Source organism: Kitasatospora sp. NPDC004614 (genome assembly GCF_042873675.1).
Lineage (GTDB): Bacteria > Actinomycetota > Actinomycetes > Streptomycetales > Streptomycetaceae > Kitasatospora.
In genome coordinates this window covers 196,135-285,531 of the sequence record NZ_JBIALR010000008.1, presented here as the reverse complement: position 1 = coordinate 285,531, position 89,397 = coordinate 196,135, and the positions used below count along the sequence as shown (strand labels likewise).

The 89,397-nt window shown below is 71.9% G+C and carries 81 protein-coding genes and 1 tRNA gene (1 of these 82 only partly in view); 51 read left to right on the top strand and 31 right to left on the bottom strand.

The features are described from left to right. The first annotated feature begins 155 nt into the window (after positions 1 to 155). The 5 genes from ACFYST_RS19765 to ACFYST_RS19745 all read left to right on the top strand — a co-directional run bounded on the left by ACFYST_RS19765 (position 156) and on the right by ACFYST_RS19745 (position 4,747). Positions 156 to 734: a hypothetical protein gene (locus ACFYST_RS19765; protein WP_387863955.1), complete on the top strand. Its 579-nt coding sequence runs from the start codon at positions 156 to 158 to the stop codon at positions 732 to 734. 64 nt (positions 735 to 798) lie between these two features. Continuing rightward, on the top strand, positions 799 to 1,215 hold the full coding sequence (locus tag ACFYST_RS19760) for a helix-turn-helix domain-containing protein (RefSeq protein ID WP_387645922.1): 417 nt from the start codon (positions 799 to 801) through the stop codon (positions 1,213 to 1,215). Continuing rightward, positions 1,212 to 1,574 (top strand): DUF4180 domain-containing protein, encoded by a 363-nt coding sequence (locus ACFYST_RS19755; protein WP_387863953.1) that lies wholly within the window; start codon positions 1,212 to 1,214, stop codon positions 1,572 to 1,574. The genes ACFYST_RS19760 and ACFYST_RS19755 overlap by 4 nt, the downstream gene beginning before the upstream one ends. 175 nt (positions 1,575 to 1,749) lie before the next feature. Next, positions 1,750 to 4,014, top strand: coding sequence for a M9 family metallopeptidase (locus tag ACFYST_RS19750; RefSeq protein WP_387863951.1), 2,265 nt, complete (start codon positions 1,750 to 1,752; stop codon positions 4,012 to 4,014). Positions 4,015 to 4,123: 109 nt separating this feature from the next. Then, positions 4,124 to 4,747, top strand: coding sequence for a dienelactone hydrolase family protein (locus ACFYST_RS19745; protein ID WP_387645917.1), 624 nt, complete (start codon positions 4,124 to 4,126; stop codon positions 4,745 to 4,747). A 7-nt stretch (positions 4,748 to 4,754) separates the two neighbouring features. Here the strand turns inward: ACFYST_RS19745 and ACFYST_RS19740 are convergent, their stop codons facing one another. Next, positions 4,755 to 5,849, bottom strand: a complete 1,095-nt coding sequence (locus ACFYST_RS19740) for a winged helix DNA-binding domain-containing protein (RefSeq protein WP_387863950.1) — start codon at positions 5,847 to 5,849, stop codon at positions 4,755 to 4,757. Between the two features lie 39 nt (positions 5,850 to 5,888). Beyond that, positions 5,889 to 6,710 (bottom strand): hypothetical protein, encoded by an 822-nt coding sequence (locus tag ACFYST_RS19735; protein ID WP_387863948.1) that lies wholly within the window; start codon positions 6,708 to 6,710, stop codon positions 5,889 to 5,891. Between the two features lie 267 nt (positions 6,711 to 6,977). Between ACFYST_RS19735 and dnaE the strand changes: the two genes are divergently transcribed. Continuing rightward, the gene (dnaE, locus tag ACFYST_RS19730) at positions 6,978 to 10,511 is read left to right on the top strand and encodes a DNA polymerase III subunit alpha (RefSeq protein ID WP_387645909.1); all 3,534 of its coding nucleotides are present in this window, start codon (positions 6,978 to 6,980) and stop codon (positions 10,509 to 10,511) included. A 66-nt stretch (positions 10,512 to 10,577) separates the two neighbouring features. On the opposite strand, the gene ACFYST_RS19725 is transcribed toward dnaE, so the two are convergent. The 3 genes from ACFYST_RS19725 to ACFYST_RS19715 form a co-directional block, all read right to left on the bottom strand. Next, a complete protein-coding gene (locus ACFYST_RS19725; RefSeq protein ID WP_387645907.1) occupies positions 10,578 to 11,288 on the bottom strand; it encodes an RDD family protein in 711 nt (236 codons plus the stop codon). A 90-nt stretch (positions 11,289 to 11,378) separates the two neighbouring features. After that, on the bottom strand, positions 11,379 to 11,828 hold the full coding sequence (locus ACFYST_RS19720) for a type II toxin-antitoxin system PemK/MazF family toxin (protein ID WP_387863946.1): 450 nt from the start codon (positions 11,826 to 11,828) through the stop codon (positions 11,379 to 11,381). 21 nt (positions 11,829 to 11,849) lie between these two features. Then, complete coding sequence (locus tag ACFYST_RS19715; protein WP_387863943.1) at positions 11,850 to 12,305, bottom strand: MarR family winged helix-turn-helix transcriptional regulator; 456 nt, start codon at positions 12,303 to 12,305, stop codon at positions 11,850 to 11,852. 59 nt (positions 12,306 to 12,364) lie between these two features. Here ACFYST_RS19715 and ACFYST_RS19710 point away from each other — a divergent pair, with 59 nt between their 5' ends. After that, complete coding sequence (locus tag ACFYST_RS19710; RefSeq protein ID WP_387645900.1) at positions 12,365 to 13,216, top strand: alpha/beta fold hydrolase; 852 nt, start codon at positions 12,365 to 12,367, stop codon at positions 13,214 to 13,216. Positions 13,217 to 13,268: 52 nt separating this feature from the next. Here the strand turns inward: ACFYST_RS19710 and ACFYST_RS19705 are convergent, their stop codons facing one another. After that, positions 13,269 to 14,153 (bottom strand): LysR substrate-binding domain-containing protein, encoded by an 885-nt coding sequence (locus ACFYST_RS19705; RefSeq protein ID WP_387863941.1) that lies wholly within the window; start codon positions 14,151 to 14,153, stop codon positions 13,269 to 13,271. A 29-nt stretch (positions 14,154 to 14,182) separates the two neighbouring features. Between ACFYST_RS19705 and ACFYST_RS19700 the strand changes: the two genes are divergently transcribed. Beyond that, complete coding sequence (locus tag ACFYST_RS19700) at positions 14,183 to 15,052, top strand: dihydrodipicolinate synthase family protein (protein WP_387645896.1); 870 nt, start codon at positions 14,183 to 14,185, stop codon at positions 15,050 to 15,052. 148 nt (positions 15,053 to 15,200) lie between these two features. Next, positions 15,201 to 16,229 (top strand): aspartate-semialdehyde dehydrogenase, encoded by a 1,029-nt coding sequence (locus ACFYST_RS19695; protein ID WP_387863939.1) that lies wholly within the window; start codon positions 15,201 to 15,203, stop codon positions 16,227 to 16,229. A 51-nt stretch (positions 16,230 to 16,280) separates the two neighbouring features. On the opposite strand, the gene ACFYST_RS19690 is transcribed toward ACFYST_RS19695, so the two are convergent. Beyond that, positions 16,281 to 17,036, bottom strand: a complete 756-nt coding sequence (locus tag ACFYST_RS19690; RefSeq protein ID WP_387645890.1) for a hypothetical protein — start codon at positions 17,034 to 17,036, stop codon at positions 16,281 to 16,283. A 180-nt stretch (positions 17,037 to 17,216) separates the two neighbouring features. Between ACFYST_RS19690 and ACFYST_RS19685 the strand changes: the two genes are divergently transcribed. The 4 genes from ACFYST_RS19685 (at position 17,217) to ACFYST_RS19670 (ending at position 20,927) form a co-directional block, all read left to right on the top strand. Further along, positions 17,217 to 18,401 (top strand): NYN domain-containing protein, encoded by a 1,185-nt coding sequence (locus tag ACFYST_RS19685; RefSeq protein ID WP_387863937.1) that lies wholly within the window; start codon positions 17,217 to 17,219, stop codon positions 18,399 to 18,401. 73 nt (positions 18,402 to 18,474) lie between these two features. Continuing rightward, positions 18,475 to 19,440, top strand: coding sequence for an ABC transporter ATP-binding protein (locus ACFYST_RS19680; RefSeq protein WP_387863935.1), 966 nt, complete (start codon positions 18,475 to 18,477; stop codon positions 19,438 to 19,440). Further along, positions 19,437 to 20,237, top strand: coding sequence for an ABC transporter permease (locus tag ACFYST_RS19675; protein WP_387645883.1), 801 nt, complete (start codon positions 19,437 to 19,439; stop codon positions 20,235 to 20,237). Before ACFYST_RS19680 ends, ACFYST_RS19675 begins: the two co-directional genes overlap by 4 nt. A gap of 69 nt (positions 20,238 to 20,306) precedes the next feature. Further along, positions 20,307 to 20,927: a hypothetical protein gene (locus ACFYST_RS19670; RefSeq protein WP_387645881.1), complete on the top strand. Its 621-nt coding sequence runs from the start codon at positions 20,307 to 20,309 to the stop codon at positions 20,925 to 20,927. 76 nt (positions 20,928 to 21,003) lie between these two features. On the opposite strand, the gene ybaK is transcribed toward ACFYST_RS19670, so the two are convergent. Genes ybaK through ACFYST_RS19655 form a run of 3 tightly spaced genes read right to left on the bottom strand, consistent with a single transcriptional unit; the run spans position 21,004 to position 24,003 of the window. Then, positions 21,004 to 21,558 (bottom strand): Cys-tRNA(Pro) deacylase, encoded by a 555-nt coding sequence (gene ybaK, locus ACFYST_RS19665; protein WP_387863933.1) that lies wholly within the window; start codon positions 21,556 to 21,558, stop codon positions 21,004 to 21,006. 14 nt (positions 21,559 to 21,572) lie between these two features. Next, positions 21,573 to 22,301, bottom strand: a complete 729-nt coding sequence (locus ACFYST_RS19660) for an LON peptidase substrate-binding domain-containing protein (protein ID WP_387863931.1) — start codon at positions 22,299 to 22,301, stop codon at positions 21,573 to 21,575. 49 nt (positions 22,302 to 22,350) lie between these two features. Then, positions 22,351 to 24,003 carry an oxidoreductase gene (locus tag ACFYST_RS19655; RefSeq protein WP_387645874.1) on the bottom strand — a complete coding sequence of 551 codons (1,653 nt, stop codon included), beginning with the start codon at positions 24,001 to 24,003 and terminating at the stop codon, positions 22,351 to 22,353. A 94-nt stretch (positions 24,004 to 24,097) separates the two neighbouring features. On the opposite strand from ACFYST_RS19655, the gene hisD reads away from it, so the two are divergent. From hisD to hisF, 8 genes are read left to right on the top strand one after another with little or no spacing between them, the layout of a single operon-like run. Further along, the gene (gene hisD / locus ACFYST_RS19650) at positions 24,098 to 25,405 is read left to right on the top strand and encodes a histidinol dehydrogenase (protein WP_387645871.1); all 1,308 of its coding nucleotides are present in this window, start codon (positions 24,098 to 24,100) and stop codon (positions 25,403 to 25,405) included. Then, positions 25,402 to 26,502: a histidinol-phosphate transaminase gene (locus ACFYST_RS19645; RefSeq protein WP_387863928.1), complete on the top strand. Its 1,101-nt coding sequence runs from the start codon at positions 25,402 to 25,404 to the stop codon at positions 26,500 to 26,502. Before hisD ends, ACFYST_RS19645 begins: the two co-directional genes overlap by 4 nt. A 7-nt stretch (positions 26,503 to 26,509) precedes the next feature. Next, positions 26,510 to 27,103 (top strand): imidazoleglycerol-phosphate dehydratase HisB, encoded by a 594-nt coding sequence (gene hisB / locus ACFYST_RS19640; protein ID WP_387645867.1) that lies wholly within the window; start codon positions 26,510 to 26,512, stop codon positions 27,101 to 27,103. Beyond that, positions 27,103 to 27,246, top strand: coding sequence for a hypothetical protein (locus ACFYST_RS19635; protein ID WP_387645865.1), 144 nt, complete (start codon positions 27,103 to 27,105; stop codon positions 27,244 to 27,246). Before hisB ends, ACFYST_RS19635 begins: the two co-directional genes overlap by 1 nt. Positions 27,247 to 27,258: 12 nt before the next feature. Beyond that, positions 27,259 to 27,894 carry an imidazole glycerol phosphate synthase subunit HisH gene (gene hisH, locus ACFYST_RS19630; protein ID WP_387645862.1) on the top strand — a complete coding sequence of 212 codons (636 nt, stop codon included), beginning with the start codon at positions 27,259 to 27,261 and terminating at the stop codon, positions 27,892 to 27,894. A gap of 29 nt (positions 27,895 to 27,923) precedes the next feature. Then, the gene (gene priA, locus ACFYST_RS19625; RefSeq protein ID WP_035861549.1) at positions 27,924 to 28,652 is read left to right on the top strand and encodes a bifunctional 1-(5-phosphoribosyl)-5-((5-phosphoribosylamino)methylideneamino)imidazole-4-carboxamide isomerase/phosphoribosylanthranilate isomerase PriA; all 729 of its coding nucleotides are present in this window, start codon (positions 27,924 to 27,926) and stop codon (positions 28,650 to 28,652) included. Further along, positions 28,649 to 29,083: a RidA family protein gene (locus ACFYST_RS19620; RefSeq protein ID WP_387863925.1), complete on the top strand. Its 435-nt coding sequence runs from the start codon at positions 28,649 to 28,651 to the stop codon at positions 29,081 to 29,083. The genes priA and ACFYST_RS19620 overlap by 4 nt, the downstream gene beginning before the upstream one ends. Next, complete coding sequence (gene hisF / locus ACFYST_RS19615) at positions 29,080 to 29,850, top strand: imidazole glycerol phosphate synthase subunit HisF (RefSeq protein WP_387645857.1); 771 nt, start codon at positions 29,080 to 29,082, stop codon at positions 29,848 to 29,850. The genes ACFYST_RS19620 and hisF overlap by 4 nt, the downstream gene beginning before the upstream one ends. 45 nt (positions 29,851 to 29,895) lie before the next feature. Here the strand turns inward: hisF and ACFYST_RS19610 are convergent, their stop codons facing one another. Together ACFYST_RS19610 and ACFYST_RS19605 are read right to left on the bottom strand one after the other, a co-directional pair. Next, the gene (locus tag ACFYST_RS19610; protein WP_387645854.1) at positions 29,896 to 30,534 is read right to left on the bottom strand and encodes a TIGR03085 family metal-binding protein; all 639 of its coding nucleotides are present in this window, start codon (positions 30,532 to 30,534) and stop codon (positions 29,896 to 29,898) included. 76 nt (positions 30,535 to 30,610) lie between these two features. Further along, complete coding sequence (locus ACFYST_RS19605) at positions 30,611 to 31,081, bottom strand: septum formation family protein (RefSeq protein ID WP_387645852.1); 471 nt, start codon at positions 31,079 to 31,081, stop codon at positions 30,611 to 30,613. A 143-nt stretch (positions 31,082 to 31,224) separates the two neighbouring features. Between ACFYST_RS19605 and ACFYST_RS19600 the strand changes: the two genes are divergently transcribed. Together ACFYST_RS19600 and ACFYST_RS19595 are read left to right on the top strand one after the other, a co-directional pair. Beyond that, entirely contained in the window at positions 31,225 to 31,539 is a 315-nt protein-coding gene (locus ACFYST_RS19600) for a hypothetical protein (RefSeq protein ID WP_387863922.1), read from the top strand. Between the two features lie 134 nt (positions 31,540 to 31,673). Then, positions 31,674 to 33,272 carry a WXG100 family type VII secretion target gene (locus ACFYST_RS19595; RefSeq protein ID WP_387863921.1) on the top strand — a complete coding sequence of 533 codons (1,599 nt, stop codon included), beginning with the start codon at positions 31,674 to 31,676 and terminating at the stop codon, positions 33,270 to 33,272. A gap of 67 nt (positions 33,273 to 33,339) precedes the next feature. On the opposite strand, the gene ACFYST_RS19590 is transcribed toward ACFYST_RS19595, so the two are convergent. Beyond that, on the bottom strand, positions 33,340 to 34,038 hold the full coding sequence (locus ACFYST_RS19590; protein WP_387645845.1) for a hypothetical protein: 699 nt from the start codon (positions 34,036 to 34,038) through the stop codon (positions 33,340 to 33,342). A gap of 109 nt (positions 34,039 to 34,147) precedes the next feature. Here ACFYST_RS19590 and hisI point away from each other — a divergent pair, with 109 nt between their 5' ends. From hisI to ACFYST_RS19510, 16 genes are all read left to right on the top strand, one after another. Then, positions 34,148 to 34,522, top strand: coding sequence for a phosphoribosyl-AMP cyclohydrolase (hisI, locus tag ACFYST_RS19585; RefSeq protein ID WP_387645842.1), 375 nt, complete (start codon positions 34,148 to 34,150; stop codon positions 34,520 to 34,522). 41 nt (positions 34,523 to 34,563) lie between these two features. Beyond that, positions 34,564 to 36,066 carry an anthranilate synthase component I gene (locus ACFYST_RS19580; protein ID WP_387645840.1) on the top strand — a complete coding sequence of 501 codons (1,503 nt, stop codon included), beginning with the start codon at positions 34,564 to 34,566 and terminating at the stop codon, positions 36,064 to 36,066. A 46-nt stretch (positions 36,067 to 36,112) separates the two neighbouring features. Continuing rightward, positions 36,113 to 36,718 carry a TIGR02234 family membrane protein gene (locus ACFYST_RS19575; RefSeq protein ID WP_387863919.1) on the top strand — a complete coding sequence of 202 codons (606 nt, stop codon included), beginning with the start codon at positions 36,113 to 36,115 and terminating at the stop codon, positions 36,716 to 36,718. Between the two features lie 130 nt (positions 36,719 to 36,848). Next, positions 36,849 to 37,097 carry an HGxxPAAW family protein gene (locus ACFYST_RS19570; RefSeq protein ID WP_387863916.1) on the top strand — a complete coding sequence of 83 codons (249 nt, stop codon included), beginning with the start codon at positions 36,849 to 36,851 and terminating at the stop codon, positions 37,095 to 37,097. Between the two features lie 91 nt (positions 37,098 to 37,188). Continuing rightward, positions 37,189 to 37,614, top strand: a complete 426-nt coding sequence (locus ACFYST_RS19565) for a DUF2752 domain-containing protein (RefSeq protein ID WP_387645832.1) — start codon at positions 37,189 to 37,191, stop codon at positions 37,612 to 37,614. Between the two features lie 358 nt (positions 37,615 to 37,972). Then, positions 37,973 to 38,785, top strand: a complete 813-nt coding sequence (trpC, locus tag ACFYST_RS19560) for an indole-3-glycerol phosphate synthase TrpC (RefSeq protein WP_387645829.1) — start codon at positions 37,973 to 37,975, stop codon at positions 38,783 to 38,785. Between the two features lie 9 nt (positions 38,786 to 38,794). Continuing rightward, positions 38,795 to 38,944 carry a tryptophan biosynthesis modulator TrpM gene (gene trpM, locus ACFYST_RS19555; RefSeq protein ID WP_360291891.1) on the top strand — a complete coding sequence of 50 codons (150 nt, stop codon included), beginning with the start codon at positions 38,795 to 38,797 and terminating at the stop codon, positions 38,942 to 38,944. Between the two features lie 55 nt (positions 38,945 to 38,999). Continuing rightward, positions 39,000 to 40,232, top strand: a complete 1,233-nt coding sequence (trpB, locus tag ACFYST_RS19550; protein ID WP_387645825.1) for a tryptophan synthase subunit beta — start codon at positions 39,000 to 39,002, stop codon at positions 40,230 to 40,232. A 2-nt stretch (positions 40,233 to 40,234) separates the two neighbouring features. Next, positions 40,235 to 41,044 (top strand): tryptophan synthase subunit alpha, encoded by an 810-nt coding sequence (gene trpA, locus ACFYST_RS19545; protein WP_387863913.1) that lies wholly within the window; start codon positions 40,235 to 40,237, stop codon positions 41,042 to 41,044. Positions 41,045 to 41,202: 158 nt separating this feature from the next. Further along, positions 41,203 to 41,373 carry a hypothetical protein gene (locus ACFYST_RS19540; RefSeq protein ID WP_387645820.1) on the top strand — a complete coding sequence of 57 codons (171 nt, stop codon included), beginning with the start codon at positions 41,203 to 41,205 and terminating at the stop codon, positions 41,371 to 41,373. Positions 41,374 to 41,502: 129 nt separating this feature from the next. Further along, the gene (locus ACFYST_RS19535) at positions 41,503 to 42,015 is read left to right on the top strand and encodes a MauE/DoxX family redox-associated membrane protein (RefSeq protein ID WP_387645818.1); all 513 of its coding nucleotides are present in this window, start codon (positions 41,503 to 41,505) and stop codon (positions 42,013 to 42,015) included. A gap of 49 nt (positions 42,016 to 42,064) precedes the next feature. Beyond that, positions 42,065 to 42,937 carry a thioredoxin domain-containing protein gene (locus ACFYST_RS19530; RefSeq protein WP_387863912.1) on the top strand — a complete coding sequence of 291 codons (873 nt, stop codon included), beginning with the start codon at positions 42,065 to 42,067 and terminating at the stop codon, positions 42,935 to 42,937. Positions 42,938 to 43,028: 91 nt separating this feature from the next. Beyond that, entirely contained in the window at positions 43,029 to 44,048 is a 1,020-nt protein-coding gene (gene lgt / locus ACFYST_RS19525; protein ID WP_387863909.1) for a prolipoprotein diacylglyceryl transferase, read from the top strand. A gap of 188 nt (positions 44,049 to 44,236) precedes the next feature. After that, on the top strand, positions 44,237 to 44,977 hold the full coding sequence (locus ACFYST_RS19520) for a VIT1/CCC1 transporter family protein (protein ID WP_387645812.1): 741 nt from the start codon (positions 44,237 to 44,239) through the stop codon (positions 44,975 to 44,977). Between the two features lie 427 nt (positions 44,978 to 45,404). After that, positions 45,405 to 49,997: a glutamate synthase large subunit gene (gltB, locus tag ACFYST_RS19515; protein ID WP_387863906.1), complete on the top strand. Its 4,593-nt coding sequence runs from the start codon at positions 45,405 to 45,407 to the stop codon at positions 49,995 to 49,997. Next, positions 49,990 to 51,450, top strand: coding sequence for a glutamate synthase subunit beta (locus tag ACFYST_RS19510; RefSeq protein ID WP_387863903.1), 1,461 nt, complete (start codon positions 49,990 to 49,992; stop codon positions 51,448 to 51,450). The genes gltB and ACFYST_RS19510 overlap by 8 nt, the downstream gene beginning before the upstream one ends. A gap of 301 nt (positions 51,451 to 51,751) precedes the next feature. On the opposite strand, the gene ACFYST_RS19505 is transcribed toward ACFYST_RS19510, so the two are convergent. After that, on the bottom strand, positions 51,752 to 52,117 hold the full coding sequence (locus ACFYST_RS19505; RefSeq protein WP_387645804.1) for a nuclear transport factor 2 family protein: 366 nt from the start codon (positions 52,115 to 52,117) through the stop codon (positions 51,752 to 51,754). A gap of 97 nt (positions 52,118 to 52,214) precedes the next feature. Here ACFYST_RS19505 and ACFYST_RS19500 point away from each other — a divergent pair, with 97 nt between their 5' ends. The 3 genes from ACFYST_RS19500 (at position 52,215) to ACFYST_RS19490 (ending at position 57,385) form a co-directional block, all read left to right on the top strand. Next, positions 52,215 to 54,875 (top strand): ATP-binding protein, encoded by a 2,661-nt coding sequence (locus ACFYST_RS19500; RefSeq protein WP_387863900.1) that lies wholly within the window; start codon positions 52,215 to 52,217, stop codon positions 54,873 to 54,875. Positions 54,876 to 55,000: 125 nt separating this feature from the next. Continuing rightward, positions 55,001 to 55,870, top strand: coding sequence for a helix-turn-helix domain-containing protein (locus tag ACFYST_RS19495; RefSeq protein WP_387863898.1), 870 nt, complete (start codon positions 55,001 to 55,003; stop codon positions 55,868 to 55,870). Positions 55,871 to 55,927: 57 nt separating this feature from the next. After that, positions 55,928 to 57,385, top strand: a complete 1,458-nt coding sequence (locus tag ACFYST_RS19490) for an aldehyde dehydrogenase family protein (RefSeq protein ID WP_387645795.1) — start codon at positions 55,928 to 55,930, stop codon at positions 57,383 to 57,385. A 149-nt stretch (positions 57,386 to 57,534) separates the two neighbouring features. Here ACFYST_RS19490 and ACFYST_RS19485 read toward each other — a convergent pair whose 3' ends face one another. The 5 genes from ACFYST_RS19485 to ACFYST_RS19465 form a co-directional block, all read right to left on the bottom strand. After that, positions 57,535 to 58,143 carry a hypothetical protein gene (locus ACFYST_RS19485; protein WP_387863895.1) on the bottom strand — a complete coding sequence of 203 codons (609 nt, stop codon included), beginning with the start codon at positions 58,141 to 58,143 and terminating at the stop codon, positions 57,535 to 57,537. Between the two features lie 49 nt (positions 58,144 to 58,192). Further along, the gene (locus ACFYST_RS19480; RefSeq protein WP_387863893.1) at positions 58,193 to 59,035 is read right to left on the bottom strand and encodes a hypothetical protein; all 843 of its coding nucleotides are present in this window, start codon (positions 59,033 to 59,035) and stop codon (positions 58,193 to 58,195) included. A 226-nt stretch (positions 59,036 to 59,261) separates the two neighbouring features. Continuing rightward, positions 59,262 to 59,768 (bottom strand): GNAT family N-acetyltransferase, encoded by a 507-nt coding sequence (locus tag ACFYST_RS19475; protein ID WP_387863890.1) that lies wholly within the window; start codon positions 59,766 to 59,768, stop codon positions 59,262 to 59,264. A gap of 9 nt (positions 59,769 to 59,777) precedes the next feature. Then, on the bottom strand, positions 59,778 to 60,677 hold the full coding sequence (locus ACFYST_RS19470) for a hypothetical protein (protein WP_387645784.1): 900 nt from the start codon (positions 60,675 to 60,677) through the stop codon (positions 59,778 to 59,780). A 144-nt stretch (positions 60,678 to 60,821) separates the two neighbouring features. Further along, entirely contained in the window at positions 60,822 to 62,657 is a 1,836-nt protein-coding gene (locus tag ACFYST_RS19465; protein WP_387645781.1) for a bifunctional metallophosphatase/5'-nucleotidase, read from the bottom strand. Between the two features lie 555 nt (positions 62,658 to 63,212). Here ACFYST_RS19465 and pyk point away from each other — a divergent pair. Further along, entirely contained in the window at positions 63,213 to 64,640 is a 1,428-nt protein-coding gene (pyk, locus tag ACFYST_RS19460; protein ID WP_387863889.1) for a pyruvate kinase, read from the top strand. A 38-nt stretch (positions 64,641 to 64,678) separates the two neighbouring features. Here the strand turns inward: pyk and ACFYST_RS19455 are convergent, their stop codons facing one another. Beyond that, entirely contained in the window at positions 64,679 to 65,605 is a 927-nt protein-coding gene (locus ACFYST_RS19455; RefSeq protein WP_387863886.1) for an NADP-dependent oxidoreductase, read from the bottom strand. Between the two features lie 149 nt (positions 65,606 to 65,754). Between ACFYST_RS19455 and ACFYST_RS19450 the strand changes: the two genes are divergently transcribed. Continuing rightward, a complete protein-coding gene (locus ACFYST_RS19450; protein ID WP_387863885.1) occupies positions 65,755 to 67,074 on the top strand; it encodes a LuxR C-terminal-related transcriptional regulator in 1,320 nt (439 codons plus the stop codon). A 114-nt stretch (positions 67,075 to 67,188) separates the two neighbouring features. Here the strand turns inward: ACFYST_RS19450 and ACFYST_RS19445 are convergent. Next, positions 67,189 to 67,262, bottom strand: a tRNA-Leu gene (locus ACFYST_RS19445). Positions 67,263 to 67,360: 98 nt separating this feature from the next. On the opposite strand from ACFYST_RS19445, the gene ACFYST_RS19440 reads away from it, so the two are divergent. Then, the gene (locus ACFYST_RS19440) at positions 67,361 to 68,014 is read left to right on the top strand and encodes an ANTAR domain-containing response regulator (protein WP_387645771.1); all 654 of its coding nucleotides are present in this window, start codon (positions 67,361 to 67,363) and stop codon (positions 68,012 to 68,014) included. A 65-nt stretch (positions 68,015 to 68,079) separates the two neighbouring features. Here the strand turns inward: ACFYST_RS19440 and ACFYST_RS19435 are convergent, their stop codons facing one another. The 7 genes from ACFYST_RS19435 to ACFYST_RS19405 form a co-directional block, all read right to left on the bottom strand. Further along, on the bottom strand, positions 68,080 to 68,796 hold the full coding sequence (locus ACFYST_RS19435; protein WP_387863883.1) for an ABC transporter ATP-binding protein: 717 nt from the start codon (positions 68,794 to 68,796) through the stop codon (positions 68,080 to 68,082). Next, a complete protein-coding gene (locus ACFYST_RS19430) occupies positions 68,793 to 69,617 on the bottom strand; it encodes an ABC transporter ATP-binding protein (protein ID WP_387645993.1) in 825 nt (274 codons plus the stop codon). The genes ACFYST_RS19435 and ACFYST_RS19430 overlap by 4 nt, the downstream gene beginning before the upstream one ends. 5 nt (positions 69,618 to 69,622) lie before the next feature. Next, positions 69,623 to 71,569, bottom strand: coding sequence for a branched-chain amino acid ABC transporter permease (locus tag ACFYST_RS19425; RefSeq protein WP_387863882.1), 1,947 nt, complete (start codon positions 71,567 to 71,569; stop codon positions 69,623 to 69,625). A 5-nt stretch (positions 71,570 to 71,574) separates the two neighbouring features. After that, entirely contained in the window at positions 71,575 to 72,504 is a 930-nt protein-coding gene (locus tag ACFYST_RS19420; protein WP_387645765.1) for a branched-chain amino acid ABC transporter permease, read from the bottom strand. An 86-nt stretch (positions 72,505 to 72,590) separates the two neighbouring features. Beyond that, on the bottom strand, positions 72,591 to 73,823 hold the full coding sequence (locus tag ACFYST_RS19415; protein WP_387645762.1) for an ABC transporter substrate-binding protein: 1,233 nt from the start codon (positions 73,821 to 73,823) through the stop codon (positions 72,591 to 72,593). A gap of 289 nt (positions 73,824 to 74,112) precedes the next feature. Continuing rightward, positions 74,113 to 74,778 carry a Tat pathway signal sequence domain protein gene (locus tag ACFYST_RS19410; RefSeq protein WP_387645761.1) on the bottom strand — a complete coding sequence of 222 codons (666 nt, stop codon included), beginning with the start codon at positions 74,776 to 74,778 and terminating at the stop codon, positions 74,113 to 74,115. 86 nt (positions 74,779 to 74,864) lie between these two features. Then, positions 74,865 to 75,317 carry a PaaI family thioesterase gene (locus tag ACFYST_RS19405; protein WP_073813597.1) on the bottom strand — a complete coding sequence of 151 codons (453 nt, stop codon included), beginning with the start codon at positions 75,315 to 75,317 and terminating at the stop codon, positions 74,865 to 74,867. A 202-nt stretch (positions 75,318 to 75,519) separates the two neighbouring features. On the opposite strand from ACFYST_RS19405, the gene polA reads away from it, so the two are divergent. The 3 genes from polA to ACFYST_RS19390 are packed head-to-tail and all read left to right on the top strand — an operon-like array spanning position 75,520 to position 79,664. Then, entirely contained in the window at positions 75,520 to 78,201 is a 2,682-nt protein-coding gene (gene polA, locus ACFYST_RS19400) for a DNA polymerase I (RefSeq protein WP_387863974.1), read from the top strand. A 40-nt stretch (positions 78,202 to 78,241) separates the two neighbouring features. Then, positions 78,242 to 79,012, top strand: coding sequence for a GNAT family N-acetyltransferase (locus tag ACFYST_RS19395; protein ID WP_387863880.1), 771 nt, complete (start codon positions 78,242 to 78,244; stop codon positions 79,010 to 79,012). Positions 79,013 to 79,070: 58 nt separating this feature from the next. Further along, complete coding sequence (locus ACFYST_RS19390; RefSeq protein ID WP_387863877.1) at positions 79,071 to 79,664, top strand: GNAT family N-acetyltransferase; 594 nt, start codon at positions 79,071 to 79,073, stop codon at positions 79,662 to 79,664. On the opposite strand, the gene hrpB is transcribed toward ACFYST_RS19390, so the two are convergent. Both hrpB and ACFYST_RS19380 read right to left on the bottom strand, forming a co-directional pair. Then, positions 79,665 to 82,163 carry an ATP-dependent helicase HrpB gene (hrpB, locus tag ACFYST_RS19385; RefSeq protein WP_387863874.1) on the bottom strand — a complete coding sequence of 833 codons (2,499 nt, stop codon included), beginning with the start codon at positions 82,161 to 82,163 and terminating at the stop codon, positions 79,665 to 79,667. It lies immediately after the preceding gene. A gap of 2 nt (positions 82,164 to 82,165) precedes the next feature. Continuing rightward, positions 82,166 to 83,089, bottom strand: coding sequence for a class I SAM-dependent methyltransferase (locus ACFYST_RS19380; protein ID WP_387863871.1), 924 nt, complete (start codon positions 83,087 to 83,089; stop codon positions 82,166 to 82,168). Positions 83,090 to 83,500: 411 nt separating this feature from the next. Between ACFYST_RS19380 and rpsA the strand changes: the two genes are divergently transcribed. From rpsA to ACFYST_RS19365, 3 genes are all read left to right on the top strand, one after another. After that, on the top strand, positions 83,501 to 84,991 hold the full coding sequence (gene rpsA / locus ACFYST_RS19375) for a 30S ribosomal protein S1 (protein ID WP_043913368.1): 1,491 nt from the start codon (positions 83,501 to 83,503) through the stop codon (positions 84,989 to 84,991). A 1,051-nt stretch (positions 84,992 to 86,042) separates the two neighbouring features. Further along, positions 86,043 to 88,148 (top strand): MMPL family transporter, encoded by a 2,106-nt coding sequence (locus ACFYST_RS19370; protein ID WP_387863869.1) that lies wholly within the window; start codon positions 86,043 to 86,045, stop codon positions 88,146 to 88,148. Between the two features lie 55 nt (positions 88,149 to 88,203). Beyond that, positions 88,204 to 88,848: an MBL fold metallo-hydrolase gene (locus ACFYST_RS19365; RefSeq protein WP_387645747.1), complete on the top strand. Its 645-nt coding sequence runs from the start codon at positions 88,204 to 88,206 to the stop codon at positions 88,846 to 88,848. A 4-nt stretch (positions 88,849 to 88,852) separates the two neighbouring features. On the opposite strand, the gene ACFYST_RS19360 is transcribed toward ACFYST_RS19365, so the two are convergent. Then, positions 88,853 to 89,397, bottom strand: partial view of an alkaline phosphatase family protein gene (locus ACFYST_RS19360; protein WP_387645744.1) — the 3' portion only. Its footprint extends 334 nt past the window's final position; 545 of the gene's 879 nt are visible here — the last part of the coding sequence; its start codon lies beyond the right edge, outside the window; its stop codon occupies positions 88,853 to 88,855.

The following is an 89,397-nucleotide window of genomic DNA, read 5'->3' as shown; positions in this document are numbered from 1 at the left end:
CACCGACGAGCATCGATCTCGGATATCTCCCCATCCATGAACTGCCCAACGAGCGAACCCAACGACCGTCACTGTAAGCACCGTTGCAGTACTAGTTCGTGTGGAGTCGGAAATCGGGTGAGTGGGGGCGGCCGCGTCTGCGAGGCTGCTGCGCCATGAGCACTTCGAACGTTCTGCCTGTTCTGCGCACCTGTGACCTGTCGGACGCCTATCGGGCGGTTCGGCGCCTGCTGGGCCTGGTCGTCCCCATGGACGGCTTCCGGGTCAGTGCGTTCGGGCAGGTGCTGGCGGTGGCGGAGGCGGAGCGCCTGGTTGCCGCGTTCCCCGAGGGCGTGATCATTCCGGACGAGGGGCCCGAGTCCAGTGACGAGACGCGGGCCATGGTGGTGGCGGGGGACCCGCGGGTGGCGGGGATGCTTCCGCTCAGGTTTTATCTGGACGACTGTCCGGTCGGGTCGATCGAGGAGGCGTTCCTCGGGGTGGTCGGGGCCGGGGCGGGGTGGATCGAGTGGGACTGGTTCAGCTGGCCGGCGGTTCCGGAGCTCGGGCTGGGGATGCGGAACAAGGACGCGTGCTTGCAGATCGCCATCAACAGCCGGGATGTGACCGCTGACGTGCCGGCGGCGGATCACACGGTCTTCATCCACTTCCGGTCGGGCGACGTGGAGCGCGCCGAGTGGCTGGCCCGGCAGGTCGGGCTGCGGGGGATCGGGCCGGTGGAGATGGGCTGGTAGCAGCGTGCTGCCGTATTCTTCCCTATCGGATTGGCAAATGGGGAACGATGGGGAAGGATGCGGCGTGCAGGAGTTCTACTCCGTCGAGGATGTGGCCGAGCTGTTGGGGCTGCATGTGAAGACCGTCCGGGGCTATGTGCGGGACGGGAAGCTGAAGGCGGTGCGGATCGGGAAGCAGTACCGGATCGCGCGGGCGGAGGTGGAGGCGTTCACCGGGGGTGCCGAGGTGGTGGGCCCCTCGCGGGCGGAGGTTTCGGCCGTGGTGCAGGTGGACGGGGTGGGGCGCGGGGACGCGGATCGGCTGGTGACGGCGGTGCTCGCGGCGGCGTCGGCCTGGTCGTCGGGGGAGTCGCGGCCGTTGTGGGTGCAGGCGGTGCGGGACGAGGCGCGGGGCGGGTTGCGGTTCGTGGTGCTGGGGCCGCCGCGGCGGGTGGGGGATGTGCTCGGGTTGATCGAGGATCTGACGGGAGACGTGCGATGACGGTGGTTCGGGAGCTGGGCGGGGTCCAGGTGATGGTGTGCGGGGCGGAGGGCGCGCCGGTCGCCGGTGAGCAGGACGCGGTGGACCTGCTGGGGAACGCGTACTACCAGGGGGCGTCCTGGGTGGCGGTGCCGGTGGAGCGGTTCGCGGAGGAGTTCTTCCGGCTGCGCAGTGGGGTGGCGGGCGGGGTGGTGCAGAAGTTCGCCCAGTACCGGATGGGTCTCGCGGTGGTGGGGGACGTCGCACCGCACGTGGAGCGGTCGGACGCCCTGCGGGATTTCGTGCGGGAGAGCAATCGCGGGTTGCAGCTGTGGTTCGTCTCCGACGTGGAGGAGCTGGCGGGCCGGCTGGCCGGCTGAGAGGCGTCAACTCCGGGGTTATGTAGGCCAGTTGATCCGGCCCCGAGGGGTTCCCGCGTGAGGTGACATGTGCAATTGTACATGTCACCCCCAGTCGTCGAGCTGGTCTCGACGGCGCATTCCCCCTCCGCCGCGCCCCCAACACGCGGCGTCATATCGGCCCGGAGGCCCCCACGTGCGAACCTTCCGGATACCGTTCGCGTCCCCCGCGCGAACGTGGAGCCTGCTGCTTTCCTTCTGCCTGACCCTCGGCTTCCTCGCCGCCTTCGTGCCGGGCGCCCGGGCGGCCACCCCCACCGCTCCCACCGGCGAGCGGCCCGCGAAGGCGTCGAAGTCGGCGCCGCGCAGCACCGAGGCGGCCGAGCGCCGCAAGGACGCCGACCACGACGTGCGGTCGGACGCCAGCAAGCGGCCGCCGCTGAGCGTGAAGGGCGAGCCGCAGCAGGCGAAGTCCCTCGCGGCAGCGGCCGCGTGCAACGCGTCCGACTTCACCGGGAAGACCGGCGGCGCGCTGGTCGCCCAGATCAAGTCCGCCACCGTGGACTGCGTGAACTCGCTGTTCCTGCTCAAGGGCAACGACGCGAAGCTGGCGTTCAACGAGGCGCAGATGGTGAGCGTGGCCAACGCGCTGCGCGACGTCTCCGTCAACTACCCGGGTGACGACTCCACTTCGGCCACCCAGATCGTGCTGTACCTGCGGGCCGGGTACTACGTGCAGTGGTACAACGCGGACGTGGTCGGCCCGTACGGCGCCAACCTGAAGTCCGCGATCGAGGGCGGCCTGGACGCCTTCTTCGCCGCCCCGCACTCGCAGGACGTGACCGATGCCAACGGCGCCACGCTGGGCGAGGCCGTCACCCTGATCGACAGCGCGGCCGAGAACGCCCGCTACCTGTCGGTCGTCAAGCGGCTGCTGAACGGCTACAACAGCAGCTACGACAGCTCCTGGTACATGGTCAACGCCGTCAACAACGTGTACACGGTGCTCTGGCGCGGCCACCAGAACAGCGACTTCCTGCCCGCCGTGCAGGCCGATCCGAGCGTGCTCGACACCCTGCAGGCGTTCGCCACCCGCAACAACGCCCTGCTCGGCGGGACCAAGGACTTTCTGGTCTCCAACTCGGGCCGTGAACTGGGCCGGTTCCTGAAGTACCCGGCGATGCAGGCCAAGGTCCGGCCGCTGATGAAGAGCCTGCTGGACCAGACCTCGATCACCGGGCGGACCGGGACGATGTGGGCGGTCCTGGCGGAGATGACGGACGCCTACGACAAGGCCAACTGCGCCTACTACGGCACCTGCGACCTGGCGAACCGGCTGAAGGCGGCCGTGCTGACGGTCAACTACACCTGCAGCCCCAGCATCAAGATCGTCGCCCAGGCGCTGACGGCGGACCAGCTGGCCACCACGTGCAGCAGCCTGAAGGGCCAGGACGCGTACTTCCACGGCGTGGTCCGGGACAACGGCGCGGTCGCGGACGACAACAACACCACCATCGAGGTGGTGGTGTTCCACTCGCGCAACGACTACCAGACCTACGCCGGCACCATCTTCGACATGTCCACCGACAACGGCGGCATGTACCTGGAAGGCAAGCCGGCCACGGTCGGCAACCAGCCGCGGTTCATCGCCTACGAGGCCGACTGGGCGCGCCCGGCCTTCGAGATCTGGAACCTCAACCACGAGTACACCCACTACCTCGACGGCCGGTTCGACATGTACGGCGACTTCGACGCCGGCATGACCACCCCGACCGTCTGGTGGGTCGAGGGCTTCGCCGAGTACATCTCCTACGGCTACCGGGGTGTCGAGTACACCGACGCGATCAACCAGGCCGGGCAGCACACCTACGCGCTGTCCACCCTGTTCGACACCACCTACAACAACGCCGACCAGACCAGGGTCTACAACTGGGGCTACCTGGCGGTCCGTTACATGCTCCAGTCGCACCGCGCCGACATGGACGCCGTGCTCGCCAAGTACCGCACCGGTGACTGGGCCGGCGCCCGGACGATCCTGAAGACCACCATCGGCACCCGCTACGACGCCGACTTCAACAACTGGCTGACCGCCTGCAACACCGGCAACTGCGGTCCGGCCGTGCCGAGCGTCCCCGAGTGCACCGGCTCCGACACCCGGCAGCTCGACAAGAACTGCGGCCGCTCCAACGTCGCCGCCACCGTCCAGAACTACGCGTACTTCTACCTGTGGGTGCCGGCCGGCACCACCAGCCTCACCATCACCACCTCCGGTGGCACCGGCAACGCCGACCTGTACTACAACGGCAGCAACTGGGCCACCACCGGCTCGTACACCGCCAAGTCCACCGGCAGCGGCAACAACGAGACGCTGACCATCACCAACCCGCCCGCCGGGTACAACTACATCAGCCTGTACGGCCAGCAGGCGTTCAGCGGAGCCGCGGTCAGCACCTCGTACTGACCGCGCTCGGCACGAGCGGCCCGGCCCACCCAGCGGTGGGCCGGGCCCCGTCGCGTTCCCGGATGGGAGATCATGGACGGTCGAGCACCCGAGCACTGAGGAGCCACCCGTGGCCGAGATCGTCCTGTTCCACTCCGCGTACGGCCTGCGCCCCGCCGTGCACCGGGCCGCCGACCGGCTGCGCGAGGCCGGGCACACCGTGCACACCCCCGACCTGTACCAGGGCCGCACCTTCGACGAGGCCGAGGAGGGCATGGCGTACCGCGACGAGATCGGCAACGACGAACTGCTGCGCCGCGCCGTCACCGCCGTCGCCCCGCTGCTGCCCGCGAAGCACGGCCTGGTGTACGCCGGGTTCTCGCTCGGCGGATCGCTGGCGCAGAACCTGGCCCTCGCCGACGAGCAGGCCCGCGGGCTGCTGCTCCTGCACGGCACCTCCGACCTGCGCGAGGACGCGGCCACCGGCATCGCGGTGCAGCTGCACGTGGCCGAGCCGGACGCGTACGAGTCCGAGGACTGGCTGAACACCTGGTACCTGCAGATGACCCGGGCCGGCGCCGACGTCGAGGTGCACCGCTACCGGGGCGCCGGGCACCTGTACACCGACGCCGAACTGCCGGACTACGACGCCGAGGCCGACGAGCGGACCTGGGCGGCCGCGCTGGCGTTCCTCGCCGAGCTGGACGCGGAGGCCGAGGCCGAGGACACCGCGGAGGCCGACTCGCAGGGCTGACCGGCCGTCAGCCGGAGAACCGGACCGTGCGAGTGGCCGCGTCGGGCTCCAGGAACTCCAACAGGCGCTCGCCCTCGGCCGCCAGCTCGGCCCGCTGCCCGTGCGGGACGAGCGGGGTGAGCGTCAGCACGGCCGCGCCGCGCTTCGCCTCGTGCGCCCAGGTGCCTGCCACCCGGCCGTCCACCAGGTAGGAGGCCAGCAGGGTGCCGTTCACCGCCCGGTACACCTGCCGGTGGATGTCGGCGGGCAGCATCCTGGTCCGGTCGGCGTGCGAGAGCAGCGCCGCGTCCCACTTCGGCAGGAAGCGGACCGGCAGTTCGCGGCCCGGGTCGGGGACCGGCGGGGCGTCCTGGAGGTCGAGCAGCTCCCGGCCGGCCTCGTCCCGGTAGCGGACCAGCTCGCCGAGTTCGGCCAGCGCCAGGTCGATCTGCCGCAGCCTCAGCCCGCTGAAGTGCGCGATGTCGGCGCGCGAGGCCGGTCCGTACCCGGCCAGGTAGCGGCGCACCAGCCGGGCCGTGGCCTCCGGCTCGGGCGGCAACTCGCCCTGCCACAGCACGAATCGGGGCTTGCCGTGGGCCCGCCAGTGCCCGGACGGGGCGACGTGCACCAGTGGGGCCAGGGCGCGGGCGTAGTGCAGCAGGTCCTCGGGCCGGATCCGCTCCTTCGACGCCTCGGCCAGGTGGCCGCGCAGCTCCTCGGCGGAGCGTGCCACGGTGGCGAACTCCCGCAGCGAGGCGGTGAGTTCGTCCTCATCCAGGCCCGCGTCCCGGTGCCGGCCGCGCAGGTCGGTGAGCCACTGGCGGCGCCAGGCGGCGGCCAGGTGGCCGTAGTCCTCGCCCGGCACCAGGTGCAGGGTGCCGCGCATCAGCGTCGCCTTCACCACGCTGCCGTCCAGCAGCGCCGCGTCCAGCTGCCCGGTGGTGAAGCCGGGCAGCCGGGACCACAGCGCGAGGTGCGGCGACGGCGAGTACTGCGCCTGCAGCGCGGCCAGCCGGCGCGCCGCCTCGACGGCGGGCAACGGCTGGGCGCGGTCCAGTAGTTGGCGTTCGAAGTAGCCGACCGTCAACTCGCGGGCGGTCAGCGTTCGGACGGCGGTGGGCATCGTCGGGCTCCTCTCGGCGACGCCCAAGCTAACAGTCGGTCAGGACATCGGAGGGGTGGGCGGCGGCTGGTGGTGAGAGTGGTCCTGGTGCGAGTGGTGGGGCTGCGACTCGCCGCCGGTGACGGGACCGGGGGCGGGGGCGGGCTGGTGCGAGTGGTGCGGCTGGTGTGTGAAGTGCGGCGGGGCGGGCGGGGCCGGGGGATAGCCGGGCGCACCGGCGGGCGGCGCGGGCGGTGCCGGGGGATAGCCGGGCGCACCGGCGGGCGGGGCGGCCGGTGCCGGGGGGTAGGCGTACGCGGCGCCGGGGTCGCCGGCGGGCGGCTGCGGCAGCCCGGGCCGCGGTGCGTGCGGGTGGGGGAAGGGCGGTTGCGGAACCGGCCCCGCGGCCGCGCCGCCCCACGGGCCGGGAACGGCGCCCGGGTGGCCGAAGCCCGGCTGCGGGTGCAGCGGCGCGGTGCCCGGGGTGCGGGTGGCGGCCACCACCACGGTGACGGCCAGGGCGATCAGCAGGTTCAGCGGCAGGGTCAGGGTCAGCAGCAGGTGCCCGAACGGCTTGTACACGTACTCGCTGCCGGCGTTGTCCCCGGTGAACAGGATGACCAGCTCGTTCAGCGAGAGGTACGCGTTGACGGCGGTCAGCGGTATCGCCGCGCCGCGCACCCAGCGGCCGCCCGCGAACGCGCCGAACACGACGGCGGCCGTCGCCAGCAGGTACGCGGTGCTCCAGCCGAAGAAACCGACCGGGGCCGGCACGATGTGCTTGTACGAGAAGCCGAGCGCCGTCGGCAGGTACGACAGGCCGTCGCCCTGCGCCAGGTCGTAGCCGAGGATGCCGAGCAGGCTGATGAGCTGCAACAACATGAGCACGCCGATTCCCGGCAGGCCGCGGACGGCCGGCCGGGCAGCGGGCAGAGGCGATGGTGCGAAGGCCATGGCAGGGTCCCCTCCCGTAACCGTGTGGTGGTCGGAGGTTAGCGCTTCAACGTCCGGAGGGGGACTAGACTCGGATCCGCGATCCCGGAAGCCGTGGTCCGAGCCCAGGTGGTGGCTCGGGCCTTACGTGTTTCAGCCCCCGCAGTACCCCCGCAGTACCCCCTCAGTACCCCTCAGTACCCCGGAGGCCCCGCCTTGAGCGACCAGCCGTACGCGCACCTGCACGTCCACACCGAGTACTCGATGCTGGACGGCGCCGCCCGGCTGAAGCAGCTCTTCAAGGAGGTCGAGCGGCTGGGCCAGACCCACGTCGCGATGACCGACCACGGCAACATGTACGGCGCCGCCGAGTTCCACAAGCAGGCCACCGCCGCCGGCATCACCCCGGTGATCGGCATCGAGGCGTACGTGGCGCCGGAGTCCCGCTCGAACACCAAGCGCATCCTGTGGGGCCAGCCGCACCAGAAGAAGGACGACGTCTCGGCGTCCGGTGCCTACACCCACAAGACCATCTGGGCCCGCAACAAGGAGGGCCTGCACAACCTCTTCAAGCTGACCTCCCGCTCGTACGCGGAGGGCTGGCTGGTGAAGTGGCCCCGGATGGACAAGGAGATCATCGCCGAGCACGCCGAGGGCCTGATGGCCACCACCGGCTGCCCGTCCGGCGTGGTGCAGACCCGGCTGCGGCTCGGCCAGTTCGACGAGGCGCTCAAGTCGGCCGCCGAGTACCAGGACATCTTCGGCAAGGAGAACTACTTCCTGGAGCTGATGGACCACGGCCTCGACATCGAGAAGCGGGTCCGTGACGGCCTCCTGGAGATCTCCAGGAAGCTGAACATCCCGCCGGTGGTCACCAACGACTCGCACTACACCACCGAGGCCGACGCCGGCGCGCACGACCTGCTGCTCTGCGTCCAGACCGGCAAGAACCTCTCCGACCCGGACCGCTTCCGGTTCGACGGCACCGGCTACTACATCAAGTCGGCCGCCGAGATGTACGGCCTCGACTCCTCGGACATCTGGCAGGAGGGCTGCCGCAACAGCCAGCTGCTGGTCGCCTCCCGGGTCGACACCGAGGGCATGTTCAAGTTCAAGAACCTGATGCCGCGGTTCCCGATCCCGGAGGGCTTCGAGTCCGAGGCGGACTTCTTCAAGTCCAAGGTCTGGGAAGGCATGGACTGGCGCTTCCCGGGCGGCTACGACGACGAGCACAAGAAGCTCGCCGAGTACGAGATGGACACCATCATCCAGATGGGGTTCCCGGCGTACTTCCTCGTGGTCGCCGACTTCATCATGTGGGCCAAGAGTCAGGGCATCGCGGTCGGCCCCGGCCGTGGCTCCGCGGCCGGCTCGCTGGTCGCCTACGCGATGGGCATCACCGACCTCGACCCGATCCCGCACGGCCTGATCTTCGAGCGCTTCCTCAACCCCGAGCGCATCTCCATGCCCGACGTCGACATCGACTTCGACGAGCGCCGGCGCGGTGACGTGATCCGCTACGTGACGGAGAAGTGGGGCTCCGACAAGGTCGCCATGATCGTCACGTACGGCACCATCAAGGCGAAGGCCGCCATCAAGGACTCCTCGCGCGTCCTCGGCTACCCGTACGCGATGGGCGACCGGATCACCAAGGCGATGCCGCCGGACGTCATGGGCAAGGGCATCCCGCTCTCCGGCATCACCGACAGCTCGCACCCCCGCTACGGCGAGGCGGGCGAGATCCGCGGCCTGTACGAGAGCGACCCGGACGTCAAGAAGGTCATCGACACCGCGCGCGGCATCGAGGGCCTGATCCGCCAGCCCGGCGTGCACGCCGCCGGCGTCATCATGTCCGCCGAGCCGCTGACCGACCACATCCCGGTCTGGACCCGGCACACCGACGGCGTCACCATCACGCAGTTCGACTACCCCACCTGTGAGGGCCTCGGCCTTCTCAAGATGGACTTCCTCGGCCTGCGCAACCTGACGATCATGGACGACGCCGTCAAGGCGATCGAGAAGAACAAGGGCATCAAGATCGAGCTGCTCGATCTGCCGCTCGACGACAAGCCCACCTACGAACTGCTCGCCCGCGGCGACACGCTCGGCGTCTTCCAGCTCGACGGCGGCCCCATGCGCTCGCTGCTGCGCCTGATGAAGCCCGACAACTTCGAAGACATCTCCGCCGTCCTCGCGCTGTACCGCCCGGGCCCGATGGGCGTCAACTCGCACACCAACTACGCGCTGCGCAAGAACGGCCAGCAGGACATCACCCCGATCCACCCGGAGCTGGAGAAGCCCCTGGAGGAGATCCTCAAGCCGACCTACGGCCTGATCGTCTACCAGGAGCAGGTGCAGAAGGCCGCGCAGATCCTGGCCGGCTACTCGCTCGGCCAGGCCGACCTGCTGCGCCGGGCCATGGGCAAGAAGAAGAAGGAGATCCTGGAGGCCGAGTTCGTTCCCTTCCAGAAGGGCTGCCGCGAACACGGCTACTCGGACGCCGCGATCCAGGCCGTGTGGGACGTCCTCGTCCCGTTCTCCGGCTACGCCTTCAACAAAGCCCACACCGCCGGCTACGGACTGGTCTCCTACTGGACCGCCTACCTCAAGGCCAACTACCCGGCCGAGTACATGTCCGGCCTGCTCACCTCGGTCAAGGACGACAAGGACAAGTCCGCGGTCTACCTCAACGAGTGCCGCAAGATGGGCATCCAGGTGCTCCCGCCGGACGTCAACGAGTCCGACGCCGACTTCACCCCGCACGGCAGCGACACCGTCCGGTTCGGCCTGACCGCCATCCGCAACGTCGGCGGCCCGGTGGTGGAGTCGATGATCCGCACCCGGAAGGCCAAGGGGAAGTACACCTCGTTCCCGGACTTCCTGGACAAGGTCGAGGCGGTGGTCTGCAACAAGCGCACCGTCGAATCGCTGATCAAGGCCGGCTCCTTCGACTCGCTCGGGCACACCCGCAAGGGCCTGACCGCCCAGTTCGAGCCGATGATCGACAACGTGGTCTCGATCAAGCGCAAGGAGGCCGAGGGCCAGTTCGACCTGTTCGGCGGCGACAGCGTCTCCGACGAGCCGAGCTTCGGCCTGGACGTGGTGTTCTCCGAGGAGGAGTGGGAGAAGTCCTTCCTGCTCACCCAGGAGCGCGAGATGCTCGGCCTGTACGTCTCCTCGCACCCCCTGCACGGCATCGAGCACGTGCTCGCCGACAAGGCCGACTGCGCGGTCGCCGACCTCGCCGAACGCCCCGACGGCACCATCGTCACCATCGGCGGCATCATCTCCGGCCTCCAGCGGAAGATGACCAAGCAGGGCAACGCCTGGGCGATCGCCACCGTCGAGGACCTGGCCGGCTCCATCGATTGCATGTTCTTCCCCGCCAGCTACCAGCTGGTCTCCTCCCAACTCGTCGAGGACGCCGTGGTGTTCGTGCGCGGCAAGCTCGACAAGCGGGAGGACGTACCGCGCCTGATGGGCATGGAACTCACGGTGCCCGACCTGTCCAACGTCGGCGCCCAGCTGCCGATCGTGATCACCGTGCCGGAGAACAAGCTCACCCCGCCGATCGTCAGCCGACTCGGCGAGGTGCTCACCCACCACAAGGGCTCCACCGAGGTCCACGTCCACCTGCGCGGGCGGACCAGGACCGTGGTGCTGCGCCTCGACCGGCACCGGGTGAAGTCCGACCCCGCGCTGTTCGGCGACCTGAAGCAGCTGCTCGGGCCGAGCTGCCTGGCCAGCTGACACCGGCAGGCGAAGAGCCCCTGCGGAGTTCCGACTCCGCAGGGGCTCTTCGCCGTTGACGCCGGATCAGCTCTCCTTGACCACCACGGTCTTGGCGGCCTTGTCGTGGAAGGTCTGCTGCAGCGGCTTGTCCCACAGCTGCGAGAGGCCGTTGACCAGCACCGCCAGGCTGCCGATGTACGGGACGATGTACGGGCCGCCCCAGACACCGGCCCGGGTCCACAGCTCGTTGTCGGTCGGCCGCGCGCCGGTGGCGACGCTGACCACCCGGAGCTTCATGGCCTTCTTGCCGACGGTCTGGCAGTGCTGAGTGGTCATCATGACGCCGTCGTAGACGACGTAGGCGATCGCCAGCAGCGCGAAGTACCCGATGGTGAGCGGGCCGAAGGTCACGGAGGCCACGACGCCGACGGGGAGGCCGACGATCAGGCCGTCGATCAGGCGCGCCACGAACCGGTCCACCGGGGTGGCCAGGGTGCGGGTCCCCGGGGTCGGCGGGACGCCGGGCGGCAGCGGCGGGGCGAGCCAGCCCGGCCACTGGGCCTGCGGGGCGCCGTAGCCGGGCTGCTGCCCGTAACCCGGCTGCTGTCCGTAGCCCTGCGGGGCGCCGTACCCGGGCTGCTGCTCGCCGTAGCCCGGCGGCGGCGGGGGAGGCGGGGGCGGGGTGCCGTAGCCGCCGTTGGCCGGAGGCGGCTGCTGACCGTACGGGTTCTGGCCGTACGGGTTCTGGCCGTACGGGTCCTGCGGCCCGTAGCCAGGAGGAGTGTTGCTGCTCATGCGTCCGACTCCAGGTCAACTGTTGGGAGTTGCTGGTGCCGTTGTACCCGGTTCGGGGCGAGCGATGGAAGACGATCCGACAATCGTTACTCAGTGCCAGCCGTAACGGTGCCTCAACGAGTCGACCACCAGCTGGAAACGGGCCCGGTCGAGGGCGCACGCCTCGCGCCGCATTCCGCCGTCGTGCACCCGGAACACCCGGTCCAGCGCCACCCAGGAGTCCCGGCCGCTGCGGTCCCACGGGCCGGCGCCGAGCGGCACCCAGTCCGGGTCGTTGTCGTGGCCCTTGCTGGACAGCATCACCGTCAGCAGGGTGCCGGAGCGCTCCCGGGCCACCACCAGCACCGGGCGGTCCTTGCCGCGGCCGTCGTTCTCCTCGAACGGCACCCAGGTCCAGACGATCTCGCCCGGGTCCGGGTCGCCGTCGGGGTCCGGCGCGTAGGTGGTGTGCACCGAACCGATCCGCTCGGCCGCTGTCTCCAGCGTGGCCCCGGTGCCGAACCGGCCGGGCTGTTCCTTCTGCTCGTTCAACTCATGCATGGCGGAAGGCTACCGACCGCTTCAAGCCCCCGCGTCCGGCTGCGACAGGTGGGCGGCGTAGAGGCGTTGCAGCAGCCGGTTCAGCCGGGCCCGGTCGGTGGCGGGGAGAGCGGCGAGGAAGCGGTCCTGCTCGGTGGCGGCCGCGGTGGCCAGGCCGTCCACCAGCGCCCGCCCCTCGGCGGTCAGCGCGACCACCCGGCGGCGGCCGTCGGTGTCGTGCGGGCGGCGCTCCACGAGGTGGCGGCCGGTCAGGCCGTCCAGCACCGACACCAGGTTGCGGGCGTCCACCGCCACCAGTTCGGCCAGCCGGCCCTGGCCGACCGGGCCGTGCTGCCCGAGCGCGACCAGCACGCCGTACTGGGCCTGGGTCAGCCGGTGTTCGCCGAGGAAGGCCGTCCAGGAGCGGGCGGTGAGCGAGCCGAGCCGGGCCAGCAGGAAGCCGGTCCCGCGCTCGTAGCCCGGGCGGTCGTCGTTCATGTGGCCAGCCTAGACGACCGGTCATCGACATGATCCATGTCTTTTGGTAGACATGTCGCATGTCGATCGAACTGAGGCGCCATCAGGTGCCCGTTGGTGAACTCTCCCTGCACGTCGTGGAATCCGGCGACCCCGACGGCCGCCCCTTCCTGCTGCTGCACGGCTGGCCCGAGTCCTCCCGCACCTGGCAGGGCGTGATGGCCGCGGCCGGCGACGAGGCCCGCCTGCTCGCCGTCGACCTGCCCGGCATCGGCCGCTCCACCGGCGGCGTCGGCGGCTCCAAGCGGCGGATCGCCGCCGCCGTACACGCGCTGATCGGCCAACTCGGCCTCACCGGAACCACGTTGGTCGGCCACGACGCCGGCGGCATGGCCGCGTACGCCTACCTGCGGGCCTTCGACGCCGTCGACCGGGTGGTGGTGATGAACACCGTGCTGCCCGGCGTCGCGCCCTGGGAGCAGGTGCTGGGCAACCCGTACATCTGGCACTTCGGCCTGCACGCCGTCCCCGACCTGCCCGAGACGCTGGTCGACGGCCGGCAGGAGGCCTACTTCGCGTACTTCTACCGGGTGCTGTCCGCCGACCCCGACCGGATCACCCCCGAATCGCGCGCCGACCAGGCCGCCGCCTACCGCGAACCCGGGCAGCTCACCGCCGGGTTCGACCTCTACCGGGCCTTCGGGCAGGACGCCCGCGACAACGCCGAATCCGCCGCCGCCGGGCCCGTCGACACCCCGCTGCTCTACCTGCGCGGCACCCGCGAACCCGTCGACCTCGACGCGTACGCCGCCGGCCTGCGGGCGGCCGGGGTGCGGGCGCTCAGCACCGGGCTGGTCGAGGGCGGCGGGCACTTCATGCAGGAGGAGCGGCCCGCCGAAGTCTGGCGGCTGATCCGGGAGTTCGCGGGCTGAACGGGCTGAACGGGCTGAGGGTGCTGAATTGATCGAACGGGCCGAACGGGCGTCAGGCGGCGCGCAGTTCGGCCGGGACCGCCGTGTGCAGGGCCGCCGCGAAGGCGGCCACGGCGGGATGGGCGGCAGCGCCCGCGCGGAAGGCGGTGCGGGTGCGGCGGTAGATCGGCAGGCGGGTCAGGGTGACGTTCGGGGGGCAGTGGCCGGTGCCCAGGTGGGGGACCAGGGCCACGCCCTGGCCGGCCGCCACCAGGGCGAGCTGGGCCGCGAAGTCGTCCACCCGGTGCCGGACCCGGGGGCTGAACCCGGCGGCCTGGCAGGCGCGTTCGGTCAGTTCGTGGCAGAGGGTGCCGGGCGGGGCGGTGATCCACGGGCTGTGCTGGTGGTCGGCGAGGGTGCCGGCGCTGCGGGCCGCCAGGTACATCGGCTCGGCGAACACCGGGCCGGTCAGCGCGATGCCCTCCTCCGGTTCGGCCGGCACCAGGTCGTACTCGTGCACCAGCGCCAGGTCCAGTTCGCCCGCGCGCAGCGCCGCCGCCACCGCGGCCGGGTCCACCTCGCTGACCATGGCCTCCAACTCGGGGTGCCGGGCGGCCAGTTCGGCCAGTGCGGCGGGGACCAGGGCGCGCACCGCGGACGGGTAGGCGCCGATCCGCAGCGGGCCGGCCAGGCCGCGGCGGGCGTGCGCCAGTTCGGCGTCCGCCCGCTCCAGCAGCTCCAGCACCGCCTCGGTGTGCCGCACCAGGTTCCGCCCGGCGGGGGTCAGCGCCACCCGCCGCCCGGTGCGCTCCAGCAGCGGCACCCCGGCCTCCCGTTCCAGCACCGACAGCTGCTGGGACACCGCCGAAGGACTGAACGCCAGGGCGTCCGCCACCGCCGCGATCGTCCCCAGGTGGGCCAGTTCGCGCAGCAGCCGCAGTCGTCGCACATCGAGCATCGGCTCAGCTTACGAGAAGCATCGGAAATGTGAACTGGACCCGCACGGTCGGCGCCCGGCACGCTTCCCCCATGGAACTCCACGGCATTCACGTCCCGCTGGTCACTCCGTTCACCGCTGACGGCGCCCTCGCCCTGGACGCGCTGGAGCAGCTGGCCCGCGACAGCCTGGACGCCGGCGCCGCCGGACTGGTCGCCCTCGGCACCACCGGCGAACCCGGATCCCTCACCGACGCCGAACAGGACGCGGTGGTCGAACTGTGCCGGCGCGTCACCACCGAGTACGGGGCCGTGCTGACGGTCGGCGCCGGGCACGGCGGCACCGCGCGCACCGCCGAGGCGCTGGCCCGGCTGGACGGGCGGGCGGACGCGGCACTGGTCGCCGTCCCGGCGTTCGTCCGTCCCGGCGAGGCCGGGGTGCTCGCGCACTTCCGGGAACTGGCCGCCACCAGCCCCGTGCCGCTGGTGATCTACCACATCCCGTACCGCACCGGGCAGCCGCTCGGCGCCGCCACGCTGCTGGAACTGCTGGCGCTGCCGCAGGTCGCGGGCCTCAAGTACGCCCCCGGCGGGATCGACGAGCAGGCCGTCGCGCTGCTGGGCGCCGAACCGCGCGGGGTGCTGGTCGGCGACGACCTGTTCCTGTCCCCGCTGCTCGCGCTCGGCGCCGACGGCGGCATCCTGGCCTCCGCACACCTGGAGACCGCCCGTTTCGTCGCCCTGCACCGGGCCTGGGCGGACGGAGACGTGCCGCTGGCCCGCAAGCTCGGCGCGGAGCTGGCCGAGGTGTCCCGGGCCGCGTTCGCCGGGCCCAACCCGACCGCGCTCAAGGCGCTGCTGCACCGCGCCGGGCGCATCCCCACCCCGGCGGTGCGGCTGCCGCTGCTCGCGCACGGCTGAGATCCGCGCAGAATTTGCGGCCCGCGGGCGCCCCGACGAAAGGGATTGCCGCCTCGGACGGCAGGCGTTCACGCCTTGGGACGCCCCCGCGCGCACCCGCTCTGACAAGGCATGATGGCTTTGCACAACGTAGGAGGAGGAGACTCGGATGAAGGTCGGCATCGTAGGAGCCACCGGTCAGGTCGGCGGCGTGGTCCGCGAGATCCTGGCGGAGCGCAACTTTCCGGTTGAGCAGCTGCGGCTGTTCGCCTCGGCCCGCTCGGCCGGGCGCACGCTGCCCTGGAAGGACACCGAGGTCACCGTCGAGGACGCCACCACGGCCGACTACCGCGGTCTCGACATCGTGATCTTCTCCGCCGGCGGGTCCACCTCCAAGGCCCTCGCCCCGAAGGTCGCCGAGGCCGGAGCCGTCGTCATCGACAACTCCTCCGCCTGGCGCCGCGACCCCGAGGTCCCGCTGGTCGTCGCCGAGGTCAACCCCGAGGCGATCGCCGAGCGCCCCAAGGGCATCATCGCCAACCCGAACTGCACCACGATGGCCGCGATGCCCGTGCTGCGGCCGCTGCACGGCGAGTCCGAGCTGGTCTCGCTGGTGGTCTCCACCTACCAGGCGGTCTCCGGCTCCGGCCTGGCCGGCGTCTCCGAGCTGCACGAGCAGGCCCGCAAGGTCGTCGACGACGCCACCGCGCTGGTGCACGACGGCGCGGCCGTCGAGTTCCCCGCGCCGGGCGTCTACAAGCGTCCGATCGCGTTCAACGTGCTGCCGTTCGCCGGCGCGCTGGTGGACGACGGCAGCAACGAGACCGACGAGGAGCAGAAGCTCCGCCACGAGAGCCGCAAGATCCTCGGCATCCCCGAGCTGAAGGTCTCCGGCACCTGCGTGCGCGTCCCGGTCTTCACCGGCCACTCGCTCCAGGTCAACGCCCGCTTCGCCCGCCCGCTCAGCCCCGAGCGCGCCACCGAGCTGCTGGCCGACGCCCCGGGCGTCGTCCTCACCGACATCCCCACCCCGCTGCAGGCCGCCGGCCAGGACCCGAGCTACGTCGGCCGGATCCGGGTGGACGAGACCGTCGACAACGGCCTGTCGCTGTTCCTGTCCAACGACAACCTGCGCAAGGGTGCCGCGCTCAACGCGGTGCAGATCGCCGAACTGGTCGCCGCCGAACTGCGCGGCTGATCGGCAGAGCCACCAGGGGCGCCGGGGAACCTCCCCGGCGCCCCTTCGCGCTCACTGCCCGGGGTGCGCCTGCTTCGGGGTGACGGTGATCGGCAGCTCCGCCGAGGTCGCCGATCCCGTCCACTTGTCGCCCGCCGTGTACCACTGGTACGTGCCCGACATGCTGGCCTCGAGTCGTATCGACACCATGCCCTCGGCGTTGCTGTTGGTCGCCGTCAGCGTGGACCAGTTGTCCGAGCCGGTCGGGCGGAACTGCAGGTACACCGTCGTGCCGCGCTGCGGAATGTAGCCGCCCTCGTCCCACATGGTGCGCCGGAGCCGCGCCTGCAGCTGGATGCTCTGGCCGTCGACCGCCGTCGTGGGGCAGGACGCCTGGTCGAACTGCGCCGTCCGCTTCAGCGAGAAACCGCCCGCCGACTTCGACACGTAGCGGTCGCCGTCGTTGGCCTGGATCCGCAGGTCCACGAACCAGGTGCCGGCCTGGTCGTCGAACAGCACCCGGGAGGTCGCCGAGGCCGTCGCCTCGCCCGTGCAGCGGCTCACCGTGCCGGTGGCGTCCAGCGGGACGCAGCTCATCGGGCCGACCTTGAGGGTCGCGTAGTTCGGGCCCCACAGACCTATCGGATCGACAGTGCGGATGCCGGAACGGTCCGTCGCCGTCACCTCCACCGGGAAGGTCCGGGTCTCGGTCGGGCCGAGCTCGACCGTGCGGCCGCCGTTGACCACCACCGAGACCAGCGAGGTGTCCCCCTGGGAGGTCTCCGGAACGGTCGAGGGCACCAGGACGATGGCGACCGCTCCGATCACCGCCACTCCGCACAATGCCACTGCACTCTTCCGCACGGTGTCCCAGTATCCAGGGTCGCGAGCCGAACCGTTCGACGCGGTTCACCGAGCGAACGAAGGGGAAAGGTGTGCGCAACGGTGGGCCGGACCGCCGGGCGGCGTCCCCACCGCCGCGGCGCCGGGCCGAGGAGGAGGTGCCAGATGGACCGCTGCGTCGTCCTGGTCGACGCGGGCTACCTGCTGGGCGCCGCCGCCAGCCTGCTCGCGGGAGAACCCGGCCGGTCCCGGATCGCCGTCGACCACCCGGTGCTGATCGGCGCGCTGCGTGAACGCGCCGAGGAGGAGACCGGGCTGCCGCTGCTGCGGATCTACTGGTTCGACGCCGCCATCGACCGCAGACCCGCGCCCGAACACCGGCGCCTCAGAGTGCTGCCCCGGGTCACCGTCCGGCTCGGCGCGCTCACCCGCGCGGAGGGGCGCTGGGTGCAGAAGGGCGTGGACGCCGCGATGCACGCCGAACTCAGCGAACTCGCCCGCAACCACGCCTGCGCAGACGTGGTGCTGGTCACCGGCGACGGCGACCTGCTGCCCGGCGTCGCCTCCGCCAAGGAGCACGGCGTGGCCGTCCACCTGTGGGCGCTGGAGGCCGCCGACGGCGACTTCAACCAGTCCGAGGAACTCGTCGGCGAGGCCGACGAACGCCGGGTGCTCGACCGCGCCTGGATCGAACGCTGGGCCCGCCCCCGGGAGGCCGCCACCGAACCCGCTGTCGTCACCCCCGTCGTCGCGCCGGTCGCCGTGCTGCCCACCCCGCCCCGCCCGCGCGCCACCGCCCCCGCCGCCGCGGCCGTCCCCAGCGGGCGGACTGCCCCGTTACGGGTCATCCCCACCCCCAAGGACCTGGCCGGCCGCGCCCCCGTCCTCGCACCCGTGCCCGTACCGCCGGCCGCCGCGCTCGGCGGGCCGGTGCTGCGCTGGTCCTCCGACCGCGGCTGGCTGGAGCGCACCGACACCACCGGCGCCGCCGACACCCTGCCCACCCTGGACCGCCTCACCACCGCCGCCCAGCGCTGGGCCGACCGCGAGGAGGACATCACCAGCGTCGGCGGCGACCCCCAGGAGGTCGGCCAGGTCTTCGCCCGCCGCTGGCTCGACCGCCTCGCCACCACCGACCGCCCCGCCCTGCTGTGGACCGAGCACCCGCGGATCCCGCACCGCCTCGACGGCGAACTGCTGCGCTACGCCGCCCGGTTCGGCCTGCTCGCGCACAAGGAGGACCAGATCGACGAGCAGGACAGGTACGCGATCCGGGAAGGCTTCTGGAAGGAACTGGCCGCCCGCGTCCCCGACACCCGGCGTCCCGCGGAGGCACTGGAGGACAGCTGACCACCGCCGACGGCTGCTTTCGGTGTGACCCGCATGCCCGGAACGTCCCCCGCGGCGCGTAGAGTCTTCCGTCGTGAGCAAGGCACCTCAGGGCTGCTGCACCGTCAGCGGCCTGGTCAAGACCTATCGGGCGGGCGGCACCGAGGTCCGGGCCAACGACGGCATCGATCTCGCCGTCCGGCGCGGCGAGATCTTCGGGCTGCTCGGACCCAACGGCGCCGGCAAGTCCACCCTGGTCCGCCAGCTCACCGGCCTGCTCCGCCCCGACGCCGGCACCATCGAGCTGCTCGGCCACGACATCGTCCGTCACCCCGAACGGGCCGCCCGGCTGCTCGGCTACCTCGGCCAGGAATCCACCGCCCTCGACGAGCTCACCGTCGCCCTCGCCGCCGAGACCACCGGCCGGCTGCGCGGCCTGTCCCGCGCCGCCGCCCGCGCCGAGACCGCCGACGTGATCACCGAACTCGGCCTCGAACCGCTCGCCCACCGCCCGCTCGCCAAGCTCTCCGGCGGCCAGCGCCGCCTCGCCTGCTTCGCCGCCACCCTGGTCGGCGAACGCCCGCTGCTGGTGCTGGACGAGCCCACCACCGGCATGGACCCGGTCGCCCGCCGCGCCGTCTGGAGCGCCGTCGACCGCCGCCGCGCCGAGCGCGGCACCACCGTGCTGCTGGTCACCCACAACGTCATCGAGGCCGAGACCGTGCTCGACCGGGTCGCCGTGATCGACGGCGGCAAGGTCATCGCCTGCGACACCCCCGGCGGCCTCAAGGCCCTGGTCGACGGCCACGTCCGACTCGACCTGGTGTGGCGCCACGACGCCCCCACCGGCGTCCCCGCCGTCGCCGCGCTCGCCGAACGCGCCGAGCGCACCGGCCGCCGCTGGACCCTGCGCACCACCCCCGACGAGGCCCGCGAACTGGTCGCCGCCGTCACCACCGGCCCCGCCTTCGCCGCCCTCGACGACTTCACCCTCGCCACCCCCACCCTGGAGGACGCCTACCTCCGACTCGGCGGCCGGCACGAAGGACTCACCCGATGACCCTGCTCGACGCCCCCGCCGACACCGGCACCGGGCAGGCCGCCCCGCTGGCCCCCGCCGCCCGGCTGCTGCCGGCGCTGGCCGCCGTCTACCGCGCCCAGCTGGCCCGCGCCAAGGTCTCCCGGATCCCGCTGCTGTTCGTCGCGACCTTCCAGTCCATCGGCATCCTGGTGATGATGCGTGGCGTCGTCGACCCCGGCGACAATCCCTCCGCGCACGCCGTGGTGGCCGGCTCCGCCGTCCTGGTCGTCGCCTTCGTGGCACTCAACCTGCTCGCCCAGTACTTCGGCCGGCTCCGCCACACCGGCGGCCTCGACCACTACGCGACGCTGCCCGTCCCGCCCGCCTCCGTGGTGCTCGGCACGGCCGCCGCGTACGCCTCCTTCACCGTGCCCGGCGTGTTCGTCACCGCCGCCGCCGGCAGCTGGATGTTCGGGCTGCCGATGGGCCGGCTGTGGATCCTGTTCGCGGTGATCCCGCTGGCCGGCGCCGCGCTCGCCGGACTCGGCGCGGCGCTCGGGCTGCTCGCCCCCCGCCAGGAACTCGCCACCCTCGCCGGGCAGTTGGGCATGTCCGCGGCGCTGCTGCTGGGCGTCCTGCCGGCCTCCCGGCTGCCCGTCCCGGTGCAGTGGCTGCGCGACCTGCTGCCCTCCAGCTACGGCGTCGACGCCTTCGCCCTCACCTTCGCCCCGCACCCCGACTGGGCCCGCGTCCTGCTCGACCTCGGCGTCTGCGGCGCGGTCGGCCTCGGCTCGCTGACGCTCGCCACCTGGGCGTACCGGCGGGCCGCCCGCTAGCTCCTCCCCGGGGAACTTGCACCGCCGGGAGATCGACAGCGGCGGGGGCGGCCGTGGGACGATGGGGCCGTGACCGTACCGAACACACCTGCGGGTAACACGCCGCCCGGGGCGGACCCGTTCGCCCCGCCCCACCCGCACCAGCCGCCCGCCCCCGTCGAGCGGCCACCGGTCGGCCCCGAACTGCGGATCGGAGCGATCATCGCTGTCGCCGGAGCGGTCCTCGGCGTCGTGCTCGGCCTGCTCTGGCTCTGGCTCGCCCCCCGGATCGGGTTCGAGGTCCAGGACAACCGGATCCTCTACCGCGATCCCGAAGGCGAAGCCCAGATCGCCGCCGTCGGCGTCTTCTCCCTCCTCGGCCTCGCCCTCGGCGTCGCCACCGCCCTCGGCGCCTTCCTCTGGACCCGCGCCCGCGGCGGCGGCATCGCCGTCGCCGTCGGCCTCACCGTCGGCGGCCTCCTCGGCTCGGTCATCGGCTGGCAGCTCGGCACTCGGCTCGGCCCCACGACGGACCTGCGGGCGCACGCGCTGGCCGTCGGCAACGGCGGCACGTTCGACGGGCCGCTGGAGCTCACGGCGCACGGGGCGTTGCTGGTGTGGCCGATGACGGCGACGATCGTGCTGCTGGCGCTGTCGGCGACGTTCGGCAAGCGGGAGCCGGACCGGCCGCCGTACTGGGCGCAGCAGTAGCGGGTGCGAGGACAGGGGCGCGGGGAACTGCGCGACAAGCGCAAGTCACGTCCGCAAGGTCGCGATCACGTGCAGGTCATTGTCCTGCGTCGCGATCTTGCGGTTGGGTGCGTTCCCCTTCGCGCAGTTCCTCGCGCCCCTGATTTCGCCTGATCGCCCAAGTGACCGCGTTGGTGAGGCGGATCAGGTCCGCCGGGGCGAGTTCGATTTCCATGCCGCGCTTGCCTGCGGAGACGTAGATCGTGGGGTGGGTCAGGGCGGTGGTGTCGATGACGGTGCGGAGCTTCTTGCGCTGGCCGAGCGGGGAGATGCCGCCGAGGACGTAGCCGGTGGAGCGTTCGGCGGCGGTGGGGTCGGCCATGGTGGCGCGTTTCGCGCCGAGCGCGGTGGCGAGGGCCTTGAGGTCGAGTTGGCCGGAGACGGGGACGACGGCTACGGCGAGGGCGCCGTCGGTCTCGGCGAGGAGGGTCTTGAAGACGCGGGCCGGCGGCACGCCGAGGACTTCGGCGGCCTCCGCGCCGTAGGAGCTCGCGGCGGGGTCGTGGGCGTACTCGTGGACGGTGAACGGGACCGCGGCGGTGTCGAGGGCGACGGTCGCGGGGGTGCCGCCGGCGGTCTTCTTCTTGGGCATGGGCGGGGGTGTCCTCAGTTCGGGCTGAACGCCTGGCGGGTGAGGTCGGTGGCGGGCAGGGACGGGAGTTTGGCGATCACCGCGCTCTCCTGGCGGAGCAGTTCGAGTTCGCGGGTGAGGCGCTGCGCGGTGTCGGGGCAGGCGAGGAGTTCCTGCTTGACGGCCACCGGCAGGGTGGTGGCGGCGGCGACCAGGTAGGAGAGCACCTGCGGGTCGTCGGGGAGTTCGGGTTCGCCGTTGAGGGTGGCTTCGCGGGCGCCGGCCAGTCGTTTCTGGTAGGTGCGGAAGGCGCGTTCGACGCCGGCGGCGAGTGCGCCGGAGCCCTCGCCGGGCTGTTCGGGCAGCACGGAGACGTCGCCGACGAGGTAGGGGCCGGTGGCGTCGATCGCGCGGAGCCGGAACCGGGTGGTGCCGGTGACGAGGAGTTCGTAGCGGCCCTCGGGCTGGTCGCGGACGGAGGCGACGTCGGCGACGCAGCCGACCGGGTGGAGGGCGTCCAGCGGGTCCTCGCCGGGGGCGCCGATGCCGTCCAACGGGCCTGCGGGCTCGTCGAGTTCGCGGACCGGAGCGACCTCGCGACCGTCCCGGAGGGCGATCACGCCGAAGCGGCGCGGCTCGTCCTCGGGCAGCTTCTGCAGGTCGGCGACCAGCCGGCGGTAGCGCTCCTCGAAGACGTGCAGGGGCAACACCAGTCCCGGGTACAGGACGGTGTTGAGCGGGAAGAGCGGGAGCCGATCAGTCACGGCGGACAGCGTAGTTCCCGTGGGGCCGCCGCCGCTCCGGACTTACCGGCTAGCCGCGCTGGAGGAGGCGGGTGACGCCGGCGACGGCGGTGGTGGCGAGGACCCAGCCGGTCAGGACCAGGGCGGTGGCGACCCACTGGCCGGGGCGGTCGGGGTTCCAGCCGGCCTGGCCGAGGTCGATCAGCGGGAGGACCTTGCCGGCGGCGTACAGGGCGGGGTTCCACATCACCTTTTCGTCGGGTTTGATCGGCTCGGGCGGGTGCTCCTGGAAGTAGATGGTGCCGAGCGCCCAGGCGAGGACCAGCCAGGTGGCGGCGCGGCCGGGGCGGTAGCCGTAGCCGACGGCGGCGTCCTGGAGGTGGCCCCAGAGCCGGCCGGGCAGCGGCAGGGTGGCGCGGCGGCGGCGCTGCTTGGCCAGCAGGACGGTGCGGGCGTCCTCGTCGGCGCCGTCGCGGCGCAGGGCGGCGGCGAGCTGCTCGTAGGCCTCGGGGCGGAACTCGGCGCCGGACTCCAGCCATTCGACGCGGCGTTCCAGCGGGAAGGGCTCGGCGGGGCGGAGCGATTCGTAGCTGAAGCCGGTGAGTGAGATGTGCCGGTCGGTGGGCCAGGCGCCGGGGGAGTCGACCAGGTTGCCGATCCGGGCGCGGTTGAGGCTGACGGTGCCGGTGGGCGGGGTTCGGCAGGTGAAGCGGAGCTCGGGGGTCTGGATCCGGTTGAGGGAGAGTTCCTGGTCGGGGCCGAGGTGGAACTCGGCGGCGGTGATCAGGCAGGCGTTGTCGAAGCGGGCGTCGGAGAGCCGGACCCGGCCCCAGGAGCGGAACGGGGTGTGGGTGACGTCCTCGTAGGCGGCGGTGGCGGGTTCGCCGTAGCCGGAGCCGTAGACGGTGCGGGAGCCGGTCCAGTCGGCGTCGGCGGAGCCGGACAGGTACAGGGTGTGGCCGATGGTGATCCGCGGGGCGTTGAGCGCGTTGGGGTTGACGGGCGAGGCCCGCAGGGTGGCGCCGCGCAGCGAGAGGCGGCCGCCGATCCGGGCCGAGCGCAGGCCCACCTCGCCGAGCACGTCGAGCCGTTCGGCCTCGCAGTCCTGATTGACGCCGATCCCGTCGGCGGACAGCGAGCGCCCGAAGCTGTCGGGGCCGATGGCGGACTGGTTGAGCAGCAGGTCGGTGCCGATCCGGGCGTCGGTGAGCCGGACGCCGGCGGGTATGCCGCAGCGGGCCAGGTGCAGGTCGCCCTCGGTGGCGATCCGGGACGCCTCCAGCCGGGGGAGTGCGCAGGAGACCAGCCGCAGGGTGGCGGCGGAGGCCTCGGAGAGCAGCAGCTTGTGGTCGAAGCGGCACAGCCGCAGCTCGACGTAGCCGTCGATCCGGCCGCCGGCCAGGTCGAGCCGGCCGGTGATCCGGGCGCCGGTGAGCTTGAGCGAGGTGACCTTGCCGGGCGCGGGGGCGGGGCCGTGCAACAGCAGCCGGGCGATCACTTCGGCGCGGACGGTGCGCTCCGGCCCCCAGGGGGTGGAGTCGAACGGGTCGTCGGGGCCGCGGCTCTCGTCGTCCGGGCGGACGGCCTGCCCGGCGGGGGCGGGCCGGACCAGGTCGGTGCGGGGGTCGGAGCGGTCGGCCCGCAGGTCGTACACGTCGCCGTGGCGGAACGCCTCCCACAGCCCGCGCTCGGTGTCCGTCCAGTCGTCCGGTGCCTGATCCACCGCGCCCCCCGATGATCTTGTAGCCGTCTCACCTTTCGTATCACGGACTGAAATGCCCGGATGTCGTTTTTCGCCACTCCTTACACTTGGGCCTGTGATCTCTCGAATCGACCTCCGCGGCTCCGACCAGGACCCCCGCGACGTGCTGCCCCGTGCCGAGTTCGACGTGGAGGCCGCCCTTGAGAAGGTGCGGCCGATCGCGGAGGACGTACGCCATCGTGGCGTGGCGGCGTTGATAGAGATCACCGAGCGTTTCGACGGGGTGCGGCTGACGTCCACCCGTGTCCCGGCCGAGCAGATCGCCGAGGCCCTGGAGCAGCTCGACCCGAAGGTGCGCGCCGCGCTGGAGGAGTCGATCCGCCGGGCCCGCGCCGTGCACGGCGACCAGCGGCGCACCGGCCACACCACGCAGGTGGTGCCGGGCGGCACCGTCACCCAGCGCTGGGTGCCGGTGGACCGGGTCGGCCTGTACGTGCCGGGCGGTCTGGCGGTCTACCCGTCCTCCGTTGTGATGAATGTGGTGCCCGCCCAGGAGGCCGGAGTGACCGGCATCGCCGTCACCTCGCCGCCGCAGAAGGCGTTCGGCGGCCGGGTGCACCCGACCATCCTGGCGGCGTGCGCGCTGCTCGGCGTGGACGAGGTGTACGCGGTGGGCGGCGCCCAGGCGGTGGCGATGTTCGCGCTCGGCACCGAGGAGTGCGCGCCCGTCAACCTGGTCACCGGCCCCGGCAACATCTACGTGGCGGCCGCCAAGCGGCTGTTCGCCGGCCGGATCGGCATCGACTCCGAGGCCGGCCCGACCGAGATCATGGTGCTCGCGGACGACACGGCGGACGCCGCCGAGGTCGCCGCCGACCTGATCAGCCAGGCCGAGCACGGCCCGACCTCCGGTTCGGTGCTGGTCACCGCCTCGGCGGAGCTGGCCGACGCGGTGGAGGCCGAGCTGAAGACCCAGGTCGCCCGCACCCGGCACTCCGAGCGGGTGGCCGAGGCGCTTGGCGGCCCGCAGTCCGGCATCATCCTGGTCGACGACCTGGACCAGGGCCTGGCCGTCGTCAACGCGTACGCCGCCGAGCACCTGGAGATCCAGACCGCCGACCCGCACGCCGTCTCCGAGCGGGTGCGCAACGCCGGGGCGATCTTCCTCGGCCGCTTCACCCCCGTCTCGCTGGGCGACTACGCGGCCGGCTCCAACCACGTGCTGCCGACCGGCGGCTGCGCCTGCCACTCCTCGGGCCTGTCCGTGCAGACCTTCCTGCGCGGCGTCCAGGTCGTCGAGTACGACCGCCAGGCGCTGGCCGACATCGCCGCGCACGTGGTCAACCTGTCCGAGGCCGAGGACCTGCCCGGCCACGGCGATGCGATCAAGGCCCGATTCGAGTGGAGTGTCCCCAGCTCGTGACGAAGATCGACGACCTGCCCGTCCGGGACGAACTCCGCGGCCAGTCCCCTTACGGCGCACCGCAGTTGGACGTGCCCGTCCAGCTGAACACCAACGAGAACCCGTACCCGCTGCCCGAGCCCCTGGTGGCCCGGATCGCCGAGCGGGTCGCCGACGCCGCCCGGCAGCTCAACCGCTACCCGGACCGGGACGCGGTCGAGCTGCGCACCGGCCTGGCGGCGTACCTGAGCCGCACCACCGGCCACGCCGTGACGAAGGACCAGGTGTGGGCCGCCAACGGCTCCAACGAGGTGCTCCAGCAACTGCTGCAGACCTTCGGCGGGCCCGGCCGCACCGCGATCGGCTTCGAGCCCTCGTACTCGATGCACGCGCTGATCGCCCGCGGCACCGGCACCGCCTGGGTCTCCGGCCCGCGCAACGAGGACTTCACCATCGACCTGGACGCGGCCCGGGCGGCGATCGCCGAGCTGCGCCCGGACGTGGTGTTCATCTGCTCGCCGAACAATCCGACCGGCACCGCCGTCGAGGCCGACACGGTGCTCGCGCTGTACGAGGCCGCGCAGGCCGCCAAGCCGAGCATGGTGGTGGTGGACGAGGCGTACGTCGAGTTCTCGCACCGCGCCTCGCTGCTGCCGCTGCTGGCCGGCCGCCCCAATCTGGTGGTCTCGCGCACCATGTCGAAGGCGTTCGGCGCGGCCGGGCTGCGGCTCGGCTACTTGGCCGCCGATCCGGCCGTGGTGGACGCGGTGCAGCTGGTCCGGCTGCCGTACCACCTGTCGGCGGTCACCCAGGCGACGGCGCTGGCCTGCCTGGAGCACACCGACACGCTGCTCGGCTACGTCGCGCAGCTGAAGTCCGAGCGTGACCGGCTGGTGGTCGCGCTGCGCGAGCTCGGCCTCGAAGTGACCGACTCGGACGCCAACTTCATCCAGTTCGGCCGCTTCGCCGACACCCACGCGGTGTGGCAGGCGATCCTCGACCAGGGCGTGCTGGTCCGCGACAACGGCGTGCCCGGCTGGCTGCGCGTCACCGCCGGAACGCCCGCTGAGAACGACGCCTTCCTGGCCGCCGTGTCCTCTGTGATCAAGGAGCTGTAACCCCGCAATGTCCCGTATCGGCCGCGTCGAACGCACCACCAAGGAGACCTCCGTCCTGGTCGAGATCGACCTCGACGGAACCGGCAGGACGGACGTCTCCACGGGCGTCGGGTTCTACGACCACATGCTCGACCAGCTCGGCCGCCACGGCCTCTTCGACCTCACCGTGAAGACCGACGGCGACCTGCACATCGACACCCACCACACCATCGAGGACACCGCGCTCGCCCTCGGCGCCGCCTTCCGGCAGGCGCTCGGCGACAAGGTCGGCATCTACCGGTTCGGCAACTGCACCGTCCCGCTGGACGAGTCGCTGGCGCAGGTCACCGTCGACCTGTCGGGCCGCCCGTACCTGGTGCACACCGAGCCCGAGGGCATGGCCCCGATGATCGGCTCGTACGACACCACGATGACCCGGCACATCCTGGAGTCCTTCGTCGCGCAGGCCCAGATCGCCCTGCACGTGCACGTGCCGTACGGCCGCAACGCGCACCACATCGTGGAGTGCCAGTTCAAGGCGCTCGCCCGGGCGCTGCGCTACGCCTCCGAGCGGGACCCGCGCGCCGAAGGCATCCTCCCGTCCACGAAGGGTGCTCTCTGATGGCATCGGTAATGATCTTCCTCGGCCTCTTCTTCGCCGCCGGCGTCTACTCGTTCTGGAAGCAGGACAAGCCGAAGAGCGTGATCGTCGTCCTCGGCTTCGCCTCGGCCATGCTGCTGGCCGCCGGCATCCTGCGCTACTAGGAGTTTCGCGACATGAGCAAGAACGTGGTGGTGCTGGACTACGGCTCCGGCAACCTGCGCTCCGCCCAGCGCGCCGTCGAACGGACCGGCGCCAACGTCACCGTCACCTCCAACTTCCAGCAGGCGCTGGACGCGGACGGCCTGCTGGTGCCCGGCGTCGGAGCCTTCGAGGCGTGCATGCGCGGCCTGAAGGCGGTGCGCGGCGAGCAGATCATCGGCCGCCGGCTGGCCGGTGGCCGCCCGGTGCTGGGGATCTGCGTCGGCATGCAGATCCTGTTCGAGAAGGGTGTCGAGCACGGCATCGAGACCGAGGGCTGCGACGAGTGGCCCGGCGTGGTCGAGCCGCTGGACGCGCCGGTCGTCCCGCACATGGGCTGGAACACCGTCGACGCCGCCGCGGACAGCCGGATGTTCGCCGGGATGGACGCCGACACCCGGTTCTACTTCGTGCACTCCTACGGCGTGCGGCACTGGCTGCTGGAGACCCACTCCGAGAAGATCCGCGCCCCCAAGGTGACCTGGGCCACCCACGGGCAGCCGTTCGTCGCCGCGGTGGAGAACGGCCCGCTGTGGGCCACCCAGTTCCACCCCGAGAAGTCCGGCGACGCCGGCGCCGCCCTGCTGACCAACTGGGTCGACACCCTCTGACGCCCTCCGACTTGGGAGACCAACGGATCATGACCAACCGCCTCGAACTGCTGCCCGCCGTCGACGTCCGCGACGGGCAGGCCGTCCGCCTGGTCAAGGGCGCCTCCGGCACCGAGACCTCCTTCGGCGAGCCGCTCGCCGCCGCCCTGGCCTGGCAGAACGCCGGCGCCGAGTGGCTGCACCTGGTCGACCTGGACGCCGCGTTCGGCACCGGCAGCAACCGCGACCTGCTCCGCGAGGTCACCGGCCGGCTCGACATCAAGGTCGAGCTGTCCGGCGGCATCCGCGACGACGAGTCGCTGGCCGCCGCGCTCGCCACCGGTTGCACCCGGGTCAACCTCGGCACCGCCGCCCTGGAGAGCCCCGAGTGGGTCGCCAAGGTGATCGCCGAGCACGGCGACAAGATCGCCGTCGGCCTCGACGTGGTCGGCACCACCCTGCGCGGCCGCGGCTGGACCCGCGACGGCGGCCAGCTGTTCGACGTCCTGGCCCGCCTGGACTCCGAGGGCTGCGCCCGCTACGTGGTCACCGACGTCAACCGCGACGGCACCCTGACCGGCCCCAACCTCCAGCTGCTGCGCGACGTCTGCGCCGCCACCGACCGCCCCGTGGTCGCCTCCGGCGGCGTGTCGTCGCTGGACGACCTGCGCGCGATCGCCACCCTGGTGCCGGAGGGCGTCGAGGGCTCGATCGTCGGCAAGGCCCTCTACGAGCAGAAGTTCACCCTCGAAGAGGCCCTGGAGGCTGTGTCCCGATGACCGACGAAACCCCGGCCGCCGACGCCCCCCAGTCCGAAGCGTCCTCCCGGGAGGACGCGTACGGACACTCCCGGGCAGTGGTGGCCGGGGACTTCGTCCTGGTCGCGGGCTGCACCGCCTTCGACGACAAGGTCGCCCTGGTCGAGGGCGACCCGTACGAGCAGACGATCGCCGCCTTCAAGGTGGCCTTCGAGGCGCTCGACCGCTACGGACTCACCGCCGCCGACGTGGTCCGCACCCGGATGTACCTCACCCACGTCCGGGACTGCGACGAGGTCGGCCGCGCCCACAAGGAACTCTTCGACCAGGTCCGGCCGGTCACCACGATGGTGGTCGTGCAGGGCCTGACCGACTCCCGGATGATGGTCGAGGTCGAGCTGGAGGCCCACCGCCCCGGCCTGGCCCGCACTTTGGAAGGCAAGCAGCCGTGACACTCGCAGTACGCGTGATCCCCTGTCTGGACGTGGACGCCGGACGCGTCGTCAAGGGCGTCAACTTCCAGAACCTGCGCGACGCCGGCGACCCGGTCGAACTCGCCAAGCTCTACGACGCCCAGGGCGCCGACGAGTTGACCTTCCTCGACATCACCGCCTCGTCCGGCTCCCGGGAGACCACCTACGACGTGGTCCGCCGCACCGCCGAGCAGGTGTTCATCCCGCTCACCGTCGGCGGCGGCGTGCGCACCACCGAGGACGTCGACAAGCTGCTGCGGGCCGGCGCCGACAAGGTCGGCGTCAACACCGCGGCGATCGCCCGCCCCGAACTGATCCGCGAGATCGCCCGGCGCTTCGGCCGCCAGGTGCTGGTCCTGTCGGTCGACGCCCGGCGCTGCCCCGAGGGCACCCAGACCGCCTCCGGCTTCGAGGTCACCACCCACGGCGGCCGCCAGGGCACCGGCCTGGACGCCGTCGAATGGGCGGTGCGGGCCGCCGAACTCGGCGCCGGCGAGATCCTGCTGAACTCGATGGACGCCGACGGCACCAAGGACGGCTACGACCTGGAGATGATCGGCGCCGTCCGAAAGGCCGTCTCGCTGCCCGTCATCGCCTCCGGCGGGGCCGGCAAGCTCGCCGACTTCGCACCCGCCGTCGACGCCGGCGCCGACGCCGTGCTCGCAGCCAGCGTCTTCCACTTCGGCGACCTGACGATCGGTCAGGTCAAGGACGAACTCCGGACCACCGGCCACCCCGTCCGCTGACGCAGCGACGCCCCCACCGGCCCGGTGGGGGCGTCGAACGGTTCGTCAGCTCTCCGGCAGCGGCAGCGCCTCGGCCAGCTCGGCGACCGCCTCCGGCTCGCCCTGCACCGTCACCGCCGTCTTCGCGCCGCGTCCGAACAGGAACAGCACCAACTCGCCCGGCTCCCCGGTCACCGTCACCAGGGACCGCGCCCCGCGACGGATCGTCACCTCCCGGCCGTCCGGCCGCGCCAGCCGCAGCGAGACCGCCGGGCGCGATTCGCCCAGCCGGGCCGCCATCGGGACCCGCCGCCACAGCGCCTCCGCCAGTTCGGCCGACACCGGCTCCGGTTCGAACGGGACCGCCCGGCGGACGTCCTCCGCGTGCACGAAGTACTCCAGCAGGTTCGCCGCCTCGTCCACCCCCGGCAGGTTGAACGGCGAGAACGCCGGCGGCCCCGAGCGGAAAGACTTCACCAACTGCTCGTACGGGCGCCTCGCCGCGCGGTCCTGCACCCGCCGAGTCCACCTCGCCAGCGCGTGCACCTTGATCCCGGCCGCCGCGTCCGGCCGGCCCTCCCGCACCACCAGATGGGCCACCAGATCCCTGGTCAGCCACCCCCCGCACAAGGTCGGCCCGTCCGGGCCGGCCGCCGACAACAATCCGGTAAGACGGGCACGCTCGGCCCGTGCAAGGCTCGACATGCCGCACAGCCTACGCAGCAGGTCGGGCCTTGAACGTTGGCGCGCACGTGATCCTGCACGCACCTGACGGGTGGGGTCAGGCCTTGAAGGTCAGGGCGCAGGTGATGCCGCGGAACCCCTGCTGGTAGAACTCCAGCGGCAGGCCGACCGAGGTGGCGTGGCGCGGGCCGTCGGCGGTGCGCTGGAGGGCCTGCGTCGTCGGGGCCTTGCACAGCTCGGTCAGGGTGCGGAAGATCGCCGGGAGGTCGGCCAGACCGTCCGGCAGGTCCGCGTTGGCGATCGCCTCGGCGTCGTGCGGCTGGTCGCAGGGGACGGCGATGGGCTGCTGCACCTTGCTGAGCCGCGGGACCTGGAAACACGTGCCCGGGGTGAAGTACGGGTACGGAATTTCCTTGGTCGGACTCGGTGAAGGTGCCGGGGAGGAACTGGGTGGAGGCGGTGGAGCGGCGGCCGGCCGGTGCGGCTCGGGCCACAGCAGGACGGCGGCCAGGGCCGCCAGAAGGACCGCCACTACCGCAGTCAGGACCGTCTTCTGTCGCCCACTCATGCCAACCCCCTGGTTCCACCGCCATTGTGATGGTTCGGCGATGGGCGCGGCAGTGCTTTTCGGACATCTGTTTGCGAAGCCTTTGCCTGCGAATCAGTAGGATGACCGGCCAGTTGAAAGGTCGCCGAGGGAGGGCAACTGTCATGGGGGACGGCGGATTTCGGGTCGAACCGGGCGCACTCGATCGATATGCGTCACTGCTTGCCGAGCAGTCCGAACTGCTGAGCAGGATCGCGTCGGCCACCGCCGCGATCACCATCTCGTCCAATGCCTTCGGGCACCTGCCGAACGCCCAGCACCTGGCTTCGGCGTACCAGGAGCACGCGAACGCCAACAAGGAGAACGTCGGCGTGCTCGGCAACGCCGTCAACAACACCTCCGAGGGGCTGGCGGGCGTCTCGCAGAACTACATGGACCACGAGGACCACGTGGTGCGCACGATGGGCGGTGGCATGTAATGGCGGGCCGTTCCTCCAACAACAACAGGGTCTCGACCCCCGCCCCGTCGCGCCGGATCACGCCGCCCCCGCCGCCCCCGCCGCGCCCGGCCCCGCAGCCGTCGCGCCCGGCCCCGCAGCCGACGCGCCCGCCGGTGTCGCAGACACCGGAGATCCGGCACCCGCAGCAGTCGCCCCCGCCGCAGGCGCCGCACATGCCCCCGCCGCAGGTGCCGCACGTGCCGCAGCAGCAGCAGCCGCCGCATCCGCAGCAGCCTCCGCAGGCGCCGAACCACCCGACGGGCGGCGACGGCGGCGCCGACGGGGTCGGGCCGATCGATCCGCGTGAGGGCTGGTTCAAGGGCAAGCTGAAGGGCTCGGCCTCGACCATCCTCGACGGCCTGACCCAGCGCGGTACCGAGTGGGCCGGCGACCAGATCTTCGGCCCGAAGGACCCGCCGGCCGCCGAGCCGGGCGCCGGCGAGGGTGGTGGCGAGGGCGGCGGGGGTGCCTCCGGTGGGCCGGTCGGGCGCCCGGCGCCGGGTGATGGCTGGGAGGACCTCATTCCGCGCGGCCCCGGGCGGGACCCGGGTTACGACCCGGACCCGGGTTTCCACTTCGACCCGGGCCGCAGTGCCGGGGGTGGCGGCGGTATGTGGAGCGGCCCCTACCCCGTCGATCCGGGCAGCATGCCGGGCGGCCTGGGCGGAATGCTCGGTGCCAGTGACGCCTACGCCTGGGCGCACGCCCGGGTCGAGCAGGCGATGGCGCACCTGCCCCCGGCCGAGCACCCCGACCGCAACGGCCTGGGCGGCATGCTCGACGAGGCGGTCGAGTGGGCGCTGGAGCAGTCCGGCCTGATCGAGATGCTGGAGAAGGTCACCGGCAACCTCGCGGAGCTGAACGCGGCCGCCGAGGAGTGGCAGGCGCAGGCGCACGCCGTGCAGTCGGTCGCGACCGAACTGCGGGGCGGCGCGGTGCCGCTCTCCGAGGCGTGGGCGGGCGGCGCCAGCGACGCGTTCGGCGGTCACATGGGCGAGGTCGCGGACGCGCTCGACCAGACCGCGCAGGGCATGCTGGAGACCGCGCAGATCATCAACTCGGCGGCGCAGGAGTGCGCGATGGCCGAGGGCATGGTGATCCAGATCATCAGCGAGGCGATCGAGGCGCTGATCGTGTCGCTGGCCGCCGAGGCGGTGATCGCGGTGTTCACCATGGGCATCGGCCTGATCGCGGACGCGCTGATCACCGAGGCGGAGATCGCCGTCTTCGTGGCCCGGGTGGGCCGGGTCTCGACCCAGCTGGCGCAGAAGCTGGAGGCGCTGCTGAAGGCGCTGAAGGAGATGGGCCAGGCGGTGAAGGCGGTTCGCAACCTGAGCAGCGTCAGCCGGGCGCTGAAGCAGGTCAAGAACGTGAAGACCGCGGTCCAGGGCATGCGGGAGCTGGAGCAGGGCGAGGGGATGATCGCCAAGGCCGCCCAGCAGCTTGACGGCGAGGCCAGCAAGTGGGCCAACAACCAGTTCCGAGACCTGCTCGGCATCGAGGACGACGACCCGGTGCAGCGCGGCGACGGAACGGTGAAGGGCACGCTGAAGGCGGCCGGCCAGTCCGCGATGGCGGTCGGCAAGGAGGGCCTGAAGAGCCCCGTCAACAAGGAAGCGATCAAGCAGGAGCTCCTGCACGACGTGGGCCTGGCCAACGACCCGGCGCCGTACCGGGTGGACGAGTCGCGGATCGCGACCGCGTTCGGCTGACAGATGACCGAGGCCCCGCCGCCGTACCCGGGTACGGCGGCGGGGCCTCGTCGTGCGGTCGGTGCGGTCAGCGCCCCGCCGTCGCCGCGCGGAACGCCTCGCGCTCGGCCTCGTCCTCGAAGTCCAGGGCGATCCAGGAGCCGTCCGCGAACAGCAGGTCCTGGCGGGCGGCCCAGATGTCGTTCGGGGTGTCGGGGCGCAGCCACCAGCTGCCGAGCGGGAGTTCGTACATCGGGACGGCGCGGTAGTGCTGCTTGGCCTGCAGGAGGTCCCAGCGGCTGAGGATCAGCAGCCGGCGGTCCGTCAGCAGCACGGTGAAGTAGTCGTGGTCGGCCCGCAGCTTCTCGCCGGGCGTGGTCCGCACCGCCCGCCAGAACTGCCGGGCCGTCGAGCCCTCGTCGCCGCTCAGCGAGCCGCCGTGCATCGGCCGGCGGATCGCCCGGTAGGCGCGCCGGGTCAGCGACAGGCCGTACGGGCGCCGCAGGTGGATGTCCGGGGTGAACCAGAAGACGAACCAGCGCGGCAGGAAGTACAGCAGGAAGCCGTACCAGAGCCGCACGAAGAAGTTGTAGATCCACGCCAGCGGGGCGTGGCTCGCGGCGCGGACGGTGTCGCGGTCCCACCAGAGCGGTGCGAGGCGGTCCAGTTTCATCGCCCAGGTGCCGATCATCGGCTCGCCGGGGTAGAGGTGTTCGCCCGCCGTCCGCTGGAGCAGGTGGTGACCGAAGGCGACGGTCGGCATTGGTTGCGGCTGGTACTGACTCACCCGGCAAATCCCCCATCGTGCAGAGCGGTTCTGTTTTTCGTCGGGGGTCAAACTACCGCCCTGGCGGGGCCGCCCGGGCCGGCCGGGCCCGCCTGCGAGAATGGACTGCATGTCGATCAACCCCGCCGCCCCCGGCAGCACCGCCCTGGACCCGGCGATCGCCGCCCGCCTCAAGCGCACCCCGGACGGTCTGGTGCCCGCCGTCGCCCAGCAGTACGACACCGGCGAGGTGCTGATGCTCGGGTGGATGGACGACGAGGCGCTGCACCGCACCCTGACCACCGGCCGCTGCACGTACTGGAGCCGCAGCCGCAACGAGTACTGGGTGAAGGGCGACACCTCCGGTCACTTCCAGCACGTCAAGCACGTCGCGCTGGACTGTGACGGCGACACCCTGCTGGTCAAGGTCGACCAGGTCGGCGCGGCCTGCCACACCGGCGAGCGGACCTGTTTCGACGCCGATGTGCTGCCGCTGTCCCGCTAGCCTGTTCCCGACCACCCGCTCTCTCATCTGATCGGTGCCCCATGGAACTTGAGGCTTTCCGCGCGCTCGCCGCAGACACCCGGGTCATTCCCGTCACCCGCCGGCTCCTCGCGGACGGCCTCACCCCGATCGGCGTGTACCGCAGCCTGGCGGCCGAGCGGCCCGGCACCTTCCTGCTGGAGTCCGCCGAGCAGGGCAGCTGGACCAGGTACTCGTTCGTCGGGGTGCGCTCCGGCGCCGTTCTGACGGTCGGCCAGGACGGCGGCGCGCGCTGGCTGGGCGAACCGCCGGTCGGCATCCCGACCTCCGGCGACCCGCTGGAGGTGCTGCGTGCCACGCTGGCCGCCCTGCACACCCCCCGGCACCCGGACGACGGCCTGCCGCCGCTCACCGGCGGCCTGGTCGGCTACCTCGGCTACGACGTGGTCCGCCGCCTGGAGAACCTGCCGAACCTCACCCCGGACGACCTGCGGCTGCCCGAGCTAACCATGCTGCTGGCCACCGACCTGGCCGTGCTCGACCACGCGTCCGGCACCGTGCTGCTGATCGCCAACGCCGTCAACCACAACGACCTGGCCACCGGCGTGGACGAGGCGTACGCCGACGCGGTGGCCCGGCTGGACGCGATGGAGGCCGACCTGCGCCGCCCCGTCGACCCGGGCCTGGCGACCTGGACGCCGACCGAGGTGGACGCGCACTCGCCGTTCGGCGGCGAGCCCTACCGCAAGGCGGTGGAGGTGGTGAAGGAGCGGATCCGGGCCGGCGAGGCGTTCCAGGTGGTGCCCTCGCAGCGCTTCGAGGCCCCCTGCGAGGCGTCCGCGCTGGACGTCTACCGGGTGCTGCGCACCACCAACCCCAGCCCGTACATGTACCTGTTCCGCTTCCCCGGCCCGGACGGCGGCGCGGAGGGCGGCTTCGACGTGGTCGGCTCCAGCCCGGAGGCGCTGGTCAAGGTCGCCGAGGGCGAGGCGATGGTGCACCCGATCGCCGGGACCCGGCACCGCGGCGCCACCGCGCTGGAGGACGCCGAGCTGGCCGCCGAGCTACTGGCCGACCCGAAGGAGCGGGCCGAGCACCTGATGCTGGTCGACCTGGGCCGCAACGACCTGGGCCGGGTCTGCGCACCGGGCTCGGTCGAGGTGGTGGAGTTCATGGCGGTCGAGCGCTACAGCCACGTGATGCACATCGTCTCCACCGTCACCGGCAAGGTCGCCGAGGGCCGCAGCGCGCTCGACGTGCTCACCGCCTGCTTCCCGGCCGGCACGCTGTCCGGCGCGCCCAAGCCCCGCGCCATGCAGATCATCGAGGAGCTGGAGCCGACCCGGCGCGGCCTGTACGGCGGCTGCGTCGGCTACCTGGACTTCGCCGGGGACTCGGACACCGCGATCGCGATCCGCACCGCGGTGATCCGCGGCGGCACCGCGTACGTGCAGGCCGGGGCGGGCGTGGTCGCCGATTCCGACCCGCACGCCGAGGACACCGAGTGCCGCAACAAGGCCACCGCGGTGCTGCGGGCGGTCGCCGCCGCGAACACGCTGCGCTGACCGACCCGGCAGCGGGCCGCCGCGTGCGGTCGGGGACACTGGTCGGGTGAGTGAGACCCCCGCTGCATCCAAGTCCCGTGGCCCCCTCGCGCTGATGCTGCTGCTGACCGCGCTCGGCGCCACCCTGCTGCTGACCTCCGTCGGCCGCACCTGGGCGGAGGGAGTGGTGGCGGGCACGGACGGCGGCCGGATCGCGGTGCACGCCTCCGGCAGCACGCTGACCGGCCTGCCGACCGGCATGGCGCTGGTGGCGATGGCCGCCGCCGTCGCGGTGTTCGCGGTGCGCGGCCGGGCCCGGATGCTGGTGGGCGCGCTGACGGCACTGGCGGGCGTGGGCGCGGTCGCCGGGGCGGTGATCGGCCGCACCGACACCGCGGGCCTGCACGCCGCCGCGGCCGGGCAGCTCGGGCTGACCAGCGGTCACGCCGAGCAGATCACCCGCACCGGCTGGCCGTGGGTGGCGCTGGCGGGCGGCCTGCTGCTGGTCGTGGCGGGCGCGCTGACCGTGCGCTTCGGCCGCAACTGGCCCGCGATGGGCTCCCGTTACGAGGCCCCGACCCGCAGCCGTCCGGCCGGGAAGACCCCGGCGGGCGCCAACAGCCCCGCTGACCTGTGGAAGGCGCTGGACCGCGGCGAGGACCCCACCGGCTGAGTGTGCTCGGCACCACGGTGGCCCCCGCTTGGGGACGCCGTGTTCGGCCCGGCACAATGGGGGTGTCAACCCGTCGAGCGCCGCCCAGGACCGCCCGAGCGGGGCCCAGGTAGAACAAGGAGCAGCATCAATGGCTTCAGCAGCGCACGGCCACACTCCCGCCGCGTGGACCGGCGTGGTCATTTCCTTCGTCGGTTTCTGCGTGGCCGGCGTGGCCATGATCATGCCGAACGTCGTGCTGACCATCGCGGGCCTCGCCGTGGTCCTGGTCGGTGGCGTCGTCGGCAAGGCGATGTCGATGGCAGGCATGGGCAAGCAGCCCAGCAAGAACTTCGCGTCGGCGCCCACCGAGGAGCGCAGCGCAGTCACTGCGGCCTGACCGCGGGACACGGTACGAACGGCGGGCCGCGCGCCCGCCGTTCGGCGTTTTCCGGCGCGTCCTCGGGGCCGGCCCGGGCACAATCGTGGCCGTGAACGCTCCCACTGCCGGCTTTGCGCCGCGCCGCCTGGTCCGCCCGCTGGCGGCGCTGGTCGCGGTGGCGATGCCCACCGCGTTCGTCGCCGCGGTCGACCCGAACACCCCCGGCCACTACCCGGTCTGCCCGGTGCTGCAGGCCACCGGCTGGTGGTGCCCCGGCTGCGGCGGGCTGCGCTGTGTGCACGCGCTGACCAGGGGCGAGCTGCTGACCGCCGCCCACGACAACCTGCTGGTGACGCTGCTGGCGCTGGCCGCGCTCGCGCTGTGGCTGCGCTGGACGGTGCGGGCGCTGCGCGGCCGCCCCGCCGGCTTCCGGCTGACCGGCCGGCAGACGGTCGTGCTGATGCTGGCGCTGGCCCTGTTCGCGGTGCTCCGCAACCTGCCGATCGGCGCCGGGCTCGCGCCCCCGGTGGTCTGAAACCCCGTTCCCGGCGGTCCCGGACCGGCCCGGAACGCGCGCCCGGCGGTCCGCCGATCGAGACGCACGCCGGTCGGATGCGGAGTGCGCCCCCCGGGCCCGATTTCGCGGTGCTCCGCAACCTGCCGATCGGCGCCGGGCTCGCGCCCCCGGTGGTCTGAGAGCCCCGTTCCCGGCGGTCTGAAACCCCGTTCCCGGCGGTCCCGGACCGGCCCGGAATGTGCGCCGGGCGGTCCGCCGATCGAGACGCACGCCGGTCGGATGCGGAGTGCGCCCCCGGGGCCCGATACCATCGAAAGGCCGGGGCCGTGCACCTGTGTCCCCGGCCACACCAGCGAAACATGATGGGGGCGCACGCGTGACTGTGCTCGACGAGATCATCGACGGGGTCCGGCAGGACCTCGCCGAGCGACAGGCCCGGACCTCCCTGGACGAGCTCAAGGAGCTCGCGGCGAAGGCACCCGCGGCGAAGGACGGCGTGGCCGCACTGCGCGGCGACGGTGTCCGGGTGATCTGCGAGGTCAAGCGCTCCAGCCCGTCCAAGGGCGCGCTGGCGGCGATCGCCGACCCGGCCGCGCTGGCGGTCGACTACGCGGCCGGCGGGGCCGCCGCGATCAGCGTGCTCACCGAGCAGCGCCGCTTCGGCGGCTCGCTGGCCGACCTGGACGCGGTGCGTGCCGCGGTCGAGACGCCGATCCTCCGCAAGGACTTCATCGTCACCGCCTACCAGCTGTGGGAGGCCCGCGCGCACGGCGCGGACCTGGCGCTGCTGATCGTTGCCGCGCTGGAGCAGCCGGCCCTGGTCTCGCTGATCGAGCGGGCCGAGTCGATCGGGCTGACCCCGCTGGTCGAGGTGCACGACGAGGAGGAGATCGCGCGCGCGGTGGACGCCGGCGCGAAGATCATCGGCGTCAACGCCCGCAACCTGAAGACCCTCGAGGTCGACCGGAACACCTTCGGCAACGTGGTGGACGCCATCCCGGCGCACATCGTCAAGGTCGCCGAGTCCGGGGTGCGCGGCCCGCACGACCTGATCACCTACGCCAACCAGGGCGCCGACGCGGTGCTGGTCGGCGAGTCCCTGGTGACCGGCCGCGACCCGCGCACCGCGGTCGCCGACCTGGTCGCCGCCGGGGCGCACCCGGCGCTGCGCAACAACGGGCGGGGCTGACCCTCCGCCATGTCGATCGCCACCCGCCTCGCTCCCGGCTGCCGCCCGCGCGGCTGCCGCGCGCCCGCACGCCGGGCGCTGGGGCGGCGGGTGCGCTACGTGATCGGCTGCGAGCCCGGACAGGTCCCCGGACGTCGATGGCGCGGAACCTGCGGCTGAGCACACGCCGCCTGTTTCATTTTCACGCCGTCAACTTCCAGACAGAGGACTGTCCATGTCCGAGCTCAACGTTCCGGGTACCCAAGTCCCGGACGCTCGCGGTTACTTCGGCGCCTACGGCGGCCGCTTCATCCCGGAGGCGCTGGTCGCCGCCGTCGAGCAGGTCGCCGAGGAGTACGAGAAGGCCAAGAACGACCCGGCGTTCGCCGCCGAACTCGACGCCCTGCTGAAGGACTACACCGGCCGGCCCAGCCCGCTGACCGACGTCCACCGGTTTTCCGCCGAGGCCGGCGGGGCTCGGGTGCTGCTCAAGCGCGAGGACCTGAACCACACCGGCTCGCACAAGATCAACAACGTGCTGGGGCAGGCGCTGCTGACCCGCCGGATGGGCAAGACCCGGATCATCGCCGAGACCGGCGCCGGCCAGCACGGCGTGGCCACCGCCACCGCCTGCGCGCTGTTCGGCTTCGACTGCACCATCTACATGGGCGAGGTCGACACCCAGCGGCAGGCCCTGAACGTCGCCCGGATGCGGATGCTGGGCGCCGAGGTGATCCCGGTCAAGTCCGGCAGCCGCACCCTGAAGGACGCCATCAACGAGGCGTTCCGCGACTGGGTCGCCAACGTCGACTCCACCCACTACCTGTTCGGCACCGTCGCGGGCCCGCACCCGTTCCCGATGATGGTGCGCGACTTCCACCGCGTCATCGGCATCGAGGCCCGCCAGCAGGTGCTGGACCGCACCGGGCGGCTGCCCGACGCGGTGGTCGCCTGCGTCGGCGGCGGCTCCAACGCGATGGGCATCTTCCACGAGTTCATCCCGGACGCGGGCGTGCGCCTGATCGGCTGCGAGGCGGCCGGTGACGGCGCCGACACCCCCAAGCACGCCGCCACCCTGACCAAGGGCGACCCGGGCGTGCTGCACGGCTCGCGCACCTACGTCCTGCAGGACGAGGACGGCCAGACCATCGAGTCGCACTCGATCTCGGCCGGCCTGGACTACCCGGGCGTCGGCCCCGAGCACGCCTGGCTGAAGGACACCGGACGGGCCGAGTACCGTCCGGTCACCGACCGCGCCGCGATGGAGGCGCTGCGGCTGCTGTCCCGCACCGAGGGCATCATCCCGGCCATCGAGTCCGCGCACGCCCTGGCCGGCGCGCTCGAACTCGGCCGCGAGCTGGGCCCGGAGGCGACCATCCTGGTCTCGCTCTCCGGCCGCGGCGACAAGGACATGCACACCGCAGCCGAGTACTTCGGCCTCTACGACGACGCCGAGGGGACCAACTGACCATGGCCGACACCAAGCTCACCACCGCCCTCGCCGCCGCCAAGGCCGAGGGCCGGGCCGCCCTGATCGGCTACCTGCCGGCCGGCTTCCCGACCGTCGACGGCGGCATCGCCGCGATCAACGCGCTGATCGAGGGCGGCTGCGACGTCGTCGAGGTCGGCCTGCCGCACTCCGACCCGGTGCTGGACGGCGCGGTCATCCAGACCGCCGACGACATCGCGCTGCGCGGCGGCGTCAAGATCAAGGACGTGCTGCGCACCGTCGCCGAGGTCTCCGCCGCCCACCCGGCCGTGCCGGTGCTGGTGATGACCTACTGGAACCCGGTGGACCGCTACGGCGTCGCCCGGTTCGCCGCCGACCTGGCCGCGGCCGGGGGAGCGGGCTGCATCCTGCCCGACCTGCCGGTCGAGGAGTCGGTGGAGTGGCGCAAGGCCGCCGCGGAGCACGGTCTGGACACCGTGTTCGTGGTCGCCCCGTCCTCCAAGGACGCTCGCCTGGCCGAGGTCACCGCGGCCGGCTCCGGCTTCGTCTACGCCGCCGCCGTGATGGGTGTCACCGGCACCCGGGCCGCGGTCGGCAACCTGGCCGAGGACCTGGTGGCCCGCACCCGCGCCACCACCGCGCTGCCGGTCTGCGTCGGCCTGGGCGTCTCCAACGCCGATCAGGCCGCCGAGGTCGCGGCCTTCGCGGACGGCGTGATCGTCGGCTCGGCGTTCGTGCAGCGCCTGCTGGACGCCGCCGAGCCGGCGGCCGGCCTGATCGCCGTCCGGGCGCTGGCCGCCGACCTGGCGTCGGGCGTGCGCCGCAAGTAGCGCTCGAGGCCGAGAGCCGTCCGGGGAGCATCCCCGGGCGGCTCTTCGCCGTTCTCGGGCCGCCACCTGATCGGGTGAACTGCCCGGGCCGCGCGGTGATCTTGTCGAGGTTCAGGCCGTTGAACCCGTCGACGGCCGGTCGGCGAAAGGGCGTGCGGATGGCGCGGGTGCACAAGGCGGTCCTGCTGCGGGCGCTGGCGGCCGGCCTGGCGCTGGCCGCCGCGCTGGCCGGAACCGGCGGCGTGGAACGGGAGTTGGCGCGCCGGGGTGCGGAGCGGGCGGTGGTGTGCCAGCAGGCGGGGGCGGAGTGCGGGCCGGCGGGGCGATGATCCGAATAATCGGACGTATGACCGCATAGCGTCACTCATCCGGCGTAACTGGCGAATGTGGAGGAACCGCACCCCATCCCCTACGGTTCATCAGGCAGGAAACGGTGGAGCGTGCCCGAGGGGGAACTGATGGCCAGTCAGCAGGCCGAACACGGCCGGGTGAGCGGGTTTCGCCGGGTGGTGGACGGTTCGGCGGCGGAGTGGTTCGGGCTGGTGGTGCGGCTGGGCCTGGCCGTGGTGTGGGGCTGGGCCGGACTGGCGAAGGTCTCCGACCCGGCGGAGGCGGCGCAGGCCGTACGGGCCTACCAGATCCTGCCGGAGTCACTGGTGAAGCCGGTCGGCTGGGGGCTGCCGTTCCTGGAACTGGCGCTGGCGGTGCTGCTGGTGCTCGGCCTCGGCACCCGGGTCGTCGCGGTGATCTCCGCGACGCTGCTGGTGCTGTTCATCGCCGGCATCTCCTCCGTCTGGGCGCGCGGCATCTCGATCGACTGTGGCTGCTTCGGCGGCGGCGGCGCGGTGAGCGAGTCGCAGACCAAGTACATCCAGGAGATCCTCCGCGACACCGGTTTCCTGCTGATGTCGGCATGGCTGATCTTCCGCCCCCGCACCAAGCTCTCGGCGGACGCCTGGCTGGCCGCCTGACCGTACCCCGTCCCGCAGCACTCATCCGAAGAGAACCGATCCCTGGACCATGGCAGAGCACCTCATGAGCGAGAAGAACGAAGAAGGCAAGCGCAGCGCCCGTGAGCGGATGCTGGAGGAACGGGTCGAACAGGAGGCCCGGGCGAAGCGGAAGAAGAAGCTGATCGTCGGCGGCGCGGTGATCGCCGTGATCGCCGCCGCCGTGGTGGTCGGCGTGGTGGTGCAGAACAACCGCTCCAAGCCGGAGACGCCGACCGCCGCCCCCGCGGGCACCATCGGCGACAAGAACCTGATCATCCCGGTCGGGTCCGCCAACGCCCCGTCCACCCTCACCGTCTACGAGGACCCGCGCTGCCCGGCCTGCGGCGGCTTCGAGCGCGCCTTCTCGCCGACCATCGACCAGTTGGAAGACGCCGGCAAGATCTTCGTCAACTACCACATCGTCTCGTTCATCGACCGCTCGCTGGGCGGCAACGGCTCCAAGTACGGCGCCAACGCGCTGGGCTGCGCGCAGAACGCCGGGCACTTCCGGGACTACCACGACGTGCTCTACCGCAACCAGCCCGGCGAGACCGAGGACACCTTCGGCAGCAAGCAGACCCTGATCGACCTGGGCAAGCAGGTGCCGGGCCTGGACAACGCCGAGTTCCAGTCCTGCGTCAACACCAACAAGTTCGGCGGCTGGGTCTCCGCCGTGCAGCAGGACTTCGACAAGTCCAGCTTCAAGTCGACGCCCACGGTGCTGCTCAACGGCGAACCGATCTACCCGAAGAAGGGCGACGAGCAGATCAGCACCGACAACCTGGTGAAGTGGGTGGACCAGGCCAACCAGGGCAAGCAGTTGGGCACCCCCGGCTCGCACGGACAGAGCCCCGCGCCGACCTCGACCGCAGCCGAGACCAACAACACGCCCTCGCCCTGATCGCTCGGAGGCCCGACCGGGAGGCTTGACGTTTCCGTGACCCGTTCCGGTGCCGGTGCGGCGGGCGGGACACGGTAGCGTCGAGGGTGTCATGGATCTCGCATACATTCCGAGCCCGTCGCGGGGCGTCCTCTACCTAGGACCCATCCCGCTGCGCGCCTACGCGTTCTGCATCATCATCGGTGTCGTCGTGGCCGTGTGGCTCGGCAGCAGGCGCTGGGTCGCCCGCGGCGGCGGCAAGCACACGGTCGGCGACATCGCCGTCTGGGCGGTGCCGTTCGGCCTGGTCGGCGGTCGGCTGTACCACGTCATCACGGACAACCAGCTGTACTTCGGTGAGGGCAAGCACCCGATCGACGCGCTGAAGATCTGGCAGGGCGGCCTCGGCATCTGGGGTGCCGTCGCGCTCGGCGCGGTCGGCGCCTGGATCGGCGCCCGCCGCCGCGGCGTCCCGCTGCCCGCCTGGGCCGATGCGGTCGCCCCCGGCCTCGCGCTCGCCCAGGCCATCGGCCGCTGGGGCAACTGGTTCAACCAGGAGCTGTACGGCAAGCCCACCACGCTGCCCTGGGGCCTGGAGATCGACAAGACCCTGCCGAACGGCGAGGTCGTCACGGGCACCTACCACCCGACCTTCCTGTACGAGTCGCTCTGGTGCGTGCTGGTCGCGGTGCTGGTGATCTGGGCCGACAAGCGCTTCACCCTCGGCCACGGCCGGGCCTTCGCGCTGTACGTCGCGCTCTACACGCCGGGCCGGTTCTGGACCGAGTGGCTGCGGATCGACGAGGCGCACCGCTTCTTCGGCCTGCGGCTGAACGACTGGACGGCGATCGCCCTCTTCATCGGCGCGGTGGTCTACCTGGTGGTTTCCGCGCGGCTGCGGCCCGGCCGCGAGGACCCGGACGAGATCGACCCGGCTGCCACCCTGGAGCGCGCCGAGGCGGCGGCCCGGGAGACCGGGGCGGAGCCGGTCGCGGACGCGGCGCCCGGCAAGGGCAAGGGCGAGGGTGGTCCGAAGGACGGCGACGGAACTGCCGAGGACGCGGCGGACTCGGAGGATTCCGGGGACGACAAGGGCGTCAAGAGCGCCAAGGATTCCGAAAAGTCTTCCTGAGTACGTGAGTTGACCCCGTTGGGGCCGCCCCTGCCGCAGTCGGCGGGGGCGGCCCCAACTGCCTTTGGGCAGGCTTACTTTGCTGGAAAGTCGCAGGTCAAACGGCTAGTTTCGAGGGGCACCAGCAGCCCTGGCCGGAACATGCGCCCCGGGGGGCCTTCGCCGTGCCCGGAAGGGGAGCCGCAAGCATGAGCACCATCACCGCCGACCAGCACATCGACAGCCCGCAGCCCCGGATTCCCGCCGACGGCCACCATCGGGACGTCAACGGCGGCTGGCTGCGGCCGGCCGTGTTCGGCGCGGTGGACGGCCTGGTGTCGAACTTCGCGCTGATGACCGGCGTGGTCGGCGGGGCCGCCGAACCGAGCACCGTGGTGCTGACCGGACTGGCCGGCCTGGCGGCCGGCGCGTTCTCGATGGCCGTCGGCGAGTACACCTCGGTGGCCTCCCAGCGCGAGCTGGTGGAGGCCGAGCTGGAGGCCGAGCGGATCGAGCTGAAGCGCAACCCGCAGGGTGAGCTGGCCGAGCTGGCCCAGCTGTACGTGGCCAAGGGCGTCGACCCGGAGCTGGCCATGGAGGTCGCCCGCCAGCTGTCCGCCGACCCGGACACCCTGCTCGCCGTGCACGCCCGCGAGGAACTCGGGGTGGACCCGGAGGACCTGCCCTCGCCGCTGGTCGCCGCCGGATCCTCGTTCGCCTGCTTCGCGCTGGGCGCGCTGCTGCCCGTGCTGCCCTACCTGCTGGGCGCCACCGCGCTGTGGCCGGCCGCGCTGCTGGCGATGCTCGGCCTGTTTGTCTGCGGTGCGGCGGTGGCCCGGGTGACCGCCCGCACCTGGTGGTTCAGCGGCCTGCGCCAGCTGGCGCTGGGTGGCGCGGCGGCGGTCGTCACCTTCCTGCTGGGCCGCCTGATCGGCGGGGCGATCGGCTGACCGGGCCTCCGGACAGGCCTGTACGAACACCCAGACCTCTGCATGTTTATGCAGGGGTCTGGGTGATGTTGCACACATGGGCACGGGTTGCCCCCTTGCCCTAGTCTCAACATCCGGTCGCCGACCCGCACAATCCCAACCGTGGTCGGCATCCCGCTCGCGGAATCCCAGGTCAACCTCTGGCAAAGGTCCTTCCGGGGCGTTTCGCCCCTGTTTCGACCCTCTCGACCCCGGGCACACTGGTCGGGACGCGCGACGCTGCGCCTACCCTCCAGCCGCCCCGTGACCTGGGGTCGCGTCCGCGATACGGACGCAGAATTCCACTTCCCGGGACACCCGGCATCATGTAACCTGCACCGACCAAATCGCATCAGGGCCAACGTCGTCCCTTTGCATCAAGCAACTGATCACGACGACGGGAGAGCCGATGCTGTCTGCATCCATGCACTCCGGCCACGAGGACGCCCGGGCCACCGGCCCCTACGCCCTCGTTCCGGACGCGCGTCCCCAGGCCCAGGGTCTGTACGACCCGCGCAACGAGCACGACGCCTGCGGCGTCGGCTTCGTGGCCACGCTGACCGGTGTCGCCGACCACCGGATCGTCGAGCAGGCACTGACCGTGCTGCGCAACCTGGAGCACCGCGGCGCCACCGGCGCCGAGCCCGACTCCGGTGACGGCGCGGGCATCCTGACCCAGATCCCCGACGCCTTCCTGCGCGCCAACGTCGACTTCGAACTCCCCGCCGCCGGCTCCTACGCGGTCGGCATCGCCTTCCTGCCGCAGGACGACGAGGCGACCGACGCCGCCGTCGCCCGGATCGGCGCGATCGCCGCCGAGGAGGGCCTGACCGTCCTCGGCTGGCGCGAGGTCCCGACCGCCCCCGAGCTGCTGGGCTCCACCGCCCGCTCCGTCATGCCGCGCTTCCGGCAGTTGTTCCTGTCGCACGGCGAGCGCGCGGGCATCGAGCTGGACCGGGTCGCGTTCGTGGTGCGCAAGCGCTCCGAGCGGGAGGCCGGGGTGTACTTCCCGTCGCTGTCCGCGCGGACCCTGGTCTACAAGGGCATGCTGACCACCGGGCAGCTGGAGCCGTTCTTCCCCGACCTGTCGGACCGGCTGTACGCCTCCGCGGTCGGCCTGGTGCACTCGCGGTTCTCCACCAACACCTTCCCGAGCTGGCCGCTCGCCCACCCGTACCGCTTCGTCGCGCACAACGGCGAGATCAACACGGTCAAGGGCAACCGCAACTGGATGACCGCCCGGGAGTCCCAGCTCGCCACCGACCTGATCCCCGGCGACCTGGGCCGGATCTTCCCGGTCTGCACCCCGGAGCACTCCGACTCGGCGTCCTTCGACGAGGTGCTGGAGCTGCTCCACCTCGGCGGCCGCTCGCTGCCGCACGCGGTGCTGATGATGATCCCGGAGGCGTGGGAGAACCACGCCACCATGGACCCGGCCCGCCGCGCGTTCTACCAGTACCACTCCAACCTGATGGAGCCCTGGGACGGCCCGGCCTGCGTCACCTTCACCGACGGCACCCGGATCGGCGCCGTCCTCGACCGCAACGGCCTGCGCCCGGCCCGGTACTGGATCACCGAGGACGGGCTGGTCGTGCTCTCCTCCGAGGTCGGCGTGCTCGACATCGAGCAGGACAAGGTCGTCAAGAAGGGCCGCCTGCAGCCCGGCCGGATGTTCCTGATCGACACCGCCGAGCACCGGATCGTCGAGGACGAGGAGATCAAGTCCGCCCTCGCCGCCGAGAACCCGTACGAGGAGTGGGTCGCCGCCGGGCAGATCCAGCTCGCCAAGCTCCCCGAGCGCGAGCACATCGCCCACACCCACGCCTCGGTGACCCGCCGGCAGCAGACCTTCGGCTACACCGAGGAGGAGCTGCGGGTCATCCTCGCGCCGATGGCCAAGACCGGCGCCGAGGCGCTCGGTTCGATGGGCACCGACTCGCCGATCGCCGCGCTCAGCGAGAAGCCGCGCCTGCTGTTCGACTACTTCACCCAGCTGTTCGCCCAGGTCACCAACCCGCCGCTGGACGCCATCCGCGAAGAGCTGGTCACCTCGCTGCACAGCAACCTCGGCCCCGAGGGCAACCTGCTGGACGCCACCCCGGCGCACTGCCGCTCGGTCGGCATCACCTTCCCGGTGATCGACAACGACGAGCTGGCCAAGCTGATCCACATCAACGCGGACGGCGACCAGCCCGGCCTGAAGGCCGTCACCCTCTCCGGCCTGTACAAGGTCGCGACGGGTGGCCAGGGCCTGGCCGCCCGGCTCGCCGAGATCGCCGCCGAGGCCGACGCGGCGATCGCCGAGGGGGCCCGGATCATCGTGCTCTCCGACCGGCACTCGGACGCCGAGCACGCCCCGATCCCGTCGCTGCTGCTCACCTCGGCGATCCACCACCACCTGATCCGCACCAAGCAGCGCACCCAGGTGTCGCTGCTGGTCGAGGCCGGTGACGTCCGCGAGGTGCACCACGTCGCGCTGCTGATCGGCTACGGCGCCGGCGCGGTCAACCCGTACCTGGCGATGGAGTCCGTCGAGGACCTGGTGTCCCAGGGCGTGTTCGTCAAGGGCGAGCCCGAGAAGGCGATCAAGAACCTGATCAAGGCGCTCGGCAAGGGCGTGCTGAAGGTGATGTCCAAGATGGGCATCTCCACCGTCGCCTCCTACCGCGGCGCGCAGGTCTTCGAGGCCATCGGCCTGTCCCAGGAACTGGTGAACGCGTACTTCGCGGGTACCACCACCAAGCTCGGCGGCATCGGCCTGGACGAGATCGCCAAGGAGACCGCCGCCCGGCACGCCAAGGCGTACCCGGCGTCCGGCATCTCCGCCGCGCACCGCGCGCTGGAGATCGGCGGCGAGTACCAGTGGCGCCGCGAGGGCGAGCCGCACCTGTTCGACCCGGAGACGGTGTTCCGGCTCCAGCACTCCACCCGCACCAAGCGCTACGACGTCTTCAAGCAGTACACGGACCGGGTGAACGCCCAGTCCGAGCGGCTGATGACGCTGCGCGGCCTGTTCCAGCTGGACGGGCTCGGCCGCACCCCGATCTCCGTCGACGAGGTCGAGCCGGTCTCCGAGATCGTCAAGCGGTTCTCCACCGGCGCGATGTCGTACGGCTCCATCTCGATGGAGGCGCACGAGACGCTCGCGATCGCGATGAACCGGCTCGGCGGCAAGTCCAACACCGGTGAGGGCGGCGAGGACCCGGAGCGCCTGCACGACCCCGAGCGCCGCTCGGCGATCAAGCAGGTCGCGTCCGGCCGGTTCGGCGTCACCTCCGAGTACCTGGTCAACGCCGACGACATCCAGATCAAGATGGCCCAGGGCGCCAAGCCCGGCGAGGGCGGCCAGCTGCCCGGCCACAAGGTCTACCCGTGGGTGGCGAAGACCCGGCACTCCACCCCGGGCGTCGGCCTGATCTCCCCGCCGCCGCACCACGACATCTACTCGATCGAGGACCTGGCTCAGCTGATCCACGACCTCAAGAACGCCAACCCGGACGCCCGCATCCACGTGAAGCTGGTGTCGGAGGTCGGCGTCGGTACGGTCGCCGCGGGTGTGTCCAAGGCGCACGCGGACGTGGTGCTGATCTCCGGTCACGACGGCGGCACCGGTGCGTCTCCCCTCACGAGTCTCAAGCACGCCGGCGGCCCCTGGGAGCTCGGCCTCGCCGAGACCCAGCAGACCCTGCTGCTCAACGGCCTGCGCGACCGCATCGTCGTGCAGACCGACGGCCAGCTGAAGACCGGCCGCGACGTGGTCATCGCCGCCCTGCTCGGCGCCGAGGAGTTCGGCTTCGCGACCGCCCCGCTGGTGGTCTCCGGCTGCATCATGATGCGGGTCTGCCACCTCGACACCTGCCCGGTCGGCGTCGCCACCCAGAACCCGGTGCTGCGCGAGCGGTTCACCGGCAAGCCCGAATTCGTGGTCAACTTCTTCGAGTTCATCGCCGAAGAGGTCCGCGAGCTGCTCGCCGAACTGGGCTTCCGCTCGATCGAGGAGGCCGTCGGCCACGCCGAGCACATCGACGCCCGGGCCGCGATCGACCACTGGAAGGCCGCCGGGCTCGACCTGGCCCCGCTGTTCCACGTCCCCGAACTGCCCGAGGGTGCCGCGCTGCACCGGACCACCGAGCAGGACCACGCGCTGGACAAGGCGCTCGACAACCAGCTGATCGAACTGGCCGAGGACGCCCTGGAGCGCGGCGACGCAGTCCGCATCCAGCTGCCGATCCGCAACGTCAACCGGACCGTCGGCACCATGCTCGGCCACCGGGTCACCAAGAAGCACCGCGGCGAGGGCCTGCCCGAGGGCACCATCGACGTCACCTTCACCGGCTCGGCCGGCCAGTCGTTCGGTGCGTTCGTCCCGCGCGGCGTGACGCTGCGACTCGAGGGGGACGCCAACGACTACGTCGGCAAGGGCCTGTCCGGCGGCGTGATCGTGATCCGCCCGGCCCGCGACGCCGCCGCGATCGGCGCCGACGCGCAGCACCACGTGATCGCCGGCAACACCATCGGCTACGGCGCCACCGCGGGCCGGATCCACCTGCGCGGCAAGGCCGGTGAGCGTTTTGCCGTCCGCAACTCCGGTGCCACCCTGGTGGTGGAGGGCGTGGGCGACCACGGCCTCGAGTACATGACCGGCGGCCGGGTCGTCATCCTCGGCGAGACCGGCCGCAACCTGGCGGCGGGCATGTCCGGCGGCATCGCCTACGTGCTGGACCTGCGCCCCGCCAACGTCAACAGCGGCATGGTGGGCATCGAGGCCCCCAACGCCGCCGACCGCGAATGGCTGCGCGAGACCGTGCAGCAGCACTACGAGGAGACCGGCTCCACCGTCGCCGCCGAACTCCTCGCCGACTGGGGCAGCGGAGTCTCCCGCTTCTCCACGATCATGCCGACCGACTACAAGGCAGTGCTCGCCGCCAAGGACGCCGCTGAGCGCGATGGCCTCTCCGAGGCCGACACCACCGCGAAGATGATGGAGGCGGCACGTGGCTGACCCCAAGGGCTTCCTGACCACGCCCAAGCAGCTGGCGGAGCGCCGTCCGGTGGACGTGCGACTGCGCGACTGGAACGAGGTCTACGTCGAGCGCAGCCTCCTTCCGATCATCACCAAGCAGGCCGGACGCTGCATGGACTGCGGCATCCCGTTCTGCCACAACGGCTGCCCGCTCGGGAACCTCATCCCCGAGTGGAACGACCTCGCCTACCGGGACGACTTCGTCGGCGCCATCGAGCGCCTGCACGCCACCAACAACTTCCCGGAGTTCACCGGCCGCCTGTGCCCCGCCCCGTGCGAGTCCGCATGCGTGCTCGGCATCAACCAGGACGCGGTGACCATCAAGAACGTCGAAGTCACCATCATCGACAAGGCCTGGGACCGGGGCGGCGTCACCGCGCAGGTCCCCGAGCGGCTGTCCGGCAAGACCGTCGCCGTGGTGGGCTCCGGCCCGTCCGGCCTGGCCGCCGCCCAGCAGCTCACCCGGGCCGGGCACACCGTCGTCGTCTACGAACGCGCCGACCGGATCGGCGGACTGCTGCGCTACGGCATCCCCGAGTTCAAGATGGAGAAGCGCCACATCAACCGCCGCATCGAGCAGATGCGCGCCGAAGGCACCCGGTTCCGCACCGGCGTCGAGGTCGGCGTCGACCTCACCGGGCAGGACCTGCGCTCCCGCTTCGACGCCGTGGTGATCGCGGCCGGCGCCACCACCGCGCGCGATCTGCCCGTCCCCGGACGGGAGTTGAACGGCATCCACCAGGCGATGGAGTACCTGCCGCTGGCCAACAAGGTCCAGGAGGGCGACTACGTCGACTCCCCGATCTCGGCCAAGGGCAAGCACGTCGTCGTCATCGGCGGCGGCGACACCGGTGCCGACTGCGTCGGCACCGCGCACCGTCAAGGCGCCGCGTCCGTCACCCAGTTGGAGATCATGCCGCGGCCTTCGGACTTGCGTCCGGCCGGGCAGCCGTGGCCGACCATGCCGATGACGTACAAGGTGACCTCCGCGCACGAGGAGGGCGGGGAGCGGATCTACTCGGTCTCCACGACCCACTTCGCGGGCGACGCGGGCGGGAACGTGCAGGAGCTGCACCTGGTCGAAGTCGCCTTCAAGGACGGCAAGTTCGAGCCCGTGCCCGGGAGCGAGAAGGTGATTCCCGCTCAGCTGGTCACCCTCGCCATGGGTTTCACCGGGACGGACGTCAAGAACGGTCTCGTGGAGCAGCTGGGTGTCGAGCTCGACGCCCGCGGAAACGTCGCCCGTGACGGCAAGTTCGGCACCAACGTTGATGGGGTGTACGTTTGCGGTGACGCCGGTCGCGGCCAGTCGCTGATCGTCTGGGCGATCGCGGAAGGCCGTTCGGCCGCCGCGGCGGTCGACACCTACCTGGGCGGCAAGACGGCGCTCCCCGCGCCGATCAAGCCGACCGACCGTCCCCTGGTGGTCTGACCACCTCACAAACACCGACCCGCCAGAGTCGTCGGGATCCGGTCGACGCCTGCCCCTTTCCCCGACCAGGTTTAGGGCAGGCGTCGTTGTTTTTCTGGAAGGGCGGAAGGGTGCGAAACCGGGGCGCGGGGAACTGCGCGAAGCGGAAGGCACCCGACCGCAAGATCGCGACGCGGGACAACGACTTGCACGTGATCGCGACCTTGCGGATGTGGTGTGCGCTTGTCGCGCAGTTCCGCCCCCTCGGCTTCGCCTGGGGGTACCCCCAGCGCCCCTGTTTTCGCAGCCGCCTGCCTAGGCTCTACGCGCTCGGCACCTTGTCCAGGAAGCCGACGACAGTCGCGATGCGGCCGTCCTCCGTTGCCGTGAGGACGTCGAAGCCGATCACCAGGGCCTCGTCCGCGCCTTCCTGGGCGAGTTCCCAGGTGAAGCGGGCGACGTTGTGGTGGGTGTCGACGGGGCCGCCGAGGCGGAAGGTGAGGCCGGGGAACTGGGACTGGACGGCGGCCAGGGTGGCGTCGAACTCGTCGCGGCCGCGGGTGGCGGTCAGGGGGTCGGTGTAGGTGCCGTCGGTGGCCCAGACGTCGTCGATGAGCTTGCGGCGGGCGGTCGGGTCGGTCTCGTTCCAGACGGCGAGGTAGCGCTCGACGATGTTGTGCAGGTCCATGGTGGGCTCCGTTCCGGGTGGTTTCTTCCTTGCGGGACAAGACGTTACGGAGCTTGCGCGGACGGCGAATCAGTCGTGCATAGGTAGGGTGCGGGGCATGGTGCTGTACGGGCGGGGGGCGGAGCAGGCGGCGGTCGGCCGGCTGCTGGAGGCGGCAGTTGCGGGCCGGGCCGGGGTGCTGGTGCTGCGTGGGGAGCCGGGGGTCGGGAAGAGCGCGTTGCTGGCCGAGGCGGCCGTGAGCGCCCCGGGACGGGTGTTGCGGGCGACGGGCGTGGAGTCGGAGGCCCGGTTGCCGTACGCGGCGCTGAGTCAGCTGCTGGCGCCGGTGCTGGACCGGGTGCCGGAGCTGCCGGGGCCTCAGCGGGCGGCGCTGGAACGGGTGTTGGGGCTGTCGGACGGTCCGGCGGGGGATCGGCTGCTGGTGGGGCTGGCGGTGCTGACGCTGCTGGGCGATCTCGCCGAGCAGGGGCCGCTGCTGTGCCTGGTGGACGACGTGCAGTGGGCGGACCGGGAGTCCGTGGCGGTGCTGCAGGTCGCGGCCCGCCGGCTGGGTGCGGAGGCGGTGGCGCTGCTGCTGGCGACCCGGACGGACGGCCCGGAGTTGCCCGGGCTGCCCGAGTTGCGGGTGGAGCCGCTGAGCGACCGGGCCGCCGCCGAGCTGCTGGCCGCCGTCGCGCCCGAACTCGCCGACACCGACCAGGTGTTGAAGGCGGCTCAGGGCAACCCCCTGGCGCTGCTGGAGCTTTCGGCGGGCGAGGTCGCCGGTGTGCTGCCCCCGGCGGGGCGGCTGCGGCTGACGTACCACGGGCAGGTCAGCCGCCTGCCCGGCGGGACACAGCAGTGGCTGCTGCTGGCGGCGTTGGAGGAGTCCGGTTCGCTGGAGGTGCTGCTGCGTGCGGCGGCCGAGTGCGGGCTGACCGTGGCGGACCTCGCGCCCGCCGAGCAACAGGGGCTGGTGCGGGTCGAGTTGGGCGCCGACCGGGTGACCTTCCGGCATCCGATGCTGCGTTCGGCACTGATCGACCGGGCCCCGCTGGTGGACCGGCTGGCCGCGCACACCGCCCTCGCGCAGGCGTACGGCGAGCGGGCGCCGCTGTGCCGGGCCTGGCACCTGGCCCTCGCGGCGACCGGCCGGGACGCGGCGGTGGCGGAGGAGCTGGCGGCGGCGGCGGCGGGCGCGGCGTGGCGCGGCGGCCACCTGGGTGCGTCGGCGGCGTACGAGCGGGCCGCGCGGCTGAGCCCGGACCCGTTGCGGGCGCGGGAGTTGACGGTGGAGGCGGTGGAGGCCGCGCTGGAGGCGGGCGAGGTGGCCCGGGCCGAGGCGCTGGCGTCGGCGGCGGACGGCCCCGGGCTGGACGCGAAGACCCGGGCGCACCTGCTGTTCGCCCGCGGGGTGGCGGAGTTCTGGCGGGGCGAGCACCGTTCCGCGCACCGGCGGCTGGTGGAGGCGGCGAGCCTGGTGGCGGACTTCGCGCCCGGCCCGGCGGCCCGGGTGCTGGTGCAGGCGGTGCACGCGGCCTGGTACCACGACGCGCAGGCGGTGCGCCGGACGCTGGAGGCACTCGGCGGGCTCGCTCTGCCTGCGGACGATCCGCTGGCGCCGGTGGTGCGGTACGTGACGGCGGCGCTGGGGGACGCGTCGGACGTGCCGGAACTGGCGGAGGCCGAACGGGCGGCGCGGGCCGCCGGGGCCGTGGCGCCGGTCGATCTGGCGTTGGCGTGCGGGGCGGCCCTGCTGCCCGGCCGGGACGAGGAGGTGCTGGACCTGGCGGGCCGGCTGGTCCGGGAGGCGCGGGAGGGCGGCGCGTTCGGGACGCTGCCGACGCTGCTGTTCTTCCTGGCCGAGGCCGAGCTGTTCACCGGCCGTCCGGGCACCGCCGACGAGCACGCCGCGGAGGCGCTGCGGCTGGCCGAGGACTGCGGGCAGCCGCTGTGGACCGGGCAGTTGCACGGCTTCCTGGCGTACCTGGCGGCGGCCCGCGGCGAGGACGACCGGTGCCGGGAGCACGCCGGGCTGGCGCGGGCCCGGGGCGCCTCCGGGATGCCGTGGGCGCAGTGGGCGCTCGGGGTGCTGGAGTTGGGCGCGGGCCGGGCCGAGGACGCCTTCGCGCAGCTGGCGGCGCTGGCCGGCGGCGCGCAGAACTTCCAGGTGTCGGCGGTCCGTTCGGTGCCGGACCTGGTGGAGGCGGCGGTGCGGCTGCGCCGGCCGGAGGAGGTCGCCGAGCCGCTGGCCCGGTACGAGCGGTGGGCGCGGCGCAGCGGCCTGCCGTGGGCGCGGGCGCTGGTGCACCGCTGCCACGCGCTGCTGGCCCCCGAGGAGTTGGCGGAGGAGCTGTACCTGGCGGCGCTGGCCCGGCACGCCGAGCAGTCGCGTCCGTGGGAGCAGGCCCGCACCGAGCTGCTGTACGGCGAGTGGCTGCGCCGGGCCCGGCGCAAGGCGGAGGCCCGGGTGCCACTGCGGGCGGCCGAGCAGACGCTGCGCCAACTGGGCGCGCTGCCCTGGGCGGAGCGGGCCCGGCTGGAGCTGGACGCCACCGGCGCGCCCGCCGCGCGCGGCCCGGTCAAGGTGGTGGCGGGTCTGACGCCGCAGGAGTCGCAGATCGTCCGGCTGGCCGCGCAGGGCCTGTCCAACCGGGACATCGCCGCACAGCTCTTCCTCAGCGCCCGTACCGTCGGCCACCATCTGTACAAGGCGTATCCGAAGCTCGGGGTGAGTTCCCGCACCGATCTTGCCGAGGTGCTGCCGGCACTGTCCTGAGCGGCGTTGCAGTACAACTGTGCAACGGCTTGGCCAAATGCCGGAAGCCCCTCGCGGAGTGTCGCCGGGCAGTGGCAGACTGCATCCCTACAGGGTCCAACTGTTGGTTCGGCGCGGAGGTTTGCATGACGGGCCTGCAGACGGGCAGCGGTGCGACCGCGCGTCGCATCCAGTTGGGTGCCCAGTTGCGGCGCCTGCGCGAGGCCCGGGGTGTGACCCGGGAGGACGCGGGCTACTCGATCCGCGCCTCCGAGTCGAAGATAAGCCGGATGGAGCTCGGCCGGGTCGGCTTCAAGCAGCGCGACGTGGCGGACCTGCTGACGCTGTACGGCGTCGAGGACGAGCAGTCCCGGGCGGCGTTGCTCGGTCTGGTCGGCGGGACCAACGCCCCGGCCTGGTGGCACGGTTACGGGGACGTCATCCCCGGCTGGTTCCAGACGTACCTCAACCTGGAGGACGCGGCGAACCTGGTGCGCAGCTACGAGGTGCAGTTCGTGCCCGGGCTGCTGCAGACCCCCGAGTACGTGCACGCGGTGATGCGGGCGGGCAGCCCCAGCGCGCCGGAGGAGGAGATCACCCGGCGGGCGGCCGTCCGGCTGCGCCGCCAGGAGCGGTACCTCGCGGCGGACACCACCGCCCGGCTGGAGCTGATCGTCGACGAGACGGCGCTGCGGCGGCCGTGCGGCGGGCCGGAGGTGATGCGCGGTCAGCTGGCGCGGCTGGCCGAGCTGTCGCTGCGCGAGACCATCAGCCTGCGGGTGCTGCCGCTGGGCATGGGCGCGCTGGCGGCGGACAGCGGGGCGTTCACGGTGCTGTGCTTCCCGGAGCCGGACCTGGTGGACGTGGTGTACGTCGAGCAGTTCACCACCGCGCTGTACCTGGACAAGCCGAGCGAGGTCGCCGAGTACGCGGCCGCGCTGGACCGGGTGTCGGCGGCGGCGCTGTCCGAGGAGGAGACCCGGTCTCTTCTGGCGGAGATCCTCCAGGAGAGCTAGCCCGCAATTAAGATGATGATCCGTCAGTAGGTGATCGTTAACGCCGAAAGGGATCGCATGTCCTTGATCGCGGAACTCGCCCAGCAGTACATCGACGGCCAGTGGCGGCCGGGAACCGGCTCCTGGGACATCGTGGACCTCGATCCCTTCAGCGGGGAGAAGCTGGCCTCGTTCACCGTCGCCACCGCCGAGGAGATCGACCAGGCCTACCGCGCCGCCGAGCGGGCCCAGCCCGCCTGGGCCGCCACCAGCCCCTACGAGCGCCGACTGGTGTTCGAGCGGGCACTGCAGGTGGTGGAGGCCCGCGAGGCCGAGATCCTCGAGGTGATGACCGTCGAACTCGGCGGCACCCTGATGAAGTCCGCGTTCGAACTCTCGCTGGTCAAGGACATGCTGCGGGAGTCCATGACGACCGCGATGCGCGTCGAGGGCAAGATCCTGCCCTCCCCGGTGCCCGGCAAGGAGAACCGCCTCTACCGCCTCCCGGTCGGCGTGGTCGGCGTGATCAGCCCGTTCAACGCCCCCGTCTTCCTGTCGCTGAAGGCTGTCGCGCCCGCGCTCGCACTCGGCAACGCGGTCGTCCTCAAGCCCCACCAGGACGCGCCGGTGGCCGGCGGCACCCTTATCGCCAAGATCTTCGAGGAGGCCGGGCTGCCCGCCGGCCTGCTCAACGTCGTCCTCACCGACATCGCCGAGATCGGCGACGTGTTCATCGAGCACCCCGTGCCCAAGGTGATCGCCTTCACCGGCTCCGACACCGTCGGCCGGCACGTCGCCACCGTCGCCGCGAGCCACCTGAAGCGGACCGTGCTCGAACTCGGCGGCAACAGCGCCCTCGTGGTGCTCGACGACGCGGACGTCGACTACGCGGTGGATGCTGCGGTGGCCAGCCGCTTCGTCCACCAGGGGCAGATCTGCATGGCCGCCAACCGGATCCTGGTGGACCGTTCGCTGTTCGCCGAGTTCAGCGAGAAGTTCACCGCGAAGGTCGCCTCCCTGCGGGCCGGCGACCCCGGCGACCCGGACACCCAGCTCGGGCCGCTCATCAACTCCGCGCAGGCCGAGTCGATCACCGCGGAGGTCTCCCAGGCGATCGCGGCCGGCGCTCGGCCGCTGCTGCACGGGGTGACCGTGGGCACGCTGGTGAAGCCGACGGTCCTGACGGACATTCCGGCGGACGCGCCGATTCTGCAGCGTGAGATCTTCGGGCCCGTTGCGCTGCTGATTCCGTTCGACGGCGAGGACGAGGCCGTCCGGATCGCCAACGACACGCCCTTCGGCCTGTCCGGGGCCGTTCACACTGCGGATGTCGAGCGCGGCGTGCGGTTCGCGCAGCGCATCGACACCGGGATGATCCACGTCAACGACGGGACCATCGCGGACGAGCCGCTGGTGCCGTTCGGGGGGCAGAAGAACTCGGGGCTGGGGCGACTGAACGGTGAGACCAGCGTGGACGCGTTCACGACGGTGAAGTGGATCTCGATTCAGCACGGGCGGTCGCGCTTCCCGTTCTAGGAGTTGCTGTCCATCCGCAAGGTCGCGATCGATGGCGAGTCATTGGCCTGCGTCGCGATCTTGCGGTCGGGTCCTTCCGCTTCGCGCAGTTCCGCCCCCTCGGCTTCGCCTGGGGGTACCCCCAGCGCCCCCGGTTTCGCGCCCACCAGCTACGTGTTGTAGGGCAGGCGGACCGAGATGGCGAGGATCGCGCCGTGTGCCGGGTACGCGGTGGAGAGCTGGGTGTGGCTGTACGGCTGCCAGTCCACGAAGTGCGTGGGCGTGACCGTCGGATACTCAAGTGTTCGGTCGTGCTCGGCCGTTCCGTCGTCGATGCGCGGCAGGAGAGGGGCCTGCACCACCTCGACCGTCGCGTGCGGCCCGAGCGGGTACGCGCCGTTGTCGTGCGGGATCACGAAGACGGAGGGGATCGGCGGCGTGTATTGCATGGTGGCCTTGTCCGGTGGGCCGTCCACTGGATGCATGCGGTCGAAGTCTGCGACCAGTCCGGGTGGATCCCCCGGCCCCTGCTTGGGCTTCCAGCCTGCGGTGGCCAGCGTCGTGTCGAGCTGGGCGAGGTGCTCGCGGAAGTCGCCGTCGAAGGCCAGGTAGGCGGTGCCGGTTCTGGTGCACATCACCGGGGTCCAGGTCCGGCGGGTGAAGCCGGTGTTGGCCGGGTAGGTCTCGCAGATGTCCGCCACGGTCGTCCCCAGGGGGGTCGCCCAGGGCAACGCGGTGCGCAGCTGGGCGAGTTGCTGGTCCACGTGGGCGGTGACCAAGAGGTCCGCCGCGCGGGCGGTGTGCGACCGGGCGGCCCCGAGTCGGGTGTCAGCGCTGCCCGGGCAGTGCCTGCGGGCGGCCGTCGGCGAGGCCGAGGACGGCGCGGGTGCCGAGGGGGTGGGAGAGGCGGAACTCGACCGGGGTGGCGCGGAGGGCGGCGTCGCAGACGTGGTCGGGGTCGGGGGTGACGGGGGCGGTGCGGCCGATCAGGACGACGGCCTGGTCGGTCTCGTAGACCTCGCCGGGCAGGAGGGTGGAGCAAGTGCCGTGCGGGACAGTGGCGGTGAGGACCAGGCCGTCGCTGGAGACCGAGCGCAGCCAGGTGGAGCCGGGTTCGGAGTTGGGGCCGTGCGCGGGGCCGGCCTGGGCCTGGGGGAGGACGGCGGGGTAGCGGAACGGCCGGTCGTAGCCGGTGATGGTGAACTCCCAGACGGGGATGGTCGCTTGGCCGCGGCTGGTGGCCACGGTGGTGGTACCGGGCTGGACGGCGGTGATGGTCAGCCGGCCGCCGCAGTCGCCGGGGCAGACCCTGCCCTTCTCGGTCAGCGAGTCGAGGACGGCCTGTGCGGTGCGCTGCGGCAGGGTCAGCCGGGAGCCGTCCGCGAACTGCACCTCGGCGGTGCCGGAGACGGCGACCGGCAGGGTGGTCTTCAGGTCGAAGCGGCCGGAGTAGTAGGCGGCCTTGTCGTCGCCGCTGTGGAACGCGCCGTCGGCCAGCCACTCGGTGGTGTCCTCGGTGGGGAAGTAGCCGTGTTCCCAGACCTGTTGGGCGGGCGAGCCGGGCCAGGCGGCCGTCACCTCCGCCGCCCGCCGGGCCGCGTCGCCGGTGGCGGGGTGCACCTCGGGGCCGGCGGGGACCGGGCTGGGCGCGAGTGCCGCGTTGCTTCCCACCGCCGGTGTCTGTGTCGGTGAGGTGCTCGCGCACCCGCCCAGCAGTAGCGCCACTGTCACCGTCGCCACGGCGATCCGTCCACGCATGTCCATCGTCCCCTCAACGTCCGTTTCTCGATCGCGAGTTGGACGGGGCACCCGGTGATCCGGTTCCGTGGAACGCGGCGGGGACCGGCTGCGCGCAGGTGCCGGGCCCCCGGATTCGCGCCCGCCTGTGTTTCGCCTCCTATTGGCCGAGGCGGAACGCTTCCATCTCGGTTTCGTACCAGCGGTCGGTGCGGCCGAGTGGCGTCATGCCCAGGCGGTGGCAGACCGCCATCGACCGGGTGTTGTCCGGGCGGACGACGGCGTACAGCTCCGTGAGTCCGTCGGCGAAGGCGCGGTCGCGGATCGCGGCCGCGGCCTCCGTCGCGTAGCCGTGCCCCCAGCTGTCCGGGTGGAAGTGCCAGCCGATCTCGATTTCGCCGGCGCCGTCCGGTATCGGGATCAGCAGCAGCGTCCCGGCGATCACACCGGTCTCGCGGACCTCGACCGCCCAGACGCCGTACCGGCCGTCCGGCGTGCAGCGGGAGCGGAAGCGGGCGATGATCCCGTCCGCTTCGGCGGGCTCGGTGAGGGCGCGGGGTTCGCGGCCGAGCCAACGGGCCACCTCCCAGCGGGAGTACAGGTCGAAGGCGCGGTCGCGGTCGGCGGGTTCCCAGGGGCGCAGGGTGAGGCGGTCGGTGATCAGCATGCGGTCAGGCTAGTGCGCTGCCACGGTCTGCGGGAGGCCGTCGCCGAGGCCGAGGACGGGGCGGAGGCCGAGGGGGCGGGAGAGTCGGAACTCGACCGCGGTGGAGAGCAGGATGGCGGTGCACGGCCCGTCGGACTTGTCCGGGGTGGTGCGGCCGATCAGGACGACGGCCTGGTCGGTCTCGTGGACCTCTCCGGGCAGGACGGTGTCGCAACTGCCGTGCGGCACCGAGGCGGTGAGGACCAGGCCGTCGGGGGAGGCCTTGCGCAGCCAGGTGGTCGCGGGGTCGGTGTCGGATCCGGGCGCCGGACCGGCCTGGGCCTGGGGGAGGACGGCGGGGTAGCGGAACGGGTGGTCGTAGCCGGTGATGGTGAACTCCCATACCGGGATGGTCGCTTGGCCGCGACTGGTGGCCACGGTGGTGGTGCCGGGCTGGACGGCGGTGACGGCCAACCGGTAGCACTGGGCGGGGCAGGGGTTGCTGTGTTCGGTCAGTGAGTCGAGGACGGCCTGTGCGGTGCGCTGCGGCAGGGTCAGCCGGGAGCCGTCCGCGAACCGGACCTCGGCGGTGCCGGACACGGCCACCGGCAGCGTGGTCTTCAGGTCGAAGTGGTGGGAGTAGTAGGCGGCCTTGTCGTCGTCGCTGTGGAACGCCCCCTCGGGCATCCACACGGTGGAGTCCTCGGTCGGGAAGTAGCCGTGTTCCCAGACCTGTTGGGTGGGCGAGCCGGGCCAGGCAGCGGTCAGTTCCGCCGCCCGCTCGGCCGCCTCGCCGGTGGCGGGGCGCACCTCCGGTCCGGCCGTGATCAGGCTCGGCCTGGGTGCCGCCTTCGGGCTGCTTCCCGGTGTCGGCGTCCCCGAGTTGCCCGTGCACCCGCCGAGCAGCAGCGCCACTGCCACTGTCGTCATTGCGATCCGTCCGCGCATGTCCATTGCCCCCTCAATGTCCGTGCCTCGATTGTGAGTTGGACGGACCAAGGGGCACAACGGTTCCGGAGACCGCGACCGGGGCCGTCCGGACGATTGTCCGAACGGCCCCTGCGCGAGCGGGACTTAGAAGACCGGCACGCCGGCGCGGACCAGGCGCCAGCCGGACTGGCCGTAGAAGTCGGCCGGGTCGATGACGCCCTTGGCCTTCACCCAGGCGATCATGGTGTTGCGGATCTCCTCGGAGTTCGCCCACACCTGCTGCGCCTTGGCGACGTGCGGGAAGTTGCCGCCGCCGTTGGCCCGGTAGTTGTTGACGGCGAGGACGAACTGCGCGGTCGGGTCGACCGGCTTGCCCTGGTACGACAGGTTGACGATGCGGCTGCCGACGGGCTGCGCGATGTCGATGTCGTAGCTGACGCCGTAGAGCGAGTCGTAGTTGTAGTCGGGCGTGTTGTTGGCCTGGTTGGTCAGGGTGTCCAGGTTGATCGGCGCGCCCGGGGCGACCTGGGCGAAGTACTTGGCGGAGTACTCCAGGTAGTCCTTGATCTGGGCGCCCGTCAGGATCCGGGCCTCCAGGGTGTTCTCGTAGATGTACAGGCCGGCCGCGTCGCGCAGCTTGACCTCCCCGGCCGGGATGACCGCGGTGCGGTTGAACGGCGCGGTCTGGGCGATCACCGGCAGGCTCGCGTACTGGCCGCCGGCCAGCGCGGTGCGCACGGCGTCGGCCTGGACGCGGCCGATCAGGTCGATGATCGGGGTGTCCTTGAACCGGGACTCGGCGATGGAGAGGCTCTCCTTGCAGGTGCCGATGACCTGGTTGACGTACGCGACGACCTTCTTGTGCTGGGCGTCGACCAGCTTGACGATCTTCTGGTCCTCGGCGACGGTGTTGGAGTTCAGCAGTCGCGAGGTGACGCCGGTGACGGTCCAGTGGCCGCGGGCGAACTCGACCTCGAAGTCGAAGCAGGTCAGGCGCTCGCCCCAGCACAGCGGCTCGGACAGCACGACGTTCTTGCCGGTCTGGGTGTTGACCACGATCCGCTGCGCGATCTCCTTGTGGGCGTGGCCCACCAGCACCGCGTCGATGCCCGGGACGGTGGCGGCCATCGCGGCGCCCGCGTTCTCCGCGTAGGGCAGCTGGTCGCCCCAGGAGGACGGGTCGTCGACGCCGGTGTGCGCGGAGACCACGACCACGTCGGCGCCGGCGGCGCGCAGCTTCGGCACCCACTTGGCGGCGACCTCGGGGATGCCCGGGAAGGTCAGCTTGCCCTGGACGTTGGCCTTGTCCCAGATCGCGATGCCCGGGTTGGTGAGGCCGAGGATGCCGACCCGGATCGGGCGGCCGTGGCCGAGGTGCAGCTCGCGGATCACGTAGGGCGGGAAGGCCGGCTTGTCGTCCTTGGCGTTCAGCGCGTTGGCGCCGAGCAGCGGGAAGTCCAGCTGGTCCTGGTAGGCGCGCAGCAGCGGGATGCCGTAGTTGAACTCGTGGTTGCCGAGCGCGGCGGCGTCGTAGCCCATGGCGTTCATCGCGGCGGCCATCGGGTGGACCGGGGCGCGCTTGCCGGTGATCGGCTCGACCCGGGCGTAGTAGTAGGACAGCTGGGTGCCCTGGATGGTGTCGCCGGCGTCGATCAGCAGGGTGTGGCCGCGGCCCTTCTCGGCGCGGACCTGCTCGACCAGGGTGGAGACCTTGGCCAGGCCGACGTCGTTGTGGGCCTTGTCGTCGAACTCGGAGTCGGTGAAGTACTCCCAGTTGAAGACGTGGCCGTGCAGGTCGGTGGTGCCCATCACGGTGAAGCTCGCCTTGAACGGGACGGGGCCCCGGCCGCGGAACTCGTCCTGGTTCTGGTCCGCCGCGGCGGCGGGGGTGGCCACGGCGGCGGTCAGGCCGCCGGCCAGGGCGGCACCGGCCGCGGTGGCGGCGGAGCGGGTGACGAAGTCACGGCGGTTCAGGGACATCAAGACTCCAAGTCGGGCGTACGGGCCGTCAGGCGGGCATGGCGGCGGGACGGCTGACCCCCCGCCACCTGCCGCGACGCGCGTAGAAAACGCGTGTGGCAGTCTGCCCTCTTCTCGCCTCCGGTACCAGCCCCGCGAGCTTTCCAACAGGTGAGATCTGGGCAACTCACCCGTGACACCGCCCCATCCGCCCGCACGACTGTGCGTCAAGTGAAGGCGTGGGAATTCACCCGGTTCTGGCCGCCGGTCGTGCAGGCCGGAGGGGTACGCACGACGGTGCGTCCGGTCGGCGAAAACAAGCCGACCGGCGCCTGCCGCCGGGCCGGCGGGAAGTCAGGTCTGTGGAGCTGAGGTGAGACCGATGGGCGGTGCTCCGTCCCGCAGCCGGTGACCCCGGGTCGGCAGTCGGCTGCGAAGCGGAAAGCCCGGCTCGCGAGGGCCGGCGGTCACCGGTTCCGGCCGGTGGAAGATGTCAACGAATCTTTCGCCAACTGTCATGGGAGGATTGGCCGGAAGCGCGTTGTTACGGCTCGGTAATGCCATAGTTTCGGAGCCATGCGCCGAGCAAAAATCGTCTGTACTCTCGGGCCTGCCGCAGACTCGTACGACCAGATCAAGGCCCTGGTCGACGCCGGCATGGACATCGCCCGACTGAATCTCAGCCACGGCTCCCACGCGGAGCACGAGGAGCGTTACCACCGGGTCCGCAAGGCCTCGGACGAGACAGGCCGCAGCGTCGGGGTGCTCGCCGACCTGCAGGGCCCGAAGATCCGGCTGAGCACCTTCGCCGACGGCCCCGTGCTGCTGGAACGCGGCGACGAGTTCACCATCACCATCGACGACGTCCCCGGCGACCGGGACATCTGCGGCACCACGTACAAGGGCCTGGCCGCCGACGTGTCGCGCGGCGAGCGGATCCTGGTCGACGACGGCCGGGTCTGCCTGGAGGTCACCCACGTCGAGGGCCCCCGGGTGCACTGCATCGTCATCGAAGGAGGCCTGGTCTCCGACCACAAGGGCCTCAACCTGCCCGGAGTCGCCGTCTCCGTGCCCGCGCTCTCCGACAAGGACGTCGAAGACCTGCGCTGGGCACTGCGGACCGGCGCCGACATCATCGCGCTGTCGTTCGTGCGCAGCGGGAAGGACGTCGAGGAGGTGCACCGGGTGATGGCCGAGGAGGGCCGCCGGATCCCGGTCATCGCCAAGATCGAGAAGCCGCAGGCGGTGGACAACCTGGATTCCATCGTGGACGCCTTCGACGGTCTGATGGTCGCCCGCGGCGACCTCGGCGTCGAACTCCCGATGGAGCAGGTGCCGATCGTCCAGAAGCGGGCGATCAAGCTGGCCAAGCGCAACGCCAAGCCGGTGATCGTCGCCACCCAGATGCTGGACTCGATGATCAACGCCTCCCGGCCGACCCGCGCCGAGGCGTCCGACGTCGCCAACGCGGTGCTCGACGGCACCGACGCGCTGATGCTGTCCGGCGAGACCTCGGTCGGCAAGTACCCGGTGGAGACGGTCAGGACCATGGCCCGGATCGTCGAGGCCGTCGAGTCCGACGTGCTGGCCGCCGGGCTGCCGCCGCTCACCGGGAAGGGCAAGCCGCGCACCCAGGGCGGCGCGGTCGCCCGGGCCGCCGCCGAGATCGGCGACTTCCTGGACGCCAAGTACCTGATCGCGTTCACCCAGAGCGGCGACACCGCCCGCCGGCTGACCCGCTACCGCTCGCCGATCCCGGTCCTGGCGTTCACCTACGAGCCCGCCGTGCGCAGCCAGTTGGCGCTCACCTGGGGCGTGGAGACCTTCCTCGGCCCGTACGTCACCACCACCGACGAGATGGTCGCCCAGGTCGACGCCCAACTGATCGGCCTGGGCCGCTGCGAGCGCGGCGACATCGTGGTGATCACCGCCGGCTCCCCGCCCGGCCTGGCCGGCTCCACCAACCTGGTGCGGGTGCACCACGTGGGCGAGCTGGACAACTGACGGCGCAAGGGCCGCCCCCCGGAGGGCGGCCCTTCGTGTCAGACCGTCAGGACGATCTTGCCGCGCAGGTGGCCGTGCTCGCTGATCCGGTGCGCCTCGGCCGCGTCCGCGAGCGGCAGCACCCGGTGGATCGGCAGCACCAGGGTGCCCGCCCCGTGCAGCGCCAGCGCGGCCGCGAACGCCCGCGGGTGGTACTGCTCGACCTCGTCGCCGCCGGTGAAACGGACGCCGTGCTGCTGCCCGGCCATCGGCGAGGTGATGGTCAGCACCCGGTCCGTGCTGCCGGTCAGTTCGATCGACACCGGCACCTCGTCGGCCTTCCCGGACGCGTCCAGCGCCCGGTCCACCCCGCCCGGGGCCGCCGCCCGCACCCGCTCGGCCAGACCCTCGCCGTACGCCACCGGGATCGCGCCCAGCGACCGCAGGTACTCGTGGTTGGCCTCGCTCGCGGTGCCCACCACGGTGATGCCGCGGGCCCGGGCGAACTGCAGCAGCAGCGTGCCGACACCGCCGGCCGCGCCGTGCACCAGCAGCGTCTCGCCCGGCCGCACACCCAGCACGCCGAGGATCCGCTCGGAGGTCTCCGCCGCCACCGGCAGCGCCGCCGCCTCCGCCCAGCTCAGCGAGGCCGGCTTGCGGGCCAGCAACTCGGCGTCCACCAGGGCGTGTTCGGCGTAACCGCCACCGTGCACCGAACCGAACACCTCGTCCCCGACGGCGAACTCGGTCACCTCCGCGCCGACGGCCTCCACCACGCCCGCCACCTCGTGGCCCGGCACCCACGGGAAGGAGATCGGGAAGAAACCGTCCAGCATGCCGCTGCGCAGCTTGTGGTCCAGCGGGTTGACGCCCACCGCACGGATCGCGACCCGCACCTGGCGCGGACCCGGCACCGGCAGGTCGAGGTCGATCGGGCGCAGCACGTCCGGGTCGCCGTACTGTGCGAAAGCAATGGCCTTGGTCATGGCAATGTCCTTGGAATCGAGGGGAATTGGTTGCTCCGACGAGTTCCATCCTGGTCCCGCGGCAAGCACTGCCCGGCCAGCCTTTCGGCCAGTTCGACCTGGCCGAAAAGCCAGGGCCGTCACGCGGCGCCCGAACTAGGCTGACGGGTATGGACGAGACCGCCCCCTGGGCCCGCCCGCAGGACGCGCTGGCCCGCGTCGTCGAGGTGCTGCGCGAACCCCGCCCCGGCCTGCTGGCGCGGCTGTCCGAGGTGCTCGAACCGCTGGTCCCGCACGTCGCGGCCGCCCAGCTCAGCGGCGTCTGCGCGTACTCGCCGGCGAACACCGTCGGGCCGCCGGAGTTCGCCGACGCCTTCGGCAGCCTGGTGATCTCCCGGCTCGGCGAGCGCGCCCTGACCGAGGCCGGGCCCGGCCGCCCCTGGCAGGGGAAGGCCCAACTCGCCGGGGCCGAGCGGCCGTTGGTGGTGGTCACCACCACGCCGGGCGCCGGCAAGGGCGCCGTCCTGGTGCTGGTCCGGCCGGACGACCGGCCGCTCGCGACGGACGCGCTGGAGATCCTGCAACCACTGTGGGACCTGCTCGTCGCCCACTCCGAACACCGCGCCACCGACGCCGCCCCCGCCCAGGCCGCCGTCTCCCGGGTCTCCGCCAACGCCCGCGCCTGGGCCATCGCCAAATCCACCGGCGCCCACAGCGCCGCGCTCACCGCCATCCTCGCCCCGCTGCGCTCCGCCGACCTGGACGACGCCGCCGCCCGCCGCGCCGCCACCGAACTCGCCGTCACCGCCCTGCTCGACGTGCGCCGCTCCGCCGACCTGGACCGCACCCTCAGCGAGGAACCCGCCGACGCCGCGTTCGCCCGGCTGGCCCGCGAACTGCGCCCGCTGCTGCGTCACACCCGGATCCGCCTCGACGTCGCACCTCCGGCCGACGCCGCCCGCTCCGTCCCCGCCGACCTGGCGCACACCGCGCGGGACGCCGTCCGGGCCGCCGTGCTGGTGATGCTCGACCAGGAGAAGCCCGCGCGGCTGCACGTCAGTTGGCAGTTCACTCCGGACGCGATCCTGCGCGCGGTGGTGCGCGGCGACGGCCTCGGCGTGCTGGCGGCCGACGCGCTGGGCGTGCACCGCACCGCGGAGCGGATCGCCGCGCTGGGCGGCCGCAGCACCGTCGAGGCCGTCCCCGGCTGGGGCGCCACCGTCACCGTGGACCTGCCGCTCGCGCTGCCCGAACCCGCCGCGGCCGGCGGCCCGCTGGACGGCCTTCAGGCCCGCGAGTTGGAAGTCCTCGACCAGCTCGCCCGGGGCCGCCGCAACCGGGACATCGCCGCCGCGCTGCACATCAGCGAGTCCACGGTGAAGTTCCACGTCGCCAACATCCTGGCCAAACTCGCGGTCACCTCCCGCGGCGAGGCCGCCGCCCTCGCCCACCGGGCCGGCCTGCCCGGCGGACTGCACCTGGCGTCCTAGGGGCTGTCTCGCTGGGTGAGACGGTCGGTCCGCAAAAACAGCGACGCCGCCGTGGTGAGGATCACCGCGGCGGCGCACACTCCAAGGCCGGTGACCTTGGAATCGAAGAGAAAGTGCCCCGAGTGGGATTCGAACCCACACCGGACGGTGTTTGAGACCGTTGCCTCTGCCGATTGGGCTATCGGGGCCCAACGGTTAGAAGGTCAAACCCCCCACCGTGGTGAACCAAACATACCGTGTCTGGGTAGGCTCGTGCATGCAGCACCCCGCCGGACCGAGGAGCCCCGTGAGCACCGCCGACGAGCAGGCCCAGCCGCTTGACACCGACTTGCCCCAGATCACCCGAATCGTCATCGCCGAGGACGAGGCGCTGATCCGCCTCGACCTCAAGGAGATGCTGGAGGAGGAGGGCTACACCGTCGTCGGTGAGGCTGGTGACGGTGCGACGGCGCTCCGGTTGGTCGAGGAGCTCAGGCCCGACCTGGCCATCCTGGACGTCAAGATGCCGGTGCTGGACGGTCTGTCCGCCGCCGAGCGGATCCACGAGCAGCACCTGGCCCCGGTGCTGATGCTCACCGCCTTCTCGCAGCGCGAACTGGTCGACCGGGCGCGCGACGCCGGCGCGATGGCGTACATCGTGAAGCCGTTCAGCAAGAGCGACCTGGTGCCGGCGATCGAGATGGCGGTCTCGCGCTACACCGAGATGCGCACCCTGGAGCAGGAGATCGCGGACCTCTCGCAGCGCCTGGAGACCCGCAAGCTGGTCGACCGGGCGAAGAGCGTGCTGCAGACCAAGTTCGGACTGAACGAGCCCGCCGCGTTCCGCTGGATCCAGAAGACCTCGATGGACCGCCGGATGACCATGGCCGCCGTCGCCGAGGCCGTGATCGAGGAGGGCGCCGCCCAGGACCGCAAGCAGGCCGAGGCCACCGAGGGCTGAGCCCACCCGAACGCCGAGGTGCCCGCCGTCGGAGGTCCGACGGCGGGCACCTTGCTGACGGAGGGTCAGTCCTCGCCCAGGTACGAGCGGCGCACCGTGTCGTCGCGGAGCAGTTCCGCGCCCGTGCCGGAGAGGGTGATCTCGCCGGTGGTCATCACGTACGCGCGGTCCGAGAGCGACAGCGCGGCCTGCGCGTTCTGCTCCACCAGCAGGATGGTGGTGCCGGTGGCGCGCAGCTCGACGATGGTCGCCATGATCTTCTGCATCATCAGCGGCGACAGGCCCATCGACGGCTCGTCCAGCATCAGCAGCTTCGGACGGGACATCAGCGCCCGGCCCATCGCCAGCATCTGCTGCTCGCCGCCGGAGAGCGTGCCGGCGGCCTGCTTCCGTCGTTCGGCGAGGATCGGGAACAGCGTGCAGGCCCGTTCCACGTCCTCCGTGATGCCCGCCTGGTCGCGGCGCAGGAACGCGCCGAGCAGCAGGTTCTCCTCGATGGTCATCCGGGGGAAGATGTGCCGGCCCTCGGGGGAGTGGGCCAGGCCCAGGGCGACGATCCTGTGCGCGGGCACGGTGTCGATCGGCTCGCCCTGGAAGGTGATCCTGCCCGCGGTCGGCCGGAGCAGGCCGGACAGGGTGCGCAGGGTGGTGGTCTTGCCGGCGCCGTTGGTGCCGATCAGGGTGGTGACCTCGCCCTTTTCGACGGTGAAGCTGATGCCCTTGACGGCCTCGATCTTTCCGTAGGCGACGCGAAGGTCCTCGACCTCCAGCAGAGCGGTCACTGGTCGGCCTCCGTTGCGGTGGTGTCTTCGAGCGGGGCACCCAGGTAGGCGGTGACGACCCGCTCGTCGTTCTGGACGGTCTCCCGGTCGCCCTCGACGATCTTCTGGCCCTGCACCAGCACCGCCGTGCGGTCGCACAGGTTGAAGATGAACTTCATGTCGTGCTCGATCACCAGGATCGCGATGCCGAGGTCCCGGATCGCGAACACCAGCTCCTCGGCGGCCCGGGTCTCCTGCGGGTTCATGCCCGCGGTCGGCTCGTCCAGCAGCAGCAGCCCGGGCTCGGAGGCCAGCGCCCGGGCGATCTCCAGCTTGCGCTGCTCGCCGTAGGGCAGGTTGCGGGCCAGGTGCTCGGACTTCGCGGCCAGGCCGCAGAACTCCAGCAGTTCCATGGCCCGTTCGCGGCTCTCGGCCTCGGCCCGCCGGTAGCCGGGGCCGCGGACGATCGCCGAGAACAGGCCCTCCTTGGTGCGGGTGTGCCGGCCCACCAGGACGTTCTCCAGCACCGTCATGTTGGAGAACAGCCGGATGTTCTGGAAGGTCCGGGCGATGCCCGCCTGGGTGACCAGGTGCGGCTTGGGCGGCAGCACCTTGCCCTTGTACATGACGGTGCCCGCGGTCGGGACGTACAGCCCGGTCAGGCAGTTGAAGAAGGTGGTCTTGCCGGCGCCGTTCGGGCCGATCAGGCCGACGATCTCGCCCTGGCGGACCGTCAGGTTGACCTGGTTGACGGCGGTCAGGCCGCCGAAGCGCATCACCACGTTGCTGGCGGTCAGCACGGGTTCGGCGAGCGGCGCGGCGGGCGCGGTGTCGGTGGTCATGGTGCTCACGCCCCTGCCTTCGAGAGTGCGTCGTCGGTCGGGCCGCCCTGCGCGGGCAGCTCGGCCTCGTGGAACTCCAACTTCTGCCGGCGGTTGGCGATCAGCCCCTCGGGGCGGAAGCGCATCAGCAGGATCAGCGCGACGCCGAACGCCAGCAGCTGGTAGGACTGCAGGAACTGGAGCTTCGCCGGGATCAGGAACAGCAGCGCCGCGCCGACCAGCGGACCGCTGATGGTGCCCATGCCGCCGAGGATCACCGCGGCCAGCAGGAACGCCGAGTTCGGCGGGACCGGCCCGGCGAACTGGTACTGGTCGGGGGAGACCGCGCCCGCCACGTGCGCCTGCACCGCGCCGGCCAGGCCGGCCAGGGTGGCGCCCAGCGCGAAGGCGATCAGCTTCACCCGGAAGCCGTTGATGCCCATCGCCTCGGCCGCCGTCTCGTCCTCGCGGATCGCCACCCAGGCGCGGCCGATCCGGGAGTTGGCGACCCGGCCGAACACCACCACGACGATCGCGGTGACCACCAGCATCAGCAGCAGGTAGTTGCCGAACTTGCCGAGCTGGACGAAGCCGAAGTCGTGCGGCTGACCGAAGTCGAAGCCGAACAGGTTGACGTCGGGGATCGCCGCTACGCCGTTCGGGCCGTTGGTCAGGCTCGGGCCGGAGCGGCCGTCCAGGTTGTTCATGGCGATCCGGAAGATCTCACCGAAGCCGAGCGTGACGATCGCCAGGTAGTCGCCGCGCAGCCGCAGCGTCGGGGCGCCGATCACCACGCCGAACACCAGCGCGGCCAGCGCGCCGATCAGCACCGCGAGCGGGAACGGCAGGTGCAGGCCGCGGAACACCGAGTACGGCGAACCGGAGACCAGCGCGGCCGCGTAGGCGCCGACGCCGAGGAAGGCCACGTAGCCGAGGTCCAGCAGACCGGCCAGGCCGACCACCACGTTCAGGCCGAGCGCCACCGTGGCGAAGATCAGGATGTTCGCCCCGATCAGCACGTACGTCTCGCTGCTCTGGGTGAACGGGAACGCGCCCGCGGCGGCGAACGCCGCGCCGGTGGTCACCGCGCGGTGCCGGGTGGTCAGTTCGCTCAGCCGGCCGACCGCGCCACTGGCCAGCAGGGCGGCGGTGGCGAAGACCGCGAGCAGCAGGAAGCCGATGAACAGCTCGCCGTACTCGGTGGAGATGCCGAACTCGACCACGCCCAGGCCGAGCGCGAACACCGCGGTGATCACCAGGATCTCCGCCCAGGACGGCAGCGCGCGGGCGGCGGGCAGCGGGCGCTCGATCCGGCCGATCCGCAGCCAGGCGTCCAGCAGCTGCCAGAGCCGGAAGCCGAGGATCACGACCGGCACCGCGACGAAGAACCACAGGTTCTCGCTGAAGATCGGCCGGATCCCGGGCGGAACGGCGTTCAGCGCCCAGCCCTGGCCGAAGCCGACCCGCAGCACCAGCGCGACACCCGCGACCAGGTACCACCACCAGGCGACGGGGGCCTGCTTGACGGTGCGGCGGCGGTCCAGCGGCAGGCCGAGCGCGCCGACCACGGCGAGCAGCGAGCCGACCGCGGCGACCCAGCCGCCCGGGTCGAGGTTGACCAGGCCGTCCAGCTCGACGGAGATCGCGATCACCGAGTACCAGCACACCGCGAGGGTGCCGAGGGCGGCGAACAGCACGCCGTTGTGGCTGCCGGACGGGCTCAGCCAGCGCAGGCCCTTCAGCCCGCGGGCGGCGAGCGCCAGCAGCGCGGTCAGCAGGCCGCCGGCCAGTGCCAGCCACTGCAGGCCGGCCGGGGAACCGTAGTAGGTGAGGTCGCCGGGGAACCGGTCGGTCCAGGTCCAGGACATCGCCGCCGACGCGGCGGCCAGCACCCCGCCGGCCACCGCAGCGGCGAGCGCCGCGGTGCCGGGCAGCGGCAGAACGGGCTCGGTCTCGTGGGAAGTTGCTTTCATGGTGTTCACGCCCGATCCGCGACGCGCTCGCCGAGCAGGCCCTGTGGCCTGACCAGCAGCACGACGATCAGCAGGACGAACGCCCACACGTTGGCCCAGGCGCCGCCGCCGAGCTGGTGCATGCCGGGGACGTTCTGGATGTACGCGGTGGCCAGCGATTCGGCGACGCCGAGGACCAGCCCGCCGAGCATCGCGCCGTAGATGTTGCCGATGCCGCCCAGCACGGCGGCGGTGAAGGCCTTCAGACCGGCCAGGAAGCCCATCATGAAGTCGACCTGGCCGTACCGCAGACCGTGCGCCACGGCCGCGACCGCGGCGAAGGCCGCGCCCAGTGCGAAGGCGATCACGATGATCCGGTCGGTGTTGATGCCCATCAGCTTCGCGGTGTCCGGGTCCTGCGCGGTGGCCTGCATGGCCCGGCCGGTGCGGGTGAAGCGCACGAACGAGGCCAGGATCAGCATGCACAGCGGCGCCGCGGCCAGCAGGAACAGGTCGTTGCGCTGCAGGTGGAACAGGCCGAGGCTGACGTTGGCGCCCTCGAACTGCGGGAAGGAGATGGCCTTCTTGGCTCCCGGGTAGAACGCCCAGACCACCTGCTGCAGCGCGATGGACAGGCCGATCGCGGTGATCAGCGGGGCCAGCCGGGGCGCGGTCCGCAGCGGCCGGTAGGCGAACCGCTCGGCCGCGGTGGCGGTGAGCACGGAGGCGATCACGCCGCCCAGGATCATGACCGGCAGTGCCAGCCAGAGCGAAGTGCCGTGCGGCAGCGCGGCGTAGGCGGTCAGTGCCCCGAAGCCGCCGATCATGAAGATCTCGCCGTGGGCGAAGTTGATGAGTTGGACGATGCCGTAGACCATCGTGTACCCGATGGCGATCAGGCCGTACATCAGGCCGAGCATCAGTCCGTTGGCCAGGTTTTGCGGCAGTTCGTGCACCGCGGGCCTCCGTGGATAGGGGGGTATGAGGAGGCGGGGGGCACTTGTGGCGCCCCCCGCCGGACATCGGCTGGTGCGGTGCGGAATCAGCCGGTGTAGGTACCGCTCTTGACCGCCTTCCACTCCCCGCCCTTGACGCTGTAGACGGTGAGCTGCTTGTTCGTGGTGTCGCCGTACTGGTCGAAGGAGACCTGGCCGGTGACGCCGGAGAAGTTCACCTTGGCCATCTCGGCCAGCACCTTGGTGCGCAGGTCGCTGGGCACCTTGCCGCCGTTGTGCTCGACCGCGGCCTTGACGGCCTCGATGAGCGACCACGCGGCGTCGTACGAGTAGCCGCCGTACGCGGAGTACGCGTCCTTGTAGCCGGCGGCCGAGTAGTCGGAGATGAAGGCCTTGGCGGAGGGCAGCTCCTCCACCGGGGCACCGACCGAGGTGGCCAGGTCGCCGTCGCTGTTGTTGTTGGAGAGCTTGATGAACTCGGCGTCGAAGATGCCGTCGCCGCCCATCAGCGGGATCTTCGCGCCGGCCTTCTTGATCTGGTCGGAGAGCGGGCCGGCCTCCGGGTACTCGCCGCCGTAGTACACCGAGTCGGCGCCGGAGGCGGCGACCTTGGTGGCGACCGCGGAGAAGTCCTTGTCGTCCGGGTTGATGTGGTCGGTGCCGGCCACGGTGCCGCCGAGCTTCTTGAACTCCTCCTGGAAGATGGCCGCCAGGCCCGCGCCGTAGGTCTTCTTGTCGTCGATGACGTAGACCTTGGTCTTCTTCGCCTCGGTGAACAGGTACTGGGCGGCGTACTTGCCCTGCACCACGTCGGTGGTGGCGGTGCGGAAGTACGAGGCGTACGGGCGGGTGAACTTGCTGCTGCCCCAGTCCGGGCCGAGCGACAGCTCGGGGCTGGTGTTGGCCGGGGAGACCTGGGTCAGCTTGGCGTCGTTGAAGACCTTCTGCATGGTCTGCGAGACGCTGGAGTTCAGCGGGCCGACCACGCCGATGACGTCCTTCATGTCGACCAGGGCGGTGGCGTTCTGCTTGCCGGAGGTCGGGTTGGCCTGGTCGTCCTTGGCCTCGATGGAGAAGGTGACGCCGGGGACCAGGTTGTCCTTGTTGGCCTTCTTGGTGGCGAGTTCGGCCGAGTTCCTGATGCCCAGGCCCAGCGCGGACAGCTTGCCGCTGATCGGGGCGTCCACACCGATGACCACCTTGGTGGTGCCGCCGGCCTTCCCGCCCTCCGTGGACTTGTCACCGCGCGAGCCACAGGCCGAGAGGGTGAGCGCTCCGGTAACTGCAATGGTCACGACAAGAAGTGAGCTCTTTCGCACGACGGGGGTCTCCTTCTGGACGGAAGACACGCGCACAGGGCTGGCGGTGCCGGAACGCGTCGACCGAGCCCGAAAATCGGACAGACGGTGACTGGGCGTGACTCTAGACCGGGCGCGGCGGCTCGGGCAGAGGGGCGAGAGAGGCTGTGATTCTCTTGTTATGACCACGCCGGAAGTTGATCTCTGTGCGCGGTCGAAAAATCCCAGGTGGAGCCCTCGATTCCGGGCCCCACTCCGAGGAGTGAACGGTGAGGGTTCTCAACTCCCTGTTCAGGCTTGGGAACTCCGCTTATCGAACAGGTTTGTCCGGGTCGGTCGGGCTGGTCGTCGGCGTCCGATTATCGGGACTGTCGCAGGTGGCGTGCAGGGCGGTGGACAGGTCGCGGGCGTACGAGTCGCCCAGGATCTCGCTCTGGGTCTCGATGGCACGCGTGTTACGCAGCGTGACGTCGAGGAAGGGCATTCCGGCGTCCGCCGGGGCGGCCGAGCAGTCCGTCACCCGCAGGCCGACCCGCAGCGAGACCGTCTGCCCGGGCGGCACCGTCTGCGGCAGCCAGCCCGCCACCGCCACCGACAGCCCGCGGTAGCCCTGGCTCACCGCCAGCACGTCCACCGGGCCCGCGCTGGTGTTGTGCACTGTCAGCGACAGCGCGAACGAGTCCTGCCAGGACGGCAGCGGGCCGCCGTATTCGAACCGGGTGGCCTGTGAAGGGAACGGCAGTGCGAGCTCCGACGGCGCCGGGCCGGCCGCCGCCGAGCGGTCCAGCGCGTGACGGACGGTCAGGGCGAGCGCCAGCGCCAGCAACAGGCCGACCACCAGCGACTTCTGACGCAGACTCAGCAGACGTGGCGGCTGGTCGGCGTTCCTCCTGAACTGTGTCCAGGTGCCCTCGCCCGGCTCCACCGGGCCGAGGAACCCTCCTGGTTCGCCCGGTCTTTCGCTCTCTGCGGACATGACGGCGCCCCCTCGTCCAGCCGAGATTTCCCCTACCGGGGAGTGGCCAAACACCGGGGGCGCGTAGGGAGTTGGGGATCTACGGGTTACAGGTCGCGCAGCATGCAGGTCAGTCGGCAGCTGGTGATCCGGCGGCCGGTGTCGTCCGTCACCGCGATCTCGTAGGTCGCCGCGGTGCGGCCCTTGAACACCGCCGTCGCCACGCCCGTCACCAGGCCGGAGGTGGCCGAGCGGTGGTGGGTGGCGTTCAGGTCCACGCCCACCGCGTAGCGGCCCGGGCCGGCGTGCAGCATCGCGCCGATCGACCCCAGGGTCTCCGCGAGCGCGGCCGAGGCGCCGCCGTGCAGCAGCCCGTACGGCTGCTGGTTGCCCTCCACCGGCATGGTGCCCACCACCCGGTCCGGGGAGGCCTCGACGATGGTGATGCCCAGCTTCTCGCCCAGGTGCCCGCCGGAGAAGGTCTCCGGGCTCACCCCCAGCTTCGCGAAGTGGTCCAGCACGTCCTGGGGCACGTTCAGTACGGGCGCCGCGTCGGTCATGGTGCTCCTGTTCGGGGGTTCACTTCGTCTGTGCGCGTCGATCGTACGACTGTCTACCCGCCAGTAGGGAGGTGCTCCGCGCCGCGCCGGGAGATGTCGGCCACGGGCCATAGGATCGTGGAGGCAGTGCAATCCGGCAGGAACAGGACGTGACGTGGCGACACAGGGTGCAGGCAAGAGTGCGGCCGAACGGCCCCGGCTGATGCTGCTGGACGGGCATTCGATGGCCTACCGGGCCTTCTTCGCCCTGCCGGTGGAGAACTTCTCCACCACCACCGGCCAGCACACCAACGCGGTGTACGGCTTCACCTCGATGCTGGTCAACACCGTGCGCGACGAGGCACCCACCCACCTCGCGGTCGCCTTCGACCTCTCCCGGCAGACCTTCCGCGCCGCCGAGTTCCCCGAGTACAAGGCCAACCGCGCCAAGACGCCCGACGAGTTCCGCAGCCAGATCCCGCTGATCGGCGAACTCCTCGACGCGATGCGGATCCCCCGGCTCACCGCCGAGGGCTTCGAGGCCGACGACATCATCGCCACCCTGGCCACCGCCGCCGCGGCCGAGGGCTTCGAGGTGCTCATCGTCACCGGCGACCGGGATTCGCTGCAGCTGGTCAACGAGCACGTCACCGTGCTCTACCCGACCAAGGGCGTCTCCGAGTTGACGCGCTACACCCCCGAGAAGGTCGCCGAGAAGTACGGCGTGCGCCCCGACCAGTACCCGGACCTCGCGGCGCTGCGCGGCGACCCGTCCGACAACCTGCCCGGCATCCCCGGCGTCGGCGAGAAGACCGCCGCGAAGTGGGTCAACCAGTTCGGCTCCTTCGAGGAGTTGGTCAACCGGGCCGACGAGGTCAAGGGCAAGATCGGCGAGAAGCTCCGCGAGCACCTCGACTCCGTCAAGCGCAACCGGGTCCTCACCGAGCTCGTCCGGGACGTCGAACTCCCGCTCGCCGTCCCGCAGTTGGAGCGCACGCCGTTCGACCGGGAGGAAATCGCCCGGCTGATGGAGGCGTTGGAGTTCCGCAACCCCAACTTCCGCGACCGGGTGCACGGCATCGACCCGGCCGGCGCCGAGAGCGCCGCCGCCGAGATCCCCACCGGCCCCGCCGTCGAGGGCGACCTGCTCACCGAACCCGGCGCGCTCACCGCCTGGCTGGAGGAGCACACCGGCAAGGGCGAACGCACCGCGCTCGCCGCCGACTACGCGTGGGCCCTCGGCGCAGGCGAGGTCAAGCAGGTCGCGCTCGCCACCGGCACCGCCGCCGCCTGGTTCGACCCCGCCACGCTCGACGAGAACGACGACCGGGCGTTCACCGCCTGGCTCGCCGACCCCGAGCGCCCCAAGGCCCTGCACATCGCCAAGCAGGTCATCCGCGCCTTCGCCGAACAGGGCTGGCAGTTCGCCGGCGTCAGCGCCGACACCGCGCTCGCCGCCTACCTGGAGAAGCCCGGCCGCCGCACCTTCACCCTCGACGTCCTCGCCGAGGAGTACCTGGCCCGCTCGCTCGCCCCCGCCGCCCAGGCCGAGACCGGCCAGCTCAGCTTCGACGCCGACGAGCCCGACCCCACCGCCGGCGCCCAGGCCCTGATGACCGAGGCCCGCGCCATCCACGACCTCGCCGAACTCTTCGACACCCGGCTCACCGAGGTCGGCGCCGACAAGCTGTTCCACGACATGGAACTGCCCATCGCCGAACTCCTCGCCCGGATGGAGCGCTACGGCATCGCCGCCGACCGCGCCTGGCTGCAGGGCCTGGAAGCCCAGTTCGCCGCCGAGATCCAGCGCTGCGTCGAAGAGGCACACGCCGCCGCCGGCCGCGAGTTCAACCTCGGCTCGCCCAAGCAGCTCCAGGAAATCCTGTTCGGCGACCTCAACCTGCCCAAGACCAAGAAGATCAAGACCGGCTACACCACCGACGCCGACGCCCTCACCTGGCTCGCCACCCAGACCGACAACGAACTCCCGGTCATCCTGCTCCGCCACCGCGACCAGGCCAAGCTGCGCACCACCGTCGAGGGCCTGCTCAAGACCGTCTCGCCGCAGGGCCGCATCCACACCACCTTCAACCAGATGGTCGCCGCCACCGGCCGGCTCTCCTCCCAGGACCCGAACCTGCAGAACATCCCCGTCCGCACCGAGGAGGGCCGCGCCATCCGCCGCGCCTTCGTGGTCGGCGAGGGCTACGAGTCGCTGCTCACCGCCGACTACTCGCAGATCGAACTGCGCATCATGGCGCACCTGTCCGAGGACGAGGCCCTGATCGAGGCCTTCGCCTCCGGCGAGGACCTGCACACCACCGTCGCCTCCCAGGTCTTCGCGGTCTGCCCCGACTCCGTCGACGCCGAGATGCGCCGCAAGATCAAGGCCATGTCGTACGGCCTCGCCTACGGCCTGTCCGCGTACGGCCTGTCCCAGCAGCTCGGCATCAAGCCCGGCGAGGCCCAGGGCCTGATGGACACCTACTTCGAGCGCTTCGGCGGCGTCCGCGACTACCTGCAGAACGTCGTCGAGGAGGCCCGCGCCGTCGGCTACACCGAGACCCTGCTCGGCCGCCGCCGCTACCTGCCCGACCTCACCAGCGACAACCGCCAGCGCCGCGAGATGGCCGAACGCATGGCCCTCAACGCCCCCATCCAGGGCTCCGCCGCCGACATCGTCAAGATCGCCATGCTCCGCGTCGACGAAGCCCTCCGCGCCGCCGACCTGAAGTCCCGCATGCTGCTCCAGGTCCACGACGAAATCGTCCTCGAACTCGCCCCCGGCGAGCGCGAACAGGTCGAAGCCCTGGTCCGCGAACAGATGGCCGCCGCCTACCCGCTGCGCGCCCCGCTCGACGTCTCGGTCGGCATCGGCGCCAACTGGGAGGCCGCCGCCCACTGATCCCTTGCGGCGCGGCCCGGCCGGTCCCGAGACTGGCCCGGTGACCGAATCCCGCGCCCCCTTCGCCGACAGGCCCACCCTGGTGGGCGAGAAGGTCCTCCTGCGTCCCGTCCGGCCGCAGGAGGACCTTTCCGCGCTCCGTACCACGCTCGACGACCCGAAGGCCCCCGAACGGGCCAGGGCGACGGAGCGCCGCACCGTCAAGTGGTGGTACCACAGCCGCAACAGGCAGGCCGACCGGCTCGACCTGATCGTTGTCGACCGGTCCACCGATCGCGGCGTCGGCGAGATCGTCCTCGACCAGTGGGACGAACCCAACAACTCCTGCACCCTCCGCATCGCCGTCGCCCCCGACGGCCGCGACCGCGGCTTCGAGACCGAGGCCCTCCGCCTGCTCACCGACCACGCCTTCCGCGTCCTCGGCCTCCGCCGGGTCTCGCTCTCGGTCCGCATCCCCGGCCACAGCATCCAAAGCGCCTGCCAGCAGGCCGGGTTCAGAGTCGAGGGCGTCCGGCGGAAGGCCGTGCGGTACGGCGATCGGTGGGCAAACGTCATCGACATGGCGGTCCTCGCGGAGGACTGGGGCCACGAACTGCCGTCCGGTCCCGAGCCCGAGCGCACAGGCGACCCCGAGCTCAGGCTCACCGCCGCCGAGTGGACCCGGCTCCGCGACTACCTGCGGCGCTACGTCATGACGGAGCTCGACCAATTCGAGAACTGGCGCATCGATACGCAGTACGGTCCGATCGCTGTGACACTCACCAACGACTTCCCGGAGGACACGGACCATCGGATATGGCACGCGATCTGATCCGGCCGCCCGAATAATCCGATTGCGGTCGGTCGGCCGGTCCTCGGAGACTGGCCGAATGACTGATCAACTTCCCGCGCCCGCCGCCACGTTCGCCGACAAGCCGACGCTGGAGGGGGAGCGGATCGTTCTCCGGCCGGTCAAGGCCGAGGAGGACCTTCCCTGGCTGCGCGTCATGCTCAACGACCCGGAGGTGCTCAAGTACACCTCGAGCGAGTACACCCCCGTCGCGCCGGAGTGGGACGAGGTGATGGAGAAGCGCATCGTCGCGTGGTACTCCACCCGCAACACGCAGACCGACCGCCTCGACCTGATCATCGTCGACAAGTCGACCGGCCGCGGCGTCGGCGAGGTCGTCCTCAACGAGTGGAGCGAACCCAACCGCTCCTGCAACCTCCGGATCTGCATCGGCCCCGACGGCCGCGACCGGGGATTCGGCACCGAGGCCGTCCGGATGGCCACCGACCACGCCATCCGCGCCCTCGGCCTGAACCGGGTCTCGCTGGGCGTCTACGCCTTCAACGGGCGCGGCCAACGGGCCTACGAGAAGGCCGGGTTCAAGGTCGAGGGCGTCCGCCGGCAGGTCCTGCGGTACGGCGACGAGTGGATCGACGACATCGACATGGCCGTCCTCGCGGAGAACTGGCTGTAGTCACTTGCGTGGGTTGGCCCGGCGGGTGGGTTCGGCGGTGGTCGGGTCCTCCGGCCAGGGGTGGCGGGGGTAGCGGCCGCGCAGGTCGGCGCGGACGGCGCGGTAGCCCTCGCGCCAGAACGCGGCCAGGTCGCCGGTGACGGCGGCCGGCCGGCCCGCGGGGGAGAGCAGGTGGACGGTGAGCGGGGCGCGGCCGTCGGCGAGGGCGGGGGCGGCGTCCCAGCCGAACAGCTCCTGGAGCTTGACGGCGAGGACGGGGCGGTCGCCCGAGTAGTCGACCCGGATCCGGCTGCCGGTGGGCACGGTGATCCGCTCGGGGGCCAGCTCGTCCAGCCGGCCGGCCTGGCCGCTCGCCCACGGCAGCAGGCGTTGCAGCGCGGCGGCGGTGTCGATCCGCTCCAGGTCGGCGCGTCGCCGGGCCCGGGACAGTTCCGGCTCCAGCCACTGCTCGGCGGCGACCAGCAGCGCCGCGTCACTCACGTCCGGCCACACCCCGCCGAGGGTGCGGTGCAGGAACGCCAGCCGCTCGCGCAGCCCGGCCGCGGCCGGCGGCCAGTTCAGCAGGGCGGAGACGCCCTCGCGGGCGAGGCCCTCCAGCAGCGCGTCGCGCACCAGCGCCGGGTCGGGCGCTGTCAGCGGCACCGCGGCGAGTTCGATCGCGCCGAGGGTCTCCACCCGGCGGGCCGTCACCTCCCGCTGCCGGGCCGACCAGCCGACCTCCTCCCGCCCGTCCAGCAGCGGACCGCCCGCCCGGCGGGCCGTCGCCTCGTCGATCGCCACCGCCCGCAGCACCCGCGCCGACGGCGACCCGGCGGGCCGGTCGGCCACCGCGATCGCCAGCCACCCGCCGGCCGGCAGCCGCGATCCGGCCTGTACCTGGGCCGCCGTCCCGGAGGCCATCAGGTACGCGCCCTCGCCGCCCTCCCGGGCCCGGGCGATCCGTTCCGGGTACGCCAGGCCGACCACCAGCCCGACGGCCGCGGCGTCGGGGAGCCCGCCCGACGGCCCGTCGACCTGCTGTTCCAGCCGCCGGGTCTCGTCCTTCCACCGGCGTGCGTACGGGTCGTTGCTCTGCTTGACGGTGCGCCAGATGTGGGCCAGGTCGTCGCCGAGGGCGCGCGGCGGTTCCTCGGACAGCAGTGCGACCAGCTCGGCGGCGCGCCGCGGGCCGACGGCTGCGGCGCCGTCGAGCAGCGCGCGGGCCAGCCGGGGGTGCAGGCCGGTGCGGGCGATCGCCCGGCCGCGGTCGGTGGGGCGGCCGTCGGCGTCCACCGCGTCCAGCGCGCGCAGGGTGGTGCGGGCGGCGGCCATCGCCCCGGCGGGCGGCGGATCGGGGAGGGTGAGGCCGGTGGCGTCCGGGTCGCCCCAGCAGGCGGCCTGCAGGGCGAACGAGGTCAGGTCGGCGAGCGCGATCTCCGGCGTCGGGAAGCGCGCGGCGCGGGCGTCCTCCACCTCCGCCCAGCACCGGTACACCGTGCCGGGGGCCTCGCGCCCGGCCCGGCCGGCCCGCTGCCGGGCGGCGGCCAGCGAGGTGCGGACGGTGACCAGCCCGGACAGACCGCGGGCGTGGTCGGTGCGCGGCTCACGGGTCAGCCCGGAGTCGACCACCACCCGCACGCCCGGCACCGTCAGCGAGGACTCGGCGACCGAGGTGGCCAGCACCACCCGCCGCCGCTGACCGGCCGCCAGCGCCGCGTCCTGCACCGCCTGCGGCGCCTGCCCGTGCAGCTGCAGCACCTCGACGCCGTCCAACTGCCCCGCCACCCGGGCGATTTCGCCCACGCCCGGCAGGAAGCACAGCACGTCCCCGTCGCGCTCGGCGAGCGCCCGGCGGACCGTCGCCGCGACGTGCGCGAGCAGCACCGGATCGACCTTCGTCCCGTGCGGCGGGCGGACGGTGCCGGGCGGCGGCGCCCACACCGTCTCCACCGGGTGCGAGACACCCTCGGCGGCCACCACCGGCGCGCCGTCCAGCAGTTCGGCCCAGGCGTCGGTGTCGGCGGTGGCCGAGGCCAGCAGCAGCCGCAGCTCCGGGCGGAGCGCCGCCCGGACGTCCAGCAGGAACGCCAGCGCGGTGTCCGCGTCCAGGTGCCGCTCGTGGCACTCGTCGAGCACCACCACGTCCACGCCCGGCAGCTCCGGGTCGCGCTGCAGCCGCTGCAGCAGGACGCCGGTGGTGACCACCTCGACCCGGGTGTCCGGGCCGACCCGGCGCTCGCCGCGCACCGTGAACCCGACCCGGCCGCCGATCTGCTCGCCCAGCAGCCAGGCCATCCGCCGCGCCGCGGCCCGCACCGCCAGGCGGCGCGGCTCCGCGACCAGCACCCGGCGCGGCGGGCCCGGGAAAGCGTCCAGCAGCCCCGCCAGCGCGAGCGGCACCAGGGTGGTCTTGCCGGTGCCCGGCGGCGCGGACAGCACCGCCGCGCCGTACTCCTCCAGCGCCTCGGCCAGCGCGGGCAGCGCGGTGCGGACCGGCAGTTCGAGCCCCCCGGTGCGCACCGTCAGCCGTCCCGGCGGGCGACGAAGATCGCCGTCCCGGGGATGTGCTGACCGCGCAGCGGACTCCAGCCGCCCCACTCCTGCTCCAGCTCCTCCGGCCACTCCGGCTCGATCAGGTCGAGCAGCACGAACCCGGCCCCCACCAGCTCCCGCACCCGGTCGCCCAGCGTCCGGTGGTGCTCGACGTACGTCGCCACACCCTGCTCGTCCTGCTCCACGTACGGCGTCCGGTCGAAGTACGAGGACGACGCCGTCAGGCCCTCCTCCCCGGGCTCGTCCGGGAACGCCCAGCGGATCGGGTGCGTCACCGAGAACACCCACCGCCCGCCCGGCCGCAGCACCCGGTGCACCTCGCGCATCAGCCGCTCGGTGTCCGCGCTGAACGGCACCGCGCCGTACGCCGAACACGCGTGGTCGAACGAGCCGTCCGCGAACGGCAGCGCCGCGCCGTCCGCCTGCACCACCGCGACCGGCTCCAGGCCGCGGCCCAGGTCGATCCGCCGAGAGTGCTGCAACTGCCGGTACGAGATGTCCAGCGCCACCGGCCGGGCCCCCTGCGCCGCCAGCCAGCGCGAACACTGCGCGGCCCCCGAACCGATCTCCAGGATGTCCGCATCCTTCAGCGCGGCCGGCTCACCGAGCAACCGCACCTCGGCCTCGTCCACCCCCTCCGGACACCAGGTGAACCGGTCGTCCCCCAGGAACTCCCCGTGCTCGTCCTGGTAGTCGTCCGCGTTCCGGTCCCACCAGTGCCGACTCGCCCGGCTCGACTCCACCTCACCGACCTCCCGGCGCAGCGCCTCGTCGCCGTCGTCCTCCTGATCGGACTCGACGTGGTAGGCGCTCGGGACGTCGTACCCGGCAGGGTCGTAGTCGCTGGGCTCGATGGGACCGGGGGTGGTGGAGTGGTTCATGGAATCCGTCACGTAGGCTATGGATCGCGGAAGCGCCACTGCCGCGGAGCCGGTCCTTTGCTGGGCCGGGTCGGGCTGTGGCATCCGGGGTAGGGCCGGTGTTCGAGCCGCCGCGAGGTGCGCCTTCGGAGGATATGGCCTGATCCGTCCCGGCCTCTACCGGTCTCGCCGACTTCGGCATTGACCGTGTCCGGGTGTCCCCGTATGCTACAAGTTGCGCTGCGGGCCTGCGCGCCTCGGACGGAGCAGGTCGCGCTCGCATCTGTCGAAGACCCCAACGGTCGTCAGACGGACATCGGGATTCCGATCGCAGGAATCGTTTCGGTGGCCGTTTTCTGGCCTGTACGGCTTTCGGTGGGAGCGATCAGGGCCCTCCGCGTGGCATTACTACGACTTCATGTCCGTACCGGAGCCCTTTTCCTAATGACGAGCCCCACCGACACCTCTGTCAGCACCACCCCGCAGGTTGCGGTCAACGACATCGGCGACGCCGAGGCCTTCCTCGCCGCCATCGACGAGACCATCAAGTACTTCAACGACGGCGACATCGTTGAGGGCGTCATCGTGAAGGTCGACCGTGACGAGGTGCTCCTCGACATCGGTTACAAGACCGAGGGTGTCATCCCGTCCCGCGAGCTCTCGATCAAGCACGACGTCGACCCCCACGAGGTTGTCGCGGTTGGCGACAACATCGAGGCCCTGGTTCTCCAGAAGGAGGACAAGGAGGGTCGCCTGATCCTGTCCAAGAAGCGTGCGCAGTACGAGCGCGCCTGGGGCACGATCGAGAAGATCAAGGAAGAGGACGGCATCGTCACCGGTACCGTCATCGAGGTCGTCAAGGGTGGTCTCATCCTCGACATCGGCCTCCGCGGCTTCCTCCCGGCCTCGCTGGTCGAGATGCGTCGCGTCCGCGACCTCCAGCCCTACGTGGGCAAGGAGCTCGAGGCGAAGATCATCGAGCTGGACAAGAACCGCAACAACGTGGTCCTGTCCCGCCGTGCCTGGCTCGAGCAGACCCAGAGCGAGGTTCGCCAGACGTTCCTCACCACCCTGCAGAAGGGCCAGGTCCGCTCCGGCGTCGTTTCCTCGATCGTCAACTTCGGTGCGTTCGTGGACCTCGGCGGCGTCGACGGTCTGGTTCACGTCTCCGAGCTGTCCTGGAAGCACATCGACCACCCGAACGAGGTTGTCGAGGTCGGCCAGGAGGTCACCGTCGAGGTTCTCGACGTTGACATGGACCGCGAGCGTGTCTCCCTGTCGCTGAAGGCGACCCAGGAGGACCCGTGGCAGCAGTTCGCCCGCACGCACCAGATCTCCCAGGTCGTGCCGGGTAAGGTCACCAAGCTGGTTCCGTTCGGTGCGTTCGTCCGCGTGGACGAGGGCATCGAGGGCCTGGTCCACATCTCCGAGCTGGCCGAGCGCCACGTCGAGATCCCGGAGCAGGTCGTCCAGGTCGGCGACGAGATCTTCGTCAAGGTCATCGACATCGACCTCGAGCGTCGTCGCATCAGCCTCTCGCTGAAGCAGGCCAACGAGTCCCTCGGTGCCGACCCGGCGTCGGTCGAGTTCGACCCGACCCTGTACGGCATGGCTGCCTCGTACGACGACCAGGGCAACTACATCTACCCGGAGGGCTTCGACCCCGAGGCGAACGACTGGCTGCCCGGCTTCGAGAAGCAGCGCGAGGAGTGGGAGCGGCAGTACGCCGAGGCCCAGGCCCGCTTCGAGCAGCACCAGGCCCAGGTCATCAAGTCCCGCGAGGCCGACGCGGCTGCCGCCGCCGAGGCCGGCGAGGAGGCCCCGGTTTCCGGTGGCGGCTCGTACTCCTCCAGCAGCGACGAGGGCTCGGGCGCGCTGGCGTCCGACGAGGCCCTGGCCGCTCTGCGCGAGAAGCTGGCCGGCGGCCAGAGCTGAATCGCTCTCGCTGAGTAGCTGACGCAACAGGAACCCCCTGTCCAGGCTTGTCCTGGGTGGGGGGTTCCTGCTTTTGCGCCCACCCGCCGGCGGAGGGTGATGCGCTGCGCGCGGCTGTGCCCGCCCACCCGCCCGGGTGCCCGCCGGCGAAGGGTGCGCTGCGCGCGGGGGAGGGCGGATCGCGGCGCGGTGCACGGTGCCGATGCGCTGCGCGCGGCTGTGCCCGCCCACCCGCCCGGGCACCCGCCGGCGAAGGGTGCGCTGCGCGCGGGGGAGGGCGGATCGCGGCGCGGTGCACGGTGCCGGGGCCCGGTGCGCGCATGCCCCCGTCCCGGCCTGCCTCGCGCGGCGTGTCCTCCGCTGGTGGGTGCTCGGGCGGGTGGGTGGCCGGTGGCTGTACCGGTCGCCCGGGTGCCCGGTTGCTCGCGCAGCGCCGGCCCCCACGCTCCCGACCGGCCCCGGCCTGCCTCGCGCGACGCTTCCGTCCCGGCCCGCTGCGGTCCCGCCACGGGCGTGCCGCCCAGCGCTCCCGTCCCGGCCTGCCTCGCGCAGCGTGTCCCTCCGCTGGTGGGTGGGTATGCCCGGCTGCGCGGCCCCGCCCGGTCGCTCGGGCAGTGCCGGGTACCCGCGCTCCCGACCGGCCCCGGCCAGCTTCGCGCAGCGCCCCCGTCCCGTCCCGGCCCGCTGCGGTCGCGCCGTGGCCTGCCGTGCAGCGTCCCCGTTTCACCAGGGCCTGCCGCGTGCAGCGTTCCCCTGCCGCCCAGCGTTCCCGTCCCGGCCTGCCTCGCGCGGCGTGTCCTCTGCTGGTGGGTGCTTGGGCAGGTGGGTGGGAGTGGGGGAGCTTAAGTGGCGTTTATGTGAAGGGAATTGTGAGATGCGGCTCATCGTCCGGCTATAGGACGTTCGGGAAGTCACGCATACATTGAGGTGACTTGTCCGAAAGGCTCCCCGCATGCGCAGCTCTCGCTCCACCGCAGCAGAGGTCGAGGTTTCCCAGGTATCCGGCCGGTTGGCGGGGCTTGGGCGAGTGTGTTTCCGGCACCGGCGTTGGGTGTTGGGGGTGTGGGCGCTGGTGCTGGTGGCGGGGGTGCTGATCGGCGGGCGGGTGTTCGAGGGGTCGGTGGCGGGGACGGGGAGTGGCGGGTCGGAGTCGGCTCGTGGGGTTGCGGTCGTGCAGGCGGCGGATCCGGTGCAGGGCACCGTGACGGCGGTGGTGGGCGGGCCGCAGGTGGGTGGCGAAGGCGTCAAGGGTGCCGTCCAGCAGGCGAGTGCGGAGGTGGCGAAGCTCCCGGGGGTGCTCTCGGTGGCGGACACGTATTCGACGCAGGGGCAGTTGACGGCTGACGACGGCCGGGCGTCGCTGGTGAACGTACGGATGGCGGACGGAGCGAGCGCCAAGCAGATCGGCGCCGTGACCGACCGGCTGGAGCGGATCACCGCGGACGGGGCGCACACCGTGGTGGGCGGCGATCTGGTGCTGCAGCAGGAGGTGAAGGACCAGACCGCGAAGGACACCCGGTTCGGGGAGATCGTGACGCTGCCGCTCACCCTGATCGTGATGGTGCTGGTGTTCGGCGGGCTGGCCGCGGCGGGGTTGCCGGGGATCGGGGCGGTGGCTTCGGTGGGCGGGGCGCTGCTGGCGATGTTCGGGTTCAGCCGGATCATGGAGATCGACACCAGCGTGCTGCCGATCGCGACGGTGCTGGGGCTGGGTCTTTCGATCGACTACGCGTTGCTGATGGTGAGCCGTTTCCGAGAGGAGCGCGGCCTGGGCGCGACGATCGCGCAGGCGGTGGAGCGGACGTCGGCGACGGCCGGCCGGACGGTGGCGTTCTCGGGGCTGACGGTGGCGGTGGCGCTGAGCGGCTTGTTCGTGTTCACCAGTCCGGTGTTCCGGGCGGTCGCGGCGGCGGGGGTGAGCGTGGTGGTGATCGCGGTGGCGGCGGCGCTGACGCTGATTCCGGCGCTGCTGGGTTTCATGGGGCGGCGGATCAAGGCGCCGAGCGCGCCCGTCCCGGACGAGGGGTTCTTCTCCCGGACGGTGCGCCGGGTGCAGCGGCGGGCGGTGCCGGTGATGCTGGCGTGCGTGGCGCTGCTGCTCGCGGCGGGGGCGCCGTTCCTGGGTTCGCACTTCCGCAACTCGGGCGCCGACGTTCTGCCGAAGAGTTTCGCGTCCCGGCAGGTCGCCGAGGCCGTGCAGGAACGTTTCCCGGCGCAGGCCCCGGCCCCTGTGCAGGTGGTCGTCGAGGGCACGCCGCAGCAGGCGCAGCACTACGCGGACACCGTGGTGGCGGCGCTGCCGGGCGTGTCGGGGGTGCGGGCCGTCACCCCCGTCTCGGACGGGGTGCAGACCGTGGACGTGCTGGTGAAGGGCGACCCGCAGGGCGCGGAGGCCAAGCGGGTGGTCGGTGAGCTGCGCGACCACCGGGGCGGCCTGGAGACGTACGTGACGGGGGACGCGGCGTCGCTGGTGGACTTCCAGCACGAGATCGGCTCGCGCGGGCCGTGGGCGGTGGGCCTGGTCGCGGCAGGGACGCTGGTGCTGCTGTTCATGATGACCGGGTCGGTGGTGCTGCCGGTCAAGGCGCTGCTGATGAACGTGCTGTCGCTGGGCGCCTCGCTCGGGGCGCTGACGCTGGTGTTCCAGCACGGGTACTTCAGCGGGCTGCTCGGGTTCACTCCGACCGGCGGCCTGGAGACGATGATTCCGGTGCTGGTGTTCGCCTTCGCGTTCGGGCTGTCGATGGACTACGAGGTGTTCCTGCTGTCCCGGATCAAGGAGCTGCACGACCAGGGCCACGGCTGTCTGCGGTCGGTGGAGCTGGGACTCCAGCGAAGTGGTCGGATCATCACCTCGGCCGGGCTGCTGATGGTGATCGTGTTCGCCGGATTCGCCGCCGGACAGATGCTGATGGTCAAGCAGATGGGCATCGCGCTCGCCGTCGCCGTCGCCGTGGACGCCACCCTGGTGCGCACCCTGCTGGTGCCCGCGACCATGTCGCTGTTCGGCCGGCTCAACTGGTGGGCGCCCGCCCCGCTGCGCCGCCTGCACCGGATCATCGGCCTCAGCGAGCACGTCGAACTGCCGCCGCTGCGCCCGGCAGCGCTGCCCGCACCGCGCACCGCCGAGCAGCCCGCGCTGGTGCCTGCGTCCTAGGCTGCCGCGCACCGCCGAGCAGCCCGCACTGGTGGGTGCGCCCTAATCTGGCGGTATGCGACTGACGAAGTTCGGCCATGCCTGCGTCCGGATCGACCATGCGGAAGGGGCGGTGCTGATCGATCCCGGCATGTTCACCGGCCCCGAGGCGGTGCGGGACGTGAGCGCACTGCTGATCACCCATGAGCACGCCGACCACTTCACCGAGCCGCAGGTCCGGGCCGCCGTCGAGGCCAACCCGGGGCTGCGGGTGTACAGCAACCGCTCGGTGGCCCGGCAGCTCGAGGGCATCGGGATGCACGTGACAGTGGTCGGCGAAGGCGACGCGTTCGAGCTGGACGGGCTGCCGGTGACGGTGCACGGCGAGTGGCACGCGGAGATTCACCCGGACATCGAGCGGATCCCGAACATCGGCTTCCTGCTCGGCGGCCGGGTGTTCCACCCGGGCGACGCGCTGACCGTCCCGCCGGACACCGTCGACACCCTGCTGCTGCCGCTCGGCGCGCCGTGGCTGCGGGTCGGCGAGCTGGTCGACTACCTGCGCGATGCCCGGCCCCGGCAGGCGGTGGCGATCCACGAGGAGACGCTCAGCCAGGCCGGGCGGGCCGTCCACGGGCGGCTGCTCGGCCCGCAGGGGCCCGGCACCGGCGGCGTGGTGTACCGGACCCTCGACGTCGGCGAGTCGGTCGAGCTGGCCTGACCGGTCAGTGCACGGGCGCGGCGGCCGTGAACGGGCGGCCGTCGAGCGTCCAGTGCGAGTCGGGGACGATCTCCAGTGCCGCGTACACGTGCGCCGCGACGTCGGTGTGGTGCAGCGGGCCGACCGGCGCGCCCGGGGTGATGCCGGGGCCGAACGCGGCGATCCACGCGGTGCGCTCCAGTTCGCTGCGGCCGCCGTGGCCGCCCGCGTCCACGTGGCCGTGGTCGGTGACCACGATCACCGTCCACTCCTCGGCGGCGTACGTGGAGCGCTCGCGCAGGGCGGCCAGCAGGCGGCCGAGGCGGACGTCGGCGGCCTCGATCGAGCGGCGGTAGTCCTCACCGCAGCCGCGGAAATGCGCCGTCTCGTCGACCGCGCCGAGGTAGACGAAGGACGCCTGCGGGTCGTCGTCGGAGCGGGCCAGCACGTACTCGGCCTCGGCGGTGACTCGTTCGTCGCAGACCTCCCACGCCTCCGGGGTGTCCTCCAGCGGCGCGATGTACGAGAGCCGGCCGGGCGCGTTGAACAGCGGGCCGCCGTCGCGGGCCA

What these genes read in the sequence shown, in the direction of transcription:
- ACFYST_RS19765 (WP_387863955.1), top strand. Translation starts at nt 156, where the DNA reads ATGAGCACTTCGAACGTTCTGCCTGTTCTGCGCACCTGTGACCTGTCG.
- ACFYST_RS19755 (WP_387863953.1), top strand. Translation starts at nt 1,212, where the DNA reads ATGACGGTGGTTCGGGAGCTGGGCGGGGTCCAGGTGATGGTGTGCGGG.
- ACFYST_RS19740 (WP_387863950.1), bottom strand. Translation starts at nt 5,849, where the DNA reads ATGCCCACCGCCGTCCGAACGCTGACCGCCCGCGAGTTGACGGTCGGC.
- ACFYST_RS19735 (WP_387863948.1), bottom strand. Translation starts at nt 6,710, where the DNA reads ATGTTGTTGCAGCTCATCAGCCTGCTCGGCATCCTCGGCTACGACCTG.
- ACFYST_RS19725 (WP_387645907.1), bottom strand. Translation starts at nt 11,288, where the DNA reads ATGAGCAGCAACACTCCTCCTGGCTACGGGCCGCAGGACCCGTACGGC.
- ACFYST_RS19720 (WP_387863946.1), bottom strand. Translation starts at nt 11,828, where the DNA reads ATGCATGAGTTGAACGAGCAGAAGGAACAGCCCGGCCGGTTCGGCACC.
- ACFYST_RS19715 (WP_387863943.1), bottom strand. Translation starts at nt 12,305, where the DNA reads ATGAACGACGACCGCCCGGGCTACGAGCGCGGGACCGGCTTCCTGCTG.
- ACFYST_RS19710 (WP_387645900.1), top strand. Translation starts at nt 12,365, where the DNA reads ATGTCGATCGAACTGAGGCGCCATCAGGTGCCCGTTGGTGAACTCTCC.
- ACFYST_RS19705 (WP_387863941.1), bottom strand. Translation starts at nt 14,153, where the DNA reads ATGCTCGATGTGCGACGACTGCGGCTGCTGCGCGAACTGGCCCACCTG.
- ACFYST_RS19695 (WP_387863939.1), top strand. Translation starts at nt 15,201, where the DNA reads ATGAAGGTCGGCATCGTAGGAGCCACCGGTCAGGTCGGCGGCGTGGTC.
- ACFYST_RS19685 (WP_387863937.1), top strand. Translation starts at nt 17,217, where the DNA reads ATGGACCGCTGCGTCGTCCTGGTCGACGCGGGCTACCTGCTGGGCGCC.
- ACFYST_RS19675 (WP_387645883.1), top strand. Translation starts at nt 19,437, where the DNA reads ATGACCCTGCTCGACGCCCCCGCCGACACCGGCACCGGGCAGGCCGCC.
- ybaK (WP_387863933.1), bottom strand. Translation starts at nt 21,558, where the DNA reads ATGCCCAAGAAGAAGACCGCCGGCGGCACCCCCGCGACCGTCGCCCTC.
- hisB (WP_387645867.1), top strand. Translation starts at nt 26,510, where the DNA reads ATGTCCCGTATCGGCCGCGTCGAACGCACCACCAAGGAGACCTCCGTC.
- ACFYST_RS19635 (WP_387645865.1), top strand. Translation starts at nt 27,103, where the DNA reads ATGGCATCGGTAATGATCTTCCTCGGCCTCTTCTTCGCCGCCGGCGTC.
- hisH (WP_387645862.1), top strand. Translation starts at nt 27,259, where the DNA reads ATGAGCAAGAACGTGGTGGTGCTGGACTACGGCTCCGGCAACCTGCGC.
- priA (WP_035861549.1), top strand. Translation starts at nt 27,924, where the DNA reads ATGACCAACCGCCTCGAACTGCTGCCCGCCGTCGACGTCCGCGACGGG.
- ACFYST_RS19620 (WP_387863925.1), top strand. Translation starts at nt 28,649, where the DNA reads ATGACCGACGAAACCCCGGCCGCCGACGCCCCCCAGTCCGAAGCGTCC.
- ACFYST_RS19610 (WP_387645854.1), bottom strand. Translation starts at nt 30,534, where the DNA reads ATGTCGAGCCTTGCACGGGCCGAGCGTGCCCGTCTTACCGGATTGTTG.
- ACFYST_RS19605 (WP_387645852.1), bottom strand. Translation starts at nt 31,081, where the DNA reads ATGAGTGGGCGACAGAAGACGGTCCTGACTGCGGTAGTGGCGGTCCTT.
- ACFYST_RS19600 (WP_387863922.1), top strand. Translation starts at nt 31,225, where the DNA reads ATGGGGGACGGCGGATTTCGGGTCGAACCGGGCGCACTCGATCGATAT.
- hisI (WP_387645842.1), top strand. Translation starts at nt 34,148, where the DNA reads ATGTCGATCAACCCCGCCGCCCCCGGCAGCACCGCCCTGGACCCGGCG.
- ACFYST_RS19580 (WP_387645840.1), top strand. Translation starts at nt 34,564, where the DNA reads ATGGAACTTGAGGCTTTCCGCGCGCTCGCCGCAGACACCCGGGTCATT.
- ACFYST_RS19570 (WP_387863916.1), top strand. Translation starts at nt 36,849, where the DNA reads ATGGCTTCAGCAGCGCACGGCCACACTCCCGCCGCGTGGACCGGCGTG.
- trpM (WP_360291891.1), top strand. Translation starts at nt 38,795, where the DNA reads ATGTCGATCGCCACCCGCCTCGCTCCCGGCTGCCGCCCGCGCGGCTGC.
- trpB (WP_387645825.1), top strand. Translation starts at nt 39,000, where the DNA reads ATGTCCGAGCTCAACGTTCCGGGTACCCAAGTCCCGGACGCTCGCGGT.
- trpA (WP_387863913.1), top strand. Translation starts at nt 40,235, where the DNA reads ATGGCCGACACCAAGCTCACCACCGCCCTCGCCGCCGCCAAGGCCGAG.
- ACFYST_RS19540 (WP_387645820.1), top strand. Translation starts at nt 41,203, where the DNA reads ATGGCGCGGGTGCACAAGGCGGTCCTGCTGCGGGCGCTGGCGGCCGGC.
- ACFYST_RS19535 (WP_387645818.1), top strand. Translation starts at nt 41,503, where the DNA reads ATGGCCAGTCAGCAGGCCGAACACGGCCGGGTGAGCGGGTTTCGCCGG.
- ACFYST_RS19530 (WP_387863912.1), top strand. Translation starts at nt 42,065, where the DNA reads ATGGCAGAGCACCTCATGAGCGAGAAGAACGAAGAAGGCAAGCGCAGC.
- lgt (WP_387863909.1), top strand. Translation starts at nt 43,029, where the DNA reads ATGGATCTCGCATACATTCCGAGCCCGTCGCGGGGCGTCCTCTACCTA.
- ACFYST_RS19520 (WP_387645812.1), top strand. Translation starts at nt 44,237, where the DNA reads ATGAGCACCATCACCGCCGACCAGCACATCGACAGCCCGCAGCCCCGG.
- gltB (WP_387863906.1), top strand. Translation starts at nt 45,405, where the DNA reads ATGCTGTCTGCATCCATGCACTCCGGCCACGAGGACGCCCGGGCCACC.
- ACFYST_RS19505 (WP_387645804.1), bottom strand. Translation starts at nt 52,117, where the DNA reads ATGGACCTGCACAACATCGTCGAGCGCTACCTCGCCGTCTGGAACGAG.
- ACFYST_RS19500 (WP_387863900.1), top strand. Translation starts at nt 52,215, where the DNA reads ATGGTGCTGTACGGGCGGGGGGCGGAGCAGGCGGCGGTCGGCCGGCTG.
- ACFYST_RS19495 (WP_387863898.1), top strand. Translation starts at nt 55,001, where the DNA reads ATGACGGGCCTGCAGACGGGCAGCGGTGCGACCGCGCGTCGCATCCAG.
- ACFYST_RS19490 (WP_387645795.1), top strand. Translation starts at nt 55,928, where the DNA reads ATGTCCTTGATCGCGGAACTCGCCCAGCAGTACATCGACGGCCAGTGG.
- ACFYST_RS19475 (WP_387863890.1), bottom strand. Translation starts at nt 59,768, where the DNA reads ATGCTGATCACCGACCGCCTCACCCTGCGCCCCTGGGAACCCGCCGAC.
- ACFYST_RS19470 (WP_387645784.1), bottom strand. Translation starts at nt 60,677, where the DNA reads ATGACGACAGTGGCAGTGGCGCTGCTGCTCGGCGGGTGCACGGGCAAC.
- ACFYST_RS19465 (WP_387645781.1), bottom strand. Translation starts at nt 62,657, where the DNA reads ATGTCCCTGAACCGCCGTGACTTCGTCACCCGCTCCGCCGCCACCGCG.
- pyk (WP_387863889.1), top strand. Translation starts at nt 63,213, where the DNA reads ATGCGCCGAGCAAAAATCGTCTGTACTCTCGGGCCTGCCGCAGACTCG.
- ACFYST_RS19455 (WP_387863886.1), bottom strand. Translation starts at nt 65,605, where the DNA reads ATGACCAAGGCCATTGCTTTCGCACAGTACGGCGACCCGGACGTGCTG.
- ACFYST_RS19450 (WP_387863885.1), top strand. Translation starts at nt 65,755, where the DNA reads ATGGACGAGACCGCCCCCTGGGCCCGCCCGCAGGACGCGCTGGCCCGC.
- ACFYST_RS19430 (WP_387645993.1), bottom strand. Translation starts at nt 69,617, where the DNA reads ATGACCACCGACACCGCGCCCGCCGCGCCGCTCGCCGAACCCGTGCTG.
- ACFYST_RS19425 (WP_387863882.1), bottom strand. Translation starts at nt 71,569, where the DNA reads ATGAAAGCAACTTCCCACGAGACCGAGCCCGTTCTGCCGCTGCCCGGC.
- ACFYST_RS19410 (WP_387645761.1), bottom strand. Translation starts at nt 74,778, where the DNA reads ATGTCCGCAGAGAGCGAAAGACCGGGCGAACCAGGAGGGTTCCTCGGC.
- ACFYST_RS19405 (WP_073813597.1), bottom strand. Translation starts at nt 75,317, where the DNA reads ATGACCGACGCGGCGCCCGTACTGAACGTGCCCCAGGACGTGCTGGAC.
- polA (WP_387863974.1), top strand. Translation starts at nt 75,520, where the DNA reads ATGCTGCTGGACGGGCATTCGATGGCCTACCGGGCCTTCTTCGCCCTG.
- ACFYST_RS19390 (WP_387863877.1), top strand. Translation starts at nt 79,071, where the DNA reads ATGACTGATCAACTTCCCGCGCCCGCCGCCACGTTCGCCGACAAGCCG.
- rpsA (WP_043913368.1), top strand. Translation starts at nt 83,501, where the DNA reads ATGACGAGCCCCACCGACACCTCTGTCAGCACCACCCCGCAGGTTGCG.
- ACFYST_RS19365 (WP_387645747.1), top strand. Translation starts at nt 88,204, where the DNA reads ATGCGACTGACGAAGTTCGGCCATGCCTGCGTCCGGATCGACCATGCG.